Annotated in this window: 92 protein-coding genes, 1 tRNA gene and 1 pseudogene (2 of these 94 cut by a window edge); 33 read left to right on the top strand and 61 right to left on the bottom strand. The window is 70.3% G+C overall.

Translation table 11 applies throughout. The features are described 5' to 3' along the window. The 24 genes from AAC944_RS25025 to AAC944_RS24910 form a co-directional block, all read right to left on the bottom strand. On the bottom strand, positions 1-323 hold the 5' portion of the coding sequence (locus AAC944_RS25025) for a F0F1 ATP synthase subunit epsilon (RefSeq protein WP_030621208.1). Its footprint begins 61 nt before the window's first position; the window shows 323 of its 384 coding nt (coding positions 1-323); it begins with the start codon at positions 321-323; its stop codon lies off the left edge, out of view. Positions 324-432: 109 nt separating this feature from the next. After that, complete coding sequence (gene atpD / locus AAC944_RS25020; protein WP_030621206.1) at positions 433-1875, bottom strand: F0F1 ATP synthase subunit beta; 1443 nt, start codon at positions 1873-1875, stop codon at positions 433-435. A gap of 5 nt (positions 1876-1880) precedes the next feature. Then, positions 1881-2798 carry a F0F1 ATP synthase subunit gamma gene (locus AAC944_RS25015; RefSeq protein WP_030621203.1) on the bottom strand — a complete coding sequence of 306 codons (918 nt, stop codon included), beginning with the start codon at positions 2796-2798 and terminating at the stop codon, positions 1881-1883. A 20-nt stretch (positions 2799-2818) separates the two neighbouring features. Continuing rightward, positions 2819-4411 (bottom strand): F0F1 ATP synthase subunit alpha, encoded by a 1593-nt coding sequence (atpA, locus tag AAC944_RS25010; protein ID WP_030621199.1) that lies wholly within the window; start codon positions 4409-4411, stop codon positions 2819-2821. A gap of 152 nt (positions 4412-4563) precedes the next feature. Continuing rightward, positions 4564-5379, bottom strand: coding sequence for a F0F1 ATP synthase subunit delta (locus AAC944_RS25005; protein WP_030621196.1), 816 nt, complete (start codon positions 5377-5379; stop codon positions 4564-4566). Then, positions 5376-5939: a F0F1 ATP synthase subunit B gene (locus AAC944_RS25000; protein ID WP_030621193.1), complete on the bottom strand. Its 564-nt coding sequence runs from the start codon at positions 5937-5939 to the stop codon at positions 5376-5378. Before AAC944_RS25000 ends, AAC944_RS25005 begins: the two co-directional genes overlap by 4 nt. Before the next feature lie 49 nt (positions 5940-5988). Next, positions 5989-6240, bottom strand: a complete 252-nt coding sequence (gene atpE / locus AAC944_RS24995; protein ID WP_030621191.1) for an ATP synthase F0 subunit C — start codon at positions 6238-6240, stop codon at positions 5989-5991. Between the two features lie 78 nt (positions 6241-6318). Then, complete coding sequence (atpB, locus tag AAC944_RS24990; protein WP_030621188.1) at positions 6319-7134, bottom strand: F0F1 ATP synthase subunit A; 816 nt, start codon at positions 7132-7134, stop codon at positions 6319-6321. 264 nt (positions 7135-7398) lie between these two features. After that, complete coding sequence (locus tag AAC944_RS24985) at positions 7399-7836, bottom strand: Cg1360 family ATP-synthase-associated protein (protein ID WP_030621184.1); 438 nt, start codon at positions 7834-7836, stop codon at positions 7399-7401. A 316-nt stretch (positions 7837-8152) separates the two neighbouring features. Further along, positions 8153-9499: an MraY family glycosyltransferase gene (locus AAC944_RS24980; RefSeq protein WP_030621181.1), complete on the bottom strand. Its 1347-nt coding sequence runs from the start codon at positions 9497-9499 to the stop codon at positions 8153-8155. Between the two features lie 99 nt (positions 9500-9598). Further along, positions 9599-10942: a serine hydroxymethyltransferase gene (gene glyA, locus AAC944_RS24975; protein WP_030621177.1), complete on the bottom strand. Its 1344-nt coding sequence runs from the start codon at positions 10940-10942 to the stop codon at positions 9599-9601. A 147-nt stretch (positions 10943-11089) separates the two neighbouring features. Next, positions 11090-11749 (bottom strand): arsenate reductase/protein-tyrosine-phosphatase family protein, encoded by a 660-nt coding sequence (locus AAC944_RS24970; RefSeq protein WP_107054219.1) that lies wholly within the window; start codon positions 11747-11749, stop codon positions 11090-11092. Continuing rightward, entirely contained in the window at positions 11746-12393 is a 648-nt protein-coding gene (locus AAC944_RS24965; RefSeq protein WP_030621170.1) for an L-threonylcarbamoyladenylate synthase, read from the bottom strand. Before AAC944_RS24965 ends, AAC944_RS24970 begins: the two co-directional genes overlap by 4 nt. Before the next feature lie 85 nt (positions 12394-12478). Further along, positions 12479-13318, bottom strand: a complete 840-nt coding sequence (prmC, locus tag AAC944_RS24960) for a peptide chain release factor N(5)-glutamine methyltransferase (protein ID WP_030621168.1) — start codon at positions 13316-13318, stop codon at positions 12479-12481. A gap of 128 nt (positions 13319-13446) precedes the next feature. Then, a complete protein-coding gene (gene prfA, locus AAC944_RS24955; RefSeq protein WP_030621165.1) occupies positions 13447-14517 on the bottom strand; it encodes a peptide chain release factor 1 in 1071 nt (356 codons plus the stop codon). A 133-nt stretch (positions 14518-14650) separates the two neighbouring features. Beyond that, complete coding sequence (rpmE, locus tag AAC944_RS24950) at positions 14651-14875, bottom strand: 50S ribosomal protein L31 (protein ID WP_030621163.1); 225 nt, start codon at positions 14873-14875, stop codon at positions 14651-14653. A 167-nt stretch (positions 14876-15042) separates the two neighbouring features. Further along, positions 15043-16167, bottom strand: coding sequence for an LCP family protein (locus AAC944_RS24945; protein ID WP_030621160.1), 1125 nt, complete (start codon positions 16165-16167; stop codon positions 15043-15045). Between the two features lie 376 nt (positions 16168-16543). Beyond that, positions 16544-18622, bottom strand: coding sequence for a transcription termination factor Rho (gene rho / locus AAC944_RS24940; RefSeq protein ID WP_030621158.1), 2079 nt, complete (start codon positions 18620-18622; stop codon positions 16544-16546). Between the two features lie 382 nt (positions 18623-19004). Continuing rightward, a complete protein-coding gene (thrB, locus tag AAC944_RS24935) occupies positions 19005-19922 on the bottom strand; it encodes a homoserine kinase (RefSeq protein WP_030621156.1) in 918 nt (305 codons plus the stop codon). Positions 19923-20277: 355 nt separating this feature from the next. Next, complete coding sequence (thrC, locus tag AAC944_RS24930) at positions 20278-21360, bottom strand: threonine synthase (protein WP_030621153.1); 1083 nt, start codon at positions 21358-21360, stop codon at positions 20278-20280. An 8-nt stretch (positions 21361-21368) separates the two neighbouring features. After that, entirely contained in the window at positions 21369-22670 is a 1302-nt protein-coding gene (locus AAC944_RS24925; protein WP_030621149.1) for a homoserine dehydrogenase, read from the bottom strand. 120 nt (positions 22671-22790) lie between these two features. Beyond that, positions 22791-24182, bottom strand: a complete 1392-nt coding sequence (gene lysA, locus AAC944_RS24920; protein WP_030621146.1) for a diaminopimelate decarboxylase — start codon at positions 24180-24182, stop codon at positions 22791-22793. Between the two features lie 25 nt (positions 24183-24207). Beyond that, positions 24208-25341, bottom strand: coding sequence for an ArgS-related anticodon-binding protein NrtL (gene nrtL / locus AAC944_RS24915; RefSeq protein WP_030621143.1), 1134 nt, complete (start codon positions 25339-25341; stop codon positions 24208-24210). 188 nt (positions 25342-25529) lie between these two features. Continuing rightward, positions 25530-25991: a response regulator gene (locus tag AAC944_RS24910; protein WP_078888833.1), complete on the bottom strand. Its 462-nt coding sequence runs from the start codon at positions 25989-25991 to the stop codon at positions 25530-25532. Positions 25992-26194: 203 nt separating this feature from the next. On the opposite strand from AAC944_RS24910, the gene AAC944_RS24905 reads away from it, so the two are divergent. Continuing rightward, positions 26195-26266 (top strand) — tRNA-Arg (locus tag AAC944_RS24905). Between the two features lie 30 nt (positions 26267-26296). Here the strand turns inward: AAC944_RS24905 and AAC944_RS24900 are convergent. After that, a complete protein-coding gene (locus AAC944_RS24900) occupies positions 26297-26803 on the bottom strand; it encodes an MSMEG_6728 family protein (protein ID WP_030621136.1) in 507 nt (168 codons plus the stop codon). A 192-nt stretch (positions 26804-26995) separates the two neighbouring features. Between AAC944_RS24900 and AAC944_RS24895 the strand changes: the two genes are divergently transcribed. Next, positions 26996-30145, top strand: a complete 3150-nt coding sequence (locus AAC944_RS24895; protein ID WP_051872195.1) for an ATP-binding protein — start codon at positions 26996-26998, stop codon at positions 30143-30145. A 322-nt stretch (positions 30146-30467) separates the two neighbouring features. Here AAC944_RS24895 and AAC944_RS24890 read toward each other — a convergent pair whose 3' ends face one another. The 4 genes and pseudogenes from AAC944_RS24890 to AAC944_RS24875 form a co-directional block, all read right to left on the bottom strand. Further along, positions 30468-31109, bottom strand: a complete 642-nt coding sequence (locus tag AAC944_RS24890) for a LutC/YkgG family protein (protein ID WP_030621130.1) — start codon at positions 31107-31109, stop codon at positions 30468-30470. Continuing rightward, positions 31106-32704, bottom strand: a complete 1599-nt coding sequence (locus AAC944_RS24885; RefSeq protein ID WP_051872194.1) for a LutB/LldF family L-lactate oxidation iron-sulfur protein — start codon at positions 32702-32704, stop codon at positions 31106-31108. The genes AAC944_RS24890 and AAC944_RS24885 overlap by 4 nt, the downstream gene beginning before the upstream one ends. A gap of 146 nt (positions 32705-32850) precedes the next feature. Next, a pseudogene (locus AAC944_RS24880) lies at positions 32851-33612 on the bottom strand ((Fe-S)-binding protein); the annotation flags it as partial. A gap of 191 nt (positions 33613-33803) precedes the next feature. After that, a complete protein-coding gene (locus AAC944_RS24875; protein ID WP_030621111.1) occupies positions 33804-34535 on the bottom strand; it encodes a FadR/GntR family transcriptional regulator in 732 nt (243 codons plus the stop codon). A 1156-nt stretch (positions 34536-35691) separates the two neighbouring features. On the opposite strand from AAC944_RS24875, the gene AAC944_RS24870 reads away from it, so the two are divergent. The 6 genes from AAC944_RS24870 (at position 35692) to AAC944_RS24845 (ending at position 41716) form a co-directional block, all read left to right on the top strand. Next, positions 35692-36777 (top strand): hypothetical protein, encoded by a 1086-nt coding sequence (locus tag AAC944_RS24870; RefSeq protein WP_030621109.1) that lies wholly within the window; start codon positions 35692-35694, stop codon positions 36775-36777. Between the two features lie 11 nt (positions 36778-36788). Continuing rightward, positions 36789-37997 (top strand): glycosyltransferase family 4 protein, encoded by a 1209-nt coding sequence (locus AAC944_RS24865; RefSeq protein ID WP_196943200.1) that lies wholly within the window; start codon positions 36789-36791, stop codon positions 37995-37997. 42 nt (positions 37998-38039) lie between these two features. Beyond that, positions 38040-38915 (top strand): cupin-like domain-containing protein, encoded by an 876-nt coding sequence (locus AAC944_RS24860; protein WP_051872188.1) that lies wholly within the window; start codon positions 38040-38042, stop codon positions 38913-38915. Then, on the top strand, positions 38912-40165 hold the full coding sequence (locus AAC944_RS24855; protein ID WP_037772936.1) for an 8-amino-7-oxononanoate synthase family protein: 1254 nt from the start codon (positions 38912-38914) through the stop codon (positions 40163-40165). The genes AAC944_RS24860 and AAC944_RS24855 overlap by 4 nt, the downstream gene beginning before the upstream one ends. After that, a complete protein-coding gene (locus AAC944_RS24850; protein ID WP_051872187.1) occupies positions 40162-41058 on the top strand; it encodes an HpcH/HpaI aldolase/citrate lyase family protein in 897 nt (298 codons plus the stop codon). The genes AAC944_RS24855 and AAC944_RS24850 overlap by 4 nt, the downstream gene beginning before the upstream one ends. A gap of 121 nt (positions 41059-41179) precedes the next feature. Then, positions 41180-41716: a MaoC family dehydratase gene (locus AAC944_RS24845; RefSeq protein WP_030621097.1), complete on the top strand. Its 537-nt coding sequence runs from the start codon at positions 41180-41182 to the stop codon at positions 41714-41716. Between the two features lie 26 nt (positions 41717-41742). Here the strand turns inward: AAC944_RS24845 and AAC944_RS24840 are convergent, their stop codons facing one another. The 7 genes from AAC944_RS24840 to AAC944_RS24810 all read right to left on the bottom strand — a co-directional run bounded on the left by AAC944_RS24840 (position 41743) and on the right by AAC944_RS24810 (position 50360). Further along, complete coding sequence (locus AAC944_RS24840; protein ID WP_051872186.1) at positions 41743-42720, bottom strand: ornithine cyclodeaminase family protein; 978 nt, start codon at positions 42718-42720, stop codon at positions 41743-41745. Next, positions 42717-43478 carry an SDR family NAD(P)-dependent oxidoreductase gene (locus AAC944_RS24835; protein WP_030621092.1) on the bottom strand — a complete coding sequence of 254 codons (762 nt, stop codon included), beginning with the start codon at positions 43476-43478 and terminating at the stop codon, positions 42717-42719. Before AAC944_RS24835 ends, AAC944_RS24840 begins: the two co-directional genes overlap by 4 nt. 20 nt (positions 43479-43498) lie before the next feature. After that, on the bottom strand, positions 43499-45544 hold the full coding sequence (gene argS / locus AAC944_RS24830) for an arginine--tRNA ligase domain-containing protein (RefSeq protein ID WP_030621089.1): 2046 nt from the start codon (positions 45542-45544) through the stop codon (positions 43499-43501). 81 nt (positions 45545-45625) lie between these two features. Then, positions 45626-46705, bottom strand: coding sequence for a 4-hydroxy-2-oxovalerate aldolase (gene dmpG / locus AAC944_RS24825; protein ID WP_051872185.1), 1080 nt, complete (start codon positions 46703-46705; stop codon positions 45626-45628). Further along, positions 46702-47598 carry an acetaldehyde dehydrogenase (acetylating) gene (locus AAC944_RS24820; RefSeq protein ID WP_030621084.1) on the bottom strand — a complete coding sequence of 299 codons (897 nt, stop codon included), beginning with the start codon at positions 47596-47598 and terminating at the stop codon, positions 46702-46704. Before AAC944_RS24820 ends, dmpG begins: the two co-directional genes overlap by 4 nt. Next, positions 47595-49607: a carbamoyltransferase family protein gene (locus tag AAC944_RS24815; protein WP_196943198.1), complete on the bottom strand. Its 2013-nt coding sequence runs from the start codon at positions 49605-49607 to the stop codon at positions 47595-47597. The genes AAC944_RS24820 and AAC944_RS24815 overlap by 4 nt, the downstream gene beginning before the upstream one ends. Before the next feature lie 6 nt (positions 49608-49613). Next, positions 49614-50360 carry a phytanoyl-CoA dioxygenase family protein gene (locus AAC944_RS24810; RefSeq protein ID WP_051872183.1) on the bottom strand — a complete coding sequence of 249 codons (747 nt, stop codon included), beginning with the start codon at positions 50358-50360 and terminating at the stop codon, positions 49614-49616. A 268-nt stretch (positions 50361-50628) separates the two neighbouring features. Here AAC944_RS24810 and AAC944_RS24805 point away from each other — a divergent pair, with 268 nt between their 5' ends. Both AAC944_RS24805 and AAC944_RS24800 read left to right on the top strand, forming a co-directional pair. Further along, positions 50629-51663: a beta-ketoacyl-ACP synthase III gene (locus AAC944_RS24805; RefSeq protein WP_037772963.1), complete on the top strand. Its 1035-nt coding sequence runs from the start codon at positions 50629-50631 to the stop codon at positions 51661-51663. A gap of 163 nt (positions 51664-51826) precedes the next feature. Further along, positions 51827-52057, top strand: a complete 231-nt coding sequence (locus AAC944_RS24800; protein ID WP_030621073.1) for an acyl carrier protein — start codon at positions 51827-51829, stop codon at positions 52055-52057. Between the two features lie 169 nt (positions 52058-52226). Here AAC944_RS24800 and AAC944_RS24795 read toward each other — a convergent pair whose 3' ends face one another. Further along, the gene (locus tag AAC944_RS24795; protein ID WP_030621061.1) at positions 52227-53513 is read right to left on the bottom strand and encodes a cytochrome P450; all 1287 of its coding nucleotides are present in this window, start codon (positions 53511-53513) and stop codon (positions 52227-52229) included. A 302-nt stretch (positions 53514-53815) separates the two neighbouring features. Here AAC944_RS24795 and AAC944_RS24790 point away from each other — a divergent pair, with 302 nt between their 5' ends. Then, positions 53816-55354 (top strand): FtsW/RodA/SpoVE family cell cycle protein, encoded by a 1539-nt coding sequence (locus AAC944_RS24790; RefSeq protein WP_078888826.1) that lies wholly within the window; start codon positions 53816-53818, stop codon positions 55352-55354. 34 nt (positions 55355-55388) lie between these two features. Then, entirely contained in the window at positions 55389-56846 is a 1458-nt protein-coding gene (locus tag AAC944_RS24785) for a peptidoglycan D,D-transpeptidase FtsI family protein (protein WP_030621055.1), read from the top strand. A 21-nt stretch (positions 56847-56867) separates the two neighbouring features. Here the strand turns inward: AAC944_RS24785 and AAC944_RS24780 are convergent, their stop codons facing one another. The 8 genes from AAC944_RS24780 to AAC944_RS24745 form a co-directional block, all read right to left on the bottom strand. Beyond that, complete coding sequence (locus AAC944_RS24780; RefSeq protein ID WP_030621053.1) at positions 56868-57131, bottom strand: hypothetical protein; 264 nt, start codon at positions 57129-57131, stop codon at positions 56868-56870. A 48-nt stretch (positions 57132-57179) separates the two neighbouring features. Then, on the bottom strand, positions 57180-58754 hold the full coding sequence (locus AAC944_RS24775; protein ID WP_368397319.1) for a WhiB family transcriptional regulator: 1575 nt from the start codon (positions 58752-58754) through the stop codon (positions 57180-57182). Positions 58755-59073: 319 nt separating this feature from the next. Beyond that, on the bottom strand, positions 59074-59649 hold the full coding sequence (locus AAC944_RS24770; protein WP_368396446.1) for a hypothetical protein: 576 nt from the start codon (positions 59647-59649) through the stop codon (positions 59074-59076). Continuing rightward, a complete protein-coding gene (locus AAC944_RS24765) occupies positions 59613-62090 on the bottom strand; it encodes a hypothetical protein (RefSeq protein ID WP_368396444.1) in 2478 nt (825 codons plus the stop codon). The genes AAC944_RS24770 and AAC944_RS24765 overlap by 37 nt, the downstream gene beginning before the upstream one ends. A gap of 93 nt (positions 62091-62183) precedes the next feature. Next, positions 62184-65165: an ATP-binding protein gene (locus AAC944_RS24760; RefSeq protein WP_368396442.1), complete on the bottom strand. Its 2982-nt coding sequence runs from the start codon at positions 65163-65165 to the stop codon at positions 62184-62186. A gap of 15 nt (positions 65166-65180) precedes the next feature. Then, positions 65181-65705: a hypothetical protein gene (locus tag AAC944_RS24755; protein WP_051872180.1), complete on the bottom strand. Its 525-nt coding sequence runs from the start codon at positions 65703-65705 to the stop codon at positions 65181-65183. Positions 65706-65779: 74 nt separating this feature from the next. Next, positions 65780-66040: a hypothetical protein gene (locus tag AAC944_RS24750; protein ID WP_030621037.1), complete on the bottom strand. Its 261-nt coding sequence runs from the start codon at positions 66038-66040 to the stop codon at positions 65780-65782. 68 nt (positions 66041-66108) lie between these two features. After that, complete coding sequence (locus AAC944_RS24745) at positions 66109-67725, bottom strand: conjugal transfer protein (protein WP_368396440.1); 1617 nt, start codon at positions 67723-67725, stop codon at positions 66109-66111. Positions 67726-68024: 299 nt separating this feature from the next. Between AAC944_RS24745 and AAC944_RS24740 the strand changes: the two genes are divergently transcribed. From AAC944_RS24740 to AAC944_RS24700, 9 genes are all read left to right on the top strand, one after another. Then, complete coding sequence (locus AAC944_RS24740; RefSeq protein WP_051872178.1) at positions 68025-68618, top strand: hypothetical protein; 594 nt, start codon at positions 68025-68027, stop codon at positions 68616-68618. Positions 68619-68720: 102 nt separating this feature from the next. Continuing rightward, complete coding sequence (locus tag AAC944_RS24735; RefSeq protein ID WP_030621030.1) at positions 68721-69386, top strand: hypothetical protein; 666 nt, start codon at positions 68721-68723, stop codon at positions 69384-69386. Between the two features lie 224 nt (positions 69387-69610). Next, positions 69611-70300 carry a hypothetical protein gene (locus AAC944_RS24730; RefSeq protein WP_030621028.1) on the top strand — a complete coding sequence of 230 codons (690 nt, stop codon included), beginning with the start codon at positions 69611-69613 and terminating at the stop codon, positions 70298-70300. 7 nt (positions 70301-70307) lie between these two features. Further along, entirely contained in the window at positions 70308-72485 is a 2178-nt protein-coding gene (locus AAC944_RS24725) for a peptidoglycan DD-metalloendopeptidase family protein (protein WP_030621026.1), read from the top strand. 95 nt (positions 72486-72580) lie between these two features. After that, positions 72581-73936, top strand: coding sequence for an outer membrane protein assembly factor BamB family protein (locus AAC944_RS24720; protein ID WP_196943194.1), 1356 nt, complete (start codon positions 72581-72583; stop codon positions 73934-73936). A 52-nt stretch (positions 73937-73988) separates the two neighbouring features. Next, positions 73989-75728, top strand: a complete 1740-nt coding sequence (locus AAC944_RS24715; RefSeq protein ID WP_030621022.1) for a type IV secretory system conjugative DNA transfer family protein — start codon at positions 73989-73991, stop codon at positions 75726-75728. Positions 75729-75827: 99 nt separating this feature from the next. Further along, entirely contained in the window at positions 75828-76295 is a 468-nt protein-coding gene (locus AAC944_RS24710) for an HD domain-containing protein (RefSeq protein WP_030621019.1), read from the top strand. A gap of 121 nt (positions 76296-76416) precedes the next feature. Next, on the top strand, positions 76417-77229 hold the full coding sequence (locus AAC944_RS24705) for an ABC transporter ATP-binding protein (RefSeq protein WP_030621017.1): 813 nt from the start codon (positions 76417-76419) through the stop codon (positions 77227-77229). Positions 77230-77287: 58 nt separating this feature from the next. After that, complete coding sequence (locus AAC944_RS24700; protein ID WP_030621014.1) at positions 77288-77761, top strand: DUF3291 domain-containing protein; 474 nt, start codon at positions 77288-77290, stop codon at positions 77759-77761. Here AAC944_RS24700 and AAC944_RS24695 read toward each other — a convergent pair. Together AAC944_RS24695 and AAC944_RS24690 are read right to left on the bottom strand one after the other, a co-directional pair. Next, the gene (locus AAC944_RS24695) at positions 77727-78122 is read right to left on the bottom strand and encodes a hypothetical protein (protein ID WP_051872192.1); all 396 of its coding nucleotides are present in this window, start codon (positions 78120-78122) and stop codon (positions 77727-77729) included. The genes AAC944_RS24700 and AAC944_RS24695 overlap by 35 nt on opposite strands. Before the next feature lie 53 nt (positions 78123-78175). After that, positions 78176-79282, bottom strand: coding sequence for a ferritin-like domain-containing protein (locus AAC944_RS24690; protein WP_030621007.1), 1107 nt, complete (start codon positions 79280-79282; stop codon positions 78176-78178). A gap of 169 nt (positions 79283-79451) precedes the next feature. Between AAC944_RS24690 and AAC944_RS24685 the strand changes: the two genes are divergently transcribed. The 5 genes from AAC944_RS24685 to AAC944_RS24665 all read left to right on the top strand — a co-directional run bounded on the left by AAC944_RS24685 (position 79452) and on the right by AAC944_RS24665 (position 83535). Beyond that, on the top strand, positions 79452-80396 hold the full coding sequence (locus tag AAC944_RS24685; protein WP_030621004.1) for an AurF N-oxygenase family protein: 945 nt from the start codon (positions 79452-79454) through the stop codon (positions 80394-80396). A gap of 58 nt (positions 80397-80454) precedes the next feature. After that, complete coding sequence (locus AAC944_RS24680) at positions 80455-81195, top strand: TetR/AcrR family transcriptional regulator (protein WP_030621001.1); 741 nt, start codon at positions 80455-80457, stop codon at positions 81193-81195. 49 nt (positions 81196-81244) lie between these two features. Beyond that, a complete protein-coding gene (locus AAC944_RS24675) occupies positions 81245-81511 on the top strand; it encodes a DUF8847 domain-containing protein (protein ID WP_030620998.1) in 267 nt (88 codons plus the stop codon). Between the two features lie 158 nt (positions 81512-81669). Then, on the top strand, positions 81670-82824 hold the full coding sequence (locus AAC944_RS24670) for a C40 family peptidase (RefSeq protein WP_030620995.1): 1155 nt from the start codon (positions 81670-81672) through the stop codon (positions 82822-82824). 42 nt (positions 82825-82866) lie between these two features. Further along, positions 82867-83535 (top strand): GNAT family N-acetyltransferase, encoded by a 669-nt coding sequence (locus AAC944_RS24665; RefSeq protein ID WP_030620994.1) that lies wholly within the window; start codon positions 82867-82869, stop codon positions 83533-83535. Positions 83536-83615: 80 nt separating this feature from the next. Here AAC944_RS24665 and AAC944_RS24660 read toward each other — a convergent pair whose 3' ends face one another. The 5 genes from AAC944_RS24660 to AAC944_RS24640 are packed head-to-tail and all read right to left on the bottom strand — an operon-like array spanning position 83616 to position 89409. Further along, complete coding sequence (locus AAC944_RS24660) at positions 83616-84869, bottom strand: styrene monooxygenase/indole monooxygenase family protein (protein WP_030620991.1); 1254 nt, start codon at positions 84867-84869, stop codon at positions 83616-83618. A 41-nt stretch (positions 84870-84910) separates the two neighbouring features. Then, positions 84911-85525 carry a GTP-binding protein gene (locus tag AAC944_RS24655; RefSeq protein ID WP_030620989.1) on the bottom strand — a complete coding sequence of 205 codons (615 nt, stop codon included), beginning with the start codon at positions 85523-85525 and terminating at the stop codon, positions 84911-84913. Between the two features lie 4 nt (positions 85526-85529). Beyond that, positions 85530-85931, bottom strand: coding sequence for a DUF742 domain-containing protein (locus AAC944_RS24650; protein WP_030620987.1), 402 nt, complete (start codon positions 85929-85931; stop codon positions 85530-85532). Continuing rightward, positions 85928-86413, bottom strand: a complete 486-nt coding sequence (locus tag AAC944_RS24645; protein WP_030620982.1) for a roadblock/LC7 domain-containing protein — start codon at positions 86411-86413, stop codon at positions 85928-85930. The genes AAC944_RS24650 and AAC944_RS24645 overlap by 4 nt, the downstream gene beginning before the upstream one ends. Continuing rightward, complete coding sequence (locus AAC944_RS24640; RefSeq protein ID WP_030620979.1) at positions 86410-89409, bottom strand: sensor histidine kinase; 3000 nt, start codon at positions 89407-89409, stop codon at positions 86410-86412. The genes AAC944_RS24645 and AAC944_RS24640 overlap by 4 nt, the downstream gene beginning before the upstream one ends. Before the next feature lie 460 nt (positions 89410-89869). Here AAC944_RS24640 and AAC944_RS24635 point away from each other — a divergent pair, with 460 nt between their 5' ends. Further along, a complete protein-coding gene (locus AAC944_RS24635) occupies positions 89870-90715 on the top strand; it encodes a protein phosphatase 2C domain-containing protein (protein ID WP_030620977.1) in 846 nt (281 codons plus the stop codon). A gap of 18 nt (positions 90716-90733) precedes the next feature. On the opposite strand, the gene AAC944_RS24630 is transcribed toward AAC944_RS24635, so the two are convergent. Beyond that, the gene (locus AAC944_RS24630; RefSeq protein WP_051872191.1) at positions 90734-91219 is read right to left on the bottom strand and encodes a MarR family winged helix-turn-helix transcriptional regulator; all 486 of its coding nucleotides are present in this window, start codon (positions 91217-91219) and stop codon (positions 90734-90736) included. Between the two features lie 269 nt (positions 91220-91488). Here AAC944_RS24630 and AAC944_RS24625 point away from each other — a divergent pair, with 269 nt between their 5' ends. Together AAC944_RS24625 and AAC944_RS24620 are read left to right on the top strand one after the other, a co-directional pair. Next, positions 91489-92358 (top strand): lysozyme, encoded by an 870-nt coding sequence (locus tag AAC944_RS24625; RefSeq protein WP_030620973.1) that lies wholly within the window; start codon positions 91489-91491, stop codon positions 92356-92358. A 123-nt stretch (positions 92359-92481) separates the two neighbouring features. After that, positions 92482-93294 (top strand): lysozyme, encoded by an 813-nt coding sequence (locus AAC944_RS24620; RefSeq protein WP_030620970.1) that lies wholly within the window; start codon positions 92482-92484, stop codon positions 93292-93294. Between the two features lie 4 nt (positions 93295-93298). Here the strand turns inward: AAC944_RS24620 and AAC944_RS24615 are convergent, their stop codons facing one another. Both AAC944_RS24615 and lon read right to left on the bottom strand, forming a co-directional pair. Continuing rightward, positions 93299-93886: a Uma2 family endonuclease gene (locus tag AAC944_RS24615; protein WP_030620968.1), complete on the bottom strand. Its 588-nt coding sequence runs from the start codon at positions 93884-93886 to the stop codon at positions 93299-93301. 134 nt (positions 93887-94020) lie between these two features. Beyond that, positions 94021-96429: an endopeptidase La gene (gene lon, locus AAC944_RS24610; RefSeq protein WP_030620966.1), complete on the bottom strand. Its 2409-nt coding sequence runs from the start codon at positions 96427-96429 to the stop codon at positions 94021-94023. A 197-nt stretch (positions 96430-96626) separates the two neighbouring features. On the opposite strand from lon, the gene AAC944_RS24605 reads away from it, so the two are divergent. The 4 genes from AAC944_RS24605 (at position 96627) to AAC944_RS24590 (ending at position 103348) form a co-directional block, all read left to right on the top strand. Beyond that, the gene (locus AAC944_RS24605; RefSeq protein ID WP_030620964.1) at positions 96627-97322 is read left to right on the top strand and encodes a spermidine synthase family protein; all 696 of its coding nucleotides are present in this window, start codon (positions 96627-96629) and stop codon (positions 97320-97322) included. A 124-nt stretch (positions 97323-97446) separates the two neighbouring features. Beyond that, positions 97447-98187: a response regulator transcription factor gene (locus AAC944_RS24600; RefSeq protein WP_030620961.1), complete on the top strand. Its 741-nt coding sequence runs from the start codon at positions 97447-97449 to the stop codon at positions 98185-98187. Next, entirely contained in the window at positions 98184-99299 is a 1116-nt protein-coding gene (locus AAC944_RS24595; protein ID WP_037772927.1) for a sensor histidine kinase, read from the top strand. The genes AAC944_RS24600 and AAC944_RS24595 overlap by 4 nt, the downstream gene beginning before the upstream one ends. A gap of 260 nt (positions 99300-99559) precedes the next feature. Continuing rightward, positions 99560-103348, top strand: coding sequence for a multifunctional oxoglutarate decarboxylase/oxoglutarate dehydrogenase thiamine pyrophosphate-binding subunit/dihydrolipoyllysine-residue succinyltransferase subunit (locus AAC944_RS24590; protein WP_030620958.1), 3789 nt, complete (start codon positions 99560-99562; stop codon positions 103346-103348). A gap of 80 nt (positions 103349-103428) precedes the next feature. Here the strand turns inward: AAC944_RS24590 and fxsT (AAC944_RS24585) are convergent, their stop codons facing one another. The 6 genes from fxsT (AAC944_RS24585) to AAC944_RS24560 form a co-directional block, all read right to left on the bottom strand. Further along, a complete protein-coding gene (gene fxsT / locus AAC944_RS24585; RefSeq protein WP_051872176.1) occupies positions 103429-106218 on the bottom strand; it encodes an FxSxx-COOH system tetratricopeptide repeat protein in 2790 nt (929 codons plus the stop codon). Between the two features lie 128 nt (positions 106219-106346). Further along, entirely contained in the window at positions 106347-109343 is a 2997-nt protein-coding gene (gene fxsT, locus AAC944_RS24580) for an FxSxx-COOH system tetratricopeptide repeat protein (RefSeq protein ID WP_030620954.1), read from the bottom strand. Positions 109344-109443: 100 nt separating this feature from the next. After that, on the bottom strand, positions 109444-110835 hold the full coding sequence (locus AAC944_RS24575) for an aKG-HExxH-type peptide beta-hydroxylase (protein WP_030620950.1): 1392 nt from the start codon (positions 110833-110835) through the stop codon (positions 109444-109446). Further along, positions 110832-112034 (bottom strand): FxsB family cyclophane-forming radical SAM/SPASM peptide maturase, encoded by a 1203-nt coding sequence (locus tag AAC944_RS24570; RefSeq protein WP_051872175.1) that lies wholly within the window; start codon positions 112032-112034, stop codon positions 110832-110834. Before AAC944_RS24570 ends, AAC944_RS24575 begins: the two co-directional genes overlap by 4 nt. A 184-nt stretch (positions 112035-112218) precedes the next feature. After that, a complete protein-coding gene (fxsA, locus tag AAC944_RS24565) occupies positions 112219-112449 on the bottom strand; it encodes an FxSxx-COOH cyclophane-containing RiPP peptide (RefSeq protein WP_037772925.1) in 231 nt (76 codons plus the stop codon). A 59-nt stretch (positions 112450-112508) separates the two neighbouring features. Then, positions 112509-115343, bottom strand: the 3' portion of a protein-coding gene (locus AAC944_RS24560) for an SAV_2336 N-terminal domain-related protein (protein WP_051872174.1). It continues 456 nt past the right edge of the window; 2835 of the gene's 3291 nt are visible here — the last part of the coding sequence; its start codon lies beyond the right edge, outside the window; its stop codon occupies positions 112509-112511.

Here is a 115343-nt window from a genome sequence, read left to right as displayed (position 1 = left end):
GCCTCCGACTTCGCCCGCTCCAAGGCCCGCTCCGCGCGCTGGACATCGATCTCGTCCGACAGCTCGGCGATCTCCGCGAGCAGAGAAAGCTTGTTGTCGGCGAACGAGATGAAGCCGCCGTGCACCGCGGCGACGACCGTGCCGTCCCCGCTTTCGCCGGTCGTACGAATCGTCACCGGACCGGACTCCAGCACGCCGAGCAGCGGCTGGTGACCGGGCATGACGCCGATGTCGCCCGACGAGGTGCGCGCGACGACCAGGCTGGCCTCGCCGGACCAGACCTGACGGTCCGCGGCGACCAACTCGACGTGCAGCTCAGCCACGATGGCTCCTCGGGTCTCCACCTGCCGGGATCAGCAGATGACGGGTCAAATACTAGTGGGCGTCGGGCCCGGGGGCGGCCACGGCCGCCCCCGGATCCGGAAGCCGGGGTCAGGAGACGCCCAGCTCCTTGGCGTTGGCCTTGAGGTCCTCCAGGCCACCGCACATGAAGAACGCCTGCTCGGGGAAGTGGTCGTACTCACCGTCGCAGATCGCGTTGAACGCGGCGATGGACTCGTCCAGCGACACGTCCGAGCCGTCGACACCGGTGAACTGCTTCGCCACGTGGGTGTTCTGCGACAGGAAGCGCTCGACACGGCGGGCGCGGTGGACGACGAGCTTGTCCTCTTCGCCCAGCTCGTCGATACCGAGAATCGCGATGATGTCCTGCAGGTCCTTGTACTTCTGCAGGATCGTCTTCACGCGCGAGGCGCAGTCGTAGTGCTCCTGCGAGATGTACCGCGGGTCCAGGATGCGGGACGTCGAGTCCAGCGGGTCCACCGCCGGGTAGATGCCCTTCTCCGAGATCGGACGCGACAGAACGGTCGTGGCGTCCAGGTGGGCGAAGGTGGTCGCCGGCGCCGGGTCGGTCAGGTCGTCAGCGGGGACGTAGATCGCCTGCATCGAGGTGATCGAGTGACCACGGGTCGAGGTGATGCGCTCCTGGAGGAGGCCCATCTCGTCCGCCAGGTTCGGCTGGTAACCCACCGCGGAGGGCATGCGGCCCAGCAGGGTGGACACCTCGGAACCCGCCTGGGTGTACCGGAAGATGTTGTCGATGAAGAAGAGGACGTCCTGCTTCTGGACGTCACGGAAGTACTCCGCCATCGTCAGACCGGCCAGGGCCACGCGCAGACGGGTGCCCGGGGGCTCGTCCATCTGGCCGAAGACCAGCGCGGTCTTGTCGATGACGCCGGAGTCCGTCATCTCCTCGATGAGGTCGTTGCCCTCACGGGTGCGCTCACCGACGCCCGCGAACACCGACACACCGTCGTGGTTGTTGGCCACACGGTAGATCATTTCCTGGATCAGAACGGTCTTGCCGACACCGGCACCACCGAACAGACCGATCTTGCCGCCCTTGACGTACGGGGTCAGCAGGTCGATGACCTTGACGCCGGTCTCGAACATCTCGGTCTTGGACTCGAGCTGGTCGAAGGTCGGGGCCTTGCGGTGGATGGGCCAGCGCTCGGTGACCTCGGAAGCCGCCTCCGGCTTGTTGAGGATCTCGCCGAGGGTGTTGAACACCTTGCCCTTGGTGACGTCACCGACGGGGACGGTGATGCCCGTGCCGGTGTCGGTCACCGAGGCCTGGCGGACCAGACCGTCGGTGGGCTGCATCGAGATCGCGCGGACCAGGCCGTCGCCCAGGTGCTGGGCGACCTCGAGGGTCAGCGTCTTCTTGGCGCCGGCCTCGGCCGGGTCGGCGACCTCGACGGTCAGCGCGTTGTAGATGTCCGGCATCGCGTCGACGGGGAACTCCACGTCGACGACCGGGCCGATGACCCGCGCGACGCGGCCCGTCGCCGTGGCCGTCTCAACAGTGGTGGTCATAGTTGTCAGTCACTCCCCGCGGTCGCGTCGGCCAGTGCGCTCGCGCCACCGACGATCTCGCTGATTTCCTGGGTGATTTCGGCCTGGCGGGCCTGGTTGGCAAGCCGCGAGAGCGACTTGATGAGCTCTTCCGCGTTGTCGGTCGCCGACTTCATCGCACGCCGGCGGGCGGCGTGCTCGGAGGCGGCGGCCTGCAGCAGCGCGTTGTAGATGCGCGACTCGACGTACCGCGGCAGCAGGGCGTCCAGGACGTCCTCCGCCGACGGCTCGAAGTCGAACAGCGGCAGCAGCTCGGTCGTGGACTTCTCGTCCTCGCCGTCCTTCGCGTCGAGGCTGAGCGGCAGCAGCCGGTCCTCGATCGGCGTCTGCGTCATCATCGACACGAACTCGGTGAAGACGATGTGCAGCTCGTCCACGCCGCCCTCGGCCGTGTCCTTCTGGACGGTCTCGATGAGCGGTGCGGCGACGGCCTTGGCGTCCGCGTACGTCGGGCTGTCGGTGAAGCCGGTCCACGACTCCTCGACCTTGCGCTCGCGGAAGGCGTAGTACGACACACCCTTGCGGCCGACGATGTAGGTGTCGACCTCCTTGCCCTCACCCTTGAGCCGCTCGGTGAGCTGCTCGGCGGCCTTGATGGCGTTGGAGGAGTAGCCGCCCGCGAGACCGCGGTCGCTCGTGATGAGCAGGACCGCGGCCCGGGCCGGCTGCTCCGCCTCGGTCGTCAGCGGGTGCTGGGTGTTCGAGCCGGTGGCAACCGCCGTCACCGCGCGGGTCAGTTCACTCGCGTACGGCGTCGATGCCGCCACCTGGCGCTGCGCCTTGACGATGCGCGAGGCGGCGATCATCTCCATCGCCTTGGTGATCTTCTTGGTCGCGGTGACGGAGCGGATGCGACGCTTGTAGACCCGGAGCTGGGCTCCCATGGATCAGGTCCCTTCCGTCGTCACTTGGCGGCGCTGACCGAAGCGTCCTCACCGAGCAGCTTGCCGTCCGAGGTCTCGAACTGCTGCTTGAAGGTGGAGACCGACTCGGTAAGGGCCTGAATGGTGTCGTCGGACATCTTGCCGCCCTCGACGATGCTGGTGAGCAGCTCCTTCTTCTCGCGGCCCATCCAGTCCAGGAGCTCGCGCTCGAAGCGGCGGATGTCCTCCACCGGGACGTCGTCCATCTTGCCGGTGGTACCGGCCCAGATGGAGACGACCTGCTCCTCGACGGGCATCGGCTGGTACTGACCCTGCTTGAGCAGCTCGGTCATGCGCTGACCACGGGCGAGCTGGGCCTTGGAGGCGGCGTCCAGGTCGGACCCGAAGGCGGCGAACGCCTCCAGCTCACGGAACTGGGCGAGGTCCACACGGAGGCGGCCGGAGACCTGCTTCATGGCCTTGTGCTGCGCGGAGCCACCGACTCGGGAGACCGAGATACCGACGTTCAGCGCCGGGCGCTGGCCCGCGTTGAACAGGTCGGACTCCAGGAAGCACTGGCCGTCGGTGATGGAGATGACGTTGGTCGGAATGAACGCCGACACGTCGTTCGCCTTGGTCTCGACGATCGGCAGACCGGTCATCGAGCCGGCGCCCATGTCGTCCGACAGCTTCGCGCAGCGCTCCAGCAGACGCGAGTGCAGGTAGAAGACGTCGCCCGGGTAGGCCTCACGGCCCGGCGGACGGCGCAGCAGCAGCGACACGGCACGGTAGGCGTCGGCCTGCTTCGACAGGTCGTCGAAGATGATCAGGACGTGCTTGCCCTGGTACATCCAGTGCTGGCCGATGGCGCTGCCGGTGTAGGGGGCGAGGTACTTGAAGCCCGCCGGGTCGGACGCCGGAGCCGCGACGATCGTCGTGTACTCCAGGGCGCCGGCCTCCTCCAGGGCACCGCGCACGGACGCGATGGTGGAGCCCTTCTGGCCGACCGCGACGTAGATGCAGCGGACCTGCTTGTTCGGGTCGCCCGAGCGCCAGTTGTCGCGCTGGTTGATGATGGTGTCGACGGCCAGCGCGGTCTTGCCGGTCTGGCGGTCGCCGATGATCAGCTGACGCTGACCGCGGCCGATCGGCACCATCGAGTCGACGGCCTTGTAGCCGGTCTGCATCGGCTCGTGCACCGACTTACGGACCATGACGCCCGGAGCCTGCAGCTCCAGGGCGCGGCGGCCCTCGGACTCGATCTCGCCGAGGCCGTCGATCGGGTTGCCCAGCGGGTCGACGACGCGGCCGAGGTAGCCCTCGCCCACGGCGACCGAGAGCACCTCACCGGTGCGCTGCACCGGCTGGCCCTCCTCGATACCGCTGAACTCACCGAGGACGACCGCACCGATCTCGCGCTCTTCGAGGTTCAGCGCGAGGCCGAGGGTGCCGTCCTCGAACTTCAGCAGTTCGTTCGCCATCGCCGAGGGAAGTCCCTCGACCTTCGCGATGCCGTCACCGGCCTCGCTGACCGTCCCGACCTCCTCGCGCGAGGCCGCGTCCGGCTTGTACGCCTGGACAAAGTTCTCCAGCGCGTCCCGGATCTCCTCCGGCCGGATCGTGAGCTCCGCCATCTGGGTTCCCTGCTCTCCTTGTTGGGCCCGAAGTCTTCATGCGGGGTACGGTTCTCCCCCGCCGCAGGCAGGGGGCGGGTCGCCCCCTTGATCTTTCCCTGCGTACGGCCCAACTCGGGCCGCTGCTCATGCTGTTGAGTTGGTTGGCTGCCTCAGCCGGCCATCCGCCGGGTCGCCTCGTCCAGGCGCTCGGAGATGGTGCCGTTGATGACCTCGTCACCGATGCGCACCTGCACGCCGCCGAGGACCTCGGGGTCCACGTCGAGGTTCAGGTGGACCCGCCGGCCGTACAGCGAGGCGAGGGCAGCGCCCAGGCGCTGCTTCTGCGACTCGCTGATCGGCACCGCGGAGGTGACCACCGCGACCAGCCGGTCCCGGCGGTGCGCGGCCAGCTTGGACAGGGCGTCCAGCCCCGCCTCCAGGCTACGGCCCCGCGGCTGTGCGACGAGTCGTACGACCAGCCGCTCGGTGACCGCGTCGGCGCGGCCGCCCAGCAGCGAGCGGATCAGCCCGGCCTTGGCCGTGTTGTCCGCCCGGCGGTCGACGAGTGCGGAGCGCAGCTCGGGCGAGGAGGCGACGATCCGGCCGAACCGGAACAGCTCGTCCTCCACGTCGTCGAGCGCGCCGGACCGCTGCGCGGCGGCGAGGTCGGCGCTGTACGCCAGCTCCTCGATGCCGTCCACCAGGTCACGCGACTGCGACCAGCGGGAGCGGACCATGCCGGAGACCAGATCGACGGTCTCGCCGCCGACCTGGCTGCCCAGCAGGCGCCCGGCCAGCTCGGCCTTGGCCTCGCCGGACTGCGCCGGGTCGGTGAGGACCCGACGCAGCGACACCTCGCGGTCGAGCAGCGCGGTGACGGCAGCCAGCTCCTCGGCGAGCTTCGCCGCGTCGACGGCCGTGTTGTCCGTCAGCGCGTCGAGACGCTCGCGTGCGGAGGCCAGTGCCTCGCGGCTCGCTCCATTCATCGGCCGGCCTCGGCCTTCGCCGAGTCGGTCGCCGCCTTGGCCTCGAGCTCGTCGAGGAAGCGGTCGATCGTGCGGCTCTGCCGGGCGTGGTCCTCGAGGGACTCACCGACGAGCTTGCCGGCCAGGTCGGTGGCGAGCTTGCCCACGTCCTGGCGCAGCGTCTGCGCGGCCTGCTTCCGGTCCGCCTCGATCTGGGCGTGACCGGCGGCGATGATCTCCTCACGCTGCCGCTGGCCCTCCGCGCGCATCTCGGCGATGAGCGCGGCACCCTGCTCCTGCGCCTCCTGGCGCAGGCGCGCGGCCTCGTGGCGGGCGTCGGCGAGCTGGGCCCGGTAGTCCTCCAGGACCTGCTGGGCCTCGGCCTGGGCGGCCTCCGCCTTCTCCATGCCACCTTCGATCGCCGCGCGGCGCTCGTCCAGAACCTTGTTGATGTTCGGGAGGAGCTTCTTGGCGAGGAAGCCGAAGACGATGAAGAAGGCGATCAGGCCGATGACAAGCTCTGGGATCGGCGGGATGAGGGGGTTCTGCGGAACCTCTACCTCACTCGCCAGGCTGACCAGGGTCACGTCAATGCCTTCCGTCTAAATGAGTTCGTCGTAGTGCTTCGGCTTACTTGTAAACGAAGCCCATGACGATGCCGATGAGGGCGAGCGCCTCACAGAAGGCGAAACCCATGATCTGGTTGGTGCGGATCAGGCCGGCGGCCTCGGGCTGGCGGGCCAGGGCCTGGGTGCCGTTACCGAAGATGATGCCGACGCCGACGCCGGGGCCGATCGCGGCGAGGCCGTAGCCGATGGCGCTGACGTTGCCGGACACGGTGTCGGTGGCGGCGAGGTTGACCATGTCGAGAGCAGCGGACATGCCGTTACTTCCTTCTCTTGCACGGACCGGTGGGGGTTGGCCACCGGACGTCTGGTGGGTATCGGGGAGGCGGGGTGCTCAGTGGTGCTCGGCGAGCGCGCCCTGGACGTAGTTGCAGGCCAGCAGCACGAAGACGTACGCCTGGACGGCCTGGATGAAGAGCTCGAAGGCGGTCATCACGATGGTCATCACGAAGGATGCGCCTGCGTAGACGAAACCGACGCCGTTCGCGAGGTAGAAGCTGGCGATGGTGAACATCACGAGCAGCATGTGGCCCGCGAACATGTTCGCGAAGAGCCGGACCGCGTGGGTGAAGGGGCGGATGATCAGGTTCGAGAAGAACTCGATGATCATCAGCAGCGGCAGCACCGCGCCGAGCGACTTGTCGTAGCCGGTGATGTTCTTCCAGCCGCCCACGAAGCCGTGCTTCTTGAAGGTCAGGAACACCCACAGCACCCAGACCATCAGGGCGAGGCCGGCGGGGAACGCGATGACCGAGGTCACCGGGAACTGGGCGACCGGAATGATCGACCAGATGTTCATGATCCACACGAAGAAGAACAGCGAGACCATGAAGGGGACGTACTTGTCGCCCTCCTTCTTGCCGAGCGCGTCGTACACGAGCCCGCGGCGCACGAAGTCGTAACCGGCCTCGGCGATCATCTGCATCTTGCCCGGCACGACCTTCGCCCGGCCGAAAGCAGCCCAGAAGAACCACACCACGACGATGGTGCTGAGCAGGGCCAGCAGCATCGGCTTGTTGAAGTTGAAGCTGCCGATCGAGAAGAGCGGCTCGAAGACGAACGAGTGCAGGCCGGGAGCCTCGAAGCCACACCCTGGAATGAAGAGGTGACACTCGGTGTTAAAGGCGAGCGTATTCAGGTCAGCACTCACCGCGAGCTCCTTCAGCGTGGCGCATAGGTACGGCAACCTCGTTGTGTCGGCGCGGCGTTGATCCGCGGAACGGCACTGGACTGGTCTTACGGATTTGGGGGCGGCACATCGGCACTGGGCCGGTTCGCATCACAGGCGGGGGCCGCAGGAGATGTGCGTCCTGCCCCGGGGGACTCGGGAGCCGCGCCGCCTGCGCCAACTGTGCCGCAGATGGCACCGGACGATAGCAGGCTCTCACGACTGTGTTTATCCCGGCCCTACGTCTCACGGCGTGGACCCCGCCGTTTCCGCGCGCTTGGCTTCCGCGGCATCGGGGTCGACGTAGAGAATCTTCGCCTTCATGTACCCGCGGGCCTGTGCGCCGATCCACACGAGAGTGGCGGCGAGCAGCGAGAACGCGAAGGCCTTGGTGTCGAAAAAGGTCGTGTCCTTGAACGCCAGCAGGAAGACCCCGACGAACAGGATCTGCACTGCGTACAGCAGCAGCCCCATCATCTGGAACAGCGAGGGGTATTTCTTCGCGGTCTGCTGGAGGACGACGAGGCTGAGACCCATCACGAAGAGCACCAGCGCCACACCGACCACGGCACCGATCGCGCCCTTACCGCCGGCGACCAGCGCACTGACGACGACAGCGAGAACGCCGACGACAAGCGTAGGGACGAGGGCACGAAGAAACAGGCGAGCGTCATGTGACTGCATGGCGGCGCTCCGGCGGGGTGGGGGCAGGTGTGCTCGCGGACGAGCGTAGACCCGGTACGACGGCGAGCTGCCGAGCCGAGCGGCCCGACCGACTCGGGACTTACGGCTCTATCACCGGGTCTCGTGAACGGTATCACAAACTATTTGATGAGGTCTTTACCTACTTCGTGTGCTACCTGTCACACGTGAGCAGTACCCCGCGCGTTGGTGCGCTGACGACCGCCGCTTTGTGTGCTATGCGGACGGAATCGTCTGATTTTCAGTGTGGCAAACATAATCCCCGAAAGATGTCAGGGAAGTTTCCGGAACCCACGCTTCAGCGCCGGCTGCCGACCCGCCGCCAGTCGTGGAAACGGGACCGGTCGCCGATCGCGGTGGCGCCGTTGACCCCCGCCGGCACCGGCTCCCGCCGGCCCTCCTCCGGCACCGCGGCACCGGCCGGCCCGGCTTCCGGAGCCACGCCTTCCGCGACAGCCGTACGGGTCTGCCGCCGGTAACGGGGCGGCACCATCCACTCGGCCCAGCGCGGCGCCCGCGGCGTGAAGCGCGGCAGCAGCAGGAGGACGAGGCCGACCGCGCTCAGCGCGACGATGCCCAGGACGATCCAGACACTGGCGTTGTTCACCGAGTACGCCACCGCGCCGAACGCGATCAGCGCCGACCAGAAGTACATGATGAGCACGGCACGGCTGTGCGAGTGACCGATCTCCAGCAGCCGGTGGTGCAGGTGGCCGCGGTCGGCCGTGAACGGCGACTGGCCGTTCCAGGTCCGCCGCACGATCGCGAGGACCAGGTCGGCGAAGGGCACCGCGATGATCGTCAGTGGCAGCAGCAGCGGGATGTAGACCGGCACCATCGTGTGCACCGCGGCCCGCTCGGAGCCGGCGAACAGCTGCATCGCGTCCGGGTCCACCTGACCCGTGACCGAGATCGCGCCCGCGGCCAGCACCAGCCCGATCAGCATCGAACCCGAGTCGCCCATGAAGATCCGCGCCGGGTGCATGTTGTGCGGCAGGAAGCCCAGGCACATGCCCATCAGGATCGCCGCGAAGAGCGAGGCGGGCGCCGCCGCCTCCAGGCCGTAGCCGTACCAGATGCGGTACGCGTACATGAAGAACGCGGCGGCCGCGATGCACACCATGCCCGAGGCGAGCCCGTCCAGGCCGTCGACGAAGTTCACCGCGTTGATGGTGATGACGACCAGCGCGACGGTGAGCAGCGTGCCCTGCATGGGGGTCAGCGAGACCGTGCCGACACCGGGCACCGGGATCCACAGGATGGTCAGGCCCTGCAGGACCATCACGCCCGCGGCGATCATCTGCCCGCCGAGCTTGATGAGGGCGTCCACGCCCCACTTGTCGTCCAGGACGCCGAGCACCCAGATCAGCGCGGCGCCCGAGAGGAGCGCGCGTGGCTCGTTGGAGAACTCGAAGACGCTCTTGATGTTCGTGAAGTGGGCGGAGACCAGCAGACCCGCGCACAGACCACCGAACATCGCGATGCCGCCCAGGCGCGGCGTCGGTTCTCGGTGCACATCGCGGGCGCGGATCTCCGGCATCGCGCCGGCCGCGATCGCGAATTTCCGTACCGGCCCGGTCAGCAGGTAAGTGACCGCGGCCGTGACGCACAGCGTCAGCAGGTATTCACGCACGGGCTGCCCCATTGGTATCGCTGGCCATCACAGCCACACACCATATGCGTGTCCGCCCCTCAGCCGTGAATGTAGGTAAGGACGTTCCTCGTGCGGAAGCGGTTCCCGGATTCAGGCGTGCGGGGGATATGGCGGGAAGTGCCGGACCAGTTCCGTCGTCCCCGCCCGGGCCGTGCCGTCCTCCCGGAGCGCCGCTCCGATCAGTGCCCCGATGCGTGTCATCTCGGCTTCCCCCATTCCCTGAGTGGAAACAGCGGCCGTGCCCAGCCGGATGCCCGTCCTGCGCGTCGCGGCGTCCGCCGGACAGGGCAGCGCGCAGGTGTCCAGGACGATGCCGGCCGCGGCCAGCCGCCCGCGCGCCGTCCGGGCGTCCAGGCCCAGCGGCGCGGTGTCGGCGGTGATCAGGTGCGTGTCGGTGCCCCCGGTGGTCACCGTCAGGCCCTCGCCCGCCAGCGCCTCGGCGAGCACCCGCGCGTTGGCCGTGACCCGGCGGGCGTACGCCGCGAACGCGGGCGTGGCGGCCTCCCCGAACGCCACCGCCTTCGCCGCGACCGTGTGCATCTGCGCACCGCCCTGGGTGAACGGGAACACCGCCCGGTCGATCCGCTCGGCCAGGTCGGCGCCGCACAGGATCATGCCGCCGCGCGGGCCGCGCAGGACTTTGTGAGTGGTCGCGCACACCACGTCGGCGTACGGCACCGGATTCGGCGCCGCTCCCCCGGCCACCAGTCCGATCGGGTGCGCGGCGTCCGCGATGAGGTACGCGCCCACGTCGTCGGCGATCTCACGGAAGGCCGCGTAATCGATGTGGCGCGGGTAGGAGATCGAGCCGCAGACGATGGCCTTCGGGCGGCGCCGTACCGCCAGCTCCCGGACGGCGTCGTAGTCCAGCAGCCCGGTGTCCGGGTCGACGCCGTACCCGGCGAAGTCGAACCAGCGGCCGGAGAAGTTCGCGGGCGAGCCGTGCGTCAGGTGGCCGCCGTGCGGCAGCGCCATGGCCAGCACGCTGTCCCCGGGGCGCAGCAGCGCTGCGTAGGCCGCCAGGACGGCCGAAGAGCCGCTGTGGGACTGCACGTTGGCGTGTTCGGCGCCGAACAGGGCCCTGGCGCGCTCCACGGCCGTCCGCTCGGCGAAGTCCACCAGCTCGCAGCCGCCGTGGTGGCGGGCGCCGGGGTAGCCCTCGGCGTACTTGTTGGCGAGCGGGGAGCCGAGCGCGGCCAGCACGGCGGGCGAGGAGAAGTTCTCCGCGGCGATCAGCTGGAGCCCGGCGGCCTGCCGGGCGCTCTCGCCGAGCAGCGCGTCGGCGATCTGCGGGTCCTGGGCGCGCAGCTGGTCGAAGCCGGGGCCGCCCCAGGGGGCCGGGACCGCGCTCCCGGGCTGCGGCCCGTCGCTCTGCTGCCGGACCGGCCGGGAGTGCGGGGTGGCGCTGCGGGTGGACGCGGGAGTCGCTGGCATCGCTCGCTCCGGGCCTCGTACGGGGGACGTACGTCCAATGTAGGCGCGGAACGGCCTCCGGGCGCGGTGTACGGCGCGACAGAGCGGCCGGGCGGGTGGCAGGCGCGGTTTTACGGCCACCGGGCGGTCAGGGCGGCACAGGGCCGCTCAGGCGCGTGCGGGGACTCCTGTGAGGGCGGTGACGACCGGATCGAGGGCCTGGTTGATCTCGTCGCCGATGGAGCGGAAGAACGTGATGGGCGCGCCGTAGGGGTCGTGCACCTCGTCGGCCTCGGCGTTCGGCGCGAGCAGCCAGCCGCGCAGCGCGGCGGCTGCGCCGACCAGCGCGCGCGCACGGGCGACCAGCCCGCCGTCGGGCAGCGCCGGGTCGGGCTCGGGCAGGGTGGCCGGGTCTATGGCCTTCACCAGCCGGTTGAACTCCTTGAGGGTGAAGGTGCGCAGGCCCGCGGAGTGGCCCATGGAGATGACCTGGGCGCGGTGGTCACGGGTGGCGGTCAGCACGAGGTCGGCGCGGATGACGTGCTCGTCCAGCAGCTCGCGGCCGATGAACCCGTCCGGATCCGCGCCGTAGTCGGCGAGCACGGTGGCGGCGTGGGTCTCCATCGGGGCGCCCTCGTGGCCCCAGGTGCCGGCGCTCTCCACCACGATGCCGCTGGTCAGCTCGGTACCGAGTCTGCGTTGCAGGCCATGGCGGTGCAGCCGCTCGGTGATCGGCGAGCGGCACACGTTGCCGGTGCTGACGTGGAGGATGCGGAAGGTGTAGCCGTCCTGCGTTCCCGCTATGCCACGCCCCTGCGGGGCCATCAATTGGCCACCTCGAGCTCGGGTACGACCTTGCGGAGCTCGTCGGCGTCGATCGCGCCGGCCCGGAGCAGCCGCGGGATCCTGCCGGTCACGTCGACGATGGAGGACGGCACGGCGGCCGGGGTGGGCCCGCCGTCCAGGTACACGGAGACGGAGTCGCCCAGCATCTCCTGGGCGGCGTCGCAGTCCTGCGGGGAGGGGTGGCCCGTGAGGTTGGCGCTGGAGACGGCCATCGGGCCGAACTCGGTCAGCAGCTCGATGGCGACGGGGTGCAGCGGCATCCGTACCGCCACCGTGCCGCGGGTCTCCCCCAGGTCCCAGGTCAGCGACGGCTGGTGCCGGGCGACCAGGGTGAGGGCGCCGGGCCAGAAGGCGTCGACCAGCTCCCAGGCCTGCTCGGAGAAGTCGGTGACCAGGCCGTGCAGGGTGTTCGGGGAGCCGACGAGGACCGGCGAGGGCATGTTGCGGCCGCGGCCCTTGGCCTCCAGGAGGTCGCCGACGGCCTCCGAGCTGAAGGCGTCCGCGCCGATCCCGTAGACGGTGTCGGTCGGCAGCACGACCAGCTCCCCGCGCCGGACCGCCGAGGCGGCCTCACGCAGGCCGGTCGCGCGGTCGGTCGCGTCGCTGCAGTCGTATCGCCGTGCCATTAGCGGGCCTCCTGGTGCGGAACGGTGGTGGGGGTGGAGCGGCACCCGGCGGTGGCCGGGGCCCGGTGGGGAACTGCGGGTCCGGTCACGGCGTCGCCCTGCGGGCGGTCGCGAAGCGTGGCCGGTTGTTCAGGTCGGGGTGGTCGGCCGCGTCCGCCCAGCCGCGCTCCTCGGTGAAGATCCACGGCACCTGGCCGCCCTGGGTGTCGGCGTGTTCGATCACGACGACGCCGCCGGGCCGCAGCAGGCGGTGTGCGGTGCGCTCGATGCCCCGGATGGTGTCCAGGCCGTCCTCGCCGGAGAAGAGCGCGAGCTCGGGGTCGTGGTCGCGCGCCTCCGGTGCGACGTGCTCCCACTCGGTCAGCGGGATGTACGGCGGATTGGAGACGACCAGGTCCACCTGGCCGTCCAGCTCGGGCAGCGCGGTCAGCGCGTCGCCCTGATGGAGAACGACGCGGGACCCCTCGACGTTCTTGCGTGTCCACACCAGGGCGTCCTCGGACAGCTCCACGGCGTGCACCCGCGAGCGCGGCACCTCCTGGGCGAGCGCGAGCGCGATGGCACCGGAGCCGGTGCACAGGTCGACGATGAGCGGCTCGACGACGTCCATCGCGCGGACGGCGTCTATCGCCCAGCCCACCACCGACTCGGTCTCCGGCCGGGGCACGAACACGCCGGGGCCGACGTGCAGCTCCAGGTACCGGAAGAACGCGCGCCCGGTGATGTGCTGGAGCGGCTCGCGGGCCTCGCGGCGGGCGATCGCCTCCCAGTACCGGGCGTCGAAGTCCGCGTCGGCCACCATGTGCAGCTGGGACCGCTTGACGCCGTGCACGTGGGCGGCGAGCTCCTCGGCGTCGAAGCGCGGCGAGGGCACGCCGGCGTCGGCCAGCCGCTGGGTCGCCTGGGCCACCTCGGCGAGCAGCACGGACCGGGCTGTGGGCCCGCGGCCAGGCCGCTGAGGAACGCCGTGGCCCCCGGGAGACTGCTGCACTGGTCCTCCAGCCGGTACGTACTTCGGTCGTGCGGTGCGGAGCGGGCGGCGACGCCCGCGGCTTACTGGGCGGCGGCGAGCTTGGCCGCCGAGTCGGCGTCCACGCAGGCCTGGATCACCGGGTCGAGCTCGCCGTCCAGCACTTGGTCCAAGTTGTACGCCTTGAAGCCCACCCGGTGGTCGGAGATCCGGTTTTCCGGGAAGTTGTATGTCCGGATGCGCTCGGAGCGGTCGACCGTACGGACCTGACTGCGACGGGCGTCCGACGCCTCCCGCTCGGCCTCCTCCTGCGCCGCCGCGAGCAGCCGGGAGCGCAGGATGCGGAGCGCCTGCTCCTTGTTCTGCAGCTGGCTCTTCTCGTTCTGGCAGGAGACGACGATGCCGGTGGGCAGGTGGGTGATGCGCACGGCGGAGTCGGTGGTGTTGACCGACTGGCCGCCGGGGCCCGACGAGCGGTACACGTCGATCCGCAGGTCGTTCGGGCCGATCTCGACCTCGACCTCCTCGGCCTCGGGCGTGACGAGCACGCCGGCGGCGGAGGTGTGGATGCGGCCCTGCGACTCGGTCGCGGGCACCCGCTGCACGCGGTGCACGCCGCCCTCGTACTTCAGGCGGGCCCACACGCCCTGGCCGGGCTCGGTCTGGCCCTTGGTCTTCACGGCGACCTGGACGTCCTTGTAGCCGCCGAGGTCGGACTCGTTGGCGTCGAGGATCTCGGTCTTCCACCCGATCCGCTCGGCGTAGCGCAGGTACATCCGCAGCAGGTCGCCGGCGAACAGCGCGGACTCCTCGCCGCCCTCACCGGCCTTGACCTCCAGGATCACGTCCTTGTCGTCGCTGGGGTCGCGCGGGACGAGCAGCAGCCGGAGCTTGTCGGTCAGCTCCTCGCGGCGGACCTCCCCCTCCTTGACCTCCTCGGCGAAGTCGGGGTCGTCGGCGGCCAGTTCGCGGGCCGTCTCGATGTCGTCGCCGGTCTGCTTCCAGGCACGGTACGTGGCGATGATCGGGGTCAGTTCGGCGTAACGCTTGTTGAGCCGCATCGCCTCGCGCTGGTCGGCGTGGACCGCGGGGTCGGCGAGCCGCTTCTCGAGGTCGGCGTGTTCGCCGATCAGTTCCTCGACCGCCTCGAACATCGTGGTGTTCCTCTGCTGGCTGGAATGTACCGGGGGCGCCCGCGGCCGGAGGGACCGGCGGGGTAGGGAAGGCAAAACGCCGGTCCGGTCGCCCCTGCGCAGGGGCGACCGAGAACCGGCGCCTTGTGGGTCGCTACTTCTTGCCGGACCCGGCGTTCTTGCCGAAGCGGGCCTCGAAGCGGGCCACGCGGCCACCGGTGTCGAGGATCTTCTGCTTGCCCGTGTAGAACGGGTGGCACTCGGAGCAGACGTCGGCACGGATGGTGCCGTCCGCAACGGTGCTACGGGTGGTGAACGAGGCGCCACAGGTGCAGCTGACCTGGGTCTCGACGTACTCCGGGTGGATGTCGCGCTTCAAGGGTTTCTCCTATGTATCGGGAGGGCACCGGGTCGTGCTCGCGGGATGCGTCACGTGAACCGGGGCCGACGGTCCAGTTTGCCAGTACTGGCCGCATCTCCCCAAACCGGGGGGCGGCTCCCGTTATTCCCGGCCCCCGCAGGGGCCGGAAGCCGGGGCCGCCTTCTTCACCGTACGTAGTTGCTCGTGCCGCCCTTGTCGCCGGCCGAGTCCTTCAGGGCCGACTCCGGGATCGCCCTGTCCTCCCGCAGCGCCTTCCAGACCTGCTTGTTCGCGGCCTCCAGCGGCAGCACCCGGTTCGGGTTCTGCGGGTCGTACGTCACCGGCAGCGTCGCCATGTCGATGTGGTTCGAGCCGATGCCGCCCACGCTCTTGGCCAGGTCGACCAGCGCGTTGACCGAGTTCAGCCGGGTGTCGGTGGTGATCGCCTTGGTGGCGGTGTCCGCGATGTCGTACAGCTTCGTCGGGCTCGACGTCACGCCCAGCTGCTTGAACTGGTCCATCAGCGCCTTGATGAAGGTCTGCTGGAGCTGGATGCGGCCCAGGTCACTGCCGTCACCGCCGGGCACGCCGTGCCGGGTGCGGACCAGGCCGAGGGCCTGCTCGCCGTCCAGCTTGTGCGTACCGGGGTCCAGGTCGAGGTGGCTGTCCGGGTCGTGGATGGGCTTCGTCGTGGTGATGTCGACGCCGCCGAGGGCGGTGATCAGCTTCTTGAAGCCGCTGAAGTCGACCTCGACGAAATGGTCCATACGGATGCCGCTCATGGACTCCACCGTCTTGACGGCACAGGCCGGGCCGCCGACCTCGTAGGCGGTGTTGAACATGACGTGCTGCGCCGGCGGCGTCTCCTGGCCGCCCTTGGTGCACGAAGGCCGCGAGATCAGGGTGTCCCGGGGGATGGAGACCACGCTGGCCTTCTTGTGGCCCTTGTAGACGTGCACCACCATCGCGGTGTCGGAGCGGGCGCCGCCCCCGTCGGAGCCGTACTTGGCGTTGTCCCCGGCCCGGGAGTCCGAGCCGAGCACCAGGATGTCCATCGACCCGTTGTCGACGTCGTCCGGGCGGTCGGCGCCCAGGGCCGCGTCGATGTCGACGCCCTTGAGGTTGCCGTTGAGCTGGTAGTAGACGTACCCGAGGCCCGCGCCGCCCAGCAGTACGCAGCTCACCAGGGCACACAGTGCGATCGTCAGCGCCCTGCGGCGCCTCGTGGGTCCCTTGCGCCGGCGGCCGGTGGCGCGTATGCCGCGGGAACGGCCCTCGGCCGTCCGCGCGGCCCTGCTGCTGTCCGCCATCTGCTCCTCAGTCCTCGCTGCTCGGCTGGCCCCGCCGTCTCCCCGGCTGTCACGTCCTCTCACCGGTGGTGGTCTCGCACCCTGTCAGACGGGAGGCATCCGGGAAGGGTTGCACAGACCGCGGGGGCGGCCCGCCCGCTCCGGCCAGACCCGGCGAAGCCGGCGTACAGCCGTTCGTACACCCGCTCACCAGGGATTTCGTCCGGAACGACGCGCGCGGGAGGGGACGGATACGGACTTTATGTCTGTGCGGAAGGTCTCAGGGCGGCGAATGTGTCACACCATTTTCACGGGCCGTCCGCACGGCGGCGGCACGACGAGGCCCTCCCCGTCACCGGAGTGACGGGGAGGGCCTTGCGGACGGTGCCGGCGGGCGTCAGTCGTTGCCGTTGCCCGGGGTCGGCGTCGTCTTCTGGATCTGCAGCAGGAACTCCGCGTTGGACTTCGTCTGCTTCATCTTGTCCAGCAGCAGCTCGATGGCCTGCTGCTGGTCCAGGGCGTGCAGCACCCGGCGCAGCTTCCACACGATCGACAGCTCGTCGCTGGACATCAGGATCTCTTCCTTGCGCGTACCGGACGCATCCACGTCCACCGCGGGGAAGATGCGCTTGTCCGCGAGCTTCCGGTCGAGCTTGAGCTCCATGTTGCCGGTGCCCTTGAACTCCTCGAAGATCACCTCGTCCATCCGCGAGCCGGTCTCGACCAGCGCGGTGGCCAGGATGGTCAGTGAGCCGCCGTCCTCGATGTTGCGCGCGGCACCGAAGAAACGCTTCGGGGGGTACAGCGCGGTCGAGTCGACACCACCGGACAGGATGCGGCCGGAGGCGGGCGCCGCGAGGTTGTACGCGCGGCCCAGACGGGTGATGGAGTCCAGCAGGACGACGACGTCGTGGCCCAGCTCCACCAGGCGCTTGGCCCGCTCGATGGCGAGCTCGGCGACGGTGGTGTGGTCCTCGGCCGGGCGGTCGAAGGTCGAGGAGATGACCTCGCCCTTGACCGACCGCTGCATGTCGGTGACCTCTTCCGGACGCTCGTCGACGAGGACGACCATCAGGTGGCACTCGGGGTTGTTGCGGGTGATCGCGTTGGCGACCGCCTGCATGATCATGGTCTTACCGGTCTTCGGCGGGGCCACGATCAGACCGCGCTGGCCCTTGCCGATCGGCGACACGAGGTCGATGATCCGCGTGGTCAGCTGGCCGGCCTCGCCCTCCAGGCGCAGCCGCTCCTGCGGGTACAGGGGCGTCAGCTTGCCGAACTCCGGTCGGCCGCGGCCCTGTTCGGGGGCGACGGAGTTGACGGAGTCCAGCCGCACGAGCGCGTTGAACTTCTCCCGGCGCTCGCCCTCGCGGGGCTGCCGGACCGCACCGGTGACGTGGTCACCCTTGCGGAGGCCGTTCTTGCGGACCTGGGCGAGGGAGACGTACACGTCGTTCGGGCCCGGGAGGTAGCCGGAGGTCCGGATGAACGCGTAGTTGTCGAGGATGTCCAGGATGCCCGCGACGGGGATCAGGACGTCGTCCTCGGCGACCTGCGGCTCGGCACCGAAGTCGTCCCGGCCGCGACGGCCGCGGCGGTCGCGGTAACGGCCCCGGCGGCCACGGCGGCCGCCCTGGCCCTCGTCGTCGAAGTCGTCCTGGCGGTTGCCGCCGCCCTGCTGGCGGTTGCCGCCGCCCTGCTGGCCGCCGCCGTCGTTGCCGTCGTTGTTCTTGCGGCGGTCACGGTCGCGGCCCCGGCCGCGGTCGCCCTTCTGGCCGCGGTCCTGGCGGTCACCCCGGTCCTGGCGGTCGCCGCGGTCCTGGCGGCCCTCGCCGCCCTTGCGGCCCTCGCCGTCCTGGCCGGACCCGTCCTTCTGGCCGTCCTTGACCTCGGTCTTCGGCTCGGCCTTGGCCTCGCCACGGGATCCGTCCCTGGCCTCGCCGGCGGCGGACTCGGGGCTGCCGGCCGCGGCGGTGGCGCGCCGCCGGCGGCGCTCGCCGGCCGGCTGCTCGTCGCCGGCGCCCTGGCCGGGGATCTCGATCTGCTGCTGGCCGGCGGCGGTGTCCGCGGCCTTCTCCGCCTTGGCGGGCTTCTCGGCGCCCTTCTCGGCGCTCTTGTCGGCCGCGGCCTCGCCGGTACGGGCCTTGGAGGTCGCCCGGCGCTTCGGCTTGGCCTCGGCGGGCGCCTCGGCAGGCGCTTCGGCGGCCTTGGCCGCACCGGCCCCGCCGGCGGCCTGCTTCTCCTTGATGACCTCGATGAGCTGGCTCTTGCGCATCCGCGCGGTGCCCTTGATGCCGAGGCTGGAGGCTACCTGCTGCAGCTCGGCCAGGACCATGCCCTCGAGGCCGGTGCCGGAACGGCGTCGCCGCGAGGCACCAGTGGCGGCCCCGGTGGCAGGCGCGGCGGGAGCGTCCGTGGCGGGCGCTGCGGCATCGCCATCGGTGCGTACGCCCATCAGATCGGTGGTGTCGCTCACGAAGGGTCCTTCCCTGGAGCGGGCGTCGGCCTGTCTGGCTCGGCGACCGGTTGTGCTGTCCGACCGCGGTCCCTCGACATTCACGGGCCGGGCCGGGGCGGTGGTCCCGCCGGATTCGGCGGAGAGATCAGTTCATGGTTCCGACGCGAAAGATGCTGCGCATTCATGCAGGTCACGCTTCATGCACATCACGCCGATTTCCGGAGCGTGCTCGCTTCTGCTTTAGGCCTTCGCTCCAAGCAGGTTGGGAGGCTCCCGGAAGAAAGGTGGTCCCGACTGGGGACACGAAGCACCTCGCCGCTGCGGCGTCGGGTACTCACTTGAGGTTAACACTACCGGATCCAACAAACATTCCCCCTCTCTCAGACCGGCAATCCGTCGGTCACCCGGCGAGCGGCAGCACGCTCGTTCCCGCTGCGTCGAGGGAGAGCCGGTTGGCCGCCCATCCCTCGCCCGCCAGGCACGCGACCTTGTCGGCCGCTCCCTCCTCGACCAACGCGAGCACCGTCGGGCCCGCGCCGGACACGACCGCGGGGACGCCGTCCGCGCGCAGTCGGTTCACCAGGGCGATGCTCTCCGGCATGGCCGGCGCGCGGTACTCCTGGTGAAGTCGGTCCTCGGTCGCGGCGAGCAGCAGCTCGGGGCGCCTGGTCAGGGCCTCGACGAGCAGTGCGGCGCGACCGGCGTTCGCCGCGGCGTCACCGTGCGGGACGGTGCGCGGCAGCAGGCCGCGCGCGGTCTCGGTGAGCACCGGCTTACCCGGTACGAAAACCACCGGAACGACGGAATCGGCGGGGTCCATCCTGATGGCACGGGCCGCGCCGGCGTCCATCCAGGACAGGGTGAACCCGCCGAGCAGGCAGGCGGCGACGTTGTCGGGATGGCCCTCGATCTCGGTGGCCAGTTCCAGCAGCCCGGCGTCGTCGAGCTTCTGCTCGCCGCCTATCGTCACGGCGCGGGCCGCCATGATGCCGGCGCAGATGGCCGCGGAGGAGGAGCCCAGGCCACGGCCGTGCGGGATGCGGTTGGCGCAGACGACCTCCAGGCCGCGCGGCTGGCCGCCCAGCAGGTCGAACGCGGTGCGCAGGGACCGTACGAGCAGGTGGCTCTCGTCGCGCGGCAGGTTGTCGGCACCCTCACCCGCGATGTCGATGTGCAGTCCGGAGTCGGCGACACGTACTACGACGTCGTCGTACAGACCCAGGGACAGGCCGAGGGCGTCGAAGCCGGGACCGAGATTGGCGCTGGTGGCGGGGGTGCGCACCCGGACGGCGGCGGCGCGGAACGCTGGACCGGCCATCGCTCGATGACTCTCCTTGATGTGAAACTGCGGTACTGCCCCGAAGCGCCGCGGCACCGAGGCACCTGATCGGCTCATGGGGTCCGTTCTGACCTGCCCTGCACACCACTGCACTATGCCGCGGGGAGGGGAGTTGGCTGCCAGCCTATCGAAGGAAGGTTCAGTGGCGACATAGGGCGCACGGGAGGCGCACGATGCGTGTCGCGCGCCCTCTCATGCCACACCACTCACTTTGCAGCCTTTGCAGGATTTGCCCTGTGGGGCCGTACGGGGCCGGTGCGACACGCGCGCCGACCCCGTCCGGACCGCTCCGACCGGCTGTTTCCGGTCGAATTTTTGTCTTACGGCAGATGTCTTACGCCAGGCCCAGGCGCTCGGCGGCGGCGTCCGCGTCGACCGGCACCGTCACGGGCTGCGGCGCGCCGGCCACCGCCCAGTCCGGGTCCTTCAGACCGTTGCCGGTCACGGTGCAGACGATCTTCTGGCCCGGGTCGACCCTGCCCTCCTCGGCGGCCTTCAGCAGACCGGCCACCGAAGCAGCCGAGGCGGGCTCCACGAAGACCCCCTCCTGTGAGGCCAACAGGCGGTAGGCAGCGAGGATCTGACGGTCGGTCACCTCGTCGATGGCGCCGCCCGACTCGTCCCGCGCGGCCTCCGCGAAGGACCAGGAGGCCGGGTTGCCGATGCGGATCGCGGTGGCGATCGTGCTCGGGTCCTTGACCACCTCGCCGCGCACGATCGGCGCGCTGCCGGACGCCTGGAAACCCCACATGCGAGGCGCCCGGGAGGAGATCCCGTCGGCCGCGTACTCCTTGTAGCCCTTCCAGTACGCGGTGATGTTCCCGGCGTTGCCGACGGGCAGCACGTGGATGTCGGGCGCGTCGCCGAGCATGTCCACGATCTCGAAGGCCGCGGTCTTCTGGCCCTCGATGCGCACCGGGTTGACGGAGTTCACAAGTGCGACCGGATACTTCTCCGACAGTCCGCGCGCCAGCGTCAGACAGTCGTCGAAATTCCCGTCGACCTGCAGGATCTTCGCCCCGTGCACCAGGGCCTGGCCCATCTTGCCCAGCGCGATCTTGCCCTGCGGGACGAGGACGGCGCTGACCATACGGGCCCGCACGGCGTACGCAGCGGCGGAGGCCGAAGTGTTGCCCGTGGAGGCGCAGATGACGGCCTGCGCGCCCTCCTCCTTGGCCCGGGTGATGGCCATCGTCATGCCGCGGTCCTTGAAGGAACCGGTGGGGTTGGCACCCTCGACCTTGAGGTGCACCTCACAGCCGGTGCGCTCGGAGAGCACCTGCGCCGGTACGAGAGGCGTACCGCCCTCGCGAAGGGTGACGACCTCGGTCGTGTCCTTGACCGGCAGGCGGTCGCGGTACTCCTCGATGATGCCGCGCCACTGGTGGGTGGTACCGGCACTGGTAATGGCAGACATGGGTTCCTTTACTCCCCTTCGACCCGCATGATGCTGGCGACGTCCCGGACGGTGTCCAGATTGCGCAGTGCCTCGACGGTCGAGGACAGCGCGGCGTCGGCAGCGCGGTGGGTGACGACGACGAGGGACGCCTCGCCGCCTCCGTCCGGCCGGCCTTGCTGACGGACCGTATCGATCGATACGCCGTGCTCGGCGAAGACCATGGCGACCTGGGCCAGGACGCCGGGTTTGTCGGCCACATCGAGGCTGATGTGGTAGCGGGTGACGACCTCACCCATGGGGCTGACCGGCAGCTGCGTGTACGCGGACTCGCCGGGCCCGGTGGCCTCGCTGAGCTTGTTGCGGCAGACCGCGACGAGGTCGCCGAGGACGGCCGAGGCGGTCGGCGAGCCGCCGGCGCCGGGCCCGTAGAACATCAGCTGGCCCGCCGCCTCCGACTCCACGAAGACGGCATTGTAGGCCTCCCGTACGGACGCCAGCGGGTGCGTCAGCGGGATCATCGCCGGGTGGACCCGCGCGGTGACCGAGGCACCGTCAGCGGCCCGCTCACAGATCGCCAGCAGCTTGACCGTGCAGCCCATGCGCTTGGCGGAGGCGATGTCGGCCGCGGTGACCTCGGTGATGCCCTCGCGGTGCACGTCGTCGATGGTCACCCGGGTGTGGAAGGCGATACCGGCGAGGATGGCGGCCTTGGCGGCGGCGTCGAAGCCCTCGACGTCCGCGGTCGGGTCGGCCTCGGCGTAACCGAGCGCGGTGGCCTCGTCCAGCGCCTCGCTGTACCCGGCCCCGCTGGTGTCCATCTTGTCGAGGATGAAGTTGGTCGTCCCGTTCACGATGCCGAGCACCCGGTTGACCTTGTCCCCGGCCAGCGACTCGCGCAGCGGCCGGACCAGCGGGATCGCGCCGGCCACGGCGGCCTCGTAGTACAGGTCGGCGCCGTGCTCCTCGGCGGCCGCGTGCAGCGCCGCGCCGTCCGCCGCGACCAGTGCCTTGTTGGCGGAGACGACGCTCGCGCCCTGCTCGAAGGCGGTGAGGATGAGCTTCCTGGCCGGCTCGATGCCCCCGATGACCTCGATCACGACATCAATGTCCCCGCGCTTGACCAGCGCGGTCGCGTCCGTGGTGACCAGCTCGGCGGGCACGCCCTCGCGGACCCGGTCCGGCCGGCGCACGGCGATGCCCGCGAGCTCCACCGGCGCGCCGATCCGGGCTGTGAGGTCGTCAGCGTGCGTCGTCATGATGCGCGCCACCTCTGAGCCGACCACACCACAGCCCAGGAGCGCCACCTTCAGCGGACGCGTACGCATCATTCGACCTCTGCTCTTCCTCGTGATGGCCACGACGGCCATGTGCCTGTTCGCAATGGACCAGTCTCACTCACCGGACGGCAATTTCTGCACCTCGTCCAGATCGCGAGACATTTATTTCACTTATCCGACATCGAGCCGCAGGAGATCTTCCTCCGTCTCACGCCGGACAATCACCCGGGCCTCGCCCTGGCTCACCGCCACGACCGGCGGCCGCAGCGCGTGGTTGTAGTTGCTGGCCATCGACCGGCAGTACGCACCGGTCGCCGGCACGGCCAGCAGGTCACCCGGCGCGAGGTCCGACGGCAGGAACGCGTCCCGCACGACGATGTCACCGCTCTCGCAGTGCTTGCCGACCACCCGCGAGAGCATCGGCGCGGCGTCCGAGGCCCGCGAGACCAGCGCCACGCTGTACTCCGCGTCGTACAGCGCCGTACGGATATTGTCCGACATCCCGCCGTCGACGCTCACGTACGTCCGCAGGCCCTCCAGCTCCTTGACCGTGCCGACCTCGTACAGCGTGAACGCGGTCGGGCCCACGATGGCGCGGCCGGGCTCGACGGACAGCCGGGGCACGGCGAGCCCGGCGGCCTCGCACTCGTGCCGCACGATCTCCCCCAGCGCCTTGGCGATCTCGTGCGGCTCGCGGGGGTCGTCGTCCGAGGTGTAGGCGATGCCGAGCCCGCCTCCCAGGTCGATCTCCGGCAGCTCGACCCCGTGCTCCTCGCGCACCTCGGCCAGCAGCTGCACCACTCGCCGCGCCGACACCTCGAACCCGGCCATGTCGAAGATCTGCGACCCGATGTGCGAGTGGATGCCGGTGAGCTCCAGCCCGTCCAGCTTCAGCACCCGGCGCACGGCCTCCGCGGCCTGCCCGTCGGCCAGCGCGATGCCGAACTTCTGGTCCTCGTGCGCGGTGGCGATGAACTCGTGCGTGTGCGCCTCCACCCCCACGGTCACCCGGATCTGCACCGCCTGCCGCTTCCCCAGCTGGTCGGCGATGTGCGCGACGCGCGCGATCTCCTGGAACGAGTCGACGACGATCCGCCCGACCCCGGCCTCCACGGCCCGCCGGATCTCGTCCTCACTCTTGTTGTTGCCGTGCAGCGCGATCCGCTCCGCCGGCATCCCGGCCGCCAGCGCGGTGGCCAGCTCGCCCCCGGAGCAGACGTCGAGGTTCAGCCCCTCCTCGTGCAGCCACCGCACGATGGCCCGCGACAGGAACGCCTTCCCGGCGTAGAAGACATCGGCATCGTCCCCGAAGGCGTCCTTCCAGGCCCGGCACCGAGCCCGGAAATCGTCCTCGTCCAGGAAGTAGGCAGGCGTACCGAACTGCTCCTTCAGGTCGGCGACGGAGAGGCCGCCGACGGTGACGACACCGTCGGCGTTGCGCCGCACCGTACGGGACCAGACCCGCGGGTCCAGGTCGTTCAGGTCGGCGGGCGGAGCGGTGTAGTGGCCCTCGGGCAGTACGTCGGCGTGGCGGGGCCCTGCGGGGTGCGCGGAACGGCTCATGGCGGTGGGAGATCCCCTCGGAGGTTCAGAGGTGTTCAGGTGCGGAGATGCCCAGCAGGGTCAGGCCGTTCGCGAGCACCGTACCGGCGGCCTGGGCGACGGCCAGCCGGGCGCGGTGAACGGCCATGGGTTTCTGCTCTCCGGCGGGAAGCGGCGGACAGGTGACGAGGAAGCGGAAGAACGCCTCGGCGGTCACTTCCAGGTGCCGCGCCAGCCGGTCGGGCGCCCGCAGCCGGGCTGCGGCTCCGAGCACCGCGGGGTAGGCGGCGAGTGCGGCGTGGAGGGGGGTGTGCGGGACGTCGTGCGTCCCGCCCGCGCCGGAGGGGCCGCCGGCCGAGTCGCCGACCGGTACGTCGAGGTCGACTCCCGGATCGTCGAATCCCAGCTCACGGGCGTTGCGCGACAGTGCGCACGTACGAGCGTACGCGTACTGCACCAGGAACCGCGGATTGCCCTCCCGCTGAACCGGCCGCTCGGGCACCCGCACATGATCGTGCGCGGCGGGGTACAGCAACACCCACCGCATCTCATCCACCCCGAGCCGCGCGACCAGCTCCTCACCGGTGACGTACTCCCCGTCCGCCCCCTTCACAGGAACGGGCCGCACGTCCTCCCCACCGCCCCGGGTCCCCTCCCCCACAGCCTCCATGACCGCCCGCAGCGCACCGCCCACGACCTGAGCGCGGGGGCCGGGGGCAAGGCGGAGGTCGATGGGGGTTCCGGTACGGAACTCGACGGAGGTCCCGGTAGGGAGCTCGTTGGGAGCCCCGGTACGGAGCTCGTTGGGAGTCCCGGGCCGGGGAGCGTCCACCCGCCCGTACGCCGTCCCCGCGGCGAGCACCTCCCGGACCAGCGCCTCCGGCGCCGCGGCCCCCAGCGTGATGTTCAGGAACCCCGGTCCGGCGATCTCGACGCCGTCGATCCCCGGCACGGCCGCCAGCCGCTTCGCGACGATCCCGGCGACCTCACGCGGCGGCACCCCTGCGTCCTTGGCCAGCCGCAGGGCGACGTTCGTGGCGTAGTCGCCGCAACCTGGGTGCGGCGGCGGCGCCACATCGACACGCTCGGGCACGGCGCTCTCCGCCATCACGAGCTCCCGCGCCTCGACGGCACCGCGCACGGAGCGCAGGACGGTGCGGGAGAGCTCAGCGGGAGTCACAGGACAAGCGTATGGGAGAAGGGGGGTGGGTATGCGAACCGGTTTCGCCCTTCGGACACTCCCCGCGCTTCCCGCCTTACCGCGCCGCTCGCACTTCCCGCGCCGCTCGCACTTCCCGCGCCGCTCGCACTTCCCGCGGGGCCGCCCGCCCCCTCACCCGGCTCGCACTGCCCGCCGCACCGGCCACGTCACCCCGTGCGCCGGACGGCGGGCCGGGAATCCGGATCGGCATCGGCCGCCCCGTCCATCGGCCCGCCGCCGGGCCCGGAACCGCGGGCCCCAGCCAGCAGCTGGCGCACGGTCCGTATGAGCTCGACCGGCTCGAACGGCTTGGCGAGGAACGCGTCCACGCCGACGGCTACCCCGCTGTCCACCTCCAGCTGCGTGCACGCGCTGATGATGGCGATGGGAAGCTCCCGGGTCCGAGGATCGGCGCGCAGCTTCTCAGCCGTACGCAGCCCGTTCAACCGCGGCATCACGACGTCGAGCGTCACCACGTCAGGACACACGTCATGCACGATGTCGAGGCACTCGGCACCATCAGCCGCGGTCACGACCTCGAAGCCCTCCAGCTCGAGATTGACCCTGATCAACTGCCGGATGACCTTGTTGTCGTCGACAACAAGGACCCGGCCGGACAAGCCAGGCACATATTGAGACTAAGCGCCTCCCATCAGCTGCGTCCGGCTTTTCCCCACTTCCGCCCCGTGCGAGGGACCTTTCCCCGATCACCGGGGCCGCCCCGCCCCCATGCGCTAGAGGCCGGTGTTCGACCTCCTCCCGAAACCGGTTCATGACCACCCCCTCCGAGCTGGTAGTGTTCTACCCGTCGCAAGCGCACAGCGCCCGACACGCCCCCGTAGCTCAGGGGATAGAGCAACGGCCTCCGGAGCCGTGTGCGCAGGTTCGAATCCTGCCGGGGGCACCTTGTACGAGGTGTCTGTAAGACCCCGACTCAGTGGGAACGCTGGGGCGGGGTTTTTGCGTTGTCGGGGGGCGTGGTGCGGTCGGAGTGCGGCCACACGTAGGGCAGGCCGGCAGGAGTGTCCGGGAAGTGCCGGCGGTAGTGGTCGGGGTCCTTCGTGAGGAGGGCTGAGCGGTGGCTCTCGTGGAAGGCGGGGTCGCCGAGCCAGTTGGGGAGGTCGCCGGAGGACGCCAGTTCCGCGTAGGTGCGGGGTGGGGTGCCGGGGAAGTTCGTGGCGTAGTCCTGGGCGAGGGTGAGGGCGCAGGTGTCCTGGCGGCCGGAGTCGGTCCAGACGCGGCAGATTTCGAGGCCGTAGCGGACCAGGGCCTCCTCGTAGCCCGTCCACATGCGGACCGCCGGGTGGTGGCGCCAGCCGTAGCCGGGGACGGTGAGGCCGCGCAGGACCTGGAGCGCCTCCACGCGCTGTTTGCCCAGCCGACGCGCATCGAGGACGGCGGCGGAGTCCGCGAAGTCCGGATACGGCAGGAATGTCTGCATGGGTGCATGCGTAACCGAATGGCCGCGTGCCTAACCGGCTCCTCCCGTTGCGGGCTGCCTGTGAGTTCTGTGTGGAGCGGTGATGTCTTGTCAGGGCGGGGGTGGCGAAGTAGTTTCGCGGTCAACCGCGGTGACCGGGGGTAACGGGCGGTCTTCGCAGGGCCACGGTCTTGTGTTCGGGTCGGAGTGCTGATGAGACGTTCCGCCTTCCGCCGTTCAGGGGCTCCGGTCCTCGTCGGGCGCAGCGCTGAGCTGGCCGCACTGGTGGACGCGCTCGGGCACGCGCCGTCCGTCGTGCTCGTGGAGGGCGAGGCGGGAATCGGGAAGACGCGGCTGATCCGGGAGGCGATCGGCCATCCGTCGGTACGGGGGCGGCGGATTCTGCTCGGTACGTGTCATCCGTTGCGTGAGCCGTTCCCGTATGGGCCTGTTTTTGATTTGTTGCGGCAGTTGGAGCCGCGGCTCGAGCGGCAGGTGGGTGGGCGCTCGAGCCCGGTTGCCGAGCGGTTGAGTCCGGTGTGCGGGGCGCTGCGCCCGTATCTGCCGGAGCTGGCCGAGTGCCTGCCGCCCGCGCCGGAACCACTGCCGGACCACCGGGCGGGGCGGCACCGGCTCTTCCGCGCCGTGCGGGCACTGCTGGCCGCGCTCGGGCCGGTGGTGGTGGTCGTGGAGGACCTGCACTGGGCGGATGACGGTACGCGGGATCTGGTGCGGTTCCTGGTGGACGATCCGCCGCCGGCGATGTCCGCCGTGCTCAGTTACCGGCGGGAGGAACTGCCGGGCGGGGCGCTGCCCTTGGGGCGCGCCTACCGGGAGCCGCCGGGGACGACGGCCGTACTGCTGCCGCTGCGGCCGCTGGACGTGGAGGGCGTACGGAGCCTGGCCGATGCGATCAGTGGGGGTGCGGGGGTGTCCGCGGCGTTCGCCGCCGAGCTGCACGAGCGGACCGCCGGTATCCCGTTCGTGCTGGAGGAAGTCGTACGGGCGCTGGACGGAGAGAGGGATGGGAGTGGGGGTGGGGATGGGAGTGATAGGGGTGGGGACAAGTACCGCGGGGCTGAGGGGCGGCTGGGGCGCGGTACGGCACGGGAGACGTTGGACGCGTTGGAGGTGCCGGCGTTGTTGCGGGACGCCATGGCCGAGCGGATGGCCGGGCTGTCCGGGCGTGCCACTGCCGTGGTGCACGCTGCGGCCGTGCTGCGGGTTCCGGCGGGCGAGGAGCTGATCGCGGCGACGGCGGGGCGGGCGTCCAGTGATATCGGGGACAGCACGGAGCCTGGCCACGCCGTCGAGAGGCGGGGGCCCAGTGATGCCGGGGAGGGGCGAGGGTCCGGTCGCGCCGGGGAGGGTACGGAGGTTCCGGACGCCTGGGTCGGTGGGGGTGCGGCGGTCGGTGGTCTGCTCGGGGTCCGGGACGGGATCCGGGAGGCGTTGCGGGCCGGGGTGCTTTACGACTGTGGGGACGACCGGTACGGCTTCCGGCATCCGTTGGCTCAGCAGGCGGTGTACGGGGGGCTGGCAGGGGTGGACCGGCGGCGGCTGCACGAGCGGGCCGTGGCCGCGCTCGCCGGGGCCGAACCGCCGCCGCTGGTGCGGCTGGCGTATCACGCGCGGCAGGCCGGTGACCTGGCCGCCTGGCTGCGGTACGGGGAGGCGGCGGCCGGCGCTGCACGGGAGATGGGGGACACCGCGGTCGCCGTGGAGGTCCTGGAGGGGCTGCTGTCCGACCAGCGGCTGGGGGCCGCCGAGCGCGGGCGGCTGGCCACGGAGCTGAGCCGGGTCGCCGTCATCGGGCTGTCGTTCCGCCGGGCCGCCCGGCTGCTCGGCCGTATCGTGCGCGACCGGGATCTGCCCGTCGCGGTACGCGGCGAGATCCGGCTCAACCTCGGGCTGTTGCAGCACAACCAGGCCGGTAATCACGAGCAGGGCAGGGCGGACACGGAGGCGGCGGTGGCGGAGCTGCGGGAGCGGCCGGCGCTGGCCGCCCGGGGCATGGCCGCGCTGGCGATGCCCAGCTGGGGCGAGCATCCGTATGCCGTGCACCAGCGGTGGGCCGAGCGGGCCGAGGAGCTGGTCGCCGGTCAGGAGGTGGCCGGGCAGGCGGACCCCGCGCTGCGGATGGCGGTACGCGGTAACCATCTGGCGCTGCGGGCCGGCAAGGGCGAGCCCGGGGTGTGGGCGGACGTCGAGGAGATGGTGTGCGCGGGCCGTACGCCGGCCGAACGGCTGCAGGTCGCGCGGCTGTGCGGCAACGTCGCGGAGGCGGCCGCCTGGCTCGGCCACGACGACCGGGCCGAGCACTACCGCCGTACGGGCACCCGGCTCGCGGCGGAGTGCGGCGCGCCGTTCCTGCAGGGCATCATCGACGGCACCGCGCTGCGGCTGGCGTGGCACGGCGGCCGGTGGCAGGGGCTGGACGGCCGCGCGCGGCAGGTGCTCGACGTGGTGCAGGGGGTCTCCGGTATCTCCGCCGACGCGCATCTCGTACTGGGCTGGCTCGCCGTGGCCCGCGGCGAGTGGGAGGAGGCCGCGGCGGAGCTGGGGGCCGCGGCGCTGGACGACCCGGCCAACGCGCCCGCCCCGATCCTGGCCGCCGCGTCCGGCGCGATGGTCCGCGTACTCGTCGCGCGCGGTGAGCCGGCGGCGGCCTGCGCGGAGGCGGAACGGGCGGTCGGCCGGGTACGCCGCAAGGGCATCTGGGCGTGGGGCGGTGACCTCGTCCCGATGGCGGTGATCGCCCTCGTACGGAGCGGGCGCGGCGGCGAGGCGGCGGCGCTGACCGAGGAGTTCGCCGGGGAGGCCGCCGGGATCGACGCGCCGCTGGCCGCGGCCGCGGTGGAGGTGTGCCGGGGCGCGGTGGCGTGCGGGCGGGAGCGGTACGAGGAGGCGGTGGCGGCGTTCGACCGGGCGCGGAGCGGGTACGCCGCGCTGTCGCGGCCGTACTCGGAGGCGCGGGCCGCCGAGGCGTCGGCGCGCTGCCGGCTGGCGGCCGGGGACCGGGCGGCGGCGGGGGCGGTCGCCGAACTCGCCGATGTCTACGCCGGGCTGGGCGCCACGCGGGACGCGGCGCGCTGTCGTCGGGTGTTGCGGGGCAACGGGGTCGTGACGCCGTCGCGCCGCGGTCGGCGCGGGTACGGGGGCGAACTGTCGCCCCGGGAGCGTGAGGTGGCGCGGCTGGTGGCCCTGGGGCACACCAACCGGGAGATCGCCGACGTGCTGTTCCTGTCGCCGCGCACGGTGGAGCAGCACGTCGCGAAGGTGCTGCGCAAGCTGGGCGTGGCCTCGCGCGCGGAGGTGGCCTCCCGCACCACGGATGCGGAGGGCGCATCGGTCGACGCTTGAGGAGGAAGAGGACGGCGTACCCCGGATGTGCGCGCCGCCTCCGGCCCGGACACGCGGCGAGGCGTGCCGATCGAGGCGCGCCGATCGAGGCGCGCCGCGAGAAGGGAAAGGCGCGTGCCATCGGGCGTACCCGCCGCCTCCTGCCCGGACGGCTCACGGCGTGGCACGCCGGTTGCCCCGTGAGGCGATCTGGCCGGAGGCGGAGAGCCGGAGGCGGAGAGCCGGAGGCGGAGAGCCGGAGGCGGCGGATCGGAGGCGGAGGGTCGGAGGCGGAGGGTCGGCGGCAGCGGGCCTGGGGAGGCGTTGAAGAGGAGGGCCGGCCTCACGCGTCCGTGCGGAGCACCACCACCAGTGTCCGGGGCCCGTGCACGCCCTCGACCCGTTCCAGTTCAATGTCGGAGGTGGCGGAGGGGCCGCTGATGAGGGTCGTGGGGCGGGTCGGGGTCAGGCGGGCCACGGTCTCGGGGACGCCGGCCTCCACCGTCGACCGGTCTACCACGCAGACGTGCAGGTCGGGGACGAGGGTGAGGGCGCGGCGGCCCTGGTCGGGCGCGGCGTCCAGGAAGACGGTGCCGGTCTCGGCGCAGGTGACGGCGGAGCCGGTCACCACGCCGTCGAGCGCGTCCAGTTCGGGCGCGGGGATGGCGGCGGAGTCGCGCCGCACCTCGCCGTCGTACGCCGTGAGCCAGGACGGGTCGAGGCCGGGCGGTACGCCGATGCGGCGGGCCCCGTGGTCGCGCAGTACGGCGGCGATCACCTCGGCGGTGTCCGCGGCCCGGCACGTGTGCACCTCGGCCTTGTAGTCGACCAGGCGGTCGGTCAGCAGCTCCAGCAGCTCGGCGTCGGGGAGGGTGCGGCCGGTGCGGTAGGCACGCGGGATCGTCACCTCCTCGGCGGGTGCCAGAGCCTGGGCGTCGCGGATGCGGGCGAGGATCGCCTCGCGGGCGGTGGTGGGTGCGGTCACTGTTCCTCCTCGTCGTGGACGTTGCCGTCGGCCCGGGAGCCCGCCGCGTCCTCGGCACGGGCCCCTGCCGTCCGTCCCCGCGCCCCTTCCTCCGCCGCCGCGCGCATCGTCTCCGCGCCCGCCGCCGACGCCAGCCAGGCCCGGAAGGTCTCCTTCGGCGGGGACGGGGTGTCGCGGCTGTCGCTCCAGCCGTTGAAGGGGGGCGGGAGGTGGGAGATGCGGCCGTCGCGGCCCGCCAGGGCACGGCCCAGTCCCGACGCCTTCTGCGCCGCCCGGTACACCCCCGGCCTGCCCATCACGGCGGCCGCCGCCTTCATGGCCAGCTTCTCGGCCGTCGTACCGGCGGCCTCGGTGTGCTGGTGGCGGAGTTCGACGAGGAGCGACGGGATGTCGATCTTGACGGGGCAGGCGTCGTAGCAGGCGCCGCAGAGCGTGGAGGCGTACGGGAGGGAGCTGTTGGGGTCGTCCTTGGCGGCGTGCATCCCCGCCAGCTGCGGGGTGAGGACGGCGCCGATCGGGCCGGGGTAGGTCGAGCCGTACGCATGGCCGCCGGCCCGCTCGTACACCGGGCAGACGTTCAGGCAGGCCGAGCAGCGGATGCAGTTGAGGGCCTGGCGGCCGATCTTGTCGGCGAGGGCCGCCGTGCGTCCGTTGTCGAGGAGGACGAGGTGGAAGTTCTGGGGACCGTCACCCGGCGTCACGCCCGTCCACATCGAGGTGTACGGGTTCATGCGCTCGCCCGTGGAGCTGCGCGGCAGGAGTTGGAGGAAGACCTCCAGGTCCGCGAAGCGGGGGAGGATCTTCTCGATGCCCATGACGGTGATGAGCGTGTCGGGGAGGGTGAGGCACATCCGGCCGTTGCCCTCGGACTCCACGACCGAGAGGGTGCCGGTCTCGGCGATGCCGAAGTTGGCTCCGGAGACGGCGACCCTGGTGGTCAGGAACTTCTCGCGGAGGTAGGCGCGGGCCGCGGCGGCGAGGTGCGCCGGTACGGAGTCCAGGTCCGGGTCGACGCCGGGGATGCGGTCGCGGAAGATCTCGCGGATCTCGTCGCGGTTGCGGTGGATGGCCGGGACGAGGATGTGGGACGGCTTGTCGTCGGCGAGCTGGACGATCAGCTCGGCGAGGTCGGTCTCGTGGGCCGTGATGCCCTGGTCGGCGAGGTGTTCGTTGAGGCCGATCTCCTGGGTGGCCATCGACTTGACCTTGATGACCTCGTCGGAGCCGGTCTGCTGGACGAGGCGGGTGACGATCTCGTTCGCCTCGGCGCCGTCGCGTGCCCAGTGGACCGTGCCGCCGGCCTCGGTGACCTTCGCCTCCAGCTGTTCGAGGAGTTCGGGGAGGCGGTTCATGGTGTCGGTCTTGATCGCCGAGCCGGCGTCGCGCAGCGCTTCCCAGTCGGGGAGCTCGCCGGTGACCGCGAGCCGCTTGGCGCGGATGGTGTGGGTGGCCTTGCCGAGGTTGCGGCGCAGCTGGTCGTTGCGCAGCTCGTCGCGGGCGGCCTCGGGGAACTTGCGGTCGCCGCGCAGGTTGCCCGTGCCGTACGGGGAGCGGGGCGGGACGGTGGGCATGCCGAGGTAGGTGGGGGTGCTCATCGGGTCGCCTCCAGCGGGGTGCCGGACGCCGGACGGGTGCCGGACGCCGGACGGGTGCCGGACGCGGGACGGGTGCCGGACGCGGGACGGGTGCCGGACGCGGGACGGGTGCCGGACGCGGGACGGGTGCCGGACGCATGCGTACCGGCGGCGTCCGGCAGGACGTACGGCGTCGTGCGGGTGGACGCGAGGATCTGGGCCAGGTGCAGGGTGCGGGTCCCGGCCTCGATCCGGCTCAGGCCGCCGCCGATGTGCATCAGGCAGGAGGAGTCGCCGGCCGTGCAGACCTCGGCACCGGTACCGGTGACGTGCCGCATCTTGTCGGCGAGCATCGCGGCGGAGGTCCCGGCGTTCTTGACCGCGAAGGTGCCGCCGAAGCCGCAGCAGGCGTCGGCCTCCGGCAGTTCGACGAGGTCGATGGCCTCGACGGCGCGCAGCAGCCGCAGCGGCTTCTCGCCGACCCGCAGCATGCGCAGCGAGTGGCAGGTGGGGTGGTACGTCACCCGGTGCGGGAAGTACGCGCCGACGTCGGTCGTGCCTGTCACGTCGACCAGGAATTCCGACAGCTCGTACGTCTTGGCCTGCACCGCCGCGACACCGGCGCGCAGGGCCGGGTCGCCGTACCGCTCGGCGACGGTCTCGTGCTGGTGGCGTACGGAACCGGCGCAGGAGCCGGAGGGCATGACGACCGCCTCGATCGACGGGTCGCCGAACTGCTCGGCGAAGCCGCGTACCAGCGGGACCGGCTCGCGCTGGTAGCCGGTGTTGACGTGCATCTGGCCGCAGCAGGTCTGGCCCGGCGGGAAGACGACGTCGTGGCCGAGCCGGGCGAGCAGGACGGCGGTGGCTTTCACCGCGTCGGGGAAGAGCGTGTCTCCCAGACAGGTGGCGAAGAGTCCGACGCGCATGGGACCTCCGAGGGGGTGACCGTGGGCCGCCGCGCTGCCCGGGGGCTACGCCGTACGACCTATGTATGGTCGGACCATACTAGCCATGGGTCGGCACGGTCCATGAGGGGCTGGCGGGAGTCCCCGGAGGCCCCGCCCCCCGCCCCCCGCCCCCCGCTACTCCCCGGCCTTCGCTGCTCCCCCAGCCCCCGCTACTCCCCCGGCCGATCCTCCACCAGCGTCCCGTGGAGCCCCCTGATGTGCCGTTCGACCAGGTCGGCGGCGTCGGCACCGTCGCCGGCGCGTACCAGGCGGAGCAGTTCGGCGTGCTCGGCGTTGACCGCCGCCGCGGTGGCCGGCCAGTCCTCGGCGGCCTCCAGGGCGCGGAGGATCAGCGGGCGGACGGACTCGCGGACGGCCGAGGTGAGGGTGGAGGTGAGCGCGTTGCCGGAGCTGCGGGCGATCTGGACGTGGAACCGCGTGTCCAGGTCGTTGAACTCCGGCACGCTCACGTCCGGCGCACCCATGCGCGCGACGAGCGCCGCCGCCTCGTCGAGGTCCGTGGCGGCGGCGTGCTCCGCCGCGGCGTGGAAGCTGGAGCGCTCCAGCGTGACGCGGGCCTCCAGGACGTCCTCCAGGCAGTAGCTGCCGAGGGCGAAGTGGAGGCGGAGCAGCCGGCCGAGCGCGTCGTCGGGATTCCGTACGATCCGGGCGCCGGCGTCGGGGCCTCGGCCGGCCTGGGCGACCAGGACGCCGATCGTCTCCAGGACGCGGAGGGCCTCGCGGAGCGCGGAGCGGCTGACGCCCAGTACCGGGGCCAGCTCGCGCTCGGGCGGCAGCCGGTCACCGGCCTTGAGTTCCCCGGCGAGCACGCGCTCCTCGATGCTTCCGAGAACGAGCTCATGCGTACGGGACTGCCGTACGGGTCGCCATTCGACAGCCATCCGTCACTCCCTGGTCGGCCGGCCCTGCGTCCTGATCGGCCGGCGCTCTCACCGAAAAACTATGTCACACGGCAGGTCGCACCCTGCCTGTGGCCGGACCGGACGCCGGAACCGAAGACAGGCCGTGGGGAGACCGGAGACTTGCCTTTCCCTCTCGGCCCCTTCCATTCGCTCCCGCTCCCCCGCCCCTTCCCCTCGGCCCGAAAGTGAAGGAGCGCTTTGACGCCGTCGAGGTGTCCATATCTCCCGCTCAGCTCGCTGCCGTGGCTTTGAACGCACCGCACGAGCAAGACCAGCATTCGACCGCCGCCGCGTCTCCGAGGGTCAGCTGGCTGAGCTCTCTCATCGACGAGCCGGCCGATGACGAGCGTCTGCCTTCTCCAGAAGGGTCGAACCTGCTCGATCAGCCGCCACCACTCGTAAGGCATGCCCTTCGGTAGGCATTCGAGGGGTCGGCGGTTCCCTGCTGACCCCCTTCGCGTCAGCGTCAGTTCAGGCGGCTTCACCGTAGGCTACCTAGAGCGGCGCACTCGGCAACTGCGGTCACCTGACGGAATACTCATGCGATCGACGCGCCTCTCTTCACAACGCAACGCGTCTTCCGGCATCGACGGTTGGCGCGCCAATCAACAAGGTAACGCCTGGAGCATCCTCAGGGCCGACGCTCCAGTGCGGTCGGCGCCATGGGGTGCTACCCGGCCCGAAGACGCTGGGCCACTGCCGACCACTTCGAGGCACTGCAGCGTTGCCACGGACCCAATAGCCCCATTATGTCGCCTTCATCACCACAGTCCACCTTTTGCATGGCGAATAACGGCTGCCCTGAAAAGGGCTCGCCGAGCTCCCGCTTCGCCCAGGTTTCAGCGCACTGCAGGAGTTGTTGAGGCGCAGGAGGTAAATATGCACCATATGCGGCCACCCGCTGCTGGACCGTCACCCGAGCGAACCTTCAAGCCCCACGCCCCACTTGACCAGGTCCTACTAGAGATTGTCCACTTGATCGTTTACAGTGATCCACTGTTGTGACGGCGAGCGTCTCACGCGAACGCCCAGCAAAGGCCGCATGGCGACCCAGCAGGTTCTAAACAATAAGGGCCCAGACTTCCGCCATGGCCAGCGCCAGGGCAAGCGGACTGGCCTTTGAACAGGAGGGGACATGACCAGCCAGTCGAGCGGACGCTTCGACTTCAGCGACTCTGAACTCGAGCAAGCACGGGTGGACGATGAGCGCGAACGAACCGTGCATGCACTGACTCAGAAGTATTCGGCGGAACTGCTGGAAAAGATACTGCGGTCTTTCGGTGACAATGAGACCACGCTGGCCGGGCTGCCACCTCTGACGGCAGCACTGACCTTCCAAGGCGCAGCACTGGAACACACCCGGTCACGCGAGCTCACCGCGGAGAACATCCGAGAGTTGACGGTGTCCGCGGTGACCAGCAGAACACAGCACTCCCCGAGCGAGCTGGCTCCCTGCTTTGATCGAGCGATCTTCGTATTCGGTCTGCGACGGGGAGCGAACCATGCAATCAGTGAATGGCTGCGTGGCCATTTCGATGACGCCGAGGTCCGTTACCACAACAGCGCCGAGATTGCCCTGTTCGAGCGCAACGGCGAGCTACTGACTATCGATCACGACAAGTATCGAAAAATGCCTCTTGATCCCCGGCAGCGCATTCTGATCGTGGGGTATGAGAATCTCGATCCCGCCGAATTCCCGCTGTACCACAACGGGAGGATCGCGCATCGTTCGGACGTTGTCGTGATCCTTCGCGACTTTCCTAACACGGCCGCCTCCATAGTCCGACAGGCGCGAGAGGATCCGTCCTGGGCCTACCGCTACCGAATCCGCGACCTTCTGGAACTGTGGAAGCGGTATGCAGGATATCTGGAAAAGCGTTCCTTCGGATACAACTACATCACCTTCAACGACTGGTTCAGCGATGAGGGGGAGCGTCGTAAACTCTCCAGCGTCCTCGGGCTGGAGCATTCCGACAGCGGCCTGAACTCGGTCAGCTCGTACGGCCGGGGCAGTTCCTTCGACGGACTGCAGCACGACGGCAAAGCTCAGGACATGACCGTGCTCAACCGCTGGGAATCGGTGTTCGCCGACGAGCTTTTCCAGTTCCTGCTGCTCGCCGACGAAGAGACCCTGGGTGTCAACAAGCGCATTTTCGGTAATTTCCCGCACGATCGATCGGAGATACTGAAGCGCTGGAGCACCGGAGGGCCCGCTCGATGAAGGTCCTTCACGTGATCAAGGAAGTGACCGACGGCGGGGCCAGCATGGGCCTGCTGCGGATGTGCGTCGGCAGCGCCGGGGAGGTGCGCCCCACGGTGGCCTCCCTGATACCACCCCGGCCTGAGCACAGGGCCGCGTTCGAGGCCGCCGGCGTGGACATCGTCGCTGGCCCGGAGGCCGCTCGCCGGGCGGCTGCGACCGCCGACCTCATGCAGGTCGAGTGGTGGAACAATCCCTACGTCAATGACTTCCTGGTCAACGCCGACCTGCCGGTCGGCCGGATCCTGTTGCACTCGCGGGGCCATTTCGACGCTCCGTGGATGTGCCCGAGCGTCGAGCTGTTGTCCCGGGTCGACGGTTGCACTGTCACGGCCCCCAGCGCGGCAGCCAACCCTCGGTTTGACCGAAACCGCGTCCAGGCCGGCCTCCCCCCGGCCCGGTGCGTTTTCTCCGCCGCAGGGCTAAACGCACCGACCGATGCCGTCTCCGGCTCTCGAGAGGACGGCGACGATCACGTTCGCATCGGTTACCTGGGCACGGTCGAACCGATCAAGATGCACTCCGCGACGCTGGAGATCGCGGCCCGAGTGGTCCGGGCGGCACCGGAAGTCGACTTCGAGTTCGCCGGCGACGGACCGCTCGAGGACTACCGAACCGAGGCCGACCGGCTGGGCATCGGCGACCGCGTACGGTTCATCGGTTTCCAGACCGATCCGGCTGCCTTCCTGAGAAGCCTGGACATCTTCTGTTACCCGCTCAACCCATACACCTACGCGACCAGCGAAAAGGCTCTTCAGGAAGCGATGCTGGCCGGGCTGCCGTGCGTGGCCTTCCCGGTCGGCGGGGTGCGCGACCTGCTCACGCCGGACAGCGCCCTGTTGGTGAAAGATCCGGATCAGTGCGTCGACGCCTGCCTGGAACTGGTGCGTAACCAGGAACTGCGGCGCGCATACGGAGAGCAGGCCCGGTGCCGGATCAACAGCTTCACCGAGCGGCAGGAGTGGCGTACGGAACTCGCCCTCGCTCGTGACGAGGTGATGTCCCGGCCCGCCCGCCCCAGGCAGAGCCTCGGAGTCGGGCCGGGAAAACTTTTCGAATTCTGCACCGATCGACACGCCTGCCCCACGGACGGCCTGGACGCCGGTCAACGCGCGGACTTCGCTCGTGTGGCCGCTTTCGTCGATGACGATTACACCGATTGGCTCGACTCAAGGAACTGAGTCCCACCATCCCACCACCAGCGCAGACGGGGTTCCGTACGCATGAACGACACAGCTTCCGCCTACCACGGCATCAAGAGTGTTCCCTATCCTCGGCTGAGTCTGGACGAGTTCCTGACTTGGGGAACCGAAGCCATCATCAAGGCCGACACTCCTGCCGTCATCGATGTCCTCCCGCCGGCGGAACCCGGGTTCTACCGGACCGCCGTTCTCGATAAACTCGGCGACGCCACAGTAGCACTGGTCAAGAAGGACCGGTCCAAGGAAAATGAAACGCGCGCCGAGGTCACGAAGATTCCCCTTCGCGATTACTTCGAAAAAGAACCCTACGCATCGAACACCGACGGCACCTACCGCATCGTCTCCAACATAAAGCATTACTCGGAAACGATCAGCGAGTTGCTCGAGTTCGACACCGCCAAGATGTTCAACTATCAAGCCCCACTGAATTCCGCCAACATCTGGGCGAATTACGGCGGAATGCGTTCGCGCAACCACTTCGACGATCTCGAGAATTTCAATATTCAGCTCGAGGGCCGCAAGCGTTTCGTGGTGATGCCGCCGGGGTTCAAGAACTACTACGTCCGTTCGGCTCTACGCGGATACGCCAACACCTCGAAGAGCGTCCGGGTCGACAACGTCGACCTCAGGCGCTTCCCCCGGATCGCTGCAGCGCTTGCAGAGCGCCGCGACGTCGTCCTGGAGCCGGGACAAATGCTGTACCTACCCGTCGGCTGGTGGCATCAGGTCGACGCAGTCGACGGACTGAACATCAACATAAACTTCTGGCTGTACCACAGGAAGATGCTCCGTCGTCCACTCATGCTGGCCGACTCGCTTTACAAGGTGGCGTTCCGTAAGGTGAACGGTCTCTACAATATTCAGCCCGAGAAGTCCCCCACAGGCGGCAAGAAATGACTGGACAGAAAATCATCCAGCCGACCAACCGATTCCGCAACAATGCGAAGTCAGTAGGCATCGGGAACTCCTTTTGGGACATGTCGGAGCGCAACGGCCTAGCGGGCATCGTCGCTGAACTCCACGACGGGATCCTGCGCACCGAGGCGGGCCACGAGTTCGTCAACTTCAGCTGCTGCTCCTATCTGGACCTCGATTCCCACCCCAAGGTGATCCAAGGCGCCATCGATGCGCTGCGCAAGTACGGTGTCCTGGACCACTGCATACCCCGCAGCCGAGTGCAAATCCCGGCGCTGCTGGAGCTGGAGGCATCGCTCGGCGAACTGTTCGCGGCCGACGCCATCTCCGCCATCTCCGCCAGCGTCGCGAGCGCGGGCCTGCTGCCGCTGATCGCCTCAGGGCATCTCGGCAACGGCACCCGGCCGTTGATGATCTTCGATAAGAACTGTCACGTCTCGATGGCCCAGGCCAAGCCGATGTGTGCCGACGAAACCGAGGTCGTCACCTCGCGCCACCATGACCTGGACTTCATCGAGGACCGCTGCAAGGAGTACGGCCAGGTCTGGTACATCTGCGACGGCAGCGACAGCCTCGGTGGATACGCGCCCGTCAAGGAACTGGCCGTCCTGCAGGACCGTTATGGACTCCAGGTCTACTACGACGACTCGCATTCCACATCGGCCTTCGGGCCGCGTGGCATCGGGTACGTACGCTCCACCATCCCGGTTCTCAACGACCGCACCATCGTGGTGACCACTCTCAACAAGGCATTCGGCACCAGCGGCGCGGCCATTCTGCTCGATGGGCACCCGCACGAGACTCTGCGTGTGATCGAGCGCTTCGCCGGGGCGCTCAGCTACTCACAGCCGCTGAACACCGCTGCGGTCGGCGCGGGTCTTGCCTCGGCCGAGATTCACCGGACCGATGAACTAACCGCTCTGCAGCGGAGGTTGCAGGACAGGATCGCCCTCTTCGACGCGCGCATCAGGACCGAGCAGTCCGGGACCACCTTCCCCATCCGTCTGGTTCCCGTGGACGACGCAACAGTGATCGAGGCGGGTCGCCGGGTGTTCGAGGCGGGCTTCTACGTGTCGCCGGTGTTCTTCCCCATCGTCGCCCGCGGCACGGCGGGCCTGCGGGTCATGATGCGGGCCGGCCACACCGACGAGCAGATCCGTGAACTGTGTGCCGTGCTCGCGGAAGTCGGAGCCCCATCAGTGGCCCAGTCGTGTGAGGGCGCCGGCTCATGACCGCTTCGTCCCGCCCGATCCTGCGCAGCATTCTGTACACCCCCGCTCTGTCCCTGGACCGGGTGGTCTCCGCCCGGAACTACGACGCCGACGTCCACCTCATCGATCTCGAGGACTCGGTGCCCGCCCCGGCCAAGGATGAGGCACGGAAGATCTGCCGTACGGCGCTCGACCGATCGCCAAACCCCGCGAACTCGGCCGTGCGCATCAATCCCCTGGGATCAATGGCGGCAGTGCACGACATCGCCATGCTCACGGCCGCTCCGGTCAAGCCCGGGTTCGTCTTCATGACCATGGTCAGGTTCCCGTCCGAACCCTTGCTGCTGCGTGAGACGTTCACCTCCGCCGACTGGCATCCGGAGATTTTCGTGACCGTCGAAACGGTGGAGGCGATCGGCGCGATCGACGAGATCGCTGCAGCGAGCGACGGGTTGATTCTGGGATCGGCAGACCTGGCAGCCACTCTGGGCATCGAGATCGGCTGGGACGGGCTGCTGGCCGCCCGGCAGGCCATGGCACTCGCCTGTGCCCGGCACGGCATTGCCTGCATCGACACCGGCAATTTCCAGCTGGCGAGTGCCTCGGTGTTGCAGCAGGAAATCGAGCAGGCACGATCACTGGGCTTCCACGGCAAGGGCACCGTGCATCCGAAGGAACTGGAAGCCATCAACCGGGCGTTCCGCCCGGACGAGAACGAACTGCGGTCTGCTCGCCGAGTAATGGAAGCGGTGCGCACGGCCGGTGACGGCGTCACTCTGGTCGACGGGCACATGGTCGGACCACCTTTCGTACGCAAGGCCCGGACGACCGTGGCCCGGGGCGAGGCGTGGGCCGCACGGTTCGGCCGGACGTCTTCCGCCGGGCTGAAGTCAGGACAGGCCGAGGCCGGATGACAACCCGGTACCGGGTTTCCCCTTTCGGACCTGCCCTGTCTTGGACCGCGTGCCGGTGCCAGGGGGGGCGGTCGGCAGCCACGTTCCCCATCTCTTCCCTCTGCACTGTGAAGGAGACCAAGTGACGCTGCGACGTGTCGGAGAGAACGAGTACGTCGAAGAGCACGGAGGCGACTACGAGGACTTCGAGCCCGGCATGGTCATAAGACACTGGCCGGGCCGGACGCTCTCGGAGGCGGACAACACCTGGCTCACCCTGCTTCTGATGAACCAGCACCCGTTGCACTTCGACCAGAACTACGCGGCCGGTACCGGCTACGGCCGGGTCCTTGTGAACAGCTCGATCACGTTGGCGTTGGTCGGCGGAATGACGGTGCAGGCGACGTCGGCCCGCGCCGTGGCCAATCTTGGCTGGGACCGGGTGCGGCTGGCCGAGCCGGTCTTCGTGGGCGACACGCTGTACGCGACCACGCGCATCCTGTCCAAGCGGTGGTCCAAGTCCCGGCCCGGGCGGGGCGTCGTCACCGTGGAGACCACCGGAACAAAGTCCACCGGTGAGACCGTGATCGTTTTCGAGAGGTCCTTCATGGCCTGGTCCCGCGAGGCGCGGCCCGGCCGGCCGGATGACACGGCCGGGACCAATCAGCCCCCAGGCTGACACCCCGGCCGGTCACCGGTGCGCCGTTACTCCGCAGCGCGTGCGGCGTCGTACAAGGCGGCCGCGGCAGCCGTGTCCTCGATCGCCAGGCCCACGCTCCGGAAGAGCGTGGTGCGGCCGGGGACCGGCTCGGTCTCGCCGTCGAGCAGTTCGCCCAGCTCGTGAAGGTGCTCGGCCTCGATGATGCCGCGGCTGAACGCCGAGCGGATCTCCCCCGCGTCCTCCAGCGCGGCATCCTTCGTCTCCACCGCCACAAAGGCCGTTGCCAGGAGCTCCGGAGCGATCTCAAGAGCGTCCTCGTGCGTGCCGCCGATGACGTTGAGATGCGCGCCGGGCGTCACCCAGTCGGCCTCGATCACGGGCGTCGTACTGTCGGTGGAGGTCGCCGTGCAGATGATCTCGGCGTCACGGACTGCCGTACGGGCATCGTCGCAGACGGTGACCGCGACATCCGGGCCGAGACGGTCACGGATCCAGTCACCGAATGCCTCTGCCCCGCGGCGGGTCCGGGAGTACAGCCGCACCGACCGGACCGGGCGCACCGCGGCCATCGTCCGCAGCAACGCCCGGGCCTGCACTCCCGCACCGATGATCGCGAGATCGCCGGCGTCCGGCCGCGCACACAGCCGCGTGGCCAGGCCGGCGACCGCCCCGGTACGGACGGCGGTCAGCGCGGCCCCGTCCAGGAGCGCCGCCACCCGACCCGTCTCCAGATCGACCAGATTCACGATGCCGTGGATCAGCGGCAGCCCACGGTCCGGATTGTCCGGAGTGAGGGTGGTGACCTTCAGGCCAGCAACCTTGCGCTGCTCCCAGACCGCCGGGCTGACCAGCAGCTGGGCCGGCGGCTCAGCACCGCTCTGCAACAGGGTGCGGGCGGCCGACTGGGCCTGCCCGGCCCGCAGCGCACGGAACGCCTCTCCCAGGGCGTCGATGACCGGCAGGACCCGGTCATCCCGCTCCTGCTCCGGGCCGTCTATCAGCAGCGGTGCCCACGCGGTCACACTGCCGCCTCTCCACCGTCCACCACGATGTCGCCGCCGGTCATCCACGCGGACTCGTCGGACGCCAGGAAGATGGCGGCACCGGCGAGATCCTCCGGATTGCCGGTCCGTCCCAGCGGGATGTCCTTGCCCCGCTCCCGCCAGAGGTCGGGGTCGTCCCGCCACTGCACGGCATTGGCGTTCGTGGCGGTCAGCCCGGGGGAGATGGTGTTGACGCGGATGCCGAACGGGGCCAGCTCGTAGGACGCACTACGGGTCAGCATCGACAGGCCTGCCTTGCTGGACTGATAGTGGGCCATGGCACTGATGGCCTTAGTGGCGCTGATCGAGCTGATGTTGATCACGCTGCCCGGGGTGTCGGCAGCGCGCAGCCGAGCGGCGAACGCCTGGGTGGTGAAGAACGGGAAGCGGAGATTGACCGCCATGACCCGCTCGTACTCCTCGAATGTCAGGTCGAGGAATCCGGTCCGGGTAGCCGTGCCCGCATTGTTCACCAGGATGTCGGCGAGCCCCAGCGTCTCGGCTGTCGTGTCCAGCAGCCGCGTGGCGCTGTCGGGGTCCGCGCCGTCCAGCAGCATGTAGTCGGCACGCACACCGTGCTCGCGCAGCTCTGCACGGACGGACCGGGCTGCGTCCTCATCGGCACGCGCGGTGAAGAACACGTCGCAGCCCTCACGAGCGAAGGCTGTGGCGATGGCCCGGCCTATCCCGTTGGCGCCACCCGTTATGACGGCCCTGCGGCCCGTCAACCTGCCCACAGAAGAGCCTCTCTCTCGTATCAGATCTTGGGCGGGCACTCGACATGGCACAGGCTCAGCCCGTTGACCAGCACCGACTGCACGGACTTGGTGATTAGCAGCCGGAACTCGTTCGCCCGGTCGCCTTCCAGCACAGGGGCGCTGGCGTAGTAGGAGTTGTAGATCCCGGCGATGTCGAGCAGGTGCCGGACCAGGATGGAGGGGTTGTCCTCATCAGCCGCCCTGGCCACCTTCTCGGGGAACTCCAGGAGCCTGAGGAGCAGCAGTGCTTCCTGGTCGCTGACGTCGAAGGAGGCGATGTCAGCGGCCTGCGGCAGCGGCCGGTTGTACTTGCGCAGGATCGACCGGGCCCGGCAGGCGGAGTAGACGACATAGGCGCCACCCGACTTCTCGAACGCGGCGATGGTCGGGGCCAGGTCACCCTTGACGATGTTGACCGTGCCCTTCATGTCGCTCTTGAGGTCGTTGAAGACCACCGAGCCGACTGCGAGCTGGTGGGCGGCCTGGTCGACTTCCTCGTCCGTCATCCCGCCGCTCCCGGCCGTCTTGGCGCGGTAGTGCTTGACGGACTCGCTGAGCAGTTCGTTGACGCCGGCGACGCTGTCACGGCTGGAGAGCTTCTTACCGGTCTCGGCATCGACGTAGAAGCCGAAGTAGGTGTGCTTGAGGTTCAACTCCCCGGGCTTGGCCAGACCGAGAACCTCGGCGGCCTGGAACAGCCGGGAGAAGTGGACCCGCTGTTCCTGGCCCACCACATAGTTGATGTCGGTCGGGTCGAAGATGTCGCGCCGCAGCTTGATTGCGCCCACGTCACGGGTGGCGTAGATGCTGCGGCCGTCGGAGCGCCGGACCACCAGACGCTCGCCTCCCGGCAACGGCACCACGACCGCGCCGAGGTCCTTCTCCAAAAGAGCGGCGGACTTGGCGCGCACCTCGGGGGTCATCTCCCCGGCGTTGACCGCGCGGTCGAGCTTCGCGACCTCTTCGTTCACCATCTCTTCGGTGAGCACATAGGCCCGGCCGCTGCGGATCGCCTCGTCCACCACCTCGTTACCGGCGTCGAGGTAGAAGCTCTCCCCGATGGTGAAGTCGATGTGGATGTTCAGCGCCGCGTAGAACGACTGGAAGTCCGCCAGGCTCCACTCGACCATGCGCAGCCAGAGCGCGACCTCGTCCGGGTCGCCTGCCTCCAGCCGCTCGAAGCGTGCGTCGGACGCGGCGATGAAATCCTCGTAGGTCTTGCGCAGGGCCTCCGCTCCGGTCACTCCCGGGAAGTAGGTGGCGATGACCTCGCGGTCCGCCTCCGCGACCGTGTCCAGGTCTGCGCCGGAGGCCACGGTCCGCTCCAGGGTGCGCCGGATGGAGTAGATCGCCAGCAACCGGTCATTGTTCTCCATCCCCGTGGGGAAGAGGGACTCGAACCGGCGGTACCCCTCCAGCATGAAGCCGAAGCCGCCGAAGTCGTTGATGTGGTTGACCCGGTAGACCAGTGCACCGCAGGCCTCGTAGAGATTGCCCAGTACGTGGCCGATCATGGTGGATCGGAGATGGCCAGCGTGCAGCACCTTAGCCACGTTGGGCGAGGAATAGTCCACGATCTGTGTGCGGTCGGACCGGCGGTCGTTGTGCCCGAACCGATCGCCCAGGTCGATGATCGACTGAACAGCGCGTAGGTACCAGCCATCGGTCAACCGGACGTTGACGTAAATACCCTTTTGACTGACCTCGCTCACCGCATCGCTCAGCAAGGGGGAGCGCAGGGCCTCGACGATCCACGGCACATGCGAGGCGATGTACTCCTTGGCACCGCTCTCCTTGAGGAGACCGGTCACCCGCACCGCCAGGTCGGCGCCGAACCGCGTACGGTCGAGGATGTCGACCTCCCACGGGATCTCGGCGCGCCCGGACCGCTCGAGCAGTACCTGGGTGATGCGCGCTTTGAGGCTGGCCAGCGGATATTCCGCGGCGGCCGGGGGAACCGAGCTCCGTCGTCGTTCCTTGACGGCGTCGCGGAGGGCGATCACCTCCTGGCGGCGGACGTCATTCAGCTTGGCCAACTCGTTCATAGAATCGATTCTCGCAGCACGCAATAGTCGTTGTCGGGTGGACTGCCCCGGCCTTCCCCCGCGCCTCACGACACGGCCCGGTCAGTGCCTGGCCGCGTCCCGCCGATCTTCGTCGTCCTTGCGGACCCCGGTGTTGTTCCGCAGGTCCATGACGATGTCGACGATGAGGTCCTCCTGCCCGGCGACCACCTGCCGCCTGCCCAGTTCGAAGAAGACGTCGCGGGGATCGACCCCCTCGCGGCGGGAGATGTCCAGCACCCGAGCCTTGAAGCCCGAGAATACCCCAGCCATACCACTCACGATGCTCACGGAGTCCGTCGTAGGAGGTGTCGACATCAGGTCCCGCTCCGCCAGGTCGGCGGCATCCAGCAGGCCGTACAGATCGACACCCGTCGCGAACCCGGTCCGCTCTAGTACCGGCACCAGGACCTCGAGCTGGGTGTTGCCCGCCCCGGCACCGAAGCCCCGGGCGCAGCCGTCGATGATCCTAGCCCCTGCCTCCGCCGCGGCGACCGAGTTGGCCACGGCCATCCCCAGGTTGTTGTGGGCATGAAAGATCACGGGGACATCGACGGCCTCGGTGATGGCGGTGATCCGCTCCGTGACGTCCGGAGGCAGGTAGTGACCGGACGAGTCGAAGATGCCCACGGCCTGCGCGCCGTACTCGACCATGGCGGCACAGGCCTCGGCAAGCCGCTGAGGAGTCGCCATGTGGCTCATCAGCAGCACACCGTGCGCCTCCGCACCGGCATCCCTCAGGTTGCCCAAGTGGCGCTCCGCGACATCGCTCTCGGTGCAGTGGGTGCCGATACGCACCACGTCGGCGCCATGCGCCACGGCCTTCTCCAGGTCGGCGCCGGTGCCCCAGCCCGGCAGCATGAAGACGCCCATCCGGCTGTTCGGCAACGCCTCGCGCACGACCGACAACATCTCGTCGTCGCTTAGCCTGGCCCGGCCGACCTGGAGGGACGACGCGCCCAGCCCGTTTCCGTGCCCGACCTCGACCACGGGAATCCCCGCGGCATCGGCCGCCGCCGCATATCCGCTCAGCTGCTTGCGGTCGAGCTGGTGACGTACCGCGTGATGGCCGTCACGCAGGGTGGGGTCGTGAATCAGCACCCGCGCCGGATCCGTCGCGGTCTCGACCGTGTCCTGGTTCACGTCAGCTCCTTTGCGGCGCTCACCGGCTCCCGGCCGGCGGCGTACTGCTCGGCGATCAGGACGGCGGCCGAGTTGATGATGTCGAGGTTGCCGGCGTACCGCGGGATCCGATCACCCGAAGCCGTCACCTCTACTGCGACGAACACCCGCTCGTCGGTCACGGCGCACGCCGTGACCCGGTACCCGGGCGTGTACGCGCGGACCTCCTCGGCCGCTGCGTCCACGAGAGCACGCACAGGCTCGAGCGTGGCCCCGGGCACCAGCAAGGACATTGCCACCCGGAACACCGCCGGGGGGCGGGCCGGGCTGAGGTTGACGATCGCCTTGACGTCACACACACCGGTGAAGGTGCGGACGGCCTCCTGGGTGGTCGCGATGTACTCGTCCAGATTGAGACGAGTGGCACGGCCCACGCTGGGGCTGGCAGCGGTGGTGACCACCTCGATGTAGTCGGGCTCGTACTGGCGGGTGAGCGCGTGCAGGATGGGGATGGATGCCTGACCGCCGCAACTGATCAGGTTGACATTCCCACATTGGAGCGCGTCCGCCACGTTCACCGTAGGGGCGACCATGTGTCCGACCCTGCTGGGGGTGAGATCGATCAGCGTCGTTCCCAGCGGCTCGAGTCGGGCCCAGTGCTCAGCGTGTGACAACGCATTGGTGGCGTCGAACACGATATCGAACGGGCGCGGGGCGTCGACCAGCGCGTCGATCCCGCCGGCCGTGGTCGCCCAGCCGAGTTCGGCTGCACGCCGCAGGCCCAGGGACTGGTCGTCCCGCCCCACCACCAGTCCGCACTTCAAGGACGCCGATCGACCGATCCTGCTGGCCAGGTCGATCCCGATCATACCTGCGCCCAGGACGGCGACGTTCAGGTCCGTGCGCCCGGTCATGAGCGGCTGCCCCCTTCCTTGGTTAGCAGCAGCCGGTCCGTGAGCAGCTCACGGACGATACGCACGGCTTCGGCACGCTCTACCGACTCGACGCAGTGCCGCTTCAGCAGGTCGCCGAGCGACGTCTCCCCGTCGGCCTCCGACAGCAGCAGGAAGACGGACAGCGGAAGTTCCTTGACCAGGCTGCTGCGGGCCCGGCTGGTCAGCCGGCATTCCGGACCGCTCTCGCCCGCACTCGCCGAAAGTTCCACGCCCGGTGCACGGCTCAGCGCGTATGCCTCCAGATCATCGGACGCCCATTCGGTCGGGAACACGACGCGGTCCTCGAGCACGAGCGCGTCCATTTGCGTGGCCAGCAGCACGTCGATCGCCTGCCCCGGTGTCTCGACGACCGGCTCACCTCGGACGTTCATGCTGGTGTTGACCAGGACCGGGACACCGGTACGGGCACCGAAAGCGGTGAGGAGGGCATGCCACCGCGGAGTGCGAACACGATCGACGGTCTGCACGCGGGCCGTTCCGTCGACGTGCGTGACGGCGCCCAGCCGATCGCGCCACTCCGGCCGTACCCGTACCACCCGCAGCATGTACGGACTCTCGGGGTCCGGACCCATCTCGAAGAACTTCTCGGCGTCCTCGATCGGAACGATCGGTGCGTAGGGCCGGAATTCCTCGCGGTACTTGATCGAGCGATTGAGGTGTTCCCACATGGCACGGTCAAAGGGGGCCGCCATGATCGAGCGATGGCCGAGTGCCCGCGGGCCGAACTCCGCGCCGCCCTCGAACCAGCCGACCACCTGGCCGCTCTCGAGTCGGTCGACGATCTGCTCCAGGGCGAATTCCTCGGTGCGGAGGTAACCATTCCGCTCCTTCAGAGCCACATCGACCTCTTCGGGAGCATAGGGCTTCCCGAGGAAATCATGGGTGATCGGGGCGCCCTTGGCGTCTCCGGTCAGAAGGTAATGCGCGGCTGCCGCCACACCGATCGAGATGCCCGCGTCGTGGCTGGCGGGCATGGCGTAGAACCGCTGCGCGCCGGACTCGCACACGATGCGCTGATTCGCGACGCTGTTGAGCGCCACACCACCGGCGTAGGCGAGGTTGCTCTCACCGGTGCGTTCCAGGACACGAGAGGCCCGGTCGACCAGCGCCACCTCGAGATCGGCCTGCACTCGTGCGGCCAGGTCTCGGTACTCCATGGGTCGGCCGCGCTTGTTCGCACGGCGCAAGCCCTGCTTCCATTCACTGCTGAACCGGTACCTACCGGTTTCGTCCTGTACGAGCAGGCTCTCCCCGAACCTCGAAGCCTCGCCATAGGGTGCGAGGCCCATCAGCTTTCCGCCTTCCTGCCAGTCCCCGAACACGTACTGGGAGACCGACGCGTACGTCTCGCCCAGAGAGGAGGAACCGCACATCGGGTGGAATGAAGCGGCCACGGTCCGGTCCACCAGGCGATACCCGGAGCGGTCGAAGACGTAGGCAGACTCGACGTGGTACGGCGGCCGAGGAGTGGGCAGCGGCGTGTTCACGTATTCGGCCAGTTCGGGACCGCGCAGGAGAAGGTCGTCGGCCCCGATCACGCTCCCGCCGGATCCGTCCACGACCCAGACTGCCGCGCGGTCGAAGGGGGCGGAGAAGTATGTGGCAAAGGCATGAGCCAGGTGATGGGAGACGAACACCGACCGTTCACCCACCGGGTCGAAGAGATCGAAACTCTCGTCGGCGAACGGGAAGTTGAGCCCCACCTGACTGGGTACGAGGTTCTGCGTGTTGAACGCGAACACGTCCACGTCATCGCCGGTCATTCCAGCGGCGTTCAGACAGTAGTCGGCAGCCACCCGCGTATTGAGGTAAGGACGACCGTCGTGCTTGACCCTGGTCAGCCGCTCGAGCTGGATGGCGGCGACGACCTCGCCGCCGCGCAGCAAACAGGCCGAGGCATCGTGACTGCACGATATCCCGAGGACGACAGGGCCGTCTTCGCCGGCCTGAGGCACTATGGAGGACATGACCACCTAAGCAATGTTGTGGTGCGGCTCGCGAAGGGGTTCGGTCGACCCATAGCGCGACTTCTGCGCCGCACTCTTCGGACGCGAGTAGTAGTTGACAACGGCGGCAAGGCGATCGTGGTCGGAACGATTCTGCCCGCTGGCGTGAATCGTCAGGACATCCAGGAAGAGCGCGTCGCCGGGCTCCATTTCGGGCACGTGCACCTGGCTGAGGTCCAGCGCGTCCTCCCGCAACTGCCAGTCGTCCAGCTCCTCGTGCTGCTGCAACTGACGGTTGTGCGAGCCCGGGATGAGCTCCATCCCGCCGCTCTCGGCCGTCACGCGGTCGATCGCACACCACAACGTGACCTGACGCGCCGTCATGTCATCCCAGTACGCCAGGTCCTGATGCATGGGCTTGCGACGACCGGTTCGCGCCGGCTTAAAGAGTAGCTTCGAGGAATGCAGGTAGATGTTGGGGCCGATCAGGTCCTCCACGTGATCAAGAACCCGGGGAGAAGTGAAGATTCGACGGCATTCGGGGTCATTGTCCAAGGGCGCCGGAGCCTTGCGGAGGACATTGGCGCTGCTGCCGTCCCGGTCCCACGCCGTGGCGTCCTGGGCCGGACGGGATGACGACTGCGCCTCGGCAGCGCGCTCGTAGTAGTTCCTGACATGGGTCAGATCGTCCGGACTCAAGAAGGACGGGACTATGCAGTACCCATCACGTTCGAAGTTTTCGAACTGACTGGTACTAAGGGCCTTGAGCGTCATGGGGCGAGGGTACTGACCACCCGTACCAAGATCAACAGGGTGACGCCCAAGAGCCTGCTTGATCCCGTTACTTGATTCGGCGTCATTACACACCGGATCGGTACGTGCGCCACCGGCGGTACGGGCCTTCCGCGGCCTTCGCGGGGCTGGTGACCTCGCGAGACTCCCCCCTTACACTGGCCGCTCGTGATCACTGACGACCAACGGGGTGAAGCACTTTGCGACTGATTTCCTGGAGCGCCTGCCGTCCTGCGGTGAGTTGGCACTGATGGGCGGTATACCGCTGACCGACCCGCGGGACACCGCCGCGGTCATGTGCGGCATCGGGCACTGGTTGCCGCCACAGGTGGTGACCAACGCAGACCTCAGCTCCCGACTGGACACCTCGGAGGAGTGGATCCGCAGCAGGACCGGCATCGCTTCCCGCCATGTCGCCGGTCCCGGTACGGCCACATCCGACTTGGCGGTGGAGGCGGGGGCCCGGGCGCTGAAATCCGCGGGAAGCAGTGACGTGCAGGCCCTCGTGCTCGCCACGACCACGCCGGACCGGCCTTGCCCCGCAACGGCCCCGGAGGTGGCATCACGGCTGGGGTTGACCGGAATCGCCGCCTTCGACGTTTCCGCGGTGTGCACCGGTTTCCTGTACGGGCTGGCGACGGCCGCCGGTTTCATCGCGACGGGCCTCGCGGACCGGGTACTGCTCATCGCTGCTGAGACGTTCACCACTTTGCTCGACCCGGAGGACCGTGCCACCGTTCCGATCTTCGGTGACGGTGCCGGTGCAATGGTGCTGCGCCGCGGATCCGCCTCCGAACCGGGCGCGATCGGGCGCGTCGTCCTGGGCAGCGACGGTGAGCACAGTGATTTGATCGCTGTGGAAGCAGGCGGCTCCCGGCAACGGTCGGCGGGCCGGCCGGCCGCGGAGGAACAGACGTACTTCCAAATGCAGGGCCGTAAGGTGTTCCGCCACGCGGTGGAGCGGATGAGCGCGGCAGCGATCACCGCTACGGAAGCCGCCGGGTGGCGGATGGACGAGGTCGACCGGCTGGTCGCGCACCAGGCCAATGCCCGGATCACTGCGGCTGTCGCCTCCGAGCTCGGCCTTCCCGCAGACCGTCGGGCACAGAACATCGAGCAGGTGGGCAACACCGCGGGCGCGTCAGTACCCATCCTGTTGGCGCAGGCGGCGGCCGACGGCTCCCTGGCGCCGGGGCACCGGGTTCTGCTCACAGCCTTCGGGGGCGGTTTGACGTGGGGCGCCGCAACGGTCCTCTGGCCCGGGCTGGAGCTTTTCGACCACTGATGCATGCCGGGGTCCACCGGCCCTGAGGGGAGGCGCGACGTCAGGCACCCCTACTGCGACGCCGGCCGTCCAAACCTTCCAGACACGAGCACCCGAGTCGGCCCCCTGCCGGGGCGCCACGCCACTAATGGCATGCCCATGTCCCTACCTACGAGGAGAAGCCGTGTACGAGGCCCTCAAAACCATCCTGATCGAAGAATTGCAGCTGACGGAGGGCGACGTGCGGCCGGAAGCCGGCCGCGAGGAGGCCGGGCTGGATTCGCTGGCCATGGTGGAGCTGTCCATGCTGCTCAGCAAGCGACTCGGCATTGAGATAAGTGACGACGAGCTGCTCGAGAGTGCCACGCTCTCGGACATCGCCCGCCTCATGGACGAGCGAAGCGCGAAGGCCTGACACCCGGCCCCGGCAGTCCCTGCCGGGGCGAAAGTGGACAGACCCCGGCATCGTCACGTTGCTTCGATGGATCGGCCGACCCCAGGGCGCTTCCCCAGGTACCCCTGAGGCCGGGTGGTTCGGCCGGTCGAGCCACCCGGTCTCAGGGGCTTGCTGAGGGGGCGGGGAGTCAGCCGTGCAGCCGTACCGGCAGTGACTCGACCCCGTAGACGATGGACAGCTTGCGGAACGCCAGTTCCTGTTCCGGAACGGCGAGGCGCATGTTCGGGAATCTGCGGACCAGTGCCGGATAAGCGGCGCGGAGTTCCATTCGGGCCAGCTCGGCGCCGACGCAGCGGTGGATTCCGTAACCGAATGCGAGATGTGAGGGGACCTTGCGGTTCGGATCGAACTGTTCCATGTCCGGGCCGAGCTTTCCGTCCCGGTCGGCGCCGCTGAGCGAGCACAGTACGACGTCGCCCTCGGCGATGCGGACCCCGCCGATCTCCACCTCCTCCCGGGCGAACCGGGGAAAGGCGACCTGCACGACGGTGAGATAGCGCAGCAATTCCTCGACGTAGCGGTCGGCGGCGTCGTCGCCGTCCTTCAGCGCGGCGAAGTGGTCCGGGTCGCGCAGCAGGACGAGGGCGCCGAGCGCCAGCATGCTCGCGGTGGTCTCGAAGCCGCCGGTGAGTACGCCGTCGGCCAGTCCGGCCAGCTCGTCGTCGGTGACGGTGTCGCCGTGGTCCCGGACGATCTGGCCGAGCAGGCCGTCACCGGGATCCTTGCGCTCCTTCTTGACGATCTCCTGGAAATAGGCGAGCGATTCCGATATGGCACCGAACGAGGCACTCGCGCCGCCGAAAAGGTCGAAGCGGGCCGCGCTCAGCCGCTCGAAGTCCGCGCGGTCCTCGTAGGGAACTCCCAGCAGTTCGCAGATGACGAGGGACGGAATGGGCAGGGCGAAGGTGTGGACGATGTCGACGGGCTCCCCCGAGCGCCCCAGGCGCTCCATCTCCGTCAGCCGGTCCTCGACGATCTCGTGGATGCGCGGAGTGAGCCGGCCGAGCCGGCGCATGGTGAATTCGGGGGTCAGCAGCCGGCGCAGCCGGGTGTGGTCCGGCGGGTCGGCGAAGCCCAGGCCGCCGGGGTTCTTCCCGGCGTCGGCGCCGGCGTTGCCGACGAGGTTGGTGTAATCGCTGCTGAAGGCCTTCGCCTTGCCCAGCACCTCCTTCACCTCGTCGTAGCCGGTGACCAGCCACACGTTGGAGGCGAGCGGCACGGGAAGCACACTCACCGGCGACTTCTGCCGCAATTCCGACAAGTCGGCCACCGGGTCAAGGCCGTGGCGACGCAGCGGCATGAGAGTGGACTCGGGCAAGAAGGGCATACGAGACAGATCGAAGCCCTTTTTCTGAGTCCGCGCGAGATATCTGCGGGCCAGCCAAGCGGTGACGCCCGAGCGGATTTTGGTCATGCCCGCAATACTGCCTGGCCGATACCCGTGCTGACCAAGCGACCTGGTGGCGAAGTGATAACAAGATGAACGTCTGTTACGTGAGGTGCGCCCCCATCGGCCACCGTTTCCCCCCGCTTGCCCCCGGCGTCCCGCGCACCGATGGAATCCCGCGGCACATCGGCAGCAGCACATCGACAGCAGCCCCCCGCCGCAGCCCCGCCGGCGGCGCGTCCGCCACGTATCGGCACATCCGCGGCACAAGGGCCTGATCATGATCACCCTCGGCGGCATACGCCCGGCCTCTTGCTACTTTGCCTGACATGACCGCGACCACGGCCGCGACGGCGGACGCCCCTCCCCCAGGTATCCGGCTGCCCAGGCGCCGCGGGACCGAACTGCTGCTGCTCGCCGCCGCCGTTCTGATCAGCGTCTACGGTTACGTCGAGGTCGGCCTCGCCCGGCACGGCACCGTCCCGGCCGGCGCCGCGAGCTACGGCGCGGGCCTGGCCGTCCTGGCGCTTCTCGGCCATCTCGCCGTACGGTTCCGCGCGCCGTACGCCGACCCGCTGCTGCTGCCGATCGCGGTCCTGCTCAACGGCCTCGGCCTGGTCCTGATCTTCCGGCTCGACCAGGAGACCCCGAAGGACGAGGCGGCCCCCACCCAGCTGATCTGGTCCGCGCTCGGCGTGGCGCTCTTCATCGGCGTGGTGGCGCTGCTGCGGGACCACCGGGTGCTGCAGCGGTACGCCTACCTCAGCGCCGCCGCCGCGCTCGTCCTGATGGTCGTGCCGATCCTCTTCCCCGCGGTCAACGGCGCGAAGATCTGGATCCGGTTCGCCGGGTTCTCCATCCAGCCCGGCGAGTTCGCGAAGATCCTGATCAGCGTCTTCTTCGCGGCCTACCTCGCCGCGAACCGGCACGGGCTCGCGTACACCGGCCGCCGGCTGTGGCGGCTCCAGTTCCCCACCGGCCGGGTGCTCGGCCCCATCGTCGCGATCTGGCTGGTCAGCGTGGCCGTCCTGGTCCTGGAACGGGACCTGGGCACCTCACTGCTCTTCTTCGGCGTCTTCGTCGTCCTGCTGTACGCGGCCACCGGGCGCACCGGCTGGATCGCCGTCGGGCTGCTGCTCGCCGCGGTCGGCGCGGCGGTCGTCGGCAGCCTCGAACCGCACGTGCACAGCCGGGTCGCGGACTGGCTGCACCCGTTCGCGAGCATCGAGCGGGGCGAGGGCGCGAGCCAGCTCGCCCTGTCGCTGTTCGCCTTCGGCGCGGGCGGCATGCTCGGCACCGGGCTCGGCCAGGGCCACTCCGCGCTCATCGGCTTCGCCATGAAGTCGGACTTCATCCTGGCCACGGCGGGTGAGGAGCTCGGCCACACCGGCCTCACCGCGCTCTTCCTCCTCTACACGCTGCTGGTCGCCCGCGGCTACCGCGCGGGCCTGGCGCTCCGCGAGCCGTTCGGCCGGCTGCTCGCGGTCGGCCTCTCCTCGCTCCTGGCCATCCAGGTGTTCGTGATCGCCGGCGGGGTGATGGGGCTGATCCCGCTGACCGGTATGGCGATGCCGTTCCTGGCCCAGGGCGGCTCCTCCGTCGTCACCAACTGGATCATGATCGCACTGCTGGTCCGCATCAGCGACCGCGCCCGGCGCCCCCGCCCGGCCCGCGCGGACACGGGAGTGATCGCACGGGTGGTGGTACCGGAGGCGGGGGCCGACGGGGACGACGGTCCGCCCGGCCACGGCCGTGCCCCCGGCGAGGACGCCGGAGCGCGTGACGGACGGCCCGGCGACGGGCCCCGCAACCGGCCCGGCCGAAGGCGCGGCAGGCGGCGCGCCCGCCGGAACGGAGGCGCCCGGTGAACCTCCCCAGCCACCGGAACGGAGGCCGCACACGGTGATCCGCCACATCCGCCGCACCTCGGCGTTCTGTCTCCTCCTCCTGGTCCTGCTGCTCCTGAACGGCGCGCGCGTACAGCTCCTCGACGCCGACGAGTACGCGCACAACCCCGCCAACCGCCGGGCCGACCTCCTGCGGTACGACCAGCCGCGGGGCGGCATCGTCGTCGGCGGCCGGTCCGTGACCGGCTCCCGGGAGAGCGGCGGCTCGCTGCGGTACGCCCGTACGTACACCCAGGGCCCGCTGTACGCGCCGGTCACCGGCTACGCCTCGCAGATCTACGGCACCTCCCTCCTGGAGAACGCCGAGGACGGCATCCTCTCCGGCACCGACGCCCGGCTCGCGCCGTTCCCGCTGTGGACCGCGCTCACCCGCGAACAGCAGCCCGGCGGCGATGTGGTGACCACCATCGACCCGGCGCTGCAGCGGGCCGCGTACGAGGGCCTGGGCGGGAAGAAGGGCGCCGTGGCCGCCGTGGAACCGTCGACCGGAAAGATCCTCGCCCTGGTCAGCACGCCCTCGTACGACCCGGGCGAGCTGTCCGGCAGCGGCTCCGCCACCACCGACGCCTGGGCGCGGCTGAACGCGGCCGCCGACCGCCCGATGCTGAACCGGGCGCTGCGGCAGACCTATCCGCCGGGCTCGACGTTCAAGGTCGTCACCGCGGCGGCCGCGCTCGAACACGGCGTGGTGGACGACCCGGACGCGGCCACGGACACGCCGAGCCCGTACCCCCTGCCCGGCACGTCCACCCGGCTCACCAACGAGGCGGACGGCTGCGAGGACGCCACCCTCCGGCACGCCTTCGAGGTCTCCTGCAACACCGTCTTCGCGCACCTCGGCGTGGACGTCGGCCTGGACGCAATGGCGGACACGGCCGAGAAGTTCGGCTTCAACGACGACGGGCTGATGATCCCGTCCCGGGTGGCCGGGAGCACCTTCGACACCGACATGAACGACGCGCAGCTCGCGCTCTCCTCGATCGGCCAGTACGACACGGCCGCCACCCCGCTGCAGATGGCGATGGTGGCCGCCGCGGTCGCCAACGACGGTGACCTGCGGCGCCCTTACCTGGTGAACCGGCTGACCGACGCGCGCGGCAACACCCTCGCGCACACCCGCCCGCGCCGCCTGCACCGCGCGATGAGCGAGGACACCGCACGGCAGCTGCGCGAGCTGATGACCGACGTGGTCACCAAGGGCACCGGCACGAAGGCGGCGATCCCCGGCGCGACGGTCGGCGGCAAGACCGGCACCGCCCAGCACGGCGTCGGCAACTCCGGCACTCCGTACGCCTGGTTCCTCTCCTGGGCGCAGGCCGACGGCGCCGAGGAGCCCGCCGTCGCGGTGGCCGTCGTCGTCGAGGACGCGTCGGCGGACCGCGCCGACATCAGCGGCGGCGGCAACGCGGCACCGATCGCACGCGAGGTGATGCGGGCCGCCCTCGACCGGTGACGGCCGGGGCGGCCCGCTGCCTCACTCCAGCGGCTCCGTGGCCCCGTCGGGGTGGACGAGGAGCCGGATCTGGCTGCCGAACCGGTCGTCCACGATCAGCGCCGGCGTCGGCCCGCCCAGCTGCTGCGCGCGCTGCTGGAGTATCGAGATGACGACCTCCTGGATGTCGCCGTACGGCGGCGCGGTGATCGGCACCCCGTCGATCAGCCCGGCGTTGGGCGAGAACACACGTACTTGTGCGTCACCCGAGTAGGCGGGGACCGAGGGCTGGGCCATCTCGCTCATGGTGCAGTCGTCCTTCCAGGCCGGCCGGATCGCGGGCCACCTCGCGGATCAGGTCTCAGGGGTGTCCGGAACCCCGGCGGCCCCGGAACCTTCGGCAGCACCCTGAGCCCGCACGTACGTACCCCGGGAAAGCCGCCGCAGCCGCCCCGACTTGACCATGGCGGAGAGTACATTGCTTACTGCCTTCCCCGAATCACGGGCCGTCGCCGGCGAGCCCGAAGCGCGCCGGGCGGCAACCTCATCGGCCACGTCCTTGCCGGTGAACGGTTCCGCGATGGTCGACACGGCTTGCTCGACAGCGGCACGAATGCTGATCGGTCTGCTCGTGGGAACGGACCGAGGACGTCGTGGAACAGCAGGAGAGTCCGGACCGGCGGGTACCCCGTGGCCGATCATCGGACCGCTCGTCGACCGTTGCTGCCTCGGCACCCTGCCCAGCACCGGCCGACCGGAACGATTCTCCGGGACGGTGGGCGACACTGCGTCGTCGTGCGCCGCCGGCCGGGCCGCGTTCTCGGCCGTACCCACGCCCTCAGTACCGTTCTCGGCGAGCTGAGCCTTCAGAGCCCGCCGGGCACTGCGGATCGCCTCGAAATCCACCGGGACGGCCTTGGCCCCGGGTACCGCCGCGAGCATCAGTCCGACCGTCTCGATGTTCGTGAGCGAGTCCACAACGCTATGCAGCAGCGGTTCCAGGAAGGCCTTCTGCAGCGCCGCCACCGGATTCTGCATGGCAAGCTCCACCGAAACCGACCCTTGCAGCACGTCCTCCGCGCGGGGAGCGGATTCGTCCGCGTCGGACAGCAACGACTCGACGGCCGGGCGTGCCTGCCGGATACCTGCCAGCGTCTCGGGTGTCACACCGCTGCCCGGCACGGCGATGAGCATGGCGACCAACTGCTCCGCCCCGGCCAGTGCGGGTGCCGCGGCGCGTACCAAGGGCCACAGCATGGCCTTGCGCACGGCTGCCGCCGGATCGGCGTAGGAGAACAGGATCCGCTGCTCGTCCCCGTCCGCCATGGCTCCCCCGTTCACATCATGTAATTGCAGTGGCGATGTCGGCCGCTCGGCTGCGGCCTGCCCGCCAGTGGGCCGTCCGGGTGCCGACCGGCCGGCGGCTCCGCTCCCGGGCGCGGTCCGCTTCGCCCTGCCGCTCCCCCTCCCGACCCGCACCGCGATCCCCTGCCCCTTCGCCAGGTGGTCCTGCAGCGCGTCGAAGGCGTCGAGAATCGCCTCGAGCTCAGGAACGTCGGCATCGGGATGACACCGGCCCAGGGCGTCGTCCTCCATTCGGGACCGCACCCGCGCCAGCCGACGGGAGACGGTGCTGCGGCTGCATCCGAGCCGAACTGCCATTTCACGCTGACTGGCACCCGGGTGTCGACGCTGCTCCACCACCAGCTCGTTGAGCGAGCCATGGTCACCGTCTCCTGACGGCAGGCGCCCCTCCGCGTCGCCGATGCCCAGTTCCCGTCGGATCCAGCGACGGTCATCGGCCGTGGTCGCTGCGGCGTAACCGTACGGATCGGCGTGCACGACGGCGTCCCGCAGACACTCGGCCCAGAGCGGACAGGAAGCGCACATTTCCCGCGCCGCGCTCGCGAGCGCATTGAATTCGCGCATCTGCACTTGCGAACTTTTTGCCCGCAGAGGAGGGTTTTCCAGCAATGGATGCTGGAAAAGGCCGGCCCGGCGTTGGCAAGGAAGCGCGGACGCGGTGTCGGCTGCCGACGACAGCGAAGACGACGTGAAAGACGAAGATTCTGAAGATGCCTGATACGGCTCATGCAGCGCCGCACGGCTTACCGTACGTATGATGTGAGTCCCCCGAAACGATCTAACGTTCGGCTGGACTCTAGGACATGAACCTTCCGCCTTACAAAGCGGTTTCATGAACTCGTGACCGCGCACACAGAGTCGACTCAAGATCTTCACGGCACAGTCATTCGCCCGGAGAAGAACGATTCCTGGCGCCTCGAAGTCTGAGCACCAGGGCCCCCGTCCGACGTCGCACCGCTGCGATGCCCCTGCCGCGTGCCGCCAGCACGGCCACCACTCCCAGGAAGCCGATCGCCACGGACAGCTCCGGTACCAGCGCACCGACGAATGACGTGACGATGAGCACCGCATCGGCGATGACGACGGTCACCCCGCGTCGGCCGGGGTGATCTTTGACCATCCACGCACCGAGCATGGCAATACCGGCCAAAGCCCAGTAGCCGAAGGCGGCCTGACCACTGACCAGGCTGCCGGTCAGCCCTCGGGCTGCATCGCCCATCACGGCCATGTAACCGGTGACAGCGATGGTCACGGGCGTGGAGACGAGCGCGAGCAGCAGCTGCCTGCGGATGCGCAGCAGCCAGCAGATGAGACCGAGCACGCTCACCACGCACACGCCGACGAAGGCGGAAGCGCTCGAGGACGCGATGTAGAAGAGCGTGTACGCGGCCGCCAACCCGAAGACGACGCGCGGCAGCAGTTTCACCGCGAAGTGGTCGCTTCGGTCCTGACGCACCACCCTGCGCAGGATCCCGGTGATGCTGGAACGGCCTCCGAATACGCCTGCCGCCATAATCTTCCCGTCCTTCTCGGCTGTCTTCGAAATCGTCGTCCTCCGTTCCGTGCCCCGGGCGGACCCGCCACCCGGCGCCCCCGCCTCTCCTGCTTCCCTGGTCCAAGGCCGCCCCGGCCCGGGCCGGCCGACACGCACGGCGTCGCGCCCGACTCCTGCGGGCAGCGGCGTGCGATCGGGCCTGGCACAGGACGGCTCCTCGGGTGGTACGGCGGAGTGCGGAACGGCGGCCGACTAGCGGGTGCGGCCGTCGTTCGGACGCAGCGGAAGCGACGGAGGCGGAGACTGCTGCCCCTGTTGCGGCTGACGCTGCTGCGGCTGCTGTATCTGCTGCGGCCGCTGCGGTGTCTGCTGGCCCTGCGGCTGCGGCTGTGGCTGTGGGGACGACTGCTGCTGCCGCTGCTCCCCCTGGACACCCGAGGCCGGGCCGGGGCCGGCGGATTCTGCGGATCGCCCTGCGGCGCCTGGGAAGCGCTGATCCTGTTCAGCACCTCGTGACGCCACATCTCTTCCCTGGCCTTCTCCTGCTGCTCCTCCTGCGCCGCCGCCTGCGCCGCTCGCTGCTGCGCAGCCGCCTTCTCCCGCGCCGCCACGCGCTCCTCGAACTTCGCGTTCTGCTTGGGAGTGATGGGTATGACCGAGCCGATCTTGTCGCCCATCTTGAGGCCGAGCTTCCGTGCTGGCTTCGCCGCCACCCGGCCGACCCCGCCCGGCGTGGCCCTGGTGAACGCCTCGCCCTTCGCCATGACCGTGTTACTGCCTCCGGTCGCGACCTCCTTGATGCCGGTCGGGTCCTGAGCACCGGCGACCTGCGGGCTGAACTTTCCGGAGAGCAGATTCTTCAACATCATCACCACGGCGACCGTGACCAGCAGTAGCAGGAGCAGTTGCATGCCCAGTGACACGTTGAGCGGCAGGATTAGCTGGTAGAAGAGCAGCAGAATGGTGAGGATGACGCCGAATCCGGCGCGCAGTACGAAGCTGTGCACGAAGGTCTCCCACCATCCGCGCAGCAGTTTCTGCTGACTCGGATGAATGGATATCGACGCGATCAGCGGCAACAGAATCACCAAGATGAGCGTGACCGCGTGCCAGAGCAGGGTCAGTATGCTCAGCACGATCACCATGACACCGACGATGAAGGAAGCGACCAGCGCATAAATGCCGATGGTGATCCGGGTGGCCGGCTTGCGGCCGCTCCACTGGTCGTACATGCCGCCGTTGTTGTTGGCGATGTAATTCCTCAGCTCACCGTACTGATTCTCCTTCTTCTTGGAGATGTCGTCCCGGTCGCCGTAATAGTCCTTGTTGGTGACCGATTGCACAACGACCTGCTTGACGCGCATGTCCTTGCAGCGCTTCGGCGCGCCGAAGTCACACTTGGTGTCCCCCTTGTACGGAATCGGGTTCTTCCCGGGGTCTCCGAACTGGCCGATCGCCCAGGGACGGAACGCCAGCGTGTCATACATCGCACAGCTGGAAACCCGCATGCCGCGGTTGTAGGCACCCTTCCCCAAGTCGCACGGCGGGTCTATGAGGCCGGTCGCGCTGCCCAGGACGGCCTCGGTCAGCACCGCATTACCCTGGGCGATTCCTGAGTCCGCTTTCTCGATGACCGCGCGGTAATTCCCGTTGACCAGGAAGGCTGATACCGCCACCACGACGAATACGGCCCAACCCACACCGGACCAGACTTCCCGCATGTCCCCTTTTCGATACTTACCGAACACCCACAGGCCGGTGAGCATGATCATGGTGGGGACGGCGAACTTGAAGACACGATCGTTCAGGCGGTCGACGACGCTGTCCTTGCCCTCCGTCGTCTGCTCGTACAGCGGTGCCAGGGGGCTGGGGTTCGAGGAGAGCTCCTTGACGCTGATGGCAGCCCGGCTGACGATCTTGCTCAGATCGAAGATCATCTGGGCAATGCCGTTGTACATGTCGTTCTGGATGCTGCAGTCGTCGTCCTCGGCGGACTCCTGGTCCTCGGGCTTGGCCTGCTCCTTGCTCACCTGGGTCGACGCCCAGTTGAGCCCGCGCATGGCGTCCAGCTCGTACATCGTGTACCCGGAGGCATCACCTTGCAGCCGTGTCGCACCGGCGACCTGGCCGCCCTTGGAGTCCCACTGCTTGACCATCGGGAAGATGTTCTCCGCGCTGGCACCCGGGAAGTCGGCCTTCTGGTTGGTGCTCTGGTCCACCCAGTCGCACGAATCCAGAAGCGCATGAGCCGGCTGCGGCACGGAGAGCGAAAGCGCCACGATCGAGAGGACGACGAACAGCGCGGCGCGGGCCGCCACTCCAGCGCTGGTCAGCTTTTTGCACATGGATTGCCATGTCCAGCGCCCCTGAAGGCGATCGGCACCGCTCCGGCGGCGGATTCCCATGAATGTTCCTTCGGAAGAAGCTTCAAGTACACGGACGGTGCGGGCAGCGAGAGGAGCACGGTGGAGCGGGCATGGCCGCCGCACCGCCGCGCATCACCCCACCGCGCCGGCCCAGGCCGTTTCCGCCTCCGTAGAGGCGGCTTCCGCCGCGGCTTCCTTCGGCTCCGCGGCTTCCTGCATGAACGTCCAGTCCCACACACTCAGTGGCGGATCGACACTCTGCCGGGTGGGCCGGGTCGTGCCGTTGGTGTCGGTCGCCGCGAGGATCTCCTTGAAGACCAGGTCCACCGCGACCGTGCCGACACGCTTGTCGACGTCCCGCTGAAGACAGACGCCTGTCCGCAGCTCCTGAAGGGCACCGATGACCTTCGGGTCTTCCTCGGACCGCCCCAGCAGCGGAGCCACCAGCGCGGCCTCCTGAGCGGACTTCTGCTTGAACGCGAACACGGTGTGGATCTGGTTGGCGCCACCACTGCGTGCCTCGGAGTCCTCGATCTGCACCAGGTCGATGGCCTGCTGTGTGATCAGGACGATGACCGCCAGATACGAACGGCCCTGCTTCAGCGCCCGGCGGATGAGGTCTCGGCCGCTATCGGTGGCCGTGACGACATAGGCCTCGTCCACGAACAGCGACTTCGGTCGCAGGCCCACCTCGCCGGTCACCGGGTTCTTCTCGTAACCGACGTCCAGCATCTGGCTGCCCAGTTCCACGACGCCCATTAGTGCGGTCGCCGCCAACCGCTCCGCCGGGTTCCAGTTCCGCGGGTCGGAGGCCGCAGGAGACTGGTAGCCACGCAGCGTGATGACCGTACGGCGCTTGCGCATGTTGGACAGCGGCATCGGCTTCTCGGCAAAGGCCAGCCGGGCGTAGGGCAGCGTCCGCAGCTCGGTGAGCAGCATCTGCGCGAGCTTGAGGTCCTTGATCGCCTCTCGGTCGTCGGCCGCAACGGCACGCTCGTAGGCGCGGACCACCTCGTCGACGACTTGCCACAGTGTGGGCCGGGGCACCTGCCGCTCCGCGTCGCGAGGGTTGTAGCCCTGCTCCACGGCCTGCCGGACAGCGGAGTTGTACCAGCCGACCACCGTGGCCATCGCCTCGATGACCGGGAGCCGCACGCGCTGGTAGTCCTCGTCACCCAGGAATCCACGCAGCATGCTCTCGGCGAGCAACCGTCCCGAGGCCACATCGCGCGCGATGACCCAGGGGTCGAGCACGCCGGCTTGGCCCTTGAGGAGGTCGACGACCTCCGTCTCGTCCCAGAACTCCCGGTTAATGGGCTGGAAGCGGCTCTGCGGGGTGCCGAGGATGCCGGCTTCGGCATCGGCCGTGAAACCCGGGTCGTTCACCTGCGCCCCGAAGGCGAGATAGTAGCACATCTGCGCAAAGTCCGTCTTGGGGTCGATGACCAGGCAGCGGACGCCGGACTCGGACTCCTCGTAGAACTTCTGCAGGGCGAGCGACGACTTGCCACCGCCGGAGGCACCCACGATCGCCAGCCCACCACCGTCATTGCGGGCAGGCCCGACGTGCAGTGAGTAGTGGACGGGCATCTTCCCAGCCCAGCCGACGAGATTGCCGACCCAGCCCAGACGCCTGCCCGAACGGTGCTCCGGGTTGTCACCGATCTCGGTGCCAGCGGTCGGCAGTCCCGCGCCCAGCTGCTCGACCTCCTGCAGGCGCAGGTACGGGGCGATGGGCAGCTTCGGCGCGTCCCCGGGCAGTTGCGACTGGAGCAGGCGCCACTGCTGCCGGGTCGGACGCAGCAGCGTCACCCTGAGGTCCTGCTTGAACTGAAGTTCCAGGACGCGGCGCCGGCGCTCCAGCTCCTTCAGGTCGGGCGCTGAGATCGTGAAGCGGATCTGCGCCTCCATGCCGGGCATCTTGTGCTCGTCGATGTCCTCGCAGAGATGCTGTGCCCGGGTTACCTGCTGGGCGAGCTTGGTGTCCGGGGTGCGGCCCGAGTTGGCCATGTCGTTCATCTCGTCGACGAGGTTCCCGCGGATCTTGTCGGCCTGGCTCTTGAACTTCAGGTGCGGGATCAAGGTGAACCGCATGTCGATCTCGACCGGGAAGTCGACATGCTGGGCCGCATAGCGCGCCCACGCGGTGCTCTGCCGGAAGCGCGTTTCGGCGGGCCAGCTCGCCGCGACCAACGTGGTGGTGTAGCTGGTCTGCCGCTCGCCGGACTCCTCGTCATATTGGTGCAGCACAATGTGCGTCTTGCGGTTCTCACCGGAGAAGTCCACGACCAGGTCGAACTGATCGGGCCCCCAGGACCGGCTGCCGAGCACCGGCTCGGGCGGCACCGGCAGGTCACCGTGCAGCGGCTTGCGGATGAGCCAGACCAGCTCTTCGCGGGAGAGCGGCGCGCCGCCCATGCTCTCCAGGCTTTCGTGCACCTCGGTGGCGACCTGCGTCCATTCTGCGAGAACGGCCGGATCGAGGTACTCCTCGGACACTCCGGTCGCTGCGGACGCGGCCTTGTCACCCACTCCGCGCACACTGCGCAGGACGGAGAGGTCCTCCTTCGGCTCGTCCTTCTCGAGCATCACACCGTTGCTGCCGCGCTTGAGTGCGCCGAGCTTGATGAGCAGGATGTTCCGCTCTCGCAACGCGCCGATGCGCTCCTGGTAGTTAGCCTTGCGGAGGTTGTACGCCTTGTAGTTCTCCGTCGGGTCCCAGGCCACCGCGTTGAGGTCCTCGGCCCAGGTGAGCGCGGTGATCGGCTGGTAGACCTTGCGGTAGTGGCATTCGACGTTCCGGTCGCCGCGCGCGAGGTTCAGCAGGCCGCGTGCCGGGTTCTCCGCCATGGCCTGGAGCTCCGCGGCGTTGAGGTACTCGTCAATGGCAGTCGGCAGCACCACACCGGTCCACACCGAATCGCCGTGCACAAAGATCATGTCGTCGGCGTACCGGTACGGCAGCCGCAGGTCCTCGCGCTTCGCCTGGGTGTGGGAGCGGGACGAAGAGGTGCGCGCGCGCTTGCCCTGACCGCCTTGCCCCTTGCCCTTGGATGTAGCGGCCATGATGAGCGTGATGACGAAGAACGCCACCGCTGCAAGCAGAAGGATCATCAAGAACATCGGACGTCATCCCGCGGATGTGTCGGGCAGGCCGTCTGGTCGGGGACCAGGGGTTCCTGCGGAGAAGGAGGTACCGCGTGCGGACGCTGCCGCGCGGGCAGCGGCGTACCGCGACTGCCAGCGAGCCGAACCGGGATTCCAGAGGATGACCTGCCAGTGCATTTCCTCCGGCTCACGGTCCGCGCTCAGACCCTGCAGGCGTTTGGGCTGCAACCAGTAGTCGACCCAGACCACCAGCTCCTGGCTGAGGGTCAGCGCCGACGGCAGCGGGCGGCCCCAGACGAAATAGACGGCGATCGGCGGACCGAAGTACAGAATCGAGGTCACCACTCCGAAGCCGAGGAACGGCAGGGCTGCGGACAGCGAGAGCAGGAGTACGAACCACAGCACACCAAAAGCCAGGGACGCACCCAGCGCGGGCAGCAGCAGCCCGGGGAGGGGGATGTTCCCCCAGTTCCAGATCTTTTTGGGGCGGTTCAGCAGATCCGTATGGTCATAAGCGACCATCCCCTCAGGGGCTTCCCCTGCCATTAGCTGTTCCCCTCATCAATGCGCTGTAGAAAGTGCCACGAGCCGGGTGGACGCGGATGGCGCCCACCCGGTGCTCAGCCCTTGCCGCCGATCTTCGTACCCATGTCGATCAGCATGGGCGCGACACCGGTGGCGCTGCCGATGATCAGAGCGGCCACCGCGATCAGACCGAAGCCCTGGAATGCCTCGCGCATTCCATCACCCTTCTTCATCGACATCAGCATCCGGATACCGAGAATCAGCAGGGCGATGACGGCGACCATGCTGCCGATGGCCCGCAGCTGCGATTCGATGCTGTTGAAAAAACCGTCCATGGTCTGCGCAGCAATGATCATGTTTGTCCTCTCGCATGACGTCTTGGGGTGGATCGGGTGGCCTGCTCACGGGCCCAGCCACCCGTAAGTCAGGACTTCTTGTCGCCCTTGGCCTTGGAATGGGCGGGCGGCCGGGAGTTCTTGCCCGACTGCGTTTCCGGATCGGCGCTCGGATCGGTCTGGGAATCGCCCGTGGCCGGTTGCTCGGCTCCGCCGGACGGTGCGTCCTCGTCGGCGCGACCGCCCTCCGGGTCGAGCACACCACCACGGACGTCCTTGATGAACCAGCCCTGTTCGGTGTTCACCACGATCACCCGGTACGCCCGGGTCACCTTGCCGCCCTGCGCGTCGGTCCAGACGACTCGTGCGCGGGCCTGGACCTCTTGGTCCGTCGTGTAGTGGTAGGTGTCGTCGCCCTTCGCGCTCGGCGGTACGACAGCCTCGACGGTCTCGACGGACGGCTTCTCCAGTGCGCCCTGGAGACCGCTCGTCGCTGCCTCGGAGGCGTCCGGTGTGGTGAACCTGGTCATCGCGGTGGCGTCGGATGCACCCCACGCCTCGAAGTAGCCGGGGAAGACTTTGCTCTGCAGCTGCGCCGAGAGTCCCTCGTCGATCTCTGCCTCCTCGGCGACGGCGGGCGGTGTGCCCTCGGTGGGGAGCGGCATCTGGCCGGCGTCGCCGGCGATGCGAAGGCCCTGACCGGACTTCAGGTCCTTGACGTAGACGGGTACGGTCAGCGCCGTGACCTGGCCCGTGCTCAGCCTGACCTGAACACCGAAATAACGGCCGTGCTCGCCGTATTCCTTCAGCGGTTCCACCGAGCCGTCCCAGGTCGCCGAGACCGCTTTCTGGCTCCCCGCGCCGCTCCATCCGCAGTCGGGGTCCACGCCGGAGGACTGGAACCGGGCGAGCGTCGCCCGCCTCTGGTCGGAGGTCCGGGGGCTGAACGTCAGGCACTCGATGGCGTACCGCTCGGCGAAGGCGGCAGCCTCGGCGGTGGGGAACTCGGTCAGCCCGTACCGCTTCACATCGCCGCTGGACAGCTCGGCGACCCGCTGACCCGACTTGCCCACCACCAGTCCCATCACGCCGCAGGAGCCCAGGGCGAAGAGGCAGGTGGTCGCCAGCGCCGTGGCCCGCAACGCGACATGGGTCCGCCGCCCGGGGGGAATCCTGCCGCCGGGCTTGGGCACGTCGAACGCGGACCCCCTGGCGTCCGCCGCCGCTCCGGCATCCTGGAAGGACTTCGAAGCCGCACCGGTTGCCGAAGGTTTCGAGCCGGCGTGCCCACTCGCAGCATGGGGAGCTCCGGCCGACCGACCGGTCACGGGGGCGGCGGGTGTGATTCCCTTCTTCCGGGCCTTCTTTTCCTCGCGGGCGGCCTTCTTGCGCTCGTATTCCGCCTTGCGTGCCGCCCGGGCCCGCTCCTTGTCGCTCTTTTTTCCGCCGCTCTGCTGTGTCTGACGAGGCGGCAGGTCCGGCACTGCGGCCTGCCCGACCTTCGGCGCGCTACGCACCCATGCTGCGGCGACCTGGGCCCGGGCGGCGTCGGAGGGCTGCTGGAGCTGCTGGGGGTAACCCTGACCGCCCTGTTGGGCATTCTGCTGCCCCTGCTGCGGCATCTGCTGCTGATTGCCGAAGGATGCGGGCTGCCCGGCGTACTGACCTCCGCCGAACCCGCCATCGGGGCGGTTCTGGTCCGTCATCGAGTCGATGTCTCCCACGCATTCGGTCGCCAGCCGCCCTGTGGCGGGCCCCGGTTCAGCCAGGTGCCCGAGCAGTCTGACAAACACCTGCCGCAAGGTTCGATGAGCTGTCCTCACGCAGGAACGGAGAGGAAACCGCGCGCAGCCGCGAGGAAAGCTCCGAGGAAAGTTGCTGCCTCCGCAGCACGTTGCGCAGGTCCTCGGACGATGCGCCTGACACAACCTTCAGTCACTATGCGCGGGGGCTTGTGCCCACCCGGCGCCCCTGTAGACCCCTCGAGCGTGCCGAAGGACAAGAGTTGAGCGACCAGTACGTGCCTCCCGAGCCGACCGATCCTCGCGCATGGGGTCGGGACCAGTCCGCTCCGCAGCAGCCGGGGCCGCATCAGCCCGTGCCGCCGCAGCAGCACGTACCGCAAGCTCCTCAGCAGCATGCGCCGCAGCCGCAGACATCCCAGCAGAGCGCCGTGCCCCAGCAGCAAGCGCCGCAGTTGCCGACCGTTGAAGCGCAGCACGCACGGGTGGTCGGTTATGTGCCGGGCAACCCTTGGCAGGCCAGGCTGTGCATGGACACACCGCAGGGCACCGTGACCTATCCCTTGACGCCGCACACCATTCCCGAGTTGCTCGAGCAGATGGTCCTCGTCGCGCAGGAGCAACAGGGCCTACCGGTCGGCCTCGACGCCGGCGAGACCGTACCGGGCGGCCAGTCGGACGGGAGTGGTACCGAGGACCCGGACGAGGACGAGGGTCAGCTGAAGGGCGGCAAGGTCTCCCGGATGACGGGCTGGGCCGTGGTCAACGATCTGTGGGAACGCGAGGACCCCACCATACGGATCGCCATGGGCGCTGTTGTGGTCGTGCTGCTGCTGGTGGGGGTGTTCATCGCCTGACGCGCCATCACGGCCCGGCGGGACGGACATTGCGTTCTTCCGGGCCGCCACCCGTGATCCCACACGACCCGTTGTGTTCATCTTGTGCAAGGAGCCTGTTCCATGCGTACGAAGCGAATCCTCGCCACTGCTGCCACCCTGCTTTCTCTCACCACACTTGCCGCCTGCGGATCGGACAGCGACCCGGGCAACAAGGGCGGGGACGCATCCGCAGGCAAGAACGGCGGCGCGCAGGGAAAGGCGGACAGCGGCAACGACCCCGGCAAGGACCTCGGTCTCACCAAGGTGTCGAGTATGGACGCACTGGTGCAGCTCGTTGCCACGGCCACCCAATGCCAGGACGTCGACCAGGGCCCGGACTCCACCCATATCCAGTTCATCGACGGCGACAGTACGGGCGACCCTGCGGCAGCCCTCGCCAAGTCGAACAAGGCATGGTCCATCAAGGACCGCGCGGTCTGTTACGGCGAGTCCTACGCGGACGACATCCACCGGCTGATCCTCATCGACGACATGACACGCTTCCAGGCCGCGTACAAGGCCCGCCAGGAGGCCGATGTCCGTGCGGGTAAGGGCAACTCGACCGCCCGGTACCTCGTCGGCCAGAACTTCGCGGTGAAGCTCAACGCGAGCGACCGTGACAAGCAGGCCCTGGTGGAGCTCGGCACCCTGGAACTGAACTGCCTCCCGAACTTCACTCCGCCGAACGGCGCCCGCAACGAGAAGGCGCTCGTCAAGGGCTGCACCCTCACCGATTACGTCGACTGAGCAGCCCAGGCGGGGACCACGACACCGTGGGCCCCGCCCGTTCCCTTGCCGGCACGCGCCTGCCGCCCGTTTTCCTCACCGAAGTCACCAGCGGGTGCGTGGGTTTCCTCGTCGGCCCGTTCCGGGGAAACGCTCCGGCGCTCCTGCTACACGTCCTGCCTACCGTGTCCCGGTTACCTCACCCGTACCGCCGGACCGGCAGACGACAAGGGAGGCCCGGGGCCATGGAGATGGATGAGAAGCAGAAGCGCACAGGGCTACTGGCCCTGGGATTGCTCGGCTTCCTCCTGATCGCCGTGCTGGTGGTGTTGACGGTCTTCGACGGAGACGGGGAGCCGGAGCAGTCCGGATCCGGCGATCCGCGTCCCGCGGCGTCCGGCTCCACGGGCAGCACCAGCGGCGGCTCGGGCTCCACGGACGGCGGGGCATCGAACGGGGACCCGGGCGCCCAGCCCAAGCCCACACCCATCGTCTCCCTGGCCGAAGTGGGCCGGGCACACCAGGTGATGGCCCAGTACATGGCCGGTATCAACACGTACGACCACACCAGCACACCGGCGCGGTGGACGCCGCCCCTTTTGCAGCTGACCACCGGTGACGGCCGGATGAAGCGTGACACCTCCCTGCCCACTGGCAAGGCGTGGGACACCTGCCTGGACACCAAGTGCTCCTCGACCGCGAAGGCCGTGGCCGAGCGGGACGCCATGGTGTCGGACGACCTGAACAAGGGCAGCGGCCAGATGCTCTCCACTGTGGTGCGGGTCGACATCAAACGCGAGGCGGACGGACAGACCGAGACGGAGAGCAATGCCTGGCTGGTGACCGCCCGTTACCGCTACGGCGAATGGCGGGTCACCGGCTTCGATCTCTACGGACTGGGCAACGTCGGTTCCTCCGACGAGAGCGGGGAGTGAGCATTCGGTGGTAGCCCCCGCGGTCCTCTCCGCGGCCGCCAAGGCGGCGAAGGTCGCCAAGGCTGCCAAGCAAGCCGGCCGGTCGGCCGGAGGAAACGGCAATGACGAGGAGGAGAAGAAGAAGAGGCGGCGCCGCCTCCTGATCATCATCGCGGCATTGAGTAGCGGCAGTGCATGGCCCTGGGCTGTCGGCGGTCTCGTCATCGTGATCCTCCTGGCCTCACTGTTCGGCAACGTGGGCGGCGCCGCCACCGCCGCGTGCGGCGACTACGCGGAGAACGCCAACAACGGCAACACATCGCCCGCTGCCGCCACGAAGCCGATCATGCCCTCCGGCAGCATGTACGCCCCCAGCATGGCGGCCCGCTACGAGGTACCACCGCGCATGATCCTGGCTTCCATGCGCGCTGCGGCCCGCTACAAGTCCCTGGACTGGACGATCATCGCCGGACAGATGTACCAGGAGACCAAGTTCGGCCAGGACAAGTCGGCCGCGCCGGGCGGTGACAACGGCCATGGCTACAGCGGCATCCTCCAGTTCGGCGACGCCGCCTGGAAGGATTATGGAGCCGACGGCAACGGCGACGGCAAGAAGGACCGTTACAACGTCGATGACGCGGCCTTCGCCACGGCCAACTACCTGCACGCCAAGCATGCCGAGTCTGACGCGTACGAAGCTCTGCGCCACTACTCCGGCTCGCAGCGGACCAACACCATTTACATGCGCGTGGTACTGACCCAGGCGGAGCGCTACCGCGGTGAACTGCTCAGCGACAAGAAACTCATCAAGCGCTGGTACGAGCACCTCGCCGAGACGGTCAAGAGGAACCCCAGCTTCCCCACGCTGGGTCAGCAGTCGGACATCCCCGAGCCGGTGAACAACAACGTCCAGATCTCGGACGCGAGCACCATCAAGGCGTCACCCAGGAAGAAGTGGTCGACTCCCCCGCTGGAGGACGAGGAGCAGGTCCGGGCGGCCGCCCCGGACAGTGACGCGGGCAACGAAGCGGCGACGAGCACCACACCGTTCGGCTCACGCTCCGCAACGTCGCTCTCGATGGCCACCGTGGCTCACAGCCGTCCGGTGGCCGCTCCCATGGCCCCGCGCGCCCCCGCCGAGCCGAAGGGCGAGGCAGGAAAGAACTGGCAGTGGCCCCTGAAGAAGGGCACCTACCAGATCGGCACGAAGTACCGCGAGACGGGCAACAACTGGTCCCTCGGTTACCACACCGGACTCGACTTCAAGGCCGGTACCGGCACTCCGATCTACGCACCGGCCGACGGCACGGTCACCAAAGCGGGCGCCGGCGGTTCATACGGCAACGAGACCGATATCAAGCATGCCAACGGCGTCGTGACGCTTTACGCGCACCAGTCCCAGATCCTCGTCTCTGCGGGTGACCGGGTGAAGCGCGGACAGCTGATCGGCAAGGTCGGCGCGACCGGCAATGTCACCGGCCCGCACCTTCACTGGGAGGTCAGGATGCCGGGTGTCGACAACCCCTTCGTGGCCGGTCACGACGCGGGACCGGGCATGGTCGACCCGGAGGACTGGATGCAGGGCAAGATCACCGCTTCACCCGACTACGGCAGCGTGCCGGACGGGCAGGGCGGCAAGCAGGAACAGGTCTCCACCGACGAGGCGTACCAGCAGTGCGCTACCCAGGCCAAGGGACCCAAGGTCGAGCCGGACGGCGCCGGCGAGACCGGCGTGATGCCCTCCGCCGACAATCCGGTCGTGCGCGCTGCGCTGGGCTGGGCCCAGCGCGGCATCGGGACACCGTACGTCCTAGGTGCGCCGCGGTTGGCGGGCGACGACCCATCCAGCTTCGACTGCTCCAGCTTCGTCCAGTGGGCGTATTACCAAGCCAGCGGCAAGAAGATCGACATCACCGGGACGACGTACTCCCAGGAGCCGCATCTCAGGAAGTACAAGATCTCACTGAGTGAGGCGCAGCCCGGTGACCTGATCTATTTCAATCCGAGCGGTCGCGGCTCCGAGCATGTCGCCATGGTCTGGGACCCCAAGGACCACAAGATCATTCACGCGCCGCGCCCGGGCAAAAACGTGGAGTTCAGCACCTGGGACGTCCAGGACAAGATCACCAACGTTTACCGCGTTCCCATCCCGAAGGGGACGGACCCCGTCGAGGCCGACGGCGGTGACCAGCACAAGGAAGCCTGAACGCTCAGGCTCGTCCAGCAACAGGAAACGGAGATGTGGTCTTGCAGAGGACTCACCGCGCGGCCATTACCGGTCTCGTACTGTCCTTGACACTGGTGACCGGATGCGATGTCGGCGAGGCGAAGGGCGGCCCGAAGACCGGGACGGGGGGCGCACGTCCGTCCGCTGCCGCGTCCCCCCGGGACGGGACCGGGAAGGCGGGCCCCGCACTCACCGGCCCGGCCATACCCGGTCTCGCCGAGAAGCCGTCCTGGAGCCTGGCGTCGAAGAAAGCCGGGAAGTGCGCGGGGTACGCGGGGACAGTGCGCGACGGTCACTCCGACGAGGAGCGCTGCACGGTCGGTGATTCTGCGGTGCTGGTCGAGGAGGCGGCGCAGGAGGACTCCGCCGACAGTCGGTTCATCGTCCGCCTGCGTGACCTGAAGACCGGGGCACTGCGCAAGAAGCTGGAGGTGAAGGTCGCGGAGGACCCTGCCGGCGGCCCGGACGAGCAGCGCTCCGCCGCCGCGGACGTGGTGCAGGTCGGCGAGTGGAAGGACGGTTCTCCCGCACTGCTGGTACGCAGCCGCGTCCGCACTCCGGCCGACGGCCTCCAGAAGAGCTCGCTGAAGTCCGTCTTCACCATGTACGACCCACGGGGCGTGCAGCTGGGCAGCTCGTCCTTCGACGACACGGAGTACGCGGGCCTGCCGGTCCGGCGCGGCTCGCTCGTCGACGAAGGGGATGTCGTCGAGGGGGGCGAGCACATCCCCATCGGCGGGGGCAGAACGGTCCACACCCGGCCGCTCGCCGGGGGTGGCGAGCGGCTCGATCAGGGCTCGGGCATTGACATCTCCGTGGACAGTTCCTACCAGCCCTCTTCCGAGTGGCAGGTGGCCACCGACGCCGTCACCGGCAAGATGCTGTGGAGCACGGAGGACCTGGAGCCGCCGGCCGCGGTACGCGAGCAGTTGTCCGCGGACCGGGGAACCAGTGCCTTGGTCTCCGCCTTCGAGGACGGCGACAAGGACAAGGCCCTCCTCGCGTGGTCGGCCTACGGCAAGACGGATTCCGTTCTGACCCTCATCGACGCGCGAACCGGGCATCGGATCACCCAGGGGCCCGCCATCGAGTACAACTCGGTCACCGACGACGATGCATTCGCCACCACCCCCGACGGCAAGATCACCGTGACCCAGTTCGGAGAGGGTGCCGTGGGCTGGGACACCGAGTCCGGCGAAGAGCTCTGGCGGCAGGCGGAGGACGAGCAAAGCATCACTCCGCGAGCGCTTCCCGGCAATGGCGTGCTGTACGCAGACCTGAGCGAAGGCGCGTCGGTCGCCCTGGACATGCGTGACAAGAAGATCCTGCGGTCCGGGATCGAAGAATTGCCCGAGTTCTCGACCGACGGCCGATACGCCGTGCTGCGTTCCGACGGCGGGTTTTTCGTCCTCGCCACCCGGACCGTCTGACCCGGATACCCGCTGACTCCCACACCGACAGGCAAGAAGGGACACCACACGGGTGACCGAGGACAAGAAGAACTCCGGGGGCGAGGACGACTGGACGGCCGAGATCATCTTTGCCGTCGTCAGCCTCCTGATGGGTTCGTGCCTCGCCTGGCTGGCCGCGAAGGGTGGCGCGGCTGTCACGGGTGGGCCGGCCCCCGACGGCAATCCGTTGATGTTCGTCATCGATCTGGCGAAGGGCGACTACGCGTGGCCCGGTGACGCGGCCACCGCGATCGCGGTCGGCGAGCTGCTGGTGCCGTGCGCCGCCGTGGGGCTGTGGTACCGCCTGCGTCGGCGGTCCCGTGACCGGACGAAGACCGATGAGGTGGCACGCGGCACGGCCGAGGGCGAGAACAAGGAACCGGGCGAGCCCGCGCTCCTGAGCCCGGTCACCACGGCCCAGCAGCCGGTCACGTCGACCGATGTGCCCGGTGTTCCCATCGGCCGGTCCGTACACGCCGGGCAGCCGCTGTACGGATCGTTCGAGGACATGCACATCGACATCTGGGGACCGCGCAGGGGCAAGACGACGCGGCGTGCGATCCCTGCAGTCTTGGACGCGCCAGGCGCGGTGCTGGTCACCTCCAACAAACGGGACATCGTGGATGCGACGCGCGGTCCACGGGCCGCCCGCGGTCCCGTGTGGGTCTTCGATCCGCAGCACGTCGTGCAGGAGCCGCCCGGCTGGTGGTGGAACCCGCTCTCGTACGTCACCGACATCGTCAAGGCCCGCAAGCTGGCCGACCACTTCGTGTCCGGCTCGCGGGACACGAACGCGTACACCGACGGTTTCTTCGGGCCTGCGGCCCAGACCCTGTTGTCCAATCTGCTGCTGGCGGCAGCCACCGGTGAGCTGCCCATCACACAGGTCTGCACCTGGCTGTCCGACCCCAAGGACGACACGCCCGAGCGCATCCTGCGCTCCGCAGGCCACATCCTGCCGGCGCATGAGGTGCGGGGGGTGACAACCGCTCCAGACGACCAACGTGGTGGCATCTACGGCACGGCACAGCAGATCGTCTCCTTCCTGGTCAGCACCGATGTCAGCAGGTGGGTGACACCGGCGGACGGGACTCCGCTGCCGGAGTTCGACCCGCATGACTTCGTACGGTCCGGCGGCGTCCTGTATGCGCTCTCCCGGGAAGGCCAGGCCTCCGCGGGTCCGCTGGTGACCGCGCTGACCGTGGCGGTGGTCGAGGCTGCCGAGGAGTACGCGGCCGAGCAGCGCGACGGCCGGCTCCCGGTCCCGCTGATCGGCGTCCTGGACGAGGTCGCCAACATCTGCCGCTGGCGCGCCCTCCCCGACCTGTTCCCCCACTACGGTGCGCGCGGCATCATTCTGATGGCGCTACTGCAATCCTGGTCACAAGGCGTCGCAGTCTGGGGCGAACGCGGCATGGAGAAGCTGTGGTCCGCGGCGAACATACGGGTCTACGGCGGTGGCACCCCGACCGGCAAATTCCTCGGTGATCTTTCCCGGCTCACGGGCGAGCCCGGCCTCACCGGCCACGGGACGAGGCGTAGGCCCAAGTTCGGCGGCCGCTCAGGCAAGCGCGCCCGCGCCATCGGTCCATCCGCCCACCAAGAGCGCGCCCTGCACTTCTCCGACCTGAGCTCCATGCCTCTCGGCCGGGTTCTGGTTCTGGCCTCGGGCAGCAGGCCGGCCCTCGTCGAGACCGTCCCTTGGTGGGAGGGACCGCACGCCGCCCAGGTGAATGACTCCCTGTCGAAGTACGGCCCGGGAACGCGATGAGCCGTGTGTCAGCAGAACGCAAGAGGCTCACCCCTCTGGGGGTTCACTGCAGCCACTTCTGCCGTCCTACGCCCGCTTCTACAAGGAGACAATGGCCTCATGGATGACACACGGGGAACGGTGCCGCTGACCCTGGCCGAGGTCGAGGCGCTGGCGCGCCGGGCGCACGAGGGGCAGACCGACAAGGCCGGGCGGCCGTACGCCGAGCATCTGGCGGCGGTGGCGGCCGGGGTGCGGGCGCGCGGCGGGAGTGCGGAGCAGATCGCGGCGGCGTGGCTGCACGACGCGGTGGAGGACGACGCGCTGTCGGCGGAGTGGCTGGCGGAGGCGGCGCTGGCACCGGCCACGAAGGACATGGTCCTGGCCGTCACGAAGCGGGCCGGTGAGCCGCCGGAGGAGTACGCGGCGCGCATCCTGGCCACCCCCGGGGCGCTGCTGGTCAAGGAGGCCGACCTCGCGCACAACGCCGATCCGGAGCGGCTGGCGGTACTGGATCCGGCGACCCGGGAGCGGCTGACGGCGAAGTACGCGCGGATGCGGGCGCTGCTGGGTCTGGCGTCCGGCTGAGCGGCCGGCGGCGAGGTGCGCGAGCGGGCGCCGGCGGGACCGGCCGGGTGCCGCGTGCCCGCGCGTCCACCCGCCGGACACTCCCCGCACAAACATGCCCAATGCAGCTAACCTGCCGCGCATGAGCCCATCGGACGACACCCAGGCGCGCGTGATCGCTGCCCTTTCGGGGGCGAGCGTCCGCCGCATCACCACCGGCCAGGTCATCCTCGACGGCATCGACTGGTCCGTACGCAACGGGGAGCACTGGGCGCTGCTCGGCGCCAACGGTGCCGGGAAGACCACGATCCTCCGCCTCGTCGGCGCGCTGATGTTCCCCACCACCGGCACCGTCGAGGTGCTCGGGCACCGGCTCGGCACGGTCGACGTACGGGAGCTGCGGGCCGCGATCGGCCTGGTCTCCAGCGCGCAGAAGGTACCGCAGGACCTTCCGGGGCACACCGTCGTCCTCACCGGCGCCAGCGGCACCGTGCAGCCGCTGTGGAAGCAGTACGACGAGGCCACGCGGGAGCGCGCGCACGCGCTGCTGACCGAGCTGGAGTGCAAGGACCTGGCGGACCGGCCGTACGGGGTGTGCTCGGGCGGGCAGCGGGCCCGGCTGCTGATCGCCCGCGCGCTGATGGCCGACCCCTCGCTGCTGCTGCTCGACGAGCCGTTCAACGCGCTCGACCTGCCGTCCCGCGAGGACCTGATCGACACCATGCACCAACTGGCCCTGAACCGGCCGGAGCTGGCGACGATCACGGTGACCCACCACCTGGAGGAGCTGTCGCCGGCCATCGGTCACGCGGTGCTGCTGCGCGAGGGCCGCCTCCAGGCGAAGGGGCCGGTGGACGAGGTGCTGACGGACGCCGGCATGACCGCCTGCTTCGGCCGCCCGATCGAGGTCACCCGGCACGAGGGCCGCTGGCTGGCCCGCTCGGGCCGCCACTGACCACGATGCGGTCGCCCCGGTGCCCCGGCCCGCACCCTGTGACCAGGGTGCGGGCGTGATCACGTCATCCGAGACCGAGCCGCCCGCGTCCTCAGCGCTCGCCCAGGTCAACATCGCCCGCCTCAAGGCACCGCTGGACTCCCCTCTGCTCAAGGACTTCGTCGACGGGCTGGACCCGGTGAACGCGGTCGCCGACGCCGCCGACGGGTTCGTCTGGCGGCTGAAGTCGGACGGCGGGGACGCCACCGACATCAGCGTCTTCGGGGACAAGTGGCTGATCATCAATATGTCGGTGTGGCGGGACCTCCCGTCCCTCACCTCGTTCATGTACACCGGTCTCCACCGGGAGCTCCTGGCCCGCCGCCGCGAGTGGTTCGAGAAGGCCGACGAGGCGATGGCCGCCCTGTGGTGGGTCCCGGCCGGCCACGAGCCGACCGTCGCCGAGGCCGAGGAACGCCTGCTCCACCTGCGCGAACACGGCCCGACCCAGCACGCCTTCAGCCTCCGGACGACGTTCCCCGCCGCTCTCTGATCCGCCGCTCCCTGAACAGCGCGTACCCCGTCGCCGCCGCGCCCGCGCCCTCCCACAGGCCGACGCCGAGGAAGCCCGCGGGCGCCGCGCCGCCGGCCACCGCCACCGTGAAGACGGCGCAGGTCAGCAGGCGGAACGGCACGGTCCAGCGGAAGAAGGCACGCCAGTCGGCCGCGGCGGCGAGCAGGTAGTAGGCGCCCATGTTCAGGGACGCCGTCGAGGACGCGGTGAGGAAGGTCCGGGTGTGGTCGGCGGGGGCGCGGACGGCCGGGTCGGCGAAACCGAGCGCGCCGAGCAGCGCGCCGGGCGCCACCAGCCCGGTCACCCCCATGATCAGCGCGCAGGCGCCGAAGACGGCCATCGTCCAGCCGGCCGCCGACCGGGGCAGGCCGGGCCGCCGGGGTCTGCCGGACACTACGCGGCGCCGCCGCGCGCGATCGCCTCGGCCACCTCGGCGGTACGGGCCGCCTCCTCGGCCGCGAAGCGTTCCGCGTCCAGCTTCTCCGCCAGCTCCTCGTCCTGGGCCATCAGCAGGTCCAGGTTGGAGTCGCCGAGGTCGAAGACGCCCATGTCGAGGTAGGCCCGCTGGAGGCGCTTGCCCCACAGGCCGATGTCCTTCACGCACGGGACGATGCGGCTGAAGAGCAGCTTCCGGAAGAGGTGCAGGAACTCGGACTGCTCGGTGAACTCCTCGGCCTCCGCCTTCGGTATGCCCCAGTTCTCCAGCACTTCGAGGCCGCGCAGCCGGTCGCGCATCAGGTAGCAGCCCTCGATGACGAAGTCCTCACGCTCGCGCAGTTCGGCCTCGGTGAGCTGCTTGTAGTAGTCCCGCAGGGCCATCCGCCCGAAGGCGACGTGGCGGGCCTCGTCCTGCATGACGTACGCGAGTATCTGCTTCGGGAGGGGCTTGTCCGTGGTGTCGCGGATCATGCCGAAGGCGGCCAGCGCGAGGCCCTCGATGAGGACCTGCATGCCGAGGTAGGGCATGTCCCAGCGGGAGTCCTTCAGGGTGTCGTTCAGCAGCGACCGGAGGTTGTCGTTGATCGGGTAGAGCATCCCGATCTTCTCCTGGAGGAAGCGGCTGTAGATCTCGGCGTGCCGCGCCTCGTCCATGGTCTGGGTCGCGGAGTAGAACTTCGCGTCCAGGTCGGGCACCGACTCGACGATCCGGGCCGCGCAGACCATCGCGCCCTGCTCACCGTGGAGGAACTGGCTGAACTGCCAGGAGGTGTAGTGCTGCCGCAGCTCTCCGCGCTCCTTCGCCGACATCCTGTCCCAGTACCTGGTGCCGTACAGCGACATGGATTCGTCGGGGGTGCCGAGCGGGTCGTACGGGTCCACCTCCAGGTCCCAGTCGATGCGCAGGTCCGCGTCCCACTGCTTGTCCTTGCCCTTCTTGTAGAGGGCGAGGAGGCGGTCGCGGCCGTCGTCGTACTCCCAGGTGAAGCGGGCCGCGCCGGTGGCGGGCACCTGCCACAGCTGCTCGCCCGGGCCGGTGGCGTAGAGGTCATGTGTGGACATGGGCAGCCTCCTCGGGTACCGAACGCCGCGGTGCGCCCGGTAGTTGGCAGGCTCACACGCACCTTACCGACGGGTCAATAAGTCGCGCACAGGGGATTGACGCCCTTACTGACACGCAGTCTCATAAGACGTGACCGCCGGTAACCCCACGAGCGAGGTACCCACAGCCATGACGACAGCTCCTGACATCAGTACGGCGGAGGCCGAGGTCCTGCGGGACGCCCTCGGGCTGCTCAAGGACCGCGAGCAGGTGGCCGAGCGCCTCCTGGACTCCTCCGCGAAGCACTCGTTCGACCCGGACACCGAGCTGGACTGGGACGCCCCGCTGGAGGAGGGGAAGTGGTTCTGGCCTCCGGAGCTGGTCTCCCTCTACGACACCCCGCTGTGGCATCGCATGCCCGAGGAGCAGCGCATCGAACTCTCCAAGCACGAGGCGGCGTCCCTGGCGTCCCTCGGCATCTGGTTCGAGATCATCCTGATGCAGCTGCTGACCCGGCACATCTACGACAAGTCGCCGACCAGCTCGCACGTCCGCTACGCGCTCACCGAGATAGCCGACGAGTGCCGGCACTCCAACATGTTCGCCAAGCTGATCACCCGCAGCGGCGCCCCCGTCTACCCGGTCTCCAAGGTCCACCACAACCTCGGCCGGCTCTTCAAGACGGTCTCCACGACGCCCGGTTCGTTCACCGCGACCCTCCTCGGGGAGGAGATCCTGGACTGGATGCAGCGGCTCACCTTCCCCGACGAGCGCATCCAGCCGCTGGTCCGCGGCGTCACGCGGATCCACGTCGTGGAGGAGGCACGGCACGTCCGGTACGCCCGCGAGGAACTGCGCCGCCAGATGACCTCGGCGCCCCGCTGGAGCTGCGAGTTCACCCGGCTCACCTCCGGTGAGTTCGCCCGCGTCTTCTCCCAGGCGTTCATCAACCCGATGGTCTACACGAACGTCGGGCTGAACCGCGCGGAGGCCGTCGCCCAGGTGAAGGCCAGCGCACACCGGCGCGAGGTCATGCAGACCGGCGCCAAGCGGCTGACCGACTTCCTGGACGAGATCGGCGTACTGCGTGGCGCGGGCCGCAAGCTCTGGCAGAGCTCCGGCCTGCTGGCCTGAGGCGGAGGAGACGAACCGGCCCCGCGGCGGGAGGCTTGGGGCGGTTACGCTGCTGTCCATGAACGGCAGCGGCACCGCCCCAGCAGTACCCCGCCCCGCGTACCGGCGGCTGAGCGTGGCGGAGCGGCGCGCCCAGCTGCTGACCGCGGCCCTGGGGCTCTTCGCCCAACGGGCGCCGGAGGACGTGTCGCTGGACGACGTGGCGAATGCCGCGCAGGTCTCCCGGCCGCTGGTCTACCGCTACTTCCCCGGCGGCAAGCAGCAGTTGTACGAAGCCGCGCTGCGCAGCGCGGCCGACGACCTCGAAGGCTGCTTCGCCGAGGCCGAGACCGGCCCGCTCACCCAGCGGCTGGGCCGCGCCCTGGACCGGTACCTCGCCTTCGTCGACGAGCACGACGCCGGCTTCAGCGCCCTGCTGCAGGGCGGCAGCGTCGTGGAGACGGCCCGTACCGACGCCATCGTCGACGAGGTGCGGCGGACCGCCGCCGAGCAGATCCTGCACCACCTGGGCGCGCCGGAGCCGGGCCCCCGGCTGCGGATGACGGTCCGTACGTGGCTCACGGCCGTCGAGGCGGCCTCGCTGATCTGGGTGGACGAGGAGAAGCAGCCGCCGCTGGCCGAGCTGCGCGACTGGCTCGTCGACCACTTCGTCGCGCTGATCGTGGTCACCTCGGCGACGGACGAGGAGACCGCGCGGATCGCGGCCGCCGCGCTCGCGGCCGAGACCCGCGACGGCCCGGTCGGCACCCTCGTCCGGCGGCTGACGCCGGTCCTCGCGGACGCCTCCCATCTGCTCTGAGGCCCGGCACCCGCTCCACGGGGCCCGGCCCTGATGTGACACTGACCGCGTGAGAAGCGAGAACACGCCCTTCGTCGGCGGCCCCATGGACGGACGGGTGCTCCCGGTCCTGGTCGGCGCGACCGGCCGGCCGCCCGCCCGGTACGAGATCCCGGTCCCCGGCGAGGCCGGCGCGCCGCCGACGGTGCACGTCTACCGGCGGGAGCCGGGCCCGGCCGGCCGGCTGGGGCTGCCGCGCGGCTGGGTGTACGCCTACGACGCGGACGCGGAGCCCGGCGCCGGCCGTCCGAAGTGGCCGTGGTCCCGGCGGCGTTGAGGGAACTCCCGGGGCACGCCCGGACGTTCTTCCCCCGCACGACGGCCGCCGATCGGGTGACGCCCGTTCCCCCGGTTCGCCCGCTCCCCCGGCGGGCAGGCGAGCCCCGTGGCACCATCCGAACCAGTCGGATGGTAGGTCCAGAGCGGAGGTGCGCGGTGCGGGGACGGTTCCGGCGGACGGCGGGGACGGTGGCGTTGCTGAGCGCCGCCGCCGTGGCACTGCCTGCGGCTCCCGGGTACGCGGCGGCCCGGCCCGCCGCGCCGCCCGACATTCCCGTGAGCGAGCTGCTGACCCGGCTGCAGAAGCTGTACCAGCAGACCGAGGCGGCCTCCGAGGCGTACAACGCCACGGAGGAGGACCTCAAGGCGCAGATCAAGGTGTCCAGGAAGCTCGACGGCCGGCTGGAGGACGCGCGCGCGGACCTCGCGCAGGGCCGCGCGGACGCGGGCCGGCTGGCGCGGGAGCAGTACACCGGCTCCGGCCCCGGCGGCCTCTCCCCGTACGTGCAGTTCCTGCTCTCCGACAACCCCGAGCAGGCGCTGGACCGCGGCCATCTGCTGAAGGAGGCGGCGGGCCACCAGGCCGACACGGTCACCCGGCTCACCGGCAGCGCCCGCAAGGCGGACAAGCTGGCGACCGACGCGAAGAAGGCCCTGGACAAGCAGAAGTCCCTGGCCGAGCGGCGGAAGAAGCAGAAGGCACAGGTCGAGAGCCGGCTGCGGGAGGTCGAGGCGATGCTCGCCTCGCTCTCGGCCGAGCAGCTGGCGGAGCTGAGCCGGCTGGAGCGGGCCGGCATGGAGGACGCGCAGAAAGCATTCCTCGGCTCGGGGCGGCTCGGCGGCCCGCAGGCCCCGTCGAAGGGCGGACAGCGGGCGATGGCGTACGCCCTGACGCAGGTCGGCAAGCCGTACGTCTGGGGCGCCGAGGGCCCGGACTCCTTCGACTGCTCCGGCCTCACCTCCCAGGCCTGGGCGCACGCGGGCAAGCCGATCCCGCGGACGAGCCAGGAGCAGTGGAAGCAGCTGCCCCACGTCAGCCTGCGCAAGCTCCGCCCCGGCGACCTGGTGATCTACTTCCCCGGGGCGACCCACGTGGCGATGTACATCGGTGACGGCCTGGTCGTCCAGGCCCCCCGCCCCGGTGCCGACGTCAAGGTCTCCCCGATCGCGGCCAATCCCCTGCTGGGCGCCGTCCGCCCCGACGAGGACGCACCCGGCCTGAAGAACTACACCCCGCCGGAGCTGCCGGACGGCGCCACGGACGGGGACGACACCGGATACGGCGACGCCTCCGCACCGGGCAGCCGGTAGCCCCCTCCCCGCCGCGCCCACACGTCGACAGGGGACATCGGCATGCCGCCCACGAGCGAGATCCGTCCCTTCCGCGAGATCCGTCCCTTCCGGGAGTCCGACCGCGACGCGCTGCGCCGGCTCGCCGCACGGGCCGGTGAGGGGGCGCCGACGGAGACGCTGTGGGGACACCAGGAGTCCGAGGCCGCCGTCTATCTGGAGCCCTACATGGACCGCGAGCCGGAGTCGCTCCTCGTGGCCGTCGCCGACGGGAACCTCGTCGGCTATCTGACCGGCTGCCGGGACAGCACACGCTTCCCGGCCGAGAGCGAGCGGATCGACCGGGCCATCAGGGAGTACCGGCTCTTCGCCCGCCGCGCCTGTATGGGCTTCTTCGTACGCGCCATGGCCGACACGGCACTGATGACGCTCCGCCGGCAGCCGGCGCCGGGCGACTTCGAAGACCCCCGGTACCCCGCCCACCTGCACATCAACGTCGAGCCCCGGGCCCGCAGCAACGGCACCGCCGAGGCTCTGATGACCACCTGGCTCGACCGCCTGCGGGCCACCGGATCGCCCGGCTGCCACCTCCAGACCGTCGTCGAGAACACCCGCGCGGTGCGCTTCTTCACCCGCATGGGATTCACCCCGCACGGCGCCACGCCCGCGGTCCCCGGAATGCGGGTCGACGGCCGCCGGGTGCACCAGCTGACGATGGTCCGCAGCCTCTGAGCGGCCCGGGGGCCAGAACCCCTGGAAGACCTTGCGCCGGACCGAAGGAAACGGCCCGGCTGCAGGTCACCGGCGTGTGCCTAGGCGCCCAGCGACGCCAGGTACGCGTTGGTCTTCTCCGGCTCGTAGAAGAAGTTCTCGAAGTCGGAGGGGTCGTTGAAGCCATTGGCGAAACGATCGGCCGCCGGCTGGAGCTGGCCGGCCGCGCCGATGTAGTTCAGCACGTGCTCCGGCGGCGGGGCCAGCATGGCGTTGGTCCACTTGGTGACGTGCTGCGCGGTGGCCCAGTAGCGGTCGAAGGTGGCCTGCATCCAGTCCGCGTCGAACGGCTTGTCACCGTGCTCGATGATCGAGTCGAGGTACGCCTTGGCGCACTTGGAGGCGGAGTTCGATCCCTGGCCCGTGATCGGGTCGTTGGCCACGACAACGTCGGCGACGCCCAGCACCAGGCCGCCCGAAGGCAGCTTGCCGATGGGGTTGCGGACGGTCGGCGCGTACCGGCCGGACAGCGTGCCGTTGGCGTCGGTCAGTTCGACCTTGGTGGAGCGCGCGTACTCCCACGGCACGAACTTCTCCAGCAGCTCCAGCGTCAGCGCCAGGTGCTCGTTGGGGTCCTTCACGCCCTGGAAGGCGTCCAGCGGGCCGCCGGGGATGCCTTCCCAGAAGAGGATGTCGGCGCGCCCTGACGTGGTGTAGGTCGGCATGACGAAGAGCTCGCCGACGCCGGGCACGAGGTTGCAGCGCACCGCGTCGAACTCGGGGTGCTCCGGGCGGGGGCCCATGCCGTGCACGTACGCGACGGCCAGCGCGCGCTGCGGGGTGTCGTACGGGGAACGCGCGGCGTCCCGGCCGAACATGGACACCAGCTCGCCCTTGCCGGCGGAGACCAGCGTCAGGTCGTAGCGGGAGGCGAAGAAGTCGAGGTCGGAGACGGCGGCGCCGTGGATGACGAGCTGGCCGCCGCGCTGCGCGAAGGTCTCCATCCAGCCGGCCATCTTCACGCGCTGGTCGACGGACTGGGCGTAGCCGTCCAGCTTGCCGACCCAGTCGATGGCGCGCTGCGTGCCCTCGGGCGAAGCGTGGCTGCCCGGTGCGGCGACCGAGACGCCCAGGCCCTCGATGCGCGGGGCCTGGCTCTCCCAGAAGTTGATCTGCAGGTCCCGCTCGTACTGCAGAGCGGTGTGGAACATGCACTGCGTCGACATGACCCGCCCGGAACGGATCTCGTCGGCGGTGCGGTTGGACATGAGGGTGACCTCATAGCCCTTGGACTGGAGGCCAAGGGCCAGCTGGAGCCCGGACTGGCCGGCTCCGATGATGAGTATCTTCCGCATGGTTGTGCTCTTCTCTGGTTGGGCTCGCGAGCGGTGCGAACCTATTCGGGGGTCAACTCCAGGGCATGCGCGACGAGGGTGAGCAGAGACTCCACCACCGTGATCCGCTTGCGCGCGTCCATGATCACCACGGGCACGTCAAGCGGCACGGACAGAGCCTCACGCACATCCTCGACCGCGTATTCGGCGGTCCCCTCGAAGTGGTTGACGGCGACGACGTACGGAAGTCCGCAGCTCTCGAAGTAGTCCAGAGCGGGGAAGCAGTCCTCCAGCCGTCGGGTGTCCGCCATCACTATCGCGCCGATGGCACCCCGGACCAGGTCGTCCCACATGAACCAGAACCGCTGCTGACCTGGCGTACCGAAGAGGTACAGGACGAGGTCCTGGTCGAGCGTGATGCGGCCGAAGTCCATCGCGACCGTGGTCGTGGTCTTCTCCGGGGTGGCCGTCAGGTCGTCGGTGTCCTCACTGGCCTGCGTCATCACCGCTTCGGTCTGCAGCGGCGTGATCTCGGAGACCGACCCGACGAAGGTCGTCTTACCGACGCCGAACCCGCCCGCCACCACGATCTTGGTGGCGATGGGGGCCTGCGTACGGTCCGTCTGCCAGGCCTGGACCCCTTCGTCGGCGGCAGGCGTCCCGGCGCTCGCCGTCATCGTCTCAGAGCCTGCGAAGTCCACCCAGCACCCTCTCAAGCAGCGCGCGGTCGGGCTTGCCGGTGCCGTGACCGGAGCCGTAGACGCGGATCTTTCCCTGGTCGGCGAGGTCGCTGAGCAGGACGCGGACCACGCCCAGCGGCATTTTGAGCAGCGCGGAGATCTCCGCGACGGACCGCATCCGGCGGCACAGTTCGACGATGGCGCGCATCTCGGGCATGACCCGGTCGGCCCAGCCGCCCGAGGTCAGCTCGCGGCGCTCCTCCGGCGCGTCCAGCGCGGCCACGAAGGTCTCCACGAGCAGGACGTGACCGAAGCGGGTGCGGCCGCCCGTGAGCGAATACGGCCGCACGCGTGCGGGTTTCCTGTCCCCGCCTCGCGTGGGGAGTTTGGGTGCGGTACTCACTGGACGCTCTCCATCGACTTGCGCAGTTCGCTGCGGAGTTCGGGGGTGAGGACATGGCCGGCCCGGCCGACGAAGAGCGCCATGTGGTACGCGATGACGCTCATGTCGCAGTCGGGGGTCGCGTGCACGCCGAGCAGCGAGCCGTCACTGATGTAGCTGACGAACAGGCTGCCCTCGTCCATGGCGATCATCGTCTGCTTGACCGTGCCGCCGTCCATCAGCTTCGCCGCGCCGTTGGTGAGGCTGCCGACGCCGGAGACGATGGTCGCCAGGTCGGCGCTGGAGCCCCGCGGGCCGCGCGGTCCGGCGTCAGCGGCCCCCTCCGCCAGCACCGGGTCGGAAGCCAGCAGCAGCAGTCCGTCCGACGACACCACGGCCACCGAGCGGATGCCCGGCACCTCGTCGACCAGATTGGACAACAGCCACTGCAGATTCCGTGCCTGGCTGCTCAGTCCGTAAGCAGTGGGCGCTTGCGCCTTCAATCGCGTGCCTCCTCGACAACGTGACTCTCTCCCGGGGCCCCCGCTCCGTCGGTGTCCGTTTGTGGGATGGTCTGTTCGGCCGTGCGCTCCGCGATCTCGGCCTCCACGTCCCGCCGGCCTTCGCGCGCGCCCTGCTGGAAGCCGCCGAGGCGGCGCCGCAGCGCTTCCGCGTTCACCCCGCCGCCCTGCCGCGGTGCGCTCGGCGGCCGCTGTGCCACGACCCGGGGCGTGCGCTTGGGCAGCCCCATGTCGGTGAGCTTCCGCGCGGGCGGCTCCTCCTGCGACTCGGCCCGGCTGTGCTCAGCGCCGCCGTCGTACGGGGACGGCGCGGCCGGGGCGTCGTCGGCGACGTACGGCGACCGGGCGGCGGGCACCGCACCGGTGTCCGGCTCGGCGTCCGGGTCACCGGAGAAGTCCGGCACACCGGAACGCCCGGGGCCGGCGGGCCCTGCGGGACCAGCCGGGGCGGCCGGAGCGGCCGGAGCGGCATGGGCGGGACCGGCCGGGGCCTGTGCCGCCGGACCGGCCGGCGCCTGGGCGTCCGGCCTGCCCGTACCCGGTGTCCGCTGGTCCGGCCCCAGGCCTGCCGCGTCGATCGTCCGCTCCGCCGCCTGGATCAGCGGGTCGGCGGGCGCGCCGGGCCGGGGACCCGTCAGGGAGTCGGGCAGCGGGTCCGTGAGGGGGTCCGGCAGCGGGTCCGTGAGGGGATCCGGCAGGGGGTCCGTGAGGGGGTCGCCGACGGGAGCCGGTGCCGGCCGGCCCTGCTGCGGCTGCTGGGGCTGCTGGTCCTGCTGGGGCTGCTGGTCCTGCTGCGGCTGCTGGTCCTGCTGCGGCGGCAGGCTGCGCTGGCCGCGGGCGGGCAGCGCGTTGGAGTTGGCCTCGGCGACCGAGCCCGGGAGGGTGGGCGCGGTGTGCACCGCACCGGGCTGCGCGGTCGCGGCCGGCGTCGGACGGGTCGGCAGGATGGACTTCGGCAGCACCACGACGGCGGTGACCCCGCCCTGCTGCTGGTCGCGCAGCTGGACGCGGACGCCGTGCCGCGAGGCGAGCCGTACGACGACGTACAGGCCGAGGCCGAGCGCCTCGTCCACGGTCTCCGAGGACGTCGCCGTCTCCGGGTCCGCCAGCCGCTGGTTCAGCTCCGCCATCCGCTCGGCGGTCATCCCTATGCCCTGGTCCTGGACCGAGAGCATCAGCTCGCCGCTCTCCAGCAGCCAGCCGGACAGCTCGACGTGGGCGTCCGGCGGGGAGAACGCCGTGGCGTTGTCCAGCAGCTCGGAGATCAGGTGGCTGACGTCGTCGGCGGCGAAGCCGGCGACCTGGGAGTGCGGCGGCAGCGACTGGATGCGCACCCGCTCGTACCGCTCGATCTCGCTGATCGAGGCGCGCAGCACGTCCAGCAGCGGCACCGGCACGGCGTTGTGGTTGCTGTGCTCGGAGCCGGACAGGACGAGGAGGTTCTCGCTGTTGCGGCGGACCCGGGCGGCGAAGTGGTCGAGCTTGTAGAGGGTCTCCAGGCGCTCGGGATCCTGCTCCTTCTCCTCCAGGCTCTCGATGACCGCGAGCTGACGCTCGACCAGGCCGACCGTACGCATCGCCAGGCTGACGAAACGATTGTTGACGCCGGAACGCAGTGTGGCCAGCCGCTCGGTGAGGTCGGCGCGCTCCTCCAGCAGCACGTCGCGCTCGGCGGCCAGCCGCTTGCGGCCGCTCGCCATCCGGGCGCGCTCGCCCTCGGCCTCGGCGGCCTTCTTCGCCAGCTCGGCGACCTGCGCGTGCAGCGCGTTGACCGAGCGGACGGTCTGCGCGTACTCGTCGTTGCGGCCCTTGTACTCGATCGGCTGCTCGTCGGCGGGGTCCTTGGCGACCCGCGCGGCCCCGCGGCGCAGCGCGGACAGCGGCTGGGTCATCGTGCGCGCGGCCCAGATGCTGATGCCGACGGCGAGCAGCAGGCAGAGACCGACCAGCCCGATACGGATCTCCAGCGAGGTGACGTCGTCGTCCCGGAGCGTGCCCATGGACTTCACGTCGGCGGTGGACAGCGAGGACTCCACGCTGCGCATCAGGCCGATGCGGGTGGTGAGCGTGGACTGGATGCGCTCGCGGTTCAGCCGGAGGTCGAGGGGGGACAGCCGCGACTGGTCGGTGAGCCGGGTGAGGTAACGCTCGGCGGTGTCGACGTCGGTGCCGTTGACGGTCCGGTCGTAGCTGTCCCGGGAGTGCGCGTCCGCCGACTGCCGGAAGTCGGCGACCGCGGCCTGCGCGCGGACGTGCGACTGCTGCGCGGCGGCCGACAGGTCCGGCTCCCGGCCGCCGCTCGCCAGCGCGGCGAGCAGCAGTCCGCGGGTCGCGGAGGCCTGTTCGGTGGCGCGGGCGAGGAGCGGCAGCCCCTGGGCGTGGGAGCCGGCGGCGAGCGCGCGGGGCGGCACCTTACGGGCGATGCCTGCGGAAATGGCGTCCAGCGCCTGGATGGTGGCACTGTAGGACTTGAAGGTGTCCAGTGCCGTGCCCGGGCCGGCCAGTCCCTGCTGGCGGACCTTGGGCAGCCCCTTGAGCAGCTTGCCCGCTTCGGCGAACGCCGCGGTCTCGGCGGAGCTCTCGGCCGCCTCGGCGCGCAGGTCCTTGATCTGGCGGTCCACGCGGGCCCGCTGAGCCTCCGAGACACCGCCGCCGTTCTGCGTCGTCCGGCCCGTCGCGACGTAGACCGTCATGGCGTCGCGCTCGTCGGCGAGGGAGTGGGACAGGGTCACCGCGCGGGCGTTCAGCTCGCCGAGGTCGACCAGCTCCTGGGAGCCGTCCACGTCCTGTGTCGCCGAGGCGATGACGGGCGTGCCGACCGCGAGGACGGCGACGGCGACCACCGCCACGGCCCCCACGAGCCTGTTGCGCACCCGCGCGGGACGCCCGCCCGCGCGGTCACCGTCCGTACCGGACCTGGCCGGGCCGGCCGGTGGTCCCGGCTCCACCACGTCACCCCGAAGCCGCTTCTTCCGCACCGCTGCTCGCAATCCTGTCTCGCCTGCCCACGCCGTGTGGCCTTGCGGACCCGGCCGTTCTCCCCCGGAGGGCGGACCTGCGACGCGTCCGCAGCACCTCACGCCCCCGCCGGGTGAACAGTCCGGCTGTGCGCGTCCCGGTGAGCGAGTGGCCCACCCCATGATCCGGAATACGACCATTTCACCGGCGCCGCGCGGTGGCCCGGCAACACTTGCCCGGCCACCTGAATGAGTGAACATCAATCGGAAGTTGACCATCAACTTCCGTTGTGACGCGTAACAGTAGGCCATCGCCGGGCGGGTTTGGAGAACCGTCCCCCTCCTGGCAGGATGCCCGCCCGCATTTTCCGCGGCCGCCGCTTCCCGGCCCGGCGGCCGGTCCGGACGCCGTGCACGCGCCGTGCACCGCACCCCGCGCATTCCGGCCGGCTTCCGCCGCCGCTCCGGCATGCTTGCCCGCATGCGCATCGAACTCGCCACCGAGCCCGGCGACCCCCAACGCCCCAACGAGGACTACGCGTCGGTATCCCTGCCCGCCTCCGGGCAGGGCGGCGTCCTCGTCCTGCTCGACGGGGTCACTCCGCCGCCGGAGGACTTCGGGTGCCGCCACGACGTGCCGTGGTTCACCGCGCGCCTCGGGGGCGCGATGCTCGAACTGTCCGGTTCGCTCCGCGACATGACGCTGACCGAGGCGCTCGCCGAAGCCATCCGCCGCACCGCCGCCGCCCACCGCGACACCTGTGACCTTTCTCACAGCAGGACTCCGCAGGCAACGGCCATCGCCGCACGCTGGTCCCCGTACGCCGTGGAGTACCTGGTGCTGTCGGACTCGGCGCTGCTCGTGGAGGCGCCGGACGGGACGGTCGAGGCGGTGCTGGACCGGCGGCTCGCACAGCTGCCGGCCGCGGTCGGCGAGCTGCGCGCCGCCGTACGGGCCCTGCCGGAGGGCTCGGCCGAACGGGCGGCGGCGGCCCGCGAGTACGTCGCGGCGGTCGAGGCGCTGCGCAACGCCGAGGGCGGCTTCTGGACGGCCGCCGCCGACCCGTCCGTGGCGGAGCGGGCGGTCACCGGCACCGTGCCGCGCGACCGGGTCCGCTCGCTCACCGCGCTCAGCGACGGGGCCGGGCGCTGGGTGGAGGTGTTCCGCGAGGGGTCCTGGACCGACTGCCTGGGCGTGGTGCGCAAGGAGGGGCCGCAGGCGCTCATCGACCGCGTGCGGGCCGCGGAGAACGCCAACGCCGACGGGTCGGCCTTCGGGCGCGGGAAGCTGCACGACGACGCGGCGGTGGTGTACGCGGAACTGTGAGCGCGCGGCGGCCGGGCGTCAGCCCTCCGCCGTCTCCCGGCCGGATTCCGCCGCCTCCCCGCTGGGTTCCGCGTCCTGTTCCTGTTCATCGTTCAACCGGTGGAGCAGCCGTGCCAGTTCGGCGATCTCCCCGCGGTCCCAGGCGGCGAGCCGACGGGCGTAACGGTCACGCCGGGCGCTGCGTACCCGGGTGAAGCGGGCCAGTCCCTCGTCGGTGAGCCGGACCAGGACGGCACGGCCGTCGGCCGGGTCCTTCTCGCGGGCCACCAGGCCGAGGTCGTCCAGCGCCCGCAGCTGACGGCTGATGGTCGCCTTCCCGACGCCGAAGTAGCAGGCGAGTTCGGTGGCCCGCTGCTCGCCCGCGTCGGCGAGCCGGACCAGCAGCCCGTACGCCGAAGGCTCCAGGTCCGGGTGCACCTCACGGGCCATCTCGCCGGAGGAGGCGCGGGCGCGGCGCAGGAACACCGCCAACTCGTGCTCCAGCGAGAGGAACAGGTCGTCCATGCCGTCGGGCCGTCGGGCCGCCGCCCCGTCGGTTCCGGTGTTGTGCACGTCAGCGCCCTTTCCCGTTTTCCGGACGATGGAAGAATTTTTCAGCGGCGGCCGATTCCGCAGCTGAGCCAGTATTTCGCAGGATTAGACCAACGGAATCACCTGGTCCCTCTTTCCGCTCCCGGTCTACGCGCGTACCGTCCTTTATGGCATGACCACACCAAGTCATGAAGGACGGTCGGCCTCCCCCTCAGATCCCACCGAGATCTTCGGAGTCACGTATGGACGTGCACAGATCCGGCCCGGCCCGCCACCACCGGCGTTCCCTCGCCACGGTGGCCGGGATCCTCCTCACCCTGCTCGCCCTGCTCTGCGGCACGACGGGCACCGCGTCCGCCACGGAGCCCGCGGCCACCCCCGCCAAGGACGCGCCCGAGCCCACCCACCCCGGTCAGGACTGGGCCGGTTCGCAGATCGCCAAGCATGAGGGCGGAACGGGCCTGCCGGCGCCGCCGTCGCTCGCGGCGTCCGTCGAGGGTGTGGACGTCAGCGGCCATCAGGGCAACGTCGCCTGGTCGACGCTGTGGAACAGCGGGGTGAAGTTCGCCTACGTCAAGGCGACGGAATCCACCAGCTACATCAACCCGTATTTCGCTCAGCAGTACAACGGGTCCTACAACGTCGGCATGATCCGCGGCGCCTACCACTTCGCGCTCCCGAACACCTCGTCCGGCGCCGCCCAGGCCAATTACTTCGTGGATCACGGAGGCGGCTGGTCCAAGGACGGCAAGACCCTGCCCGGCGCGCTCGACATGGAGTACAACCCGTACGGCCAGGTCTGCTACGGCATGAGCGCATCGGCGCTGGTCAACTGGATGAAGGACTGGTTCGCGACGTACAAGGCACGGACCGGACGGGACGCGGTGATCTACACCTCCACCAGCTGGTGGAAGCAGTGCACCGGCAACTATGCGGGCTTCGGCGCCATCAACCCGCTGTGGATCCCGCGGTACGGCTCCTCGGTCGGGGAACTCCCGGCCGGCTGGGGCTTCCACACCATCTGGCAGTACACGTCCACCGGGCCGACCGTGGGCGACCACAACCTCTTCAACGGCGCGTACGACCGTCTCCAGGCGCTCGCGAACGGGTAAGAGGCCGACAGGGCTCCCCCACCGTGCTTGCGAGGACCCGCGCCGGGATCTCCCCGCGGGTCCTCGCCGCACGGCGCCCTGTCTCCCTCTCCCCTTGCGCGTCTTCGAAAGAGGCTCCCCCCTATGCGCATACGCCGGTGCATCACGCTGCTCTCCACGCTCGGTGCGGCCCTCGCGGTGACCGTGCCCGCCGCCGCATCCACCGCTTCCGCTCCGTCCGACGACCGCCGCCACGGACTCGGCCATGCCGGGTCCACGCTCCGCGCCCACGAGGGCGGCGCCGCGCCGGGCACGGTGCCGCAGCCGCGCGGCGGGGTGGCGGGCATGGACGTCAGCAGCCACCAGGGCAACGTGAACTGGCCGGCCGCCTGGCGCGCCGGTGCCCGCTTCGCCATCGTCAAGGCCACCGAGGGCACGAGCTACCGCAACCCCAGGTACGGGCAGCAGTACAACGGGTCCTACAACGCCGGGATGATCCGCGGCGCGTACCACTTCGCGATCCCCAGCTCCTCCTCCGGCGCCGCGCAGGCCGACTACTTCGTCGACAACGGCGGCGGCTGGAAGGCGGACGGCCGGACCCTGCCGCCCGCGCTGGACATCGAGTACAACCCGTACGGATCCATTTGTTACGGCCTGAGCCGGGCGGCCATGGCCGCGTGGATCGACGACTTCAGCAGGACGGTGCACGCGCGTACCGGGCGGCACCCGATGATCTACACCTCCACCAACTGGTGGAAGCAGTGCGTCGGCGACAACGCGTCCTTCGGCATGAAGCACCCGCTGTGGATCGCCCGCTACTCGTCCGCCCCCGGCCCCCTCCCGGCCGGCTGGGCGGCGCACACCATCTGGCAGTACGACGACGCCGGCCGCTTCCCCGGCGACCAGAACGTCTTCAACGGCTCGGCGGCGCAGCTGCGGAAGCTGGCTACGGGGTAGCGCGTCAGTCGCGGGGGAACCTGTCCGTTGCCAGGGTCATGCCGAGGACCGTGTCGGTCAGGTCGACCGGCTCGCCGAAGGCCGAGGACGACTTGCTCTGATACGCACCGTCCTCCGGCCTGGTGAAGAGATGGCACTTGCCGGTGTACGGGTCCGCGATCAGGTAAACGGGCACCTCACCGGCGGCGTAGGCGTCCTTCTTCTTGCCGTAGTCGTTGCGGGCTGTCTCGCGTGAGATCACTTCGAGGACGAACTCGACATCCTGGTAGCGCCAGCGTCCCTTCTCATCCTTCTTCGCGTCGTCCGAGAGCTTGAAGATGTCGGGGCAGAAACCGTTGCGGTATCCCGGCAGATCCAGGCGGACATCCATCATGATCTCGCTGTCCGGACCGAAGCGAGCCCCCATCTGCAACAGCACATGCTTGATGATGTTCGAGTGCGTATCCCTCTGCGGCGACATCTGGACGGCCCCCTCGACGACCTCTGCCCTGAACCCCTCGGGGATGCCGCCGTACAGAAACTCGAACACCTCGTCCAAGTACTGCTTGTCGATGTCGGCCATGTCGGTCCTGTCGATCGGTGCGATGGTCACCGTGCCGCTCCTCCCCGCTGCCGCGGATTGCGAGCAGCCGCGCAGTACAACGATACGCACGGTGACCAGGACACACGCACGGCCCGGAACCCCGCGTGGCGGGGTTCCGGGCCGGCGTCACCGGTCCGCGGCCGTCACGCCGCCACCGGCACCTCCGGCGACGCCGGGGCCGACGCCGGGGTCAGGGCCAGTTCCAGGACCTGGCGGACGTCGGAGACCGGGTGGACGTCGAGCTTCTCCAGGATCTCGGCGGGGACGTCGTCCAGGTCGGCCTCGTTGCGCTTGGGGATCACGACGGTCGTGATGCCCGCGCGGTGCGCCGCGAGGAGCTTCTGCTTGACGCCGCCGATGGGCAGGACGCGGCCGGTGAGGGAGACCTCGCCGGTCATGGCCACGTCGGGCCTGACCTGACGCCCGCTGAGGAGCGAGGCCAGGGCCGTGGTCATGGTGATGCCCGCGCTCGGGCCGTCCTTCGGCACCGCGCCCGCCGGGACGTGCAGGTGCACGCCGCGGTCCTTCAGGTCGCCGACGGGCAGCTCCAGCTCCGCGCCGTGCGAGCGGAGGAAGGAGAGGGCGATGTGCGCCGACTCCTTCATCACGTCGCCGAGCTGGCCGGTGAGCTGGAGGCCGGACCCGCCGGTCTCCGGGTCGGCGAGGGACGCCTCGACGTAGAGGACGTCACCGCCCGCTCCGGTCACGGCCAGGCCGGTGACCACACCCGGCACGGCGGTGCGCCGCTCCTCCGGGTCCTGCGCGGACTCGGGGACGTGGTGCGGCCGCCCGATGAGCGGGCGCAGCTCGTCCGTGCCGACCGTGAAGGGCAGCTCGCGCTCGCCCAGCTCGTGCTGGGCCGCGATCTTGCGGAGCAGCCGGGCGATGGCGCGCTCCAGGTTCCGTACGCCCGCCTCGCGGGTGTACTCGCCGGCGAGCTTGCGCAGCGCGGCGTCCTCGATGACGACCTCGCCGGTCTCCAGGCCCGCCTTCTCCAGCTGGCGCGGGAGCAGGTGGTCACGGGCGATGGTGACCTTCTCGTCCTCGGTGTAGCCGTCCAGCCGGACCAGGTCCATACGGTCCAGGAGGGGCTCCGGGATCGCTTCCAGGACGTTGGCCGTGGCGAGGAAGACCACGTCGGAGAGGTCGAGCTCGACCTCCAGGTAGTGGTCGCGGAAGGTGTGGTTCTGGGCCGGGTCGAGCACTTCGAGGAGCGCCGCGGCCGGGTCGCCGCGGAAGTCGGAGCCGACCTTGTCGATCTCGTCGAGGAGGACGACCGGGTTCATGGAGCCGGCCTCCTTGATGGCGCGGACGATACGGCCGGGCAGCGCGCCGACGTACGTACGGCGGTGGCCGCGGATCTCCGCCTCGTCCCGGACGCCGCCGAGCGCGACGCGGACGAACTTGCGGCCCATGGCGCGGGCGACGGACTCGCCGAGGGAGGTCTTGCCGACGCCGGGCGGGCCGGTGAGCGCGAGGACGGCGCCGCCGCGGCGGCCGCCGACGAGGCCGAGGCCGCGGTCCGCGCGGCGCTTGCGGACGGCCAGGTACTCGGTGATGCGCTCCTTGACGTCGTCCAGGCCCGCGTGGTCCGCGTCCAGGACGGCGCGGGCGCCCTTGATGTCGTACGCGTCCTCGGTGCGCTCGTTCCACGGCAGCTCCAGGACGGTGTCCAGCCAGGTGCGGATCCAGGAGCCCTCGGGGCTCTGGTCGCTGGACCGCTCCAGCTTGTCGACCTCCTTGAGGGCGGCCTTGCGGACGTCCTCGGGCAGGTCGGCGGCCTCGACACGGGCGCGGTAGTCGTCGCTCTCGTCGTCCGGGTCGCCGTTCAGCTCGGCCAGCTCCTTGCGGACGGCCTCCAGCTGGCGGCGGAGCAGGAACTCGCGCTGCTGCTTGTCGACGCCCTCCTGGACGTCCTTGGCGATGGACTCCGCGACGTCCTGCTCGGCGAGGTGCTCGCGGAGCGCCTCGGTCGCGTCCTTCAGGCGGGCCACCGGGTCGGTGGTCTCCAGGAGGCGCACCTTCTGCTCGGTGGTCAGGAAGGGCGAGTAGCCGGAGTTGTCGGCGAGCTGCGCGACGTCCTCGATCTGCTGGACGCGGTCCACGACCTGCCAGGCGCCGCGCTTGCGCAGCCAGCTGGTGGCCAGCGCCTTGTACTCCTTGACCAGCTCGGTGACGTGGCCGGGCAGCGGGTCGGGCACGGTCTCCTCGACCGTGGTGCCCTCCACCCACAGGGCCGCGCCGGGGCCGGTCGTCCCGGAGCCGATCTTCACACGGCCCAGGCCGCGGATGAGCGCGCCGGGGTCGCCGTCGGACAGCCGGCCGACCTGCTCGACCTTGCCGAGCGTGCCGATACCGGCGTAAGTGCCGTCGACTCGTGGAACGAGCAGCACCCGTGGCTTGTTACCGGGTGAGGCGGCGGCCTGTGCGGCCTCCACCGCGGCGCGTACGTCCGCGTCGGACAGGTCCAGCGGCACCACCATGCCGGGCAGCACGACCTCGTCGTCGAGGGGCAGCACGGGCAGGGTGAGCGGTGTGGACGTCGAAGCCATGATCTCCCCTTCGGCAGGCAAGTTGAGCTGTACTCACTCAATGCTCATGAGCCGAAGATTGTTCCCCGGGCCTTGTTCGCTGTGAGCGATCAGACGCGGGCGGGGCCGCCCAGGCCTCTCCGAGGTCCGGCGGCCAGGGTGGGCGGGCTCGTAAGGTGGGGGCGCCCTGCAGCCCCCGGCCCCGGAGGACCGCACCCATGCCAGCCCCCTACGCAACCGACGAGGCGCCCGTCACGGTGGAGCGCCGGGACGGGCCGTACGGGGAGGTGGTGCTGCGGCGGCGGGGCCCGCACTTCGAGATCATCGCCAACGGCTGCTTCCTGATGGACACCTCGGACGGCCGGTCGGAGCGGCTGCTGGTCGACGCCGCGCTCGCCGCCCTGCCCGGTGACCGCACGCGGCCGTCCGTACTGATCGGCGGGCTCGGCGTCGGCTTCTCGCTGGTGCGCGCCGCCGAGGAGCCGCGCTGGGGCCGGATCACGGTCGTCGAGCGCGAGGGCGCGGTCGTCGGCTGGCACCGCGACGGACCGCTGGACGCGGTCTCGGGCCCGGCGCTGGCCGACCCGCGCACCGAGATCGTCCAGGCCGACCTGGTGGCGTACGTCCACGAGGGGGCGGGCACGGAGACCTACGACGCGCTCTGCCTGGACATCGACAACGGCCCCGGCTGGACCGTCACCGAGGACAACGGCGGGCTCTACTCGCCGGCCGGCCTGGCCGCCTGCCGGGACCGGCTGACGCCGGGCGGAGTGCTCGCCGTATGGTCGGCGCAGCCCTCCCCGGCCTTCGAATCCGCTCTCCGGAATGCCGGGTTCAGCGAGGTTCGCACCGAAGAGATCCCCGTTGTCCGAGGCGTCCCCGACGTGGTCCACCTCGCGAGGAAACGCGCGTAGCCGCGGGTCACATCGTGCCTTTACGCTGCTGCCAAGCACTGTGCGACCAGCCGGTACAACCGGTCAGCGGGTCGGCACAGCCAGTCAGAACGCGACCACGCACGGGGAAATTCAGGGGCGGGCGATGGACCAGACTCAGACCACCCAGGGCGCCGCGGCGGCGGCCACTCCGGGCGCGCAGCGGCGGGTGCTCGTCGTCGAGGACGACCCGACGATCGTGGACGCCATCGCGGCCCGGCTGCGCGCCGAGGGCTTCCAGGTGCAGACGGCCGGCGACGGCCCGTCCGCCGTGGACACCGCCGAGGCCTGGCAGCCCGACCTGCTCGTCCTCGACATCATGCTGCCGGGCTTCGACGGCCTGGAGGTGTGCCGCCGGGTGCAGGCCCAGCGGCCGGTCCCGGTGATGATGCTCACCGCGCGGGACGACGAGACGGACATGCTGGTCGGTCTCGGCGTCGGCGCCGACGACTACATGACCAAACCGTTCTCCATGCGGGAGCTGGCCGCCCGGGTGCACGTCCTGCTGCGCCGGGTCGAGCGGGCCGCGCTCGCCGCGCACACCCCGCGCAGCGGCATCCTGCGCCTGGGTGAACTGGAGATCGACCACGCGCAGCGGCGGGTCCGGGTACGCGGCGCCGACGTGCACCTCACCCCCACCGAGTTCGACCTGCTGGTCTGCCTCGCCAACACCCCGCGCGCCGTCCTCTCCCGTGAGCAGCTGCTCGCCGAGGTCTGGGACTGGGCGGACGCCTCCGGCACCCGTACGGTCGACAGCCACATCAAGGCGCTGCGCCGGAAGATCGGCGCCGAGCGCATCCGCACGGTCCACGGCGTCGGGTACGCGCTGGAGACCCCGCCGGCATGAGGTCGCTCCGACCCCTGGCACGTGAGCTCTGGCAGCGCGCCTGGGAGGCCATGCGCCCGCTCGATCCGTACCGGTCGGTCAAGGCGGCGCTCGGCGCGCTGGTCACCGTTTCGGTGATCATCACGACCCTGCTGGTGCTCGTCGCGTTCCACTCGGCGACGGAGCTGCGGGTCATCACGGTCTTCTCGATCATCGCCTCGCTGTTGATCACCCAGTTCGTCGCGCAGGGCCTGACGGCCCCGCTGGACGAGATGACGGACGTGACCCGGGCGATGGCCGCCGGTGACTACACCCGGCGGGTGCGCGGCAGCCGGCGGGACGAGTTCGGCGAGCTGGCCGAGGCCTTCAACCGGATGGCCGCCGACCTCGAAGCGGTGGACACCCATCGCAAAGAGCTGGTCGCCAACGTCTCGCACGAGCTGCGCACCCCGATCGCCGCGCTGCGCGCCGTGCTGGAGAACGTCGTCGACGGGGTCTCCGAGGCCGATCCGGAGACGATGCGCACCGCACTGCGGCAGACCGAGCGGCTGGGCCGGCTGGTCGAGCACCTGCTGGACCTCTCGCGGCTGGACAACGGCGTCATCCCGCTGCACGCCCGTCGCTTCGAGGTCTGGCCGTACCTCTCCGGGGTGCTGAAGGAGGCCAACATGAGCCGCAGCGCCTCCACCCTGGCCATCGGCTCCACCCACCACAGCCGTACGGACGTCCACCTCCATCTGGACGTCTCGCCGCCGGAGCTGACCGCGCACGCGGACGCCGAGCGGCTGCACCAGGTCGTCGCCAACCTGATCGACAACGGCATCAAGCACAGCCCGCCGCACGGCCGGGTGACCGTACGGGCGCGCCGCGGCGAGGGCGCGGGCAGCCTGGTCCTGGAGGTCCAGGACGAGGGGCCCGGCATCCCGGAGTCCGAGCGGCACCGGGTGTTCGAGCGGTTCAACCGCGGCGGCCCTGCACCGTCCGGTCCGGGCAGCGACGGCGGTACGGGGCTGGGCCTGGCGATCGCGCGCTGGGCGGTGGATCTGCACGGCGGGCGCATAGGAGTGGCCGAATCCCCGCGTGGCTGCCGTATCCGCGTCACCCTTCCGGGGACCGGTCAGCCCGGAATTTGACGCCCGGTGACGTAGGGTCGGTGGCGGAACCACTCCTTCGGGTGTTCCCCGTGGTCCCGCCGGGGGCGCGATGGCGATACCTCCTACCCAGGCGCGAGCGAACTACGCATGTTTCCCGCCAACTCGTTCCCCGAAACCCGCCGCCAAATGTGACGTGCGCGACGAGTACCCCTCCCGGACTGCAGCATCGGTCGACAGAGGCGTAGCCTTTATTCCCGCTGTCCACCACCTTTAGGAAGCGGAAGAGGGCGGTTGCCGCCGTGTCGCCACAGTCCCCCAACACTTCGAGTGCCTCGACCGACCAAGACGGGCAGGGTAAGAACCCTGCAGCCGGATTCGGTGCGAACGAGTGGCTCGTCGACGAGATCTACCAGCAGTACCTCCAGGACCCGAACTCGGTAGACCGAGCCTGGTGGGACTTCTTCGCCGACTACAAGCCGGGCGCCCCGGTCACGTCGGGCACCCCGGCCGACGAGGCCGAGCCCGCGGCCCCCGCCCCGGCGAAGGCCGAGGCCAAGCCCGCGGCCGCCGCCCCGGCGAAGCCCTCGGCGGCCCCCGCAGCGAAGCCCGCCGAGGCCAAGCCCGCCGCCGCGCAGCCCGCGCCGGCGAAGGCTGAAGCCAAGCCCGCGGCGGCCAAGCCCGCCCCGAAGGCGGACGCCAAGCCGGCCGCCGAGGCGCCTGAGGGCCCGGAGTACGTCACCCTGCGTGGCCCCTCCGCCGCCGTGGCGAAGAACATGAACGCCTCGCTGGAGCTGCCCACGGCCACGTCCGTGCGCGCGGTCCCCGTGAAGCTGCTGTTCGACAACCGCATCGTCATGAACAACCACCTCAAGCGCGCCCGCGGGGGGAAGGTCTCCTTCACCCACCTCATCGGGTACGCCATGGTGCAGGCGCTCAAGGCGATGCCCTCGATGAACTACTCGTTCGCCGAGAAGGACGGCAAGCCCACCCTGGTCAAGCCGGACCACGTGAACCTCGGTCTGGCCATCGACCTGGTGAAGCCGAACGGCGACCGCCAGCTCGTCGTCGCGGCCATCAAGAAGGCCGAGACGCTCAGCTTCTTCGAGTTCTGGCAGGCGTACGAGGACATCGTCCGCCGCGCCCGGGTCGGCAAGCTGACGATGGAGGACTTCACCGGCGTCACCGCGTCGCTGACCAACCCCGGCGGCATCGGCACCGTGCACTCCGTGCCGCGCCTGATGCCCGGCCAGGGCCTCATCGTCGGCGTCGGCGCGATGGACTACCCGGCCGAGTTCCAGGGCACCTCCCAGGACACCCTGAACAAGCTGGGCATCTCCAAGGTCATGACGCTGACCAGCACGTACGACCACCGCGTGATCCAGGGTGCCGCCTCCGGCGAGTTCCTGCGCATCATGAGCCAGCTGCTGCTCGGCGAGAACGACTTCTTCGACGACATCTTCAAGTCGCTGCGGATTCCGTACGAGCCGGTCCGCTGGCTGAAGGACATCGACGTCAGCCACGACGACGACGTGTCCAAGGCGGCCCGGGTCTTCGACCTGATCCACGCGTACCGGGTGCGCGGCCACGTCATGGCCGACACCGACCCGCTGGAGTACAAGCAGCGCAAGCACGCCGACCTGGACATCACCGAGCACGGCCTCACCCTGTGGGACCTGGAGCGGGAGTTCGCGGTCGGCGGCTTCTCCGGCAAGTCGATGATGAAGCTCCGCGACATCCTCGGCGTGCTGCGCGACTCGTACTGCCGCACCACCGGCATCGAGTACATGCACATCCAGGACCCCAAGCAGCGCAAGTGGCTGCAGGACCGCCTGGAGCGCCCGCACACCCCGCCGGAGCGCGACGAGCAGCTGCGCATCCTGCGCCGCCTGAACTCCGCCGAGGCCTTCGAGACCTTCCTGCAGACGAAGTACGTCGGCCAGAAGCGCTTCTCGCTGGAGGGCGGCGAGTCCGTCATCCCGATGCTGGACGCGGTCATCGACTCCGCCGCCGAGTCCCGGCTGGACGAGGTCGTCATCGGCATGGCCCACCGCGGCCGGCTGAACGTCCTCGCCAACATCGTCGGCAAGTCCTACGCGCAGATCTTCCGGGAGTTCGAGGGCAACCTCGACCCGAAGTCGATGCACGGCTCCGGCGACGTGAAGTACCACCTGGGCGCCGAGGGCACCTTCACCGGCCTGGACGGCGAGCAGATCAAGGTCTCGCTCACCGCCAACCCCTCCCACCTGGAGGCCGTCGACCCGGTCGTCGAGGGTGTCGCCCGCGCCAAGCAGGACATCATCGGCAAGGGCGGCACGGACTTCACCGTCCTCCCCGTCCAGCTGCACGGTGACGCCGCGTTCGCCGGCCAGGGCGTGGTCGCCGAGACGCTGAACATGTCGCAGCTGCGCGGCTACCGCACCGGCGGCACGGTCCACATCGTCATCAACAACCAGGTCGGCTTCACCGCCGCGCCGGAGTCGGCCCGCTCCTCCATGTACGCCACCGACGTGGCCCGCATGATCGAGGCGCCGATCTTCCACGTGAACGGTGACGACCCGGAGGCCGTGGTGCGCGTCGCGCGTCTGGCCTTCGAGTTCCGCCAGGCGTTCAACAAGGACGTCGTCATCGACCTGATCTGCTACCGCCGCCGCGGCCACAACGAGTCGGACAACCCGGCCTTCACCCAGCCGCTGATGTACGACCTGATCGACAAGAAGCGCTCGGTGCGCAAGCTCTACACCGAGTCCCTCATCGGTCGCGGCGACATCACGCTGGAGGAGGCCGAGCAGGCGCTGCAGGACTTCCAGGGCCAGCTGGAGAAGGTCTTCACGGAGGTCCGCGAGGCCACCACGACCCCGGCGGCGCCCGAGGTGCCGCAGCCGCAGGCCGAGTTCCCGGTCCACGTGGACACCGCGGTCTCCCAGGAGGTCGTCAAGCGGATCGCCGAGTCCCAGGTCAACATCCCCGAGCGGGTCACCGTCCACCCGCGTCTGCTGCCCCAGCTGCAGCGCCGCGCGGCCATGGTCGAGGACGGCACGATCGACTGGGGCATGGGCGAGACCCTGGCCATCGGTTCGCTGCTCATGGAGGGCACCCCGGTCCGGCTCGCCGGCCAGGACTCCCGCCGCGGCACCTTCGGCCAGCGCCACGCGGTCCTCATCGACCGCGAGACCGGCAACGACTACACGCCGCTGCTGTACCTCTCCGAGGACCAGGCCCGCTTCAACGTCTACGACTCGCTGCTCAGCGAGTACGCGGCGATGGGCTTCGAGTACGGCTACTCCCTCGCCCGGCCGGAAGCGCTGGTCATGTGGGAGGCGCAGTTCGGTGACTTCGTCAACGGCGCGCAGACCGTCGTGGACGAGTTCATCTCCTCCGCCGAGCAGAAGTGGGGCCAGACCTCCGGCGTCACCCTGCTCCTGCCGCACGGCTACGAGGGCCAGGGCCCGGACCACTCCTCGGCCCGCATCGAGCGGTTCCTGCAGCTGTGCGCGCAGAACAACATGACCGTCGCGATGCCGACGCTCCCCTCCAACTACTTCCACCTGCTGCGCTGGCAGGTGCACAACCCGCACCACAAGCCGCTGGTCGTCTTCACCCCGAAGTCGATGCTGCGTCTGAAGGCCGCGGCGTCGAAGACGGAGGAGTTCACCACCGGCGGCTTCCGCCCGGTGATCGGCGACAGCACGGTCGACCCGAACGCCGTGCGGAAGGTCATGTTCTGCTCCGGCAAGGTCTACTACGACCTGGAGGCGGAGCGGGAGAAGCGCGGCGCCGACGACGTCGCCCTCCTCCGCATCGAGCGGCTGTACCCGCTGCCCGGCAAGGAGCTCCAGGCGGAGATCGCCAAGTTCCCGAACGCCGGCAAGTACCTGTGGGTCCAGGAGGAGCCCGCCAACCAGGGCGCCTGGCCGTTCCTCGGCCTGAACCTGATCGACCACCTGGACCTGGCGGTCGGTGCCGACATCCCGCACGGCGAGCGGCTGCGCCGCATCTCGCGGCCGCACTCCTCGTCGCCGGCCGTCGGCTCCGCCAAGCGCCACCAGGCGGAGCAGGCCCAGCTCATCGCCGAGGCGTTCGACGCCTGAGCCACCGGCTCCCCGGCACCTGAAAGGGCGGGGCCCCACCGAAGCGATTCGGTGGGGCCCCGCCCTTCGTGTGCGAGCTGTCAGATCGTCAGCGGTTCGAAGTCGCGCAGCTGGTACGGCGGCAGGTCCGCCTCGGTGGAACGGGTGTTGTGCGCCAGGTCCAGGGTCCACGGGTGGCCGGGGCCCACGGCGATCTCCATGGCGGGCAGGGCGCGGGAGAGGGCGCCCAGGGCCGCCTCGCGGTCGCCGGCCGCGAGCAGCGCCAGGGCGTGGTTGGCGTCGCTGCCGACGGTGTACGGGTGGGTGGGACCGAGCAGGTCGCGGTAGCCGGCGTAGGTACGCTCGGCCGAGGCCAGGGCCCGTTCCGGATCGCCGGACTCACGCTCCAGGCAGCCGAACCCGGCCGCGATCATCAAGGTGAGCGGGTCCCGGCGGCCCAGCAGCCGCACCGACCGCTCCAGCAGCGCCTCCATGCCCTGCCGGGCCCGCTCCCCCTGGCCCGCACCCCGGCGGCACAGGGCGAGGCCGTGCGCGGCGCGCAGCGTCTGGGGGTGGTCGGCGCCGAGGAGCCGGTGGTGAGCGCGCGCGTTCCGTTCCTGGACCTCCAGCGCCATGTCGACGCGGCCGGTGAGCCGCAGCCCCGTGGCGTAGTGCAGCTCGGAGTAGAGCGTCCAGGGATGGTCCGGCGGGAGGATCTGGCGGCGCGCCCGCAGGGTGAGCAGGTCCAGTTCCAGGGCCTGGTCGTAGGCGCCGAGCAGCCGCAGGGAGACCGCGAGGTTGTTCTGCGCGGCGAGGGTGCGGGCCTCGCGTTCGCCGAAGGTCTGCCGGCTGCCGTCCAGGACGTACCGGGAGAGTTCCAGCGCCTCCTGGAAGCGGGCGAGGCCGCGGAGGTCGGCGGCGAGCCCGGCGGCGGTCCGCAGGATCTCGGCGTCCGGGGTGCCGCGCCGGCCCAGCAGCCGCTCCAGCGCGGGCCGGTCCAGCGTCTCGCAGGCCGCGTACTGCCCGGTGGCGCGCAGCAGGTTGGCGTGCTCGTGGAGCAGGTCCAGCCGGCGTGGGTGGTCCTCGGGCAGCAGCTGCCGCCAGGTGTGGTCCGCGCGCCGGGCGAGGGCCAGGCCGGTGTCCTGGGCGCCGGTGAGGTAGGCGTAGCGCAGGCAGTTCAGTACCGGTCCCGCGGTCTCCGCGGGGTCGGCGTCCAGCGCGCCGGCGGGCAGCAGATGCGGCAGCAGCGTGGCGTACGCGGGCCAGTGGGCGGGTTCGTCGGGGCGGCCGGGGTCGGCGGCGGCGAGCCCGGCGCGTACGGCACGGGCGTACCGCTCCCGCTCCTGGGCCGGGATGCCCTCGCGGACCAGGAGGCGGACCATGCGGTGCAGGTGGACGCTCTCCACCTCGGTGCCGTCCGCGGTCTCCGTCGCGTCCACGACGGAGTAGCGGGCGAGCAGCCGCAGGGCGTCCTGGAGCCGCCGCGGTTCGCCGGTCACCGGGGCGAAGTCGCCGCGGATCCGGCCGAGCAGGGCGACCGGTACGGTGCCGGGCGCGAGGACGGCGCACAGCCGCAGCAGCTCGGCGGCGTCCGGCGCGGTCTCGGCGATGCGGTCCAGCAGGGCGGTCCAGGCCGCTGCGAAGGTCATCGGGAAGTCGTCGGCGACGACCGTACGGGCGTCCCCGATGCCGCCCTCCAGCAGGCGCAGGTAGTGGCCGACGCTCATGTCGGAGTCGTTGAGCCAGCCCGCCGTCTGGTCGAGGAGGAGCGGCAAATCCTCCAGCGCGGCGGCCAGCCGGCCGGCGTCGGCCGCGTCCAGGCGCGGGGCGCGGCGGCGTACGAAGGCGACGCTCTCCGGGCGGTCGAAGACGGGGACCGGGAGGAGGAGGGTGTTGTAGGTGTCCCAGGAGCGGTTGCGGGAGGTGATCACGACGTGGCCCGAGCCGCTGGGCAGCAGCGCCGCCACGTCCGCCGGGTCGTCGGCGCCGTCCAGGACGAGCAGCCAGCGGCGGTACGGCTCGCCGCGGCGCAGCGCGTCGACGACGGCGCCCAGCCGCTCCTCCGGGCGGGTGCGCAGCCCCAGTTCGGGGGCGAGCGCCGCCATCTTGCGCCGGGCCCGGTCGCCGTCGCTCGCGTTGACCCACCACACCACGTCGTACTCGGTCGCGAAACGGTGCACGTACTCGGCGGCCAGCTGGGTCTTGCCGACGCCCGCCATGCCCAGCAGGGTGCAGACGGCGGCGCCGCGTACGGAGCGCTCCAGGCGGCGGTGGATGAGGGCGAGGAGCGCGGCGCGGCCGGTGAAGCGCGGGTTGCGGCGCGGCACGCCGCCCCAGACGGCGGGGGCGTCCAGCGGGAAGCGCGGGCCGCCGGTGCCGGGTGCCGGGGTGTCCGGGAGGCCGAGGCGGCGCAGCAGGAGGCGTTCGGCGTGGTGCGCGCCGGCCTCGGTGAGCTGGGCGGGGCCGAGCGCAGCGGCGCCGGCCGGGAGGTTGCCGGGGTCGGTGACGGAGACGGCGGTGAAGCGGCCGGGGTGGGCCGCGGTGACGGCGGCGAGCGCGGTGTCCCATTCCTGGCCGGTGCGGACGCCCGGCTGGAAGTAGCCGGCGCTGAAGACGAGGAGTATCCGGCCGCCGGAGAGGGTGAGGCCGGCGAGCGCGGACCGCAGTTCCATGGCGGCGGGCGGGTCCCAATGGTGCAGCGGGGCGCGCAGCCCGTGGCGTTCGAGGCGGTCGGCGATCCAGTCGCCCCAGGCACGGCTGTCCCCGGCGACGCTGACGGTGATCCGCGGGCCGGGCGGCGGCCCCGGGCGCACCGGCCGGGCGGGCCGCGGGACCCGGGCGGTGGCGCCCGTCGGCCGCTGCGGGAACGTCGACTCCGCCGGCTGCCCCATACGGTCCTGCTCTCCTGTGAAGGGACCGTCGGTACGGCCCGGTTCTTCCGTATCCCACAGTGCCCGGCCGCCGCGAGCGGATTCCGGCCGAGTGCGCGGGCGCCCGGCCGGGGTGAGGACGCGGGCTCTCAGGTGGTCTGCGGTTCGAAGTCCCAGTAGGGCCGGGTGCGGGCGCGGGCGGAGACGGTGTGGACGTGCTGCGGGCCCAGTACCGTGCTCAGGGCGGTCAGCGCCTCGTCCTCCAGCTTGTCGGCCTCCTGGCGTTTGCGCAGGCCGCGCAGGTCCGCGGCGAGCGCGACCTGGCTGGAGAGGGTCAGCGGGTGGCGCAGGCCGAGGGTGGCGGTGGCCCGGGCGACGGTGTCCCGGCCGAGCTCCGCCGCGCTCTCCGGGTCGCCGGCGAAGTTGCGCGCTGCGGCGGCGTTCAGCGCGCACCCCAGCGTCCAGGGGTGGTCGGGGCCGACGGCCCGGCGCATCCCGTCCAGCGCCTCCTCCGTCAGCAGCAGGGCCTGCTGCCGCTCGCCCGCGGCGCGCAGCACCAGCGCGTGGTTGGCCTGCGCGCCGATCGCGTACGGGTGGGCCGCGCCCAGCTGGAAGCGGTACCGCTCGGTGACCTGCTCGCCGATGTCCCGGGCCTGGTCCAGGCTGCCGTGCTCGCGGGCGAAGCAGGAGTAGCTGACGCCGACCATCAGGGTGAGCGGGTCGGCCTCGCCCAGCACCCGTTCGCAGCGCTCCAGGACCCGGCCCAGCAGCCGGCCGGCCTTGCCGCGGTCGCCGGAACGGTAGTAACAGAGCCCGAGGTTGTGCTCGGCGCGCAGCGTCTGGGGGTTGTCGTTGCCCATCACGATGCGGTGCACCCGGGCGCTGTGCTCCTGCACCGAGGTCGCCTCGGCGTACCGGCCGAGCAGCCGCAGGTCGGTGGCGACGTGGATCTCGGAGAAGAGGGACCAGTTGTGGCGCGGGCGCAGCAGCTCGCGGCGGGCCTCCAGGGTGCGGCGGTTCAGCGCCAGGGACTCGGTGTAGCGGCCGAGGAGGCGGAGCGAGACGGCGAGGTTGTTCTGTGCGTTGAGGGTGCGCGAGTCCTGTTCGCCGACCAGTTCGGTGTAGCCCTGGAGGACCTGGGTGGACAGCTCCAGTGCCTCTTCGTAGCGGGCGAGGCCGCGCAGGTCGGCGGCGAGCCCGTTGGCGGCGCGCAGGGTGTCCAGGTCGCGTGGCCCCTGGGTGTCGCGCAGGTGGTCCAGGACGATGCGGTCCAGCGCTTCGCAGGCGGCGTAGTCGCCGGTGGCGCGGAGCAGGTTGGCGTAGTGGTAGCTGAGGTCCCAGATCCGCGGGTGGGTGTCGCCGAGCATCTCCCGCCAGGCGGCGAGGGCCCGTTCGGCGAGCTTGAGCCCGGCGCGGTACTCGCCGGAGAGGTACATGTAGCGCAGGACGTTCAGGACCAGGTTCTGGACGTCGGGGTCCTGGCTCACCAGGACGTCGGCGGCCTTGAGGTGCTGGGCGAGTTCGGCGAAGCGCGGCCAGAGCCGGGTGTCGGTGGGGCGCAGCGGGTCGGCGGCGGCCAGCGCGCGCTGGGCGACCCGGCTGTACTCCTCCCGCTGCCGGTCCGGCATCAGGGCGCGGACGGTCTGGTGGACCATGCGGTGCATGTAGAGGATCTCGCCGCCGGGTGAGGCGTCGTCGGCGGTGACGTCGTGGGACTCGATGCGGACGACGGAGTACTGGAGGAGCTTGCTGATGGCCTGGTTCCACAGCAGGGGGTCGTTCATCAGCCCGGTGAGCTCTTCGGGCAGGTCGCCGGGCGGGAGCTCGCGGAGGAGGCGTACGGGGATGGCGGCGGGCTGGAAGAAGGAGCACAGCCGCAGCAGGTCGACGGAGGCGGGCACGGCCTCGCTGAGGCGGTTCTGCAGTATCGACCAGGAGGTCTGGTAGGTCATCGGGAAGTCGTGGGCGACCCGGACGACCTCGGCGTCGACGCCGCTGCCCAGCAGGTCGATGTACTCGTCGACGGACATCGTGGAGTCGCTGAGCCAGCCGGCGGTCTGGTCGAGCAGCAGCGGCAGGTCCTCCAGCGCGTCGGCCAGCCGGCCGGCCTCCTCGCGGTCCAGGCGCGGGGCGCGGCGGCGGACGAAGGCGATGGACTCCTCGCGGGTGTAGACGGGGACTTCGAACATCATGCTGTTGTGCTCGCCCCATTCGCGGTTCTGCGAGGTGAGCAGGACGTGGCCGGGCCCGGAGGGCAGCATGTCGGCGACGTGTTCGGGCTGGTCGGCGCCGTCCAGGACGAGCAGCCAGCGGTGGTACGGCTCGCCGCGGCGGAGCGCGTCGCGGACGGCGCGCAGCCGCTCGCCGTACTCCTGGCCGGTCGTGAGGCCCAGGGCGGGGGCCAGTTCGGCCAGCCGCTGCCGCATGGGGGTGCGCTCGCCCGCCGAGACCCACCAGACCACGTCGTACTCGGAGCCGAAGCGGTAGACGTACTCGGTGGCGAGCTGGGTCTTGCCGACGCCGGACATGCCGTACAGCGTGCAGACGGCGGCGCCGCGCTCGGCCTGCTGGAGGCGGTGGTAGACGTCGGCGAGGAGGTTCTCGCGGCCGGTGAAGCGGGTGTTGCGGCGCGGTACGCCGCCCCAGACGCGCGGCTGCTCCTGGGGGTAGCGGGGGCCCTCGCCGTCCTCCTCCGGGTCGGCGTGCGGGTCGGCCTCGATGCCGAGCCGGGCCAGCAGCCGGCGCTCGGCCTCGCGCGCGCCGACGTCGGCCAGTTCGGCGGCGCCGAAGACGGCGGTGGCGGTGGGCAGCGCGTTGGTGGTGACGGAGACCGCGGCGAACTTGTCCTGGCGCTCGGCGACGACCGTGCGCAGCGCGGCGTTCCACTCCTCGTGGCTGCGCGGGCCGAGCTGGATGTACCAGTCGCTGAGCACGATGAGGACGGTGCCCTCGGCGAGCGCGAGGTCGCGCAGCGCGTCCTCCAGCGGGGTGCCGGCGCGGGGGTCCCAGCGCTGGAACGCGACCCGCATGCCGTGGCGTTCCAGCCGGTCGCCGATCCAGGCGGCCCAGGCGCGGTTGAAGCCGGCGAAGCTGATCGTGACGGGTGGCCGGCCTCCGTGCGAGATGGTCCTGCGCGCTGCGGGCATTCGAACGACTCCCTCGTCTTGCGTACGAACGAACGGCCGGGCAAGGACCGTCAGAGCTGCCCTTGGGGGGAACATACACCGGCGAACCGGTCGTCGGCGGTCATCGCGCGTGCTGACGCCGCCACATCGTCCGTGAGGTCTCCACGTAGGCGCTCGCGCGGGCCATGTAGCCCTCCGGGGGCGGCCGTTCCCGCAATCGGGTGAGCCGGTCGGCCATCGCGCCGGTCAGCACGCGGCCGGCCGGGGTGAGGGCGCGCGAGCCGAGCAGCGTGGGCAGCGCGGCGCCGACCTGTTCCCGGCAGCGGGAGTGCTCGGCCCAGGCGGTGTGGCGCTCCAGCGCGTTCTCGGCGGTCAGCGCGAAGCGCTGCCAGTAGTCGGCGAGCGCGAGGTGCGAGTACGTGCCCTGGAGCAGCCCGTCGAAGGGACGCGGGTCGGGCCGCCAGGGCGCCCAGTGCCGGGTGGTGCCGGTGTCGTGGTGCAGCGGGGTCAGCTCGGTGAGCGCGGACAGTTTGGCGTGCTGGAGCTCGTGGACGAGCGTCGCGGCGAGGAAGGCGGGGGTCTGCGGCGCGGAGCTGAGCACCGCGCCGAACGCCTCGCGGCGGGTGCCGCTGCAGTGCGCGGGGCCCGCGGCGTGCGGCCCGGCCTGCGGCGGTGGCGCGAGCGGCACGATGCAGTCCAGCAGGATCTCCGCCTCCAGGGCGCGCGTGGGGCCGCCGCGCTCCAGCAGCGGCCAGGCCCCGGCCCAGGCCGCCTGCCAGCCCGCCCGGTCGGCGGTGGTGAGCCGCTCGGCGGGTTTGAGCCCGTGCCGCTCCAGGCCGCTGTCGGCGGTACGGAAGGGGTCGAGGTCGTCCAGGAGTACGGCGCGTGGCCCGCCGGTGAGCCGGCGCAGCGGCCGCCACGCGGGGTCGGCCGACTCCCAGGTACCGTCCGGCCGGTGGAGCAGCACGGCGGGCCGGCCCGCGGCGGGGCGGAGGGTCAGCGCCCCGTTCCGGCAGGTGATCTCCACGTCGCGCGGCGGGCCCTGGCGCCTGGTGCCGGGCAGGGTGTACGCGCCGAGGGTGGGCAGCGCGAGCGTGCCGTCGGGGGCGCGCAGCCGGAGCGTGAACGGCAGCCCGGCGCGGGCGGCAGCGGCGGCGGCGACGGCCCCGAGGTGTTCCAGGTCGGGGAGGAGGTGCGGCGGCGGGACGGCGGCGGCGAGACCGCGCAGCGCGCGCCGTACCCAGGGGCCGAGCAGCGGGTAGTACAGCACCTGGCGGGTGGTGTCCCGGGCGGCGTGGTCGGCGGCTTCGAGGAGCGCCCAGTGCTCGGCGACGCGTGCCGCCGCGCGCCGCGGCACGCTGGGGGCGCGGGCGGTGTCCACCGCGTCCAGCAGTGCGCGCAGCGCCAGCAGCCGCCGTACGCGCTGGTCGTCGACGAGCAGCCGCAGCGCCTCGGCACCGCCTTCGGACCGCCCCAGCTCACGCAGCAGGTCCAGGGGGATCCGGCTGCTCATCGCGCGGGCCCCCGCGTCGCGCCGGCCAGCCGTCCGGCGGCGTGCCGGATCAGGCGCTGGAGGTCGGCGCAGTACACCGAGGGGTTGGTGAAGCCGCTGCCGTGCCGGTAGCGGTGCGCGTACTGGCCGCCGCCGCACACCCGTACCAGCGGGCAGGCGCGGCAGACGGGGGCGAGGGCCGCGGCGCCCGCGTGCCGGGCGGCGATCCCGGGGTGCGCGAGCGCTTCGTCGAAGGAGTGCCGGAAGACGTCCAGGCCGGTGGCGGCGGCGCCCTCGTAGGCGGACTTCAGGGAGTCCACCTGCTCGATGCTGCCGTCGGTCTCCACGACGACGGCGGTGAACGGGGCCAGGCCCAGTGACTCGCCGCCGGCCGGGGCGCCCATCAGCAGGGCCAGGCACTCCTCGAAGAGCCGGACGCGCGGCTGTCCCGGGCCGCCGTCCCACCAGGTGTCGAAGACCGCGCACAGCCAGTCGCCGTACGGCGTGCGGCCGTCGGCGCCGGGTGTCAGGCCCGGTGGCGGGGCCGTCCAGTTGCCGTGCGGGAGCAGCAGGTCCAGGCGGGGCGGGCGGAGCGCGGCGAGCGAGGTCCAGATCTCCACCGGGTCGGTGCGCGGGTCGACGACGGCGAGGATGCCGGCGTACGCGTCCGGGTGCTCCTCGGCGAGCAGCCGCAGCCCGCGTACGGCACGCGGCCAGGCCGGGCGCCCCGCGTGGTCCACGCGCGCGGTGTTGTGTGCGGGCAGCCCGCCGTCGAGGCTGACGCCGACCCGGACGCCGTGGCCCGCGAGGGTGCGCAGCCGGTCGCGGGTGAGCAGGGTGCCGTTGGTCTGGACGGTGGGGTGCAGGGTGCAGTCCCGGGGCAGCAGGGTGCGCAGCAGTTCGACGGCGCGACCGAGGCGCGCGGCGCCGGCCAGCAGGGGTTCACCGCCGTGCAGGACGAGGGCCACGTGCCGGAGGCCGTGGGCCGCCGCGTGCTCGGCGACGCGCCGGGCCGTGCGGTCCAGCACCGCGTCGCTCATCAGCGCGGGCCGGTCGCGCCAGCCGTGGTCGGCGGCTTCGTAGAGGTAGCAGTAGCGGCAGGCGAGGTTGCAGTGACCGTGCGCCTTGAGGACGAACTGCCGGAAAGGGTGCCGGAAGGAGGGAACGTCCGGCCGGTCCGCCGCCGACGGGCCCGTGTCCCGTACGGTCTGCTGCGCCACGTCCGCACCCCCAAAGCCGCGGCCCGCGCAGGGACGGCCCCCGTCGCCGGTCCGTGGCGGAGTATCCCTGCGGGGCGGCGTGGCCAAACCGGCCGCGATCGGCCGTGTCCGGTTCCGTCGGCCCCAACGACCGAAAGTGATCGGGTGCCGTCGGTCAACTTCCGAAAGCGCTAGGTGTTTCACGTCAGAACGCGCTGTTGAATCCCCACAGCATCTCGGTGGGTTCGTCCACCCGCATCCGTATCCGCTCCAGGACCTCGGCCAGCACCGGGTGCTCCACCGTGCGCAGCTCCGCGAGATCCAGGGCGAGCAGGTCCGGCAGCTCGGGCAGCTCACCGGCCGGCGGCACCGCGGCCCCGGCCGCCTCCGGGCAGCCCTCCGGCAGCGCCTCCGTCTCCTTGCGGCTCGTACTCATCGCTTGCCCCTTTCCCGCCGACTACCCCCGTCATGCGGCCAGTTAGAGCCTGCCGTCTGTCACCTGCCGATGTCCACGATGCGGCGCGAGGTCTCCTCGGCCGCCGGTCCACCCCCGTCCGGCAGCCGCCGCCACTCCTCCAGCGCCAGCCGGTAGGCGTCCCGCGCCGCACGCGGCCGGCGCGCGTCCTCGTACACCTCGCCGCGCAGGTGGTACGCGCGGGCGCACAGCCGTACGGCGGGGGCGGGATCGGCCGCCTCCTCCTGGGCCGCGCGCGCCGCGTCCGCTGCGCGCCGGTAGGCGTCCGCCGCCTGTTCCAGCTGCGCGTCCAGGCGGGAGCGGCGGTGCGCCAGCCGGTGCGTGCCGCCCAGCTCCAGGAAGCACTCGGCGCGGACCATCGGATCGGGGGCGGACTGCGCGGCGAGCCCGAAGAGGTGCTCGGCCTCCCGCAGGTCCACCCGGTCGTCGTCGGACCGGCGCAGCATGAGGGCCCGGCCGAGGGCCAGCAGCCGCCGCGCCAGCCTGGGGTCACCGGCCGCGGTCTCCATCCGGCAGTCCCGCAGCACCCGGACCGTACGGTGGATGACGGCCCGGCCGCCGGGCTCGCGCGCCCGGCGCAGCAGCGCGTCGCCCCACTCCTCGATCAGGTCGCCGTAGCCCTCCCGGTCCCGCGGCACCGCCCGGCAGGCCGCCTCGTACCGCCGGTCGGCCTCCGCCAGATGCGAGACGTCGCCGTCCGCCTCGAAGCGCCGCACCGCCAGCCGGGCGGCGCGCATCAGGACGGCGGCCCGCTCGTCCGGTCCCTGCGCTGCCTCCCCCACCTCCTCGACCAGCCGGCCCGCCCGGTCCAGCGCGTCGCCGCCGAGCGTCAGCAGCGCGTCCACCAGGTCCAGCCGGGCCCACAGCCGGGCGTCCTCGGGCGCGCCCTCCGCGGCCATCGCGTCGGCCGCGTGCGTCAGCGAGGCAGCCGCCTGCTGGGCGTGTGCCTCGGCCTGTTCCCGGTCGGCGGCCGTGCCGGCCAGCCGCAGCAGCGCCCGGCCGTGCGCCAGCGGCAGGCCGGAGGGCTGGGCCTCGTCGTACGGCCAGGCGTCGGCGAACGCCTCCAGCATCCCGACGGTCTCCTGGAGCAGCCCGCTGTCGCCGCCGAGCCGCCACTGCTCCTCCAGGACCCGCACCCGCTCCAGGGTGATCTCCAGGGCGTGCCACGGCTCCAGCCCCGCGGTCGCGCACACGGCGGTGAACTCCCGGTCCGCACGGCGCAGCAGGTCCAGCGCGCCGCGCCCGTCACCGGCCGCGCGCCGCTCCCCCGCCTCCCTGTGCAGCACCCGCCCGAGGGCCGTGCGAGCCCGTGCCCCGCCGTTCTGCGCGGCCGTACGGGCCGCCTCGTGCGCCTCGCGCAGCAGCGCCCGGCCGCCCTGGAGTTCCCACAGCCGCAGCAGGGTCTCCGCCAGCTCGCTCCACAACGCCGTGTCGGAGCCCCGGTGCCGTTCGCCTTCCGTGGCGTGCCGCAGCAGCTGCACCGCGTCGAGGAGGTTCTGCACCATGCCGTCGGCGGCGAACCGCCGCACCAGGGCCTGCGAGCGGCGTACCGCCTCCGAGGACGCCGGGCCGCCCGGGCCCTCGTGCGCGTCGGCCGAGACGCTGCGCAGCGGGACGAACCGCTCCAGTACGTGCGCGGCGACCTCGGCGAACGGCTGCGGCGCGCGCACGCCGGGCCCGTCGGGCAGCGGGTGGGTGCGCAGCCGCGCCACCGACTCCACGGCGTCCGCCGCCCGGTCGCCGGTGAGCTGGGCGATGGCGAGCGCGGGGAAGTTCGGGCCGCCCTTGCCGAACCGTTGCTCCACGTACGCGGAGCAGTGCTTGAGCACCAGCAGCGCCTCGTCCCTGCCCAGCGGCCCGAGCAGCACCTCCTGCACGCCCTTGACGAACTCGTACCAGGGGCCGCCGGCCATCGACTCGCCGTCCGTCCGGGTCAGCAGCCCCCCGAGCAGCACCTCGGACAGCTCCGCAGGTCCGGTGCCGGGCAGCATCGTGCGCTGCACCAGCTGCATCACCGGCAGGCACAGCGGCGCCGCCGCCAGGTAGACGGCGAGCTGCGCGGCGCCGGGCGAGGCAGCGCGCCGGAAGCGCGCGACGACCTCGGCGGCGGGCAGCGGGTCGCGGGGGCGGGGCGCGGGGGCCGGCGGCTGGTCGGCACGGAGCCAGCCGACGGCGGCGGGCACCTGTCCCGCGCCCGTACCGGAGAGCAGCTTCGCCCAGGCCGCGAGGGCGCCGGCGGCGGGCGGCAGCACGGGCACCGGCAGCGCGCCGGGCGCGGCCTGCGCGGTGTCGCCCGTGAAGTGCAGCGCCGTGGCGTAGGACGGGCCTTCGCCGCGGCGCAGCGTGCCGTAGGAGACGGGCAGCCGGGTGCGGGACCACATGCGCTGCGGCAGCGGCTGGAGGACGGCGAGCGGGCCCTGCCGGGCGAGCCGGTGCAGCAGCCGGTGCGCGTGGCCGCTGCGCCACAAGGGACCCGCGCAGTCGCTGACCAGGACGGTGACGCGGCGCCCTGTGGGGTCGCTGAGCTGGTCGGCGGAGCGTAACGGCGCGTGGCCCGGCTCGAATCGGCGGGAGACCGCGGGGGCGCCGTCCGGCCCCTGGTGCAGGAAGTGCACCTGTACGTCACGGAAGGCGCCCAACTGTGCGAAAACCTGCTGGAGTTCGTACAGCAGCCGGTCCCAGACGCACATCGAGGAGGCGGCGTCCATCACCAGCTGGAGCGACGCCTCGGCCCGCGGCACCGCCCGGAACACCGGCATCACCAGGCCGCCCGACCGCGCGCTGCGCTCCGCCGTCGCCCGCTCGTCCAGCACGTGCCGCACGGCGGGCGCCGCGCTGCGGTACCGCTGGAGGGG

Origin of the sequence: Streptomyces sclerotialus, from assembly GCF_040907265.1 — a bacterium.
Classification (GTDB): Bacteria; Actinomycetota; Actinomycetes; order Streptomycetales; family Streptomycetaceae; genus Streptomyces; species Streptomyces sclerotialus.
This window is presented reverse-complemented; position numbering and strand designations above follow the sequence as displayed.

What these genes read in the sequence shown, in the direction of transcription:
- atpD (WP_030621206.1), bottom strand. Translation starts at nt 1,875, where the DNA reads ATGACCACCACTGTTGAGACGGCCACGGCGACGGGCCGCGTCGCGCGG.
- AAC944_RS25015 (WP_030621203.1), bottom strand. Translation starts at nt 2,798, where the DNA reads ATGGGAGCCCAGCTCCGGGTCTACAAGCGTCGCATCCGCTCCGTCACC.
- atpA (WP_030621199.1), bottom strand. Translation starts at nt 4,411, where the DNA reads ATGGCGGAGCTCACGATCCGGCCGGAGGAGATCCGGGACGCGCTGGAG.
- AAC944_RS25005 (WP_030621196.1), bottom strand. Translation starts at nt 5,379, where the DNA reads ATGAATGGAGCGAGCCGCGAGGCACTGGCCTCCGCACGCGAGCGTCTC.
- atpE (WP_030621191.1), bottom strand. Translation starts at nt 6,240, where the DNA reads ATGTCCGCTGCTCTCGACATGGTCAACCTCGCCGCCACCGACACCGTG.
- AAC944_RS24985 (WP_030621184.1), bottom strand. Translation starts at nt 7,836, where the DNA reads ATGCAGTCACATGACGCTCGCCTGTTTCTTCGTGCCCTCGTCCCTACG.
- AAC944_RS24980 (WP_030621181.1), bottom strand. Translation starts at nt 9,499, where the DNA reads ATGGGGCAGCCCGTGCGTGAATACCTGCTGACGCTGTGCGTCACGGCC.
- glyA (WP_030621177.1), bottom strand. Translation starts at nt 10,942, where the DNA reads ATGCCAGCGACTCCCGCGTCCACCCGCAGCGCCACCCCGCACTCCCGG.
- AAC944_RS24965 (WP_030621170.1), bottom strand. Translation starts at nt 12,393, where the DNA reads ATGGCACGGCGATACGACTGCAGCGACGCGACCGACCGCGCGACCGGC.
- prfA (WP_030621165.1), bottom strand. Translation starts at nt 14,517, where the DNA reads ATGTTCGAGGCGGTCGAGGAACTGATCGGCGAACACGCCGACCTCGAG.
- AAC944_RS24945 (WP_030621160.1), bottom strand. Translation starts at nt 16,167, where the DNA reads ATGGCGGACAGCAGCAGGGCCGCGCGGACGGCCGAGGGCCGTTCCCGC.
- thrB (WP_030621156.1), bottom strand. Translation starts at nt 19,922, where the DNA reads ATGGCCGGTCCAGCGTTCCGCGCCGCCGCCGTCCGGGTGCGCACCCCC.
- thrC (WP_030621153.1), bottom strand. Translation starts at nt 21,360, where the DNA reads ATGTCTGCCATTACCAGTGCCGGTACCACCCACCAGTGGCGCGGCATC.
- AAC944_RS24925 (WP_030621149.1), bottom strand. Translation starts at nt 22,670, where the DNA reads ATGATGCGTACGCGTCCGCTGAAGGTGGCGCTCCTGGGCTGTGGTGTG.
- lysA (WP_030621146.1), bottom strand. Translation starts at nt 24,182, where the DNA reads ATGAGCCGTTCCGCGCACCCCGCAGGGCCCCGCCACGCCGACGTACTG.
- AAC944_RS24900 (WP_030621136.1), bottom strand. Translation starts at nt 26,803, where the DNA reads ATGCAGACATTCCTGCCGTATCCGGACTTCGCGGACTCCGCCGCCGTC.
- AAC944_RS24895 (WP_051872195.1), top strand. Translation starts at nt 26,996, where the DNA reads ATGAGACGTTCCGCCTTCCGCCGTTCAGGGGCTCCGGTCCTCGTCGGG.
- AAC944_RS24885 (WP_051872194.1), bottom strand. Translation starts at nt 32,704, where the DNA reads ATGAGCACCCCCACCTACCTCGGCATGCCCACCGTCCCGCCCCGCTCC.
- AAC944_RS24875 (WP_030621111.1), bottom strand. Translation starts at nt 34,535, where the DNA reads ATGGCTGTCGAATGGCGACCCGTACGGCAGTCCCGTACGCATGAGCTC.
- AAC944_RS24870 (WP_030621109.1), top strand. Translation starts at nt 35,692, where the DNA reads ATGACCAGCCAGTCGAGCGGACGCTTCGACTTCAGCGACTCTGAACTC.
- AAC944_RS24860 (WP_051872188.1), top strand. Translation starts at nt 38,040, where the DNA reads ATGAACGACACAGCTTCCGCCTACCACGGCATCAAGAGTGTTCCCTAT.
- AAC944_RS24855 (WP_037772936.1), top strand. Translation starts at nt 38,912, where the DNA reads ATGACTGGACAGAAAATCATCCAGCCGACCAACCGATTCCGCAACAAT.
- AAC944_RS24850 (WP_051872187.1), top strand. Translation starts at nt 40,162, where the DNA reads ATGACCGCTTCGTCCCGCCCGATCCTGCGCAGCATTCTGTACACCCCC.
- argS (WP_030621089.1), bottom strand. Translation starts at nt 45,544, where the DNA reads ATGAACGAGTTGGCCAAGCTGAATGACGTCCGCCGCCAGGAGGTGATC.
- AAC944_RS24820 (WP_030621084.1), bottom strand. Translation starts at nt 47,598, where the DNA reads ATGACCGGGCGCACGGACCTGAACGTCGCCGTCCTGGGCGCAGGTATG.
- AAC944_RS24815 (WP_196943198.1), bottom strand. Translation starts at nt 49,607, where the DNA reads ATGTCCTCCATAGTGCCTCAGGCCGGCGAAGACGGCCCTGTCGTCCTC.
- AAC944_RS24810 (WP_051872183.1), bottom strand. Translation starts at nt 50,360, where the DNA reads ATGACGCTCAAGGCCCTTAGTACCAGTCAGTTCGAAAACTTCGAACGT.
- AAC944_RS24805 (WP_037772963.1), top strand. Translation starts at nt 50,629, where the DNA reads ATGGGCGGTATACCGCTGACCGACCCGCGGGACACCGCCGCGGTCATG.
- AAC944_RS24795 (WP_030621061.1), bottom strand. Translation starts at nt 53,513, where the DNA reads ATGACCAAAATCCGCTCGGGCGTCACCGCTTGGCTGGCCCGCAGATAT.
- AAC944_RS24790 (WP_078888826.1), top strand. Translation starts at nt 53,816, where the DNA reads ATGACCGCGACCACGGCCGCGACGGCGGACGCCCCTCCCCCAGGTATC.
- AAC944_RS24780 (WP_030621053.1), bottom strand. Translation starts at nt 57,131, where the DNA reads ATGAGCGAGATGGCCCAGCCCTCGGTCCCCGCCTACTCGGGTGACGCA.
- AAC944_RS24775 (WP_368397319.1), bottom strand. Translation starts at nt 58,754, where the DNA reads ATGCGCGAATTCAATGCGCTCGCGAGCGCGGCGCGGGAAATGTGCGCT.
- AAC944_RS24765 (WP_368396444.1), bottom strand. Translation starts at nt 62,090, where the DNA reads ATGGGAATCCGCCGCCGGAGCGGTGCCGATCGCCTTCAGGGGCGCTGG.
- AAC944_RS24760 (WP_368396442.1), bottom strand. Translation starts at nt 65,165, where the DNA reads ATGATCCTTCTGCTTGCAGCGGTGGCGTTCTTCGTCATCACGCTCATC.
- AAC944_RS24755 (WP_051872180.1), bottom strand. Translation starts at nt 65,705, where the DNA reads ATGGCAGGGGAAGCCCCTGAGGGGATGGTCGCTTATGACCATACGGAT.
- AAC944_RS24750 (WP_030621037.1), bottom strand. Translation starts at nt 66,040, where the DNA reads ATGATCATTGCTGCGCAGACCATGGACGGTTTTTTCAACAGCATCGAA.
- AAC944_RS24745 (WP_368396440.1), bottom strand. Translation starts at nt 67,725, where the DNA reads ATGACGGACCAGAACCGCCCCGATGGCGGGTTCGGCGGAGGTCAGTAC.
- AAC944_RS24735 (WP_030621030.1), top strand. Translation starts at nt 68,721, where the DNA reads ATGCGTACGAAGCGAATCCTCGCCACTGCTGCCACCCTGCTTTCTCTC.
- AAC944_RS24730 (WP_030621028.1), top strand. Translation starts at nt 69,611, where the DNA reads ATGGAGATGGATGAGAAGCAGAAGCGCACAGGGCTACTGGCCCTGGGA.
- AAC944_RS24710 (WP_030621019.1), top strand. Translation starts at nt 75,828, where the DNA reads ATGGATGACACACGGGGAACGGTGCCGCTGACCCTGGCCGAGGTCGAG.
- AAC944_RS24705 (WP_030621017.1), top strand. Translation starts at nt 76,417, where the DNA reads ATGAGCCCATCGGACGACACCCAGGCGCGCGTGATCGCTGCCCTTTCG.
- AAC944_RS24695 (WP_051872192.1), bottom strand. Translation starts at nt 78,122, where the DNA reads ATGGCCGTCTTCGGCGCCTGCGCGCTGATCATGGGGGTGACCGGGCTG.
- AAC944_RS24690 (WP_030621007.1), bottom strand. Translation starts at nt 79,282, where the DNA reads ATGTCCACACATGACCTCTACGCCACCGGCCCGGGCGAGCAGCTGTGG.
- AAC944_RS24685 (WP_030621004.1), top strand. Translation starts at nt 79,452, where the DNA reads ATGACGACAGCTCCTGACATCAGTACGGCGGAGGCCGAGGTCCTGCGG.
- AAC944_RS24680 (WP_030621001.1), top strand. Translation starts at nt 80,455, where the DNA reads ATGAACGGCAGCGGCACCGCCCCAGCAGTACCCCGCCCCGCGTACCGG.
- AAC944_RS24665 (WP_030620994.1), top strand. Translation starts at nt 82,867, where the DNA reads ATGCCGCCCACGAGCGAGATCCGTCCCTTCCGCGAGATCCGTCCCTTC.
- AAC944_RS24660 (WP_030620991.1), bottom strand. Translation starts at nt 84,869, where the DNA reads ATGCGGAAGATACTCATCATCGGAGCCGGCCAGTCCGGGCTCCAGCTG.
- AAC944_RS24655 (WP_030620989.1), bottom strand. Translation starts at nt 85,525, where the DNA reads ATGACGGCGAGCGCCGGGACGCCTGCCGCCGACGAAGGGGTCCAGGCC.
- AAC944_RS24635 (WP_030620977.1), top strand. Translation starts at nt 89,870, where the DNA reads ATGCGCATCGAACTCGCCACCGAGCCCGGCGACCCCCAACGCCCCAAC.
- AAC944_RS24630 (WP_051872191.1), bottom strand. Translation starts at nt 91,219, where the DNA reads ATGGACGACCTGTTCCTCTCGCTGGAGCACGAGTTGGCGGTGTTCCTG.
- AAC944_RS24625 (WP_030620973.1), top strand. Translation starts at nt 91,489, where the DNA reads ATGGACGTGCACAGATCCGGCCCGGCCCGCCACCACCGGCGTTCCCTC.
- AAC944_RS24620 (WP_030620970.1), top strand. Translation starts at nt 92,482, where the DNA reads ATGCGCATACGCCGGTGCATCACGCTGCTCTCCACGCTCGGTGCGGCC.
- lon (WP_030620966.1), bottom strand. Translation starts at nt 96,429, where the DNA reads ATGGCTTCGACGTCCACACCGCTCACCCTGCCCGTGCTGCCCCTCGAC.
- AAC944_RS24605 (WP_030620964.1), top strand. Translation starts at nt 96,627, where the DNA reads ATGCCAGCCCCCTACGCAACCGACGAGGCGCCCGTCACGGTGGAGCGC.
- AAC944_RS24600 (WP_030620961.1), top strand. Translation starts at nt 97,447, where the DNA reads ATGGACCAGACTCAGACCACCCAGGGCGCCGCGGCGGCGGCCACTCCG.
- AAC944_RS24595 (WP_037772927.1), top strand. Translation starts at nt 98,184, where the DNA reads ATGAGGTCGCTCCGACCCCTGGCACGTGAGCTCTGGCAGCGCGCCTGG.
- fxsT (WP_051872176.1), bottom strand. Translation starts at nt 106,218, where the DNA reads ATGGGGCAGCCGGCGGAGTCGACGTTCCCGCAGCGGCCGACGGGCGCC.
- fxsT (WP_030620954.1), bottom strand. Translation starts at nt 109,343, where the DNA reads ATGCCCGCAGCGCGCAGGACCATCTCGCACGGAGGCCGGCCACCCGTC.
- AAC944_RS24575 (WP_030620950.1), bottom strand. Translation starts at nt 110,835, where the DNA reads ATGAGCAGCCGGATCCCCCTGGACCTGCTGCGTGAGCTGGGGCGGTCC.
- fxsA (WP_037772925.1), bottom strand. Translation starts at nt 112,449, where the DNA reads ATGAGTACGAGCCGCAAGGAGACGGAGGCGCTGCCGGAGGGCTGCCCG.